The organism is Streptomyces sparsogenes subsp. cuspidosporus (genome assembly GCF_039532705.1).
GTDB classification, from domain to species: Bacteria; Actinomycetota; Actinomycetes; order Streptomycetales; family Streptomycetaceae; genus Streptomyces; species Streptomyces sparsogenes.
Genome location: NZ_BAAASD010000025.1, coordinates 1 through 114,790, shown reverse-complemented (window position 1 = coordinate 114,790; position 114,790 = coordinate 1). Strand labels below are relative to the sequence as shown.

96 protein-coding genes and 1 pseudogene (1 of these 97 cut by a window edge) are annotated in these 114,790 nt (G+C 73.3%); 50 read left to right on the top strand and 47 right to left on the bottom strand.

Translation table 11 applies throughout. The annotated features are described in order from the left end of the window. The 3 genes from ABFY07_RS26250 to ABFY07_RS26240 all read right to left on the bottom strand — a co-directional run. Window positions 1-634, bottom strand: partial view of an oxidoreductase gene (locus ABFY07_RS26250; protein WP_346176852.1) — the 5' portion only. It extends 275 nt beyond the left edge of the window; 634 of the gene's 909 nt are visible here — the first part of the coding sequence; its start codon is at window positions 632-634; its stop codon lies off the left edge, out of view. A gap of 177 nt (window positions 635-811) precedes the next feature. Next, entirely contained in the window at window positions 812-1,822 is a 1,011-nt protein-coding gene (locus ABFY07_RS26245; RefSeq protein WP_346176839.1) for an MsnO8 family LLM class oxidoreductase, read from the bottom strand. A 288-nt stretch (window positions 1,823-2,110) separates the two neighbouring features. Continuing rightward, on the bottom strand, window positions 2,111-3,592 hold the full coding sequence (locus tag ABFY07_RS26240) for an amidase (RefSeq protein WP_346176838.1): 1,482 nt from the start codon (window positions 3,590-3,592) through the stop codon (window positions 2,111-2,113). A 166-nt stretch (window positions 3,593-3,758) separates the two neighbouring features. Between ABFY07_RS26240 and ABFY07_RS26235 the strand changes: the two genes are divergently transcribed. Together ABFY07_RS26235 and ABFY07_RS26230 are read left to right on the top strand one after the other, a co-directional pair. Beyond that, on the top strand, window positions 3,759-4,367 hold the full coding sequence (locus ABFY07_RS26235; protein ID WP_346176837.1) for a TetR/AcrR family transcriptional regulator: 609 nt from the start codon (window positions 3,759-3,761) through the stop codon (window positions 4,365-4,367). A gap of 118 nt (window positions 4,368-4,485) precedes the next feature. Then, window positions 4,486-5,283, top strand: coding sequence for an SDR family NAD(P)-dependent oxidoreductase (locus ABFY07_RS26230; protein ID WP_346176836.1), 798 nt, complete (start codon window positions 4,486-4,488; stop codon window positions 5,281-5,283). A 24-nt stretch (window positions 5,284-5,307) separates the two neighbouring features. Here ABFY07_RS26230 and ABFY07_RS26225 read toward each other — a convergent pair whose 3' ends face one another. After that, window positions 5,308-6,234: a fumarylacetoacetate hydrolase family protein gene (locus ABFY07_RS26225; RefSeq protein WP_346176835.1), complete on the bottom strand. Its 927-nt coding sequence runs from the start codon at window positions 6,232-6,234 to the stop codon at window positions 5,308-5,310. Window positions 6,235-6,412: 178 nt separating this feature from the next. Between ABFY07_RS26225 and ABFY07_RS26220 the strand changes: the two genes are divergently transcribed. Beyond that, entirely contained in the window at window positions 6,413-6,859 is a 447-nt protein-coding gene (locus ABFY07_RS26220; protein ID WP_346176834.1) for a tautomerase family protein, read from the top strand. A gap of 56 nt (window positions 6,860-6,915) precedes the next feature. On the opposite strand, the gene ABFY07_RS26215 is transcribed toward ABFY07_RS26220, so the two are convergent. After that, window positions 6,916-7,521 carry a GOLPH3/VPS74 family protein gene (locus tag ABFY07_RS26215; protein ID WP_346176833.1) on the bottom strand — a complete coding sequence of 202 codons (606 nt, stop codon included), beginning with the start codon at window positions 7,519-7,521 and terminating at the stop codon, window positions 6,916-6,918. Between the two features lie 332 nt (window positions 7,522-7,853). On the opposite strand from ABFY07_RS26215, the gene ABFY07_RS26210 reads away from it, so the two are divergent. Next, on the top strand, window positions 7,854-10,256 hold the full coding sequence (locus ABFY07_RS26210) for a glycoside hydrolase family 44 protein (protein ID WP_346176832.1): 2,403 nt from the start codon (window positions 7,854-7,856) through the stop codon (window positions 10,254-10,256). Between the two features lie 224 nt (window positions 10,257-10,480). Continuing rightward, a complete protein-coding gene (locus tag ABFY07_RS26205; RefSeq protein ID WP_346176831.1) occupies window positions 10,481-11,281 on the top strand; it encodes an alpha/beta fold hydrolase in 801 nt (266 codons plus the stop codon). Here the strand turns inward: ABFY07_RS26205 and ABFY07_RS26200 are convergent. Together ABFY07_RS26200 and ABFY07_RS26195 are read right to left on the bottom strand one after the other, a co-directional pair. Beyond that, window positions 11,248-13,668 carry an Orn/Lys/Arg family decarboxylase gene (locus ABFY07_RS26200; RefSeq protein WP_346176830.1) on the bottom strand — a complete coding sequence of 807 codons (2,421 nt, stop codon included), beginning with the start codon at window positions 13,666-13,668 and terminating at the stop codon, window positions 11,248-11,250. The two genes, ABFY07_RS26205 and ABFY07_RS26200, sit on opposite strands and share 34 nt — an antisense overlap. A gap of 139 nt (window positions 13,669-13,807) precedes the next feature. Further along, window positions 13,808-15,577 (bottom strand): glycoside hydrolase family 9 protein, encoded by a 1,770-nt coding sequence (locus tag ABFY07_RS26195; RefSeq protein ID WP_346176829.1) that lies wholly within the window; start codon window positions 15,575-15,577, stop codon window positions 13,808-13,810. Between the two features lie 81 nt (window positions 15,578-15,658). Between ABFY07_RS26195 and ABFY07_RS26190 the strand changes: the two genes are divergently transcribed. The 3 genes from ABFY07_RS26190 to argG all read left to right on the top strand — a co-directional run bounded on the left by ABFY07_RS26190 (window position 15,659) and on the right by argG (window position 20,494). Beyond that, window positions 15,659-15,847: a hypothetical protein gene (locus tag ABFY07_RS26190; RefSeq protein WP_346176854.1), complete on the top strand. Its 189-nt coding sequence runs from the start codon at window positions 15,659-15,661 to the stop codon at window positions 15,845-15,847. Window positions 15,848-16,044: 197 nt separating this feature from the next. Continuing rightward, on the top strand, window positions 16,045-18,906 hold the full coding sequence (locus ABFY07_RS26185; protein ID WP_346176828.1) for an AfsR/SARP family transcriptional regulator: 2,862 nt from the start codon (window positions 16,045-16,047) through the stop codon (window positions 18,904-18,906). A gap of 139 nt (window positions 18,907-19,045) precedes the next feature. Then, window positions 19,046-20,494, top strand: a complete 1,449-nt coding sequence (gene argG, locus ABFY07_RS26180; protein ID WP_346176827.1) for an argininosuccinate synthase — start codon at window positions 19,046-19,048, stop codon at window positions 20,492-20,494. Window positions 20,495-20,608: 114 nt separating this feature from the next. On the opposite strand, the gene amaB is transcribed toward argG, so the two are convergent. The 3 genes from amaB to ABFY07_RS26165 are packed head-to-tail and all read right to left on the bottom strand — an operon-like array spanning window position 20,609 to window position 24,797. After that, window positions 20,609-22,168, bottom strand: coding sequence for an L-piperidine-6-carboxylate dehydrogenase (amaB, locus tag ABFY07_RS26175; RefSeq protein WP_346176826.1), 1,560 nt, complete (start codon window positions 22,166-22,168; stop codon window positions 20,609-20,611). A gap of 24 nt (window positions 22,169-22,192) precedes the next feature. After that, on the bottom strand, window positions 22,193-23,596 hold the full coding sequence (gene hglS, locus ABFY07_RS26170) for a 2-oxoadipate dioxygenase/decarboxylase (protein WP_346176851.1): 1,404 nt from the start codon (window positions 23,594-23,596) through the stop codon (window positions 22,193-22,195). Between the two features lie 28 nt (window positions 23,597-23,624). Then, window positions 23,625-24,797, bottom strand: coding sequence for an NAD(P)/FAD-dependent oxidoreductase (locus tag ABFY07_RS26165; RefSeq protein ID WP_346176825.1), 1,173 nt, complete (start codon window positions 24,795-24,797; stop codon window positions 23,625-23,627). A gap of 174 nt (window positions 24,798-24,971) precedes the next feature. Between ABFY07_RS26165 and ABFY07_RS26160 the strand changes: the two genes are divergently transcribed. Both ABFY07_RS26160 and ABFY07_RS26155 read left to right on the top strand, forming a co-directional pair. Then, on the top strand, window positions 24,972-25,898 hold the full coding sequence (locus ABFY07_RS26160; protein ID WP_346176824.1) for a LysR family transcriptional regulator: 927 nt from the start codon (window positions 24,972-24,974) through the stop codon (window positions 25,896-25,898). Window positions 25,899-26,163: 265 nt separating this feature from the next. Continuing rightward, window positions 26,164-27,573: an amino acid permease gene (locus ABFY07_RS26155; RefSeq protein WP_428837006.1), complete on the top strand. Its 1,410-nt coding sequence runs from the start codon at window positions 26,164-26,166 to the stop codon at window positions 27,571-27,573. A 21-nt stretch (window positions 27,574-27,594) separates the two neighbouring features. Here ABFY07_RS26155 and ABFY07_RS26150 read toward each other — a convergent pair whose 3' ends face one another. Further along, a complete protein-coding gene (locus tag ABFY07_RS26150) occupies window positions 27,595-28,527 on the bottom strand; it encodes a LysR family transcriptional regulator (RefSeq protein ID WP_346176822.1) in 933 nt (310 codons plus the stop codon). A 334-nt stretch (window positions 28,528-28,861) separates the two neighbouring features. Between ABFY07_RS26150 and ABFY07_RS26145 the strand changes: the two genes are divergently transcribed. The 3 genes from ABFY07_RS26145 to ABFY07_RS26135 all read left to right on the top strand — a co-directional run bounded on the left by ABFY07_RS26145 (window position 28,862) and on the right by ABFY07_RS26135 (window position 31,644). Further along, window positions 28,862-30,007, top strand: coding sequence for a Glu/Leu/Phe/Val family dehydrogenase (locus tag ABFY07_RS26145; RefSeq protein WP_346176821.1), 1,146 nt, complete (start codon window positions 28,862-28,864; stop codon window positions 30,005-30,007). Window positions 30,008-30,092: 85 nt separating this feature from the next. Further along, a complete protein-coding gene (locus ABFY07_RS26140) occupies window positions 30,093-30,548 on the top strand; it encodes a hypothetical protein (protein WP_346176820.1) in 456 nt (151 codons plus the stop codon). Window positions 30,549-30,636: 88 nt separating this feature from the next. Continuing rightward, window positions 30,637-31,644, top strand: a complete 1,008-nt coding sequence (locus ABFY07_RS26135) for a hypothetical protein (protein WP_346176819.1) — start codon at window positions 30,637-30,639, stop codon at window positions 31,642-31,644. Window positions 31,645-31,669: 25 nt separating this feature from the next. Here the strand turns inward: ABFY07_RS26135 and ABFY07_RS26130 are convergent, their stop codons facing one another. Further along, window positions 31,670-33,541, bottom strand: a complete 1,872-nt coding sequence (locus tag ABFY07_RS26130; protein ID WP_346176850.1) for a glycoside hydrolase family 9 protein — start codon at window positions 33,539-33,541, stop codon at window positions 31,670-31,672. A 453-nt stretch (window positions 33,542-33,994) separates the two neighbouring features. On the opposite strand from ABFY07_RS26130, the gene ABFY07_RS26125 reads away from it, so the two are divergent. From ABFY07_RS26125 to ABFY07_RS26115, 3 genes are all read left to right on the top strand, one after another. Beyond that, entirely contained in the window at window positions 33,995-36,919 is a 2,925-nt protein-coding gene (locus ABFY07_RS26125) for an AfsR/SARP family transcriptional regulator (protein WP_346176818.1), read from the top strand. A 95-nt stretch (window positions 36,920-37,014) separates the two neighbouring features. After that, on the top strand, window positions 37,015-38,655 hold the full coding sequence (locus ABFY07_RS26120) for an AfsR/SARP family transcriptional regulator (protein ID WP_346176817.1): 1,641 nt from the start codon (window positions 37,015-37,017) through the stop codon (window positions 38,653-38,655). Window positions 38,656-38,757: 102 nt separating this feature from the next. Continuing rightward, window positions 38,758-39,660, top strand: coding sequence for a helix-turn-helix domain-containing protein (locus ABFY07_RS26115; RefSeq protein ID WP_346176816.1), 903 nt, complete (start codon window positions 38,758-38,760; stop codon window positions 39,658-39,660). 25 nt (window positions 39,661-39,685) lie between these two features. Here ABFY07_RS26115 and ABFY07_RS26110 read toward each other — a convergent pair whose 3' ends face one another. Genes ABFY07_RS26110 through ABFY07_RS26095 form a run of 4 tightly spaced genes read right to left on the bottom strand, consistent with a single transcriptional unit; the run spans window position 39,686 to window position 43,576 of the window. Continuing rightward, window positions 39,686-40,423, bottom strand: coding sequence for a YoaK family protein (locus tag ABFY07_RS26110; RefSeq protein WP_346176815.1), 738 nt, complete (start codon window positions 40,421-40,423; stop codon window positions 39,686-39,688). After that, window positions 40,404-40,928, bottom strand: a complete 525-nt coding sequence (locus ABFY07_RS26105) for a DoxX family protein (protein WP_346176814.1) — start codon at window positions 40,926-40,928, stop codon at window positions 40,404-40,406. The genes ABFY07_RS26110 and ABFY07_RS26105 overlap by 20 nt, the downstream gene beginning before the upstream one ends. 49 nt (window positions 40,929-40,977) lie before the next feature. Then, window positions 40,978-41,640, bottom strand: coding sequence for a hydrolase (locus ABFY07_RS26100; RefSeq protein WP_346176813.1), 663 nt, complete (start codon window positions 41,638-41,640; stop codon window positions 40,978-40,980). 55 nt (window positions 41,641-41,695) lie between these two features. After that, window positions 41,696-43,576: an amidohydrolase gene (locus tag ABFY07_RS26095; RefSeq protein ID WP_346176849.1), complete on the bottom strand. Its 1,881-nt coding sequence runs from the start codon at window positions 43,574-43,576 to the stop codon at window positions 41,696-41,698. Window positions 43,577-43,851: 275 nt separating this feature from the next. Here ABFY07_RS26095 and ABFY07_RS26090 point away from each other — a divergent pair, with 275 nt between their 5' ends. Continuing rightward, window positions 43,852-44,826 (top strand): alpha/beta hydrolase, encoded by a 975-nt coding sequence (locus tag ABFY07_RS26090; RefSeq protein ID WP_346176812.1) that lies wholly within the window; start codon window positions 43,852-43,854, stop codon window positions 44,824-44,826. Between the two features lie 12 nt (window positions 44,827-44,838). After that, a complete protein-coding gene (locus ABFY07_RS26085) occupies window positions 44,839-45,561 on the top strand; it encodes an alpha/beta fold hydrolase (RefSeq protein WP_346176811.1) in 723 nt (240 codons plus the stop codon). 227 nt (window positions 45,562-45,788) lie between these two features. Here the strand turns inward: ABFY07_RS26085 and ABFY07_RS26080 are convergent, their stop codons facing one another. After that, window positions 45,789-47,012 (bottom strand): low temperature requirement protein A, encoded by a 1,224-nt coding sequence (locus ABFY07_RS26080; protein WP_346176810.1) that lies wholly within the window; start codon window positions 47,010-47,012, stop codon window positions 45,789-45,791. A 124-nt stretch (window positions 47,013-47,136) separates the two neighbouring features. Beyond that, window positions 47,137-47,997, bottom strand: coding sequence for a LysR family transcriptional regulator (locus ABFY07_RS26075; protein ID WP_346176809.1), 861 nt, complete (start codon window positions 47,995-47,997; stop codon window positions 47,137-47,139). 241 nt (window positions 47,998-48,238) lie between these two features. Here ABFY07_RS26075 and ABFY07_RS26070 point away from each other — a divergent pair, with 241 nt between their 5' ends. Beyond that, the gene (locus ABFY07_RS26070) at window positions 48,239-48,580 is read left to right on the top strand and encodes a GNAT family N-acetyltransferase (protein ID WP_346176808.1); all 342 of its coding nucleotides are present in this window, start codon (window positions 48,239-48,241) and stop codon (window positions 48,578-48,580) included. On the opposite strand, the gene ABFY07_RS26065 is transcribed toward ABFY07_RS26070, so the two are convergent. The 3 genes from ABFY07_RS26065 to ABFY07_RS26055 form a co-directional block, all read right to left on the bottom strand. After that, the gene (locus tag ABFY07_RS26065) at window positions 48,534-51,920 is read right to left on the bottom strand and encodes a type 2 lanthipeptide synthetase LanM family protein (protein ID WP_346176807.1); all 3,387 of its coding nucleotides are present in this window, start codon (window positions 51,918-51,920) and stop codon (window positions 48,534-48,536) included. The genes ABFY07_RS26070 and ABFY07_RS26065 overlap by 47 nt on opposite strands. Before the next feature lie 142 nt (window positions 51,921-52,062). After that, entirely contained in the window at window positions 52,063-52,233 is a 171-nt protein-coding gene (locus ABFY07_RS26060; protein ID WP_014181724.1) for a mersacidin/lichenicidin family type 2 lantibiotic, read from the bottom strand. A 204-nt stretch (window positions 52,234-52,437) separates the two neighbouring features. Then, a complete protein-coding gene (locus ABFY07_RS26055; protein WP_346176806.1) occupies window positions 52,438-54,384 on the bottom strand; it encodes an AfsR/SARP family transcriptional regulator in 1,947 nt (648 codons plus the stop codon). A gap of 207 nt (window positions 54,385-54,591) precedes the next feature. Here ABFY07_RS26055 and ABFY07_RS26050 point away from each other — a divergent pair, with 207 nt between their 5' ends. Together ABFY07_RS26050 and ABFY07_RS26045 are read left to right on the top strand one after the other, a co-directional pair. Further along, the gene (locus ABFY07_RS26050; protein ID WP_346176805.1) at window positions 54,592-55,047 is read left to right on the top strand and encodes a tellurite resistance TerB family protein; all 456 of its coding nucleotides are present in this window, start codon (window positions 54,592-54,594) and stop codon (window positions 55,045-55,047) included. A 156-nt stretch (window positions 55,048-55,203) separates the two neighbouring features. Next, window positions 55,204-55,986, top strand: coding sequence for a VC0807 family protein (locus ABFY07_RS26045; protein WP_346176804.1), 783 nt, complete (start codon window positions 55,204-55,206; stop codon window positions 55,984-55,986). Window positions 55,987-56,057: 71 nt separating this feature from the next. Here the strand turns inward: ABFY07_RS26045 and ABFY07_RS26040 are convergent, their stop codons facing one another. Beyond that, window positions 56,058-57,713 (bottom strand): cellulase family glycosylhydrolase, encoded by a 1,656-nt coding sequence (locus ABFY07_RS26040; RefSeq protein ID WP_346176803.1) that lies wholly within the window; start codon window positions 57,711-57,713, stop codon window positions 56,058-56,060. A 407-nt stretch (window positions 57,714-58,120) separates the two neighbouring features. Next, entirely contained in the window at window positions 58,121-58,303 is a 183-nt protein-coding gene (locus ABFY07_RS26035) for a hypothetical protein (RefSeq protein WP_346176853.1), read from the bottom strand. Here ABFY07_RS26035 and ABFY07_RS26030 point away from each other — a divergent pair. From ABFY07_RS26030 to ABFY07_RS26000, 7 genes are all read left to right on the top strand, one after another. Beyond that, entirely contained in the window at window positions 58,281-59,264 is a 984-nt protein-coding gene (locus ABFY07_RS26030) for a 3-oxoacyl-ACP synthase III family protein (RefSeq protein WP_346176802.1), read from the top strand. The two genes, ABFY07_RS26035 and ABFY07_RS26030, sit on opposite strands and share 23 nt — an antisense overlap. A 93-nt stretch (window positions 59,265-59,357) precedes the next feature. Next, the gene (locus ABFY07_RS26025; protein WP_346176801.1) at window positions 59,358-66,623 is read left to right on the top strand and encodes an amino acid adenylation domain-containing protein; all 7,266 of its coding nucleotides are present in this window, start codon (window positions 59,358-59,360) and stop codon (window positions 66,621-66,623) included. After that, window positions 66,620-67,789 (top strand): FAD-dependent monooxygenase, encoded by a 1,170-nt coding sequence (locus tag ABFY07_RS26020; protein ID WP_346176800.1) that lies wholly within the window; start codon window positions 66,620-66,622, stop codon window positions 67,787-67,789. The genes ABFY07_RS26025 and ABFY07_RS26020 overlap by 4 nt, the downstream gene beginning before the upstream one ends. A gap of 76 nt (window positions 67,790-67,865) precedes the next feature. After that, window positions 67,866-69,011: a sensor histidine kinase gene (locus tag ABFY07_RS26015; protein WP_428837005.1), complete on the top strand. Its 1,146-nt coding sequence runs from the start codon at window positions 67,866-67,868 to the stop codon at window positions 69,009-69,011. After that, window positions 69,008-69,718 carry a response regulator gene (locus ABFY07_RS26010; protein WP_346176799.1) on the top strand — a complete coding sequence of 237 codons (711 nt, stop codon included), beginning with the start codon at window positions 69,008-69,010 and terminating at the stop codon, window positions 69,716-69,718. Before ABFY07_RS26015 ends, ABFY07_RS26010 begins: the two co-directional genes overlap by 4 nt. A 96-nt stretch (window positions 69,719-69,814) precedes the next feature. Continuing rightward, window positions 69,815-71,026: a serine hydrolase domain-containing protein gene (locus ABFY07_RS26005; protein ID WP_346176798.1), complete on the top strand. Its 1,212-nt coding sequence runs from the start codon at window positions 69,815-69,817 to the stop codon at window positions 71,024-71,026. A gap of 319 nt (window positions 71,027-71,345) precedes the next feature. After that, window positions 71,346-74,516 (top strand): amidohydrolase family protein, encoded by a 3,171-nt coding sequence (locus ABFY07_RS26000; RefSeq protein WP_346176797.1) that lies wholly within the window; start codon window positions 71,346-71,348, stop codon window positions 74,514-74,516. A 20-nt stretch (window positions 74,517-74,536) separates the two neighbouring features. On the opposite strand, the gene ABFY07_RS25995 is transcribed toward ABFY07_RS26000, so the two are convergent. The 4 genes from ABFY07_RS25995 to ABFY07_RS25980 all read right to left on the bottom strand — a co-directional run bounded on the left by ABFY07_RS25995 (window position 74,537) and on the right by ABFY07_RS25980 (window position 79,334). Next, entirely contained in the window at window positions 74,537-76,090 is a 1,554-nt protein-coding gene (locus ABFY07_RS25995; protein ID WP_346176796.1) for a GMC family oxidoreductase, read from the bottom strand. A gap of 174 nt (window positions 76,091-76,264) precedes the next feature. Continuing rightward, on the bottom strand, window positions 76,265-77,719 hold the full coding sequence (locus ABFY07_RS25990) for a glyceraldehyde-3-phosphate dehydrogenase (RefSeq protein WP_346176795.1): 1,455 nt from the start codon (window positions 77,717-77,719) through the stop codon (window positions 76,265-76,267). A gap of 61 nt (window positions 77,720-77,780) precedes the next feature. Next, window positions 77,781-78,146, bottom strand: coding sequence for an MmcQ/YjbR family DNA-binding protein (locus tag ABFY07_RS25985; RefSeq protein ID WP_346176794.1), 366 nt, complete (start codon window positions 78,144-78,146; stop codon window positions 77,781-77,783). 378 nt (window positions 78,147-78,524) lie between these two features. Then, window positions 78,525-79,334, bottom strand: a complete 810-nt coding sequence (locus ABFY07_RS25980) for an SDR family oxidoreductase (RefSeq protein WP_346176793.1) — start codon at window positions 79,332-79,334, stop codon at window positions 78,525-78,527. 209 nt (window positions 79,335-79,543) lie between these two features. Between ABFY07_RS25980 and ABFY07_RS25975 the strand changes: the two genes are divergently transcribed. Next, a complete protein-coding gene (locus ABFY07_RS25975) occupies window positions 79,544-80,401 on the top strand; it encodes a helix-turn-helix transcriptional regulator (protein ID WP_065967662.1) in 858 nt (285 codons plus the stop codon). Between the two features lie 87 nt (window positions 80,402-80,488). Here the strand turns inward: ABFY07_RS25975 and ABFY07_RS25970 are convergent, their stop codons facing one another. Next, the gene (locus ABFY07_RS25970) at window positions 80,489-80,899 is read right to left on the bottom strand and encodes a VOC family protein (RefSeq protein WP_346176792.1); all 411 of its coding nucleotides are present in this window, start codon (window positions 80,897-80,899) and stop codon (window positions 80,489-80,491) included. Between the two features lie 59 nt (window positions 80,900-80,958). Continuing rightward, complete coding sequence (locus tag ABFY07_RS25965; RefSeq protein WP_065967685.1) at window positions 80,959-81,318, bottom strand: helix-turn-helix domain-containing protein; 360 nt, start codon at window positions 81,316-81,318, stop codon at window positions 80,959-80,961. Window positions 81,319-81,501: 183 nt separating this feature from the next. On the opposite strand from ABFY07_RS25965, the gene ABFY07_RS25960 reads away from it, so the two are divergent. The 12 genes from ABFY07_RS25960 to ABFY07_RS25905 all read left to right on the top strand — a co-directional run bounded on the left by ABFY07_RS25960 (window position 81,502) and on the right by ABFY07_RS25905 (window position 89,545). Then, entirely contained in the window at window positions 81,502-82,170 is a 669-nt protein-coding gene (locus ABFY07_RS25960) for a hypothetical protein (RefSeq protein WP_245738441.1), read from the top strand. Further along, window positions 82,167-82,364 (top strand): hypothetical protein, encoded by a 198-nt coding sequence (locus ABFY07_RS25955; protein ID WP_346176791.1) that lies wholly within the window; start codon window positions 82,167-82,169, stop codon window positions 82,362-82,364. Before ABFY07_RS25960 ends, ABFY07_RS25955 begins: the two co-directional genes overlap by 4 nt. Window positions 82,365-82,530: 166 nt before the next feature. Further along, complete coding sequence (locus ABFY07_RS25950) at window positions 82,531-82,938, top strand: hypothetical protein (RefSeq protein WP_065967664.1); 408 nt, start codon at window positions 82,531-82,533, stop codon at window positions 82,936-82,938. Between the two features lie 47 nt (window positions 82,939-82,985). After that, window positions 82,986-83,561, top strand: a complete 576-nt coding sequence (locus tag ABFY07_RS25945; protein WP_065967665.1) for a phage tail tube protein — start codon at window positions 82,986-82,988, stop codon at window positions 83,559-83,561. A 68-nt stretch (window positions 83,562-83,629) separates the two neighbouring features. Beyond that, on the top strand, window positions 83,630-83,920 hold the full coding sequence (locus ABFY07_RS25940; RefSeq protein ID WP_346176790.1) for a hypothetical protein: 291 nt from the start codon (window positions 83,630-83,632) through the stop codon (window positions 83,918-83,920). A gap of 14 nt (window positions 83,921-83,934) precedes the next feature. Beyond that, a complete protein-coding gene (locus tag ABFY07_RS25935; protein WP_346176789.1) occupies window positions 83,935-84,348 on the top strand; it encodes a hypothetical protein in 414 nt (137 codons plus the stop codon). Between the two features lie 15 nt (window positions 84,349-84,363). Continuing rightward, window positions 84,364-84,927 carry a hypothetical protein gene (locus tag ABFY07_RS25930; protein ID WP_346176788.1) on the top strand — a complete coding sequence of 188 codons (564 nt, stop codon included), beginning with the start codon at window positions 84,364-84,366 and terminating at the stop codon, window positions 84,925-84,927. Between the two features lie 21 nt (window positions 84,928-84,948). Further along, window positions 84,949-86,112: a phage tail family protein gene (locus ABFY07_RS25925; RefSeq protein ID WP_346176787.1), complete on the top strand. Its 1,164-nt coding sequence runs from the start codon at window positions 84,949-84,951 to the stop codon at window positions 86,110-86,112. A 1-nt stretch (window position 86,113) separates the two neighbouring features. Then, window positions 86,114-87,022, top strand: coding sequence for a phage distal tail protein (locus ABFY07_RS25920; protein ID WP_346176786.1), 909 nt, complete (start codon window positions 86,114-86,116; stop codon window positions 87,020-87,022). Window positions 87,023-87,201: 179 nt separating this feature from the next. Further along, complete coding sequence (locus ABFY07_RS25915; RefSeq protein WP_346176785.1) at window positions 87,202-88,245, top strand: hypothetical protein; 1,044 nt, start codon at window positions 87,202-87,204, stop codon at window positions 88,243-88,245. Beyond that, the gene (locus ABFY07_RS25910; RefSeq protein ID WP_346176784.1) at window positions 88,242-89,339 is read left to right on the top strand and encodes a hypothetical protein; all 1,098 of its coding nucleotides are present in this window, start codon (window positions 88,242-88,244) and stop codon (window positions 89,337-89,339) included. The genes ABFY07_RS25915 and ABFY07_RS25910 overlap by 4 nt, the downstream gene beginning before the upstream one ends. Beyond that, entirely contained in the window at window positions 89,339-89,545 is a 207-nt protein-coding gene (locus ABFY07_RS25905) for a hypothetical protein (protein WP_346176783.1), read from the top strand. The genes ABFY07_RS25910 and ABFY07_RS25905 overlap by 1 nt, the downstream gene beginning before the upstream one ends. 25 nt (window positions 89,546-89,570) lie before the next feature. On the opposite strand, the gene ABFY07_RS25900 is transcribed toward ABFY07_RS25905, so the two are convergent. Continuing rightward, entirely contained in the window at window positions 89,571-90,977 is a 1,407-nt protein-coding gene (locus ABFY07_RS25900) for a CAP domain-containing protein (RefSeq protein ID WP_346176782.1), read from the bottom strand. A 133-nt stretch (window positions 90,978-91,110) separates the two neighbouring features. On the opposite strand from ABFY07_RS25900, the gene ABFY07_RS25895 reads away from it, so the two are divergent. Then, complete coding sequence (locus ABFY07_RS25895) at window positions 91,111-92,064, top strand: AraC family transcriptional regulator (protein WP_346176781.1); 954 nt, start codon at window positions 91,111-91,113, stop codon at window positions 92,062-92,064. A gap of 19 nt (window positions 92,065-92,083) precedes the next feature. Here ABFY07_RS25895 and ABFY07_RS25890 read toward each other — a convergent pair whose 3' ends face one another. The 4 genes from ABFY07_RS25890 to ABFY07_RS25875 form a co-directional block, all read right to left on the bottom strand. After that, complete coding sequence (locus ABFY07_RS25890; RefSeq protein WP_346176780.1) at window positions 92,084-92,923, bottom strand: NmrA family NAD(P)-binding protein; 840 nt, start codon at window positions 92,921-92,923, stop codon at window positions 92,084-92,086. A 215-nt stretch (window positions 92,924-93,138) separates the two neighbouring features. Continuing rightward, a complete protein-coding gene (locus ABFY07_RS25885) occupies window positions 93,139-94,596 on the bottom strand; it encodes an ATP-binding protein (protein ID WP_346176779.1) in 1,458 nt (485 codons plus the stop codon). Beyond that, entirely contained in the window at window positions 94,593-96,314 is a 1,722-nt protein-coding gene (locus tag ABFY07_RS25880) for an NAD(P)/FAD-dependent oxidoreductase (protein WP_346176778.1), read from the bottom strand. The genes ABFY07_RS25885 and ABFY07_RS25880 overlap by 4 nt, the downstream gene beginning before the upstream one ends. Window positions 96,315-96,472: 158 nt before the next feature. Beyond that, complete coding sequence (locus tag ABFY07_RS25875; protein ID WP_346176777.1) at window positions 96,473-97,066, bottom strand: hypothetical protein; 594 nt, start codon at window positions 97,064-97,066, stop codon at window positions 96,473-96,475. A gap of 142 nt (window positions 97,067-97,208) precedes the next feature. Between ABFY07_RS25875 and aac(3) the strand changes: the two genes are divergently transcribed. Continuing rightward, a complete protein-coding gene (gene aac(3), locus ABFY07_RS25870; protein ID WP_346176776.1) occupies window positions 97,209-98,057 on the top strand; it encodes an aminoglycoside 3-N-acetyltransferase in 849 nt (282 codons plus the stop codon). Window positions 98,058-98,154: 97 nt separating this feature from the next. Here aac(3) and ABFY07_RS25865 read toward each other — a convergent pair whose 3' ends face one another. The 5 genes from ABFY07_RS25865 to ABFY07_RS25845 all read right to left on the bottom strand — a co-directional run bounded on the left by ABFY07_RS25865 (window position 98,155) and on the right by ABFY07_RS25845 (window position 101,262). After that, window positions 98,155-98,445 carry a hypothetical protein gene (locus tag ABFY07_RS25865; RefSeq protein WP_346176775.1) on the bottom strand — a complete coding sequence of 97 codons (291 nt, stop codon included), beginning with the start codon at window positions 98,443-98,445 and terminating at the stop codon, window positions 98,155-98,157. Then, window positions 98,412-99,353 carry an AfsR/SARP family transcriptional regulator gene (locus tag ABFY07_RS25860; protein WP_346176774.1) on the bottom strand — a complete coding sequence of 314 codons (942 nt, stop codon included), beginning with the start codon at window positions 99,351-99,353 and terminating at the stop codon, window positions 98,412-98,414. The genes ABFY07_RS25865 and ABFY07_RS25860 overlap by 34 nt, the downstream gene beginning before the upstream one ends. Window positions 99,354-99,419: 66 nt before the next feature. After that, entirely contained in the window at window positions 99,420-100,181 is a 762-nt protein-coding gene (locus ABFY07_RS25855; protein WP_346176773.1) for a DUF6065 family protein, read from the bottom strand. A gap of 88 nt (window positions 100,182-100,269) precedes the next feature. Beyond that, window positions 100,270-100,428: a hypothetical protein gene (locus ABFY07_RS25850; protein ID WP_346176772.1), complete on the bottom strand. Its 159-nt coding sequence runs from the start codon at window positions 100,426-100,428 to the stop codon at window positions 100,270-100,272. A gap of 108 nt (window positions 100,429-100,536) precedes the next feature. Continuing rightward, window positions 100,537-101,262 carry a LuxR C-terminal-related transcriptional regulator gene (locus ABFY07_RS25845; RefSeq protein WP_346176771.1) on the bottom strand — a complete coding sequence of 242 codons (726 nt, stop codon included), beginning with the start codon at window positions 101,260-101,262 and terminating at the stop codon, window positions 100,537-100,539. Between the two features lie 694 nt (window positions 101,263-101,956). Between ABFY07_RS25845 and ABFY07_RS25840 the strand changes: the two genes are divergently transcribed. From ABFY07_RS25840 to ABFY07_RS25830, 3 genes and pseudogenes are all read left to right on the top strand, one after another. Continuing rightward, window positions 101,957-102,352, top strand: a complete 396-nt coding sequence (locus ABFY07_RS25840) for a hypothetical protein (protein ID WP_346176770.1) — start codon at window positions 101,957-101,959, stop codon at window positions 102,350-102,352. Between the two features lie 14 nt (window positions 102,353-102,366). Continuing rightward, window positions 102,367-102,981 (top strand): N-acetyltransferase, encoded by a 615-nt coding sequence (locus tag ABFY07_RS25835; protein ID WP_346176769.1) that lies wholly within the window; start codon window positions 102,367-102,369, stop codon window positions 102,979-102,981. Window positions 102,982-103,023: 42 nt separating this feature from the next. Continuing rightward, window positions 103,024-103,848, top strand: a pseudogene (locus ABFY07_RS25830) (aldehyde dehydrogenase family protein); the annotation flags it as partial. 44 nt (window positions 103,849-103,892) lie between these two features. On the opposite strand, the gene ABFY07_RS25825 reads toward ABFY07_RS25830, so the two are convergent. After that, window positions 103,893-104,501, bottom strand: coding sequence for a helix-turn-helix domain-containing protein (locus tag ABFY07_RS25825; RefSeq protein ID WP_346176768.1), 609 nt, complete (start codon window positions 104,499-104,501; stop codon window positions 103,893-103,895). Between the two features lie 78 nt (window positions 104,502-104,579). Here ABFY07_RS25825 and ABFY07_RS25820 point away from each other — a divergent pair, with 78 nt between their 5' ends. Continuing rightward, complete coding sequence (locus tag ABFY07_RS25820; protein WP_346176767.1) at window positions 104,580-105,407, top strand: alpha/beta fold hydrolase; 828 nt, start codon at window positions 104,580-104,582, stop codon at window positions 105,405-105,407. 29 nt (window positions 105,408-105,436) lie between these two features. On the opposite strand, the gene ABFY07_RS25815 is transcribed toward ABFY07_RS25820, so the two are convergent. After that, on the bottom strand, window positions 105,437-106,222 hold the full coding sequence (locus ABFY07_RS25815; protein ID WP_346176766.1) for an AraC family transcriptional regulator: 786 nt from the start codon (window positions 106,220-106,222) through the stop codon (window positions 105,437-105,439). A gap of 70 nt (window positions 106,223-106,292) precedes the next feature. On the opposite strand from ABFY07_RS25815, the gene ABFY07_RS25810 reads away from it, so the two are divergent. Together ABFY07_RS25810 and ABFY07_RS25805 are read left to right on the top strand one after the other, a co-directional pair. Beyond that, window positions 106,293-107,111: a phytanoyl-CoA dioxygenase family protein gene (locus ABFY07_RS25810; RefSeq protein WP_346176765.1), complete on the top strand. Its 819-nt coding sequence runs from the start codon at window positions 106,293-106,295 to the stop codon at window positions 107,109-107,111. 53 nt (window positions 107,112-107,164) lie between these two features. Then, window positions 107,165-107,425, top strand: a complete 261-nt coding sequence (locus ABFY07_RS25805) for a hypothetical protein (protein ID WP_065967705.1) — start codon at window positions 107,165-107,167, stop codon at window positions 107,423-107,425. A gap of 57 nt (window positions 107,426-107,482) precedes the next feature. Here the strand turns inward: ABFY07_RS25805 and ABFY07_RS25800 are convergent, their stop codons facing one another. The 5 genes from ABFY07_RS25800 to ABFY07_RS25780 all read right to left on the bottom strand — a co-directional run bounded on the left by ABFY07_RS25800 (window position 107,483) and on the right by ABFY07_RS25780 (window position 111,188). After that, window positions 107,483-108,952, bottom strand: coding sequence for an FG-GAP-like repeat-containing protein (locus ABFY07_RS25800; RefSeq protein WP_346176764.1), 1,470 nt, complete (start codon window positions 108,950-108,952; stop codon window positions 107,483-107,485). Between the two features lie 61 nt (window positions 108,953-109,013). After that, entirely contained in the window at window positions 109,014-109,679 is a 666-nt protein-coding gene (locus ABFY07_RS25795; protein WP_346176763.1) for a hypothetical protein, read from the bottom strand. Next, window positions 109,676-110,116, bottom strand: a complete 441-nt coding sequence (locus ABFY07_RS25790) for an SRPBCC family protein (protein WP_346176762.1) — start codon at window positions 110,114-110,116, stop codon at window positions 109,676-109,678. The genes ABFY07_RS25795 and ABFY07_RS25790 overlap by 4 nt, the downstream gene beginning before the upstream one ends. 9 nt (window positions 110,117-110,125) lie before the next feature. Continuing rightward, complete coding sequence (locus tag ABFY07_RS25785) at window positions 110,126-110,725, bottom strand: DUF2071 domain-containing protein (RefSeq protein WP_346176761.1); 600 nt, start codon at window positions 110,723-110,725, stop codon at window positions 110,126-110,128. Between the two features lie 43 nt (window positions 110,726-110,768). Continuing rightward, window positions 110,769-111,188 (bottom strand): Fur family transcriptional regulator, encoded by a 420-nt coding sequence (locus tag ABFY07_RS25780; RefSeq protein ID WP_346176760.1) that lies wholly within the window; start codon window positions 111,186-111,188, stop codon window positions 110,769-110,771. Between the two features lie 269 nt (window positions 111,189-111,457). Between ABFY07_RS25780 and katG the strand changes: the two genes are divergently transcribed. After that, a complete protein-coding gene (gene katG / locus ABFY07_RS25775; RefSeq protein WP_346176759.1) occupies window positions 111,458-113,674 on the top strand; it encodes a catalase/peroxidase HPI in 2,217 nt (738 codons plus the stop codon). Window positions 113,675-113,792: 118 nt separating this feature from the next. Here the strand turns inward: katG and ABFY07_RS25770 are convergent. Then, on the bottom strand, window positions 113,793-114,790 hold a 998-nt coding region (locus ABFY07_RS25770; RefSeq protein ID WP_346176758.1), incomplete at its 5' end, for an alpha/beta hydrolase.

Genomic DNA, 114,790 nt, shown 5'->3' with positions numbered 1-114,790 from the left:
TGCCCTGCTCGCCGCAGGACCGCAGGAGTTCCTGCTCATGGGCCGGCGCCCCGATCCCGTAGGCGTTCTGCACACAGACCACCGGCGCGATGGCCCGGCCCTCGGCCAGCTGCTCCGGCGTGACGTTGGACAGGCCCAGGTGGCGTATGAGCCCGGCGTCGCGGAGTTCGGCCAGCACGCCGAAGTGTTCGGCGATCGAGCCGGACCCGCGGCTCGGCGGCACCCGCAGATTCACCACGTCCAGGTGGTCGCGGCCCAGTTGCCGGAGGTTCTCCTCGACCTGACCGCGCAACTGCTCCGGGGTGGCCCACCACCAGTCGCCCGAGGGGTCCCTGGCCGGCCAGACCTTCGTGGCGATGACGAGGTCGTCGGGGTAGGGGGCCAGCGCGCTGTTGATCAGTTCGTTGGCGGACCGCAGGGACGAGAAGTAGAACGAGGCGGTGTCGATGTGGTTGACGCCGAGTTCGATCGCGCGCCGCAGCACGCCCATCGAACGGTCGCGGTCACGGGCGGCGCCGAGGTCGAAGGCGGCGCTGCCGGTCAGTCGCATCGCCCCGAATCCCAGGCGGTTGACGGTCAGGTCGCCGAGGGTCCAGGTGCCCGCGGCGGCGGCGGTGTGGGTCTCTTGGGCCATGGTGGGCCTTGTCTTCTCACGCATGAAAAAAGCCTCCCCGGCGCGGACGGGTCCGCGGCGAGGAGGCTGACGGCTGCCCCGTACTCTACCGCACCGGCGGCGGGCGCGGCGGGCGCCCCGGCCGGGGCGGGCGAGCGGACACCCGCGGACCACCCGCGGACACCGCCGTGGGCGCGGCTACCGGCTCGCGGTGAGCCCCGCGAGCCGGGCCAGCCTGCGGTGGGATTCGAGCAGGGCGTCGCGGTCGTAGGTGCTGGTCGTGACCAGGATCTCCTGGGCGCCCGTCTCCTTGACGGCCGTCTCCAGCGCGTCGGCCACCTGCTCCTCGGTGCCGTGGATGTGGCCGCGCAGCGCGGACTCGTAGAGGTCCCGCTCCTTCGCCGTCATCGCCCGGTGCTCGATCTCCTCCGCCGGGACGAGCGGTGGGAAGGTGCCGCGGGTGCCCGAGTACGCGACGGCCCACGCCTCGGGGACCAGTAGTCGCCGCGCCAGTTCGGGGGTCTCGGCGACGGCGACCGTGCCGGCGACGACCACGTACGGCTCCTCGGCCCACGCGGAGGCGCGGAAACCGGCGCGGTAGCGGTCGATCGCGCGCAGCAGCCGCTCGCGACCCCTGAGGTCGCCGACCACCAGCGGGAGCCCGGCCTCGGCGGCGATCGCGGCGCCCTCGCCGGTGGCCAGGACGTACGGCGGCACGCGCAGCCCCTCGGCGGGGCGGGCGTGGGCCCCGGTCGGCGAGGTGCCCTCGAACCAGCCGAGGAGTTCGGCCAGCTGCCCCGCGAAGTCGCCGGCGTCCTCCTTGTCCCGGCCCAGGGCCTTGCGCACCCCGTTGGTGAAGCCGACCGAGCGGCCCAGACCCATGTCGATCCGCCCGGGGAAGAGGGACTCGAGCACCCCGAACTGCTCGGCGACGACCAGCGGTTGGTGGTTGGGCAGCATCACCCCGCCGGTGCCGACCCGGATCACGCGCGTGGCGGCGGCGATCGCGGCGGCCAGCACGGTGGGCGCGGAGCCCGCCACTCCCGGCACCCCGTGGTGCTCGGCGACCCAGATCCGGTGGTAGCCGAGCCGCTCCACCTCCTGGGCCAGGCGCACGGTGTCGCGCAGCGCGCGCGGACCACCATGTCCCTCCCGGATCCGCGAGCGGTCGAGGACCGAGAACCGAGTCGACGCGATCACTGAACTCACACAGGGTTCAACGCCTGGCGCACCCCGGCATTCCCGTGCCGCCGGGCCCCCGCCGGGGCGAGGCAGCGCCGTCGGGCCGGGGGCGGGACGCTTTGACGGCCTCGCCCAGCGCGCAGGAGAAACCTGGCGATGTCGGCGAGGTCCGCCCCCCGGATGTCGCAGGTGGCCGCGTCCCCGTAGCGTCTGGCCTGGTGGTCGGTGCGGAACCAGACCGTCTGGACCACATGCAGCCAGCTCTCCCGCGCCTCGGGGGGGCAGGCCCTTCCACCTCCCGGGCTCGGCCGGGCCTTACGTCCGGCCGGGAGTTCCGCCCGGGGCAGTCGGTGTGACCGGCAGGACCGGGGTGACCGGGGTGAGGACGCCCAGCCGCTCCTCGACGGCGGCGGCGGCGTCCAGGCACAGGTCCTCGCGGTAGGCGCGGCCGATGAGCTGCACACCGGTGGGCAGGCCGTCGGCCAGACCGGTGGGGACGGCCACCGCCGGCACCCCGACCAGGCTGGTGGCCGAGCACAGGCGCATGGCCGAGCGCACGCGCACGTTCCCCGCCTCGTCACGGGACTCCACGCCCGGCTCGACCGGCGGCTCGGTGAACACCGGGCCGAGCACGAGCGGATACCGGTCGAGGAACTCCGCCCAGGAGCGCCGCAGATTCAGCAGGACGCCGGTCAGCTGTATGTAACCGGGCAGGTCCACCGTCCGCGTCTTGGGCAGGCGCATCTCGATGAACCGCCGCCCCTCGGTGCCGAGCAGCGTCCTGACGGCCGGCCAGGTGAGGGAGAACTCGGTCATCAGCAGGCTGTCGTAGACCTCCAGCGCCTCGCCGAGGCGGGGCACGTCGGCGACCTCCTCCACCGCGTATCCCGCGTCCGCGAGCGCGTCGGCCGCCCGTTCCATCGCGCGCCGCACGGTGGGGTGCACCCCCGATCCCCCCGGGTCGGCGACGACCGCGACCCGGACGGGCCGCGCCACGGGCGCGCCGCGCGGGGGCACCGGCACGGCGCGGGGGTCCGCGGGGTCGGCCCCCGCCAGGGCCTCGAAGGCCGGCCACAGATCGGCGACCGTACGCGCCAACGGACCGTCCACCACGCAGAGCTGAGCGCCCAGCGGCGGGTCCTCCGGGCCGATGCGGTGGTCGGCGGGAAACCTGCCGTAGGTGGGTTTGAGCGCGGCGGTGCCGCAGAAGGCGGCCGGGATGCGCACCGAGCCTCCCGCGTCGTTGCCGAGGCCGAGCCCCGCCATGCCGCACGCCACGGCCGCCCCGTCGCCTCCGCTGCTGCCCCCGGGCGTACGGCCGGGGTCCCACGGGTTGACGGTGTCGCCGAACAGCTGGCTGCGGGAGTGCATGCCGGCCAGGGTGAGGGTGGGCATGTTGCTGTGCCCCACCGGGATCGCGCCGGCCGCCCGCAGGCGGGCCACGGGGGGCGCGTCCGCGGCGGCCACGGCGTCCTTGAAACGCGTCGCGCCGTGGGTGGTGGGCACGCCGCGCACGGCGATGCTCTCCTTGACGGTGAAGCAGACCCCGGCGAGCGGCGGCAGGTCCTCGCCCCGCTCGCGGCGCCGGTCCAGCCCGGCCGCGGCATCGCGGGCCTGGTCGGCGAGCAGTTGGGTGACCGCGTTCACCACGGAGTTGACCTCGGCGATGCGCTCCAGGTGGCTCTCGACCACCTCGGCCGCCGTCACCCGGCCGTCCCGTACGGCCGCGGCCTGCTCCCGGGCCGTCCGCGCCCACCAGGGGGCTTCCTTCCGCTCCGCCCCGGGGTCCGCTGTCATCACGGGTCGCTCCTGTCGCTCGTCCGTCAGTCGTCGGCCGTACCGATGCGCTTGCATCGGATACTCCCCCTAGACTAGCGCGTACCGATGCGAGCGCATCGCAATATTGAGCGGAACCAAGCGGGATCGAGCGGGATCGAGCGGGATCGAGCGGAGGACGGAACGGATGCCACGCCAGGTGGATCATGAGAGCCGGCGCCGCCGGATCGCCGACGCGGTGTGCCGGCTGGCCGACGAGCACGGCCTGGAGGGCGTCACCCTGCGGGATGTCGCCGCGCGGGCGGAGGTCTCCATGGGGGCCGTGCAGCGCTGCTTCCGCACCAAGGAGGAGATGCTGGTCTTCGCGCTGGCCCATGTCGGGGAGGCGGTGTCCGGGCGGATCGGGAAGCGGCTCGCGGAGGACGGGACGAGCGGGGCGGACCCCCGGGCGGAGCTCGAACACGCCGCCGCCGAGATCTCGCTGGTCTCCCCCGAGCGCCGGGCCGAGGCACGCGTCTGGCTCGCCTTCGTCGCCCAGGCCGCCGTCACCCCGTCGCTGGCCGGCCTCCTCAGGGACAACTACCGGGAGCTGCACGGCCTGTTCAGCCGTCTGCTCGACGCGGCCGGCGCCGGCGAGCCGCGGCGGGCGGCCCACGCGCTGCTCGCCCTCGCGGACGGCCTCACCACCCACGTTCTCATCGGCCACCTCACCCCCGAGGCGGCCCGCGAGGTCCTCGACGACCATCTGCGCGGCACCCCTGGGCACGAGGCCGCGACATTCGGCGCTTGCAACTAAATGCGCGTGCAATTATTGTGATCGCTTGTCAAGGGCGCCGGGCCGCCCCGCGCTGTTTCCGCGGCGCCGACGCGGACACCCGGCGGTTTCCCGCACCCCACCCCTCTGGAGGAGCGCCGTGCTGATCGACCTCACCGGCAAGACCGCCCTCGTCACCGGATCCACCCAGGGCATCGGCTTCGCCATCGCCGCCGGCCTGGCCCGGGCGGGCGCCCGGGTGGCCGTCAACGGACGCAGGCAGGAGTCCGTGGCGGCCGCCATCACCAAGCTGGAGGAGGAGACCGACCGCGAGGGCGCCTTCGTCCCCGCCCCCGGCGACATCGCCACCGACGAGGGCGCCCACCAGGTCGGCACCGCCGTCCCGGACGCCGACATCCTCGTGAACAACCTGGGCGTCTTCGGCGCCGTCCCGGCCCTGGAGATCAGCGACGCCGAATGGCGACGCTACTTCGAGGTGAACGTGCTGACCGCCGTACGGATGATCCGCGCCTACCTGCCCGGGATGAAGGACCGCTCCTGGGGCCGGATCCTGAACGTCGCCAGCGACTCCGCCGTCGTCATCCCCGCGGAGATGATCCACTACGGCATGTCGAAGACGGCGCTGCTCGCGGTGACCCGCGGCTTCGCCAAGGAGGCCGCGGGCACGGGAGTGACCGTCAACTCGCTGATCGCCGGGCCGACGCACACCGGCGGCGTCGAGGACTTCGTGTACGAACTGGTGGACCCGGAGCTGCCCTGGGACGAGGCCCAGCGGGAGTTCATGGCCGCGCACCGGCCCCAGTCGCTGCTCCAGAGGCTGATCGAGCCGGAGGAGATCGCCAACATGGCGGTCTACCTCAGCTCCCCCTTCGCCTCGGCCACCACCGGCGGGGCCGTGCGCGTCGACGGCGGCTACGTCGACTCCATCCTTCCGTAGGGTCTGTCGTCAAAGAGGGCGCCCTCACTCCCCCCGGTGCGCGCGGCGCTTCAGCGGGTGGTCGATCGCCTCCACGAGCCAGTCCAGGTCGGACTGACGGCCCCGTACCGGATTGCGCAGCGTGCCGACCCCGTCGATGGTTGTCTCCACCACGTCCCCGGCGCTCAGCGTGAAGTCGAGGGCGGGCACGATGCCGGTGCCGGTGGACAGCACGGCGCCGTCCGGGAAGGGCTGGGAGCGCCACAGGTGGTCCACGAGCCCCCGCGGGGTGCGGTGGAACGCGGCGGTGGAGGTCGCGCCCCGGAACACCGGCTCGCCGTCGCGCCACACCACCATGCGGATCGCCAGCGCGTCGGGAGCCTCGACCTCCCAGGCGGGCACGATGCCCGGGGAGACCGCGACGCTTCCGGCGTAGATCTTGGCCTGGGGCAGGTAGAGCGGGTTCTCGCCCTCGATGGACCGCGAGCTGACGTCGTCGGCGACCAGGTATCCGACGGTCTCGCCGTACCGGTTGACGACCAGCGCCAGCTCGGGTTCGGGGACGTTCAGCTCGGAGTCGTCCCGTACGGCGATCGGCTCGCCGTCGGTCACCACCCGCCACGGGGGCGCCTTGTAGAACAGCTCCGGGCGCTCGGCGTCGTAGATCCGCTCGTAGACCGACCGTTCGGCGCTCTCCTCCACCCTGGCCTCGCGTGAGCGTTCGTAGGTCACCCCCGCGGCCCACAGCTCCATCAGCCCGTCCAGCGGCGGCAGCGGCAGGACGTCCCGCTCGGCGAAGCCGGCCGGGCCCCGGGCGGTGTCCTCGACCAGGGTCCGCAGCTCCTCCGCGGGCAGCCGCAGCAGCTCGGCGACGAGCGGCGCCCCGGGGAAGGTCCGGATCGCGCCGGTGTCGTCGGCGACGCCGGTCCGGACGGTCTCGCGGTCGTCGGCGAAGCGCACGATGCGCGTCATCTCTGGCCCCTCCTGTGGTGACGTTCGGTAACGACTCCCGTCCCGGGGATTCCCGTCGTGACGGTGTGATCAGTCCTACCCACCATCCGCCGCACCGGGGCACCTCGCCTCTGTACCTACTAGTATGTACGATCGGTCGTCGACACACCCGACCACACCCGAGAGGAGAACCGTCCACATGCCATTCGTTCGCATCGACGCGCTGAGGGCCGACCGAGACCGGCTCGACGCGCTCGGCCGCGCCGTGCACGACGCCATGGTCGAGACGATCGGCTTCCCGCCCGACGACCGCTTCCAGGTCCTGGTGGGCCACCAGGGCGCCGTCAGCACCCTGCGCTACGACGACTACCTCGGCGTGCACCGCGACGAAGGTGTCGTCTACATCGCGATCACCATGCGCTCCGGGCGCCCACCGGAGCGGAAGAAGGCGCTGTACCGGCGGATCGCCGAGCTGGCCCAGGAATACGCGGGGACGGAGCCGCGCAACGTGTTCATCGTCCTGACCGAGAACGAGTCGGTCGACTGGTCGTTCGGCCACGGGCTGGCGCAGTACGCCGAGCCATCCGCCCCGGCCGCTCCGGCCGCCCCGATCGAACCGGTCGGCCCGCCCGCGGAGGAGAGCTGACACCACGCCACCGGCACCGGCACCGGCCGCACGGCAGGCGCGTCCGAGCACCCCTGCTAATCGCCCCGCCAGATGTTGTCGAAGGCCGCGTCCTCGATGGTCTTCCGCTGCCGCACGGCTCCCAGCTCCATCACCGCGTCGTTCACCGCGGCGAGCACCGTCACCACCGCCTCGCCGGCCGCGTCCACCGAGTCCTCGGCCGGCTCGTCGCCGATCCCCACGGCCGCCGCGAGGGCGGCGAGGACCGGCTCGCCCGAGGCCCAGCGGTCGGCCGCCCGGCTGCGCGCGGGCGAGTCCACCAGTGCCGTACGGCCGCTCCGGAAAGGCGTCCAGCGGTGGCGTCGCCGGGCCACCTCCCCCTCGCTCTCCAGCGCCGCCAGATAGGCCGAGGACAGGCCGCGGCCCCGGCGCCACAGCCAGTCGCCGACCGCCTCGTACGGCGCCTGCCGCTCGAGCGACGACGCGGCCTGCTCCAGCAGCGGGTCGGCGAGCGCGGGCTGGAGGCCCGGCACGATGCGGTCACCCTCCAGGACCAGGGCCTCCGCCTCGATGAGGTCGATCATCTCGGCTCCGGCGAGCGCGAGCGACAGGTCACCCCGCTCCACGGGTCGGTTGGGCACCGTGTCCATGGCGATGATCAACAGGTCCCGCGGTGTGGTCATGAGTGGCTCCCCGGAGCAAGGGGTTCTCGCACCTTCTCGTGCCTTCTCGTTCCCTCTCGTACGTGTTCGCACGTGTTCGTACGACCTCGTACCCGGCCGACTGTAGCGCGGCCGGGCCGGGGGTGGTCCGACCCGCGGGCGGCGGTTTCCGCCGCCCGCGGGCCTGCGTCCGGGGCATCACCTCTTCGGCTTCGCCCCAGACGGTTGACAGCACTTGAGGGCGCACTGACCATGTGAGAGCTTGGGAGCGCTCCCATACGCTCCCCTGTGCCCACGCTCCCGTCCCCCTCACCCCCTCTGGTCGTTCAGGCCGCCTGGGAGGAGACATGCGCATGACTCCGAGAGCCGCGCTGGTGGCCGCGGTGTTACTGGTGGCCGGTACCGCCCTCGCCGATCCCGTCCGGGCGAGCGCCTTACCGGACCGGGGCGCGCGGCAGGCCGCCGCCTCCGCCGCGGAGGGCCCCGCACTGAAGGTCGACGCCACCACCGGGCGCCACGCGATCGACCCGCACGTCTACGGGATCAACTTCGCCGAGGAGTCGCTGGCCAAGGAGCTGCGACTGCCGGTCAGGCGGTGGGGCGGAAACGCCACCACCCGCTACAACTACAAGCTCGACGCCTACAACGCGGGCGCCGACTGGTACTTCGAGAACCTGTACTACGACAACGGCACCGCCTCGCTGCCGGACGGCTCGGAAGCCGACAAGTTCGTCGAGCAGGACCGCCGCACCGGCACCGACACCATCCTGACCGTGCCGATGATCGGCTCGACGACGGCGGCACGCAACGCCGCCTGCGGCTTCAGCATCTCCAAGTACGGGCCCCAGAAGGGCAGCGACGCCCAGTGGCGCCCGGACTGCGGCAACGGCGTGAAGAACGACGGCACCAACATCACCGGCAACGACCCGGCCGACACCAGCGTCGCGGCCGGGCCGGAGTTCACCAAGGGCTGGGTGCAGTACCTGAACCGCGCGTACGGCGCCGCCGACAGCGGCGGCGTGCGCTTCTACAACCTCGACAACGAGCCCGACCTGTGGTTCTCCACCCACCGGGATGTCCACCCCGCCGGGGCGGGGTATGACGAGATGCGGGACAGCACGTACGCCACCGCCGCCGCGATCAAGGACGCCGACCCCGGCGCGAAGACCCTCGGCCCGGTCGGCTGGGGCCTGAACTCCCTCATCTACTCCGGCCTCGACCAGAAGACCTGCGGCGAGAAGGGCGGCGACTGCTGGTCCAACCCGCCGGACCGGGCGGCCCACGGGGGGCAGCAGTTCGCCCCCTGGTACCTCCAGCAGATGAAGGCCTACGAGCAGAGCCACGGCCGCCGCGTCCTGGACTACTTCGACAACCACATCTACCCGCAGCAGTCCGGGGTGTCCAGCGGCAATGACGACCCCGCGACCCAGGAGCTGCGGCTGCGTTCCACGCGACAGCTGTGGGACCCCACGTATGTGGACGAGAGCTGGATCAACCAGCCCGTCCAGTTCATTCCGCGCATGCGCTCCCTCGTCGACGAGAACTACCCGGGCACCAAGGTCGCCATCACCGAGTACAACTGGGGCGCCCTGGACCACATCGACGGCGCCCTCGCGCAGGCCGATGTGCTCGGCATCTTCGGCAGGGAAGGGCTCGACCTGGCCACCTTGTGGTCGCCGCCCAAGTCGACCGATCCCGGCGCCTACGCCTTCCGCATGTTCCGCAACTACGACGGCGCCGGCGGCTCCTTCGGCGACACCGCGGTCCGGGCGGCCAGCGCCGACCAGGACAAGCTCTCGGTCTACGCGGCCGAGCGCAGCGGTGACCACGCGCTGACCGTGATGGTCATCAACAAGACCACCGGCGATCTGACCGCCCCGGTGTCCGTGACCGGCCGCACCGGGACGGCCGGCTCGGCGCAGGTCTACCGCTACGGCCAGGACGACGTCACCTCGATCAAGCACCTGGCCGACCAGCCGCTGGCCGACGGCGGCTTCACCGCCACCTTCCCCGCGTACTCCATCACCGAGTACGTGCTGCCCGCGGGCTCCTCCGAGGCGAAGCCGCCCACCGCCCCCGGCACCCCGGCCGCCTCCGCGGTCGGCTCGGACCGGGCGACCCTGACCTGGACGGCGTCCACCGCCGGTTCGTCCCCTGTGGCGAGCTACCAGGTGTACTCCGGCGACCCCGCCGGGAGCGCCCCCGTCGCCACGGTCGACGCCCCCGCGACGAGCGCCACCGTGACCGGGCTGTCCCCGGACACCGCCTACACCTTCCGCGTCGTGGCGAAGGACACCGCCGGCCGCAGTTCCCCGGCCTCGGCGCCGGTGCGGCTGACCACCGCCGCGGCCCCGGCCGTCACCTGCACGGTCGACTACCGGGTGAGCAACGACTGGGGCGGCGGGTTCACGGCCACCGCCACCATCACCAACAAGGGCCCGGCCCTCGACGGCTGGCAGCTGGGCTTCTCCTTCGCCGGCAACCAGAAGGTCACCCAGGGCTGGAACGGCACCTGGAGCCAGAGCGGCGCCCAGGTCACCGTCAAGGACGCCGGCTGGAACGCCGCCCTGGCCACCGGCGGCTCCACGACCGTCGGCTTCAACGGCAGCTACACCGGCACCAACTCGGCGCCGCGCGGCTTCACCCTGAACGGCAAGTCCTGCTCCGTCCCCGGCACCGCGGCCGCCGCGCACATCGCGGCGCCGGTCGGCCACGCGCCCGGCGCCAAGGCCGTGCGAGGTCATGTGACCCGGTGACCCGCGCCGCATGAGCCGTGCCCCGTGGGCCCGTGGACACCCGTCCGCGGGCCCACGGCGGTTCTTCCCCGGCGGGCCGACTCTCTGTCATCGCCCGCGCCCCGCCGCGCCTCCTGCCCGTATCGAACCAGTCGGGGTGCGACGTCCGCGGTGGGAGGTGGCGTACGCCGAGGCCCCCGGCTACGGTCACCACGACACGTTCATCGGTCCAAAGGACATGACCCATGCCGCACATCGAGGTCGGTGGCGCCAGACTGAGGTTCGACGACGAGGGTCGCCGGGACGGTGTGCCGCTGGTGTTCCTTCACGGCTGGACGGCCGACCGGCACCGCTGGGACCACCAGATGGCGCACTTCGCCCCGCACCGGCGCGTGATCCGCCTCGATCTGCGCGGGCACGGCGAGAGCGAGGGGGTGCCGCGCTCCATCGACGAGTTGGCCGACGACGTGCGCGTCCTGCTGGACCGCCTGGACGTGGACCGCTTCGTGCCGGTCGGCCACTCGATGGGCGGCATGATCGCCCAAAAGCTGGCGCTGGGCCATCCGAAGCGGATCGAGCGCATGGTGCTCGTGGGCTCGATCAGCCGGATGACCTACAGCCGCGGCCGTGGTCTGCTGATGGCGGTCTCGACGCTGCTGCCGTTCCGCCTCTTCGTCTCGGCCAACATCCACCGGGCCTTCGGGCCGGGCCACCCCCGCGAGGAGGTGCGGGCGTACGTCCGCGCGTCCGCGGCCACGCCGCGGGAGGTGGTCATGCGGTGCTACGACGCGATGCGGGCCTTCGACGTGCTGGACCGGGTCGGTGAGATCCGGACGCCCACCCTGCTGCTGCACGGCTACCACGACATCCAGCTGCCGGTGTCGCAGATGCTGCGGATGGCCAAGGGCTACCCGGACGCGGTGGTGCGGATCGTCGACGCGGGTCACGAACTGCCGGTGGAGGATCCCGCCGCGGTGACCGCGGCGGTCGAATGGTTCCTCACGGCGGGGGCTCAGCGGGACGGCGTCGCCGGCCCGGTGGGGTGAGCCCCGCCGGGGGCGGGGGCCGGGGCCGGGACGCCGAGGGCCCGCGGCTCGCTCCCGGCGCGGTGGTCGGCGCCCTGCTCCCGGGACAGGCACTCGATCAGATAGTCGCCGTTTTCCGGGTCGATGGTCACCCCGTGGGTCTCGCTGCGGAAGCCGGGGAAGCGCCGGTCGAAGGACTCCAGCGCGGTCAGATAGCGCAGCAGCGGCCCTTGCGCGCCACCGACGCCCTCGCCGGGCATCAGCACCGGGATACCGGGCGGGGTGACGGTGACCATGGCGGCGGCCACCCGCCCGGCCGCCTCGGCCAGCCGGACGCGCTCGGTGCCGCCGCGGATCAGCCGCTGGTAGCACAGTTGCGGCGGGGCGACCGGCTCCGGGAGCTCCTGGAAGGCGGTGTCCAGCAGCCGCACCAGACTCACCTCGCGCAGATGGTCGTGCATCTCCTGGCACAGCTCGCGCAGGGTGCGGCCGGTGTAGCGGGCGGGGTACGCGGTGACCAGTCCGGGCAGCACGCGGTCGAGCGGGGCGTCCTCGTCGTACAGGGACTTGAAGTCCATCAGGGCGTCGAGCAGCGTGCCCCACTTGCCCTTGGTGATGCCCATGGAGAACAGGACCAGTGTGGTGTAGCTGTCCGTCTTCTCGACCACCACGTTGCGGGTGGCCAGGTAGGCGGTGAGGACCCGGGCGGGGATGCCCCACTCGGCCATCCGGCCGGTAGCGTCGATCCCCGGGCAGGTGAGGGTCACCTTCAGCGGGTCGAGCATGCAGTAGCCCTCGCCGAGTCCGGGGAAGCCGTGCCAGTCGGCCCCCGGTTCCAGTTCCCAGCAGGAGGGTTCGGTGCACAGCAGCTCGAGCGGGGCCTCGTCGAAGGACAGCCGCTCGCCGGTGGCGGGGTCGGTCACCGCCTCCGGCTGCCACACCCCGAAGAACCAGGCAGGGCGGTCCCCGGCGGCCTCGATACGGCGCCCGATGCGCACCATGGCCCGGCGGAAGCGGACCGCCTCGGTCACCGCCTCGTCGATCAGCCAGCGGCCCTGGGGGCCGTCCATCATCGCGGTGGCCACGTCCAGGGAGGCGATCATCGGGTACAGCGGCGAGGTGGTGCCGTGCATCATCAGCACCTCGTTGAACCGGTCGTGTTCCACCGGGGCGCGCGGCGCGGGCCTGATGTGCACCATGGCGCTCTGCGACAGCGCGGCCAGCAGCTTGTGGGTGGACTGGGTGGCGAAGACGGTGGGCCGGTCCGGCCCGGGGAAGGTGTCGGGCCCCACCGACATGCCGTAGCGCCCGGCGTAGAGCGGGTGGAAGCGGGCGTAGGCGAACCACGCCTCGTCGAAGTGGACCCGGGGGGTGCTGGCCGCGAGGGAGCGGGCGGCCTGGACGGCGTCGTAGCACAGGCCGTCGTAGGTGGAGTTGGTGAAGACCGCGTACTGGGCCCGGGGCGAGAGGGCACCGCGCGCGAGCGGGTTTCCCCCGATGCGCGCGGTCACCGTGTCCGCCTGGATCTCGCCCGGGGGCAGCGGCCCGGCCAGCCCGTAGCCGTTGCGGGTGGGGATCAGATACACCGGCCGGGCGCCGGAGACGACCAGGCTGTGGAGCACCGACTTGTGGCAGTTGCGGTCCACGAGGGCGATCTCGTCGCGGGTGACGCAGAAGTGGCCGACCAGCCGGTCGCAGGTGGAGTCGCCGTGGAGGACGAAGTAGCTGAGGTCGGCGCCGAAGACCCGGGCGGCGTTCTTCTCCGCCTCGCCGATCGGTCCCGTGTGCTCGAACAGGGAGCCGAGCTCCTCGACCGAGATGGACAGGTCGCTGCGGAACAGCCGCTCCCCGAAGTAGTCGTGGAAGGCCCGGCCCACCGGCGACTTGAGGAAGGCGACGCCGCCGGAGTGGGCGGGGGTGTGCCAGGAGTACTCGTGGGTGTCGTCGAAGCGGCGCAGCGCCTTGAAGAAGGGCGGCAGCACGGCCTCGCGGTAGGCGCGGGCGGCGCGGGCGATCCGCCCGGCGATGAAGGCCGCGGTGTCCTCGGCCGGCCAGACGTAGCCGACCACGGTCTCGGACACCCACAGCGGCAGGTCTTCGAGGTTCTCGTCGGCCGTGATCAGGAAGACCGGCAGGTTCTGGAAGCGCCGGCCGATGTGGCGCAGCACCGCGGCGCCGCCCGGTTCGCCGTCGGCGCCGTCGCGCGGCCCGAGGTCCCAGTCGACCAGCGCGGCGGCCAGGCCGGCCTCGGTGCCGAGCACGGTCCGGGCGTCGGCGCCGTCGCCCGCCCAGCGCACGGTGAGGCCGCCGGCCTCGATCTCCCCCCGGATCCTGCGCAGTTGCTCGGCTCCGGCGCTGTCGTCCCCGGGGTGCTCCCGTACCGCGAACAAAACGGTGTCGCCCGCCATGTCCCCCTCCTCCATGTGCCGTCCCCGCCGTATCTGGCCGTTCAGTCTCCGGGGGACGGAACCGCCCGGGGCGGGACAGTCGCGGAAGGCCACCCGAAAGAGGGAATTCCCCCTGAAAGGCGGCGCGGGCGGCGGGCCGTCAGGGTGGGGCGGTGGCCTGGTCGGCCGCGAAGGAGACGACCCATGACAGCGCCGCGTTCCAGTTGACGGCGACCTCGTTGGTCGACCAGGACGCGATGTCGTCGAGGTAGCAGAGCTGCGGCGGGGGCCGCCGGGGCGGGTCGGCCGTGCGGTCGATGAGCACCCTGCCGGCCTCGGGGTCCTCCAGCCCGGCGCTGGGGCCGCCGGCGAGCGCGCCGGGGGGTGGCGGCGGAAACGCCGGGTCGGCCTGGTGGCCGTAGAGCCGGCTGTGCTGATTGTGGGAGTGGTGGGCGCCGTATCCGGTCACGTAGGACTGGTTGAGGGCGTTGCGCCCGAGGAGGTAGTCGAGTCCTTCCAGCGCCCCGTCGCGGTAGCGCCGCTCGCCGGTCAGGTCGAAGGCGGTGGCGATGACGACGAGCTTGTCGAGCACCACGGCGTTGGAGCCCTGGATGTACTCGCCTTCCGTGAGCGGCATCCCGTACGCCTGGCCGTGTGCCGTCTCCAGGTAGCGGTCCGCGGCCGCCACCACCGAGGCGCGGGCGGCTTCCCGGTCGGCGTCCGGCAGCCGGCCGGGCACGGTCGCCAGGTCGAGCCGGCCGAGGGCGGCGACCTCCCGCCAGCTGAACCCGGACGGCGGGAAGGCCGCGCGGCCCGCGTGGTGCGGCGAGGCCCGCAGCGCCGTCAGGAACGCGGGCTCGCCGGTGGTGAGGAACAGTTCGGCGGCGGCCCAGTAGAACTCGTCGCTCACGTCGCCGTCGTCGTACGCGCCGCCGCCGGTCGAGTCGGCCGCGTCGGCGAACACCTCGGGGTGGGCCCGCGCGGCGGCCCAGGCGGCGCGGGCCGCGGTCAGGCAGCGCTCGGCGAAGGCCTGGTCGAAGGGGCGGTACAGCCGGGCGCCCTGGGCGGCGGTCGCGGCCAGGTCGAGCGTGGCCGCCGTGGACGGCGGGTGGAGATGACGCGGCCGCGGGTCCTGGTCCGGGGAGAGCGGCAGCCCGGTCCACTGGTCGTCGTGCACCTTGTGGTGTGCCATGCCCGCGAGCGGTTCCCCTGCGGGCACCCGCATGCGCAGCAGGAACTCCAGCTCCCAGCGCGCCTCGTCGAGGATGTCCGGTACGCCGTCGCCGTGTTCGGGGATCCGCAGGTCGCCGTCGCGCGGCGGGCGGGCGCGTCCCTCGGCCGCGGTCCGCGTCCGCTCGAACAGGCTGAGCAGCAGACAGGTGGCGATCGCGCCGCTGACCACGTATTTGCCGTGGTCGCCCGCGTCGTACCAGCCGCCGCGCACATCGAGCCGGTGGCGGCCCGCCCCCGGCAGGCAGGGCACGCTGGTGTCGCCCTGGTTGGGGTGGACGCCGAGGTGTCCGGCCGGCCTGCCGTATCCGGGCGCCGGCGCGTCGGCGATGGGGATGCCGCTGCGCTGGAGGTAGAGGAAGTGCAGGGCGTCGGAGCGCAGCCGGTCGTAGACGGTCGGGGAGATCGCGAAGGGATGGCTGGTCTGTCCGTCGGCGGTCAGCGTGTACCCGGAGCCGACCCGGGTGACCGCGCTGAAGTCGACGGTGTGCACCCGTTGTCCGGAGGAGGCGTCGGTCCCGCGCGGCGTCGTGGTGCCGTACGCCACGGTGCTGCCGTCGCCGGCGCTCACCCGCCAGGGGACCGGTGCGGCGGCGTCGGTGACGACGGTGGCGCGCTTGGGCCCGGAGGGCGGATAGCCGACCTGGTTGACCCGCACCCTCGGGCCCGTGTCCGGCCTCGTGCCGGGATCCCGCGCCATGTCTCCAGCGTGCCAGCGTGCGAGGCGTCCGCCGGGCGTGCACCCCGGGTCGGGCGGGCACCTCCCGTCAGGGTGCGCCCCGTGTGGGGCGGTCGACGCGCGCCGGGCGGGCCGCCCCGCAACCGGTTCGCCGTCAACGGCCCCGGGAAGGCCGGCGGCGACGGCACCCACCGCGAGACCACCACCGACCGCCTGGAGTGCGCGGAGGACGGGACGATCGAGCCGGTGGTGCCGATCCTGGAGTCGGTCGGCCCCGTGCGGGGGCACTGACCGGCGCCGGCCGGTCAGCCCCTCCCCCGTCCGCCCGGGGTCGTGATGCCACGGCCGTGCGGCCGGCCGTGTGCACCCCCCTTGCCCCGAACGGACACCACCGTGCCCGGCCCGCCTTGCGGGATCCTTCGCAAAACCTTGAATCCGCAGACCACAGCGGGTAGGCAAGATCCGGGCACACAGGGGAGGGGCTGACCGTGACGGTCGATTTCGGATTGCTGGGCGCCATCGAGGCACGTATCGACGGACTGCTCGTCGAGGACTTGGGGCACTCGCGCCAGCGGTGCGTGCTGGCGGCGCTGCTGGTGGACGCCAACCGGGTGGTGCCGACGGAGCAGCTGGTCCACCGGGTGTGGGCCGACCGGCCACCGCAGCGCGCCCTGAACACGCTGTACAGCTGCATCTCCCGGCTGCGCCGGGCCCTGGCGCCCGTCGCCGAGGAGGTGCGCATCGCCCGGCAGCCCGGCGGATACCTGCTCGGCGCCGATGCCTCGACGGTGGACCTGCACCGCTTCCGCCACCTGGTGGCCCAGGCCGGCGCCGCGGAGGGCGACGAGCACACCGCCGCGCTCCTGGAGCAGGCCCTCGGGCTGTGGCGCGGGGACGCCTTCGCCTCCGTGGACACCCCCTGGTTCAACGCGCTGCGCGCCACCGTGGACCAGGAGCGGCTCACCGCCGAGCTGCGCCTCGCCGACATCCGGCTGCGCCACGGCCACCACGCCGAGCTGCTGCCCGAGCTGTCCGCCCGGGCGGAGCGGCATCCGCTGGACGAGCGGGTGGTGGGCCAGCTCGTCACCGCCCTGTACCGCAGCGGGCGGGTCGCGGACGCGCTGAACCGGTACGAGGACGTCCGGCGGCGGCTGGCCGACGAGCTGGGCACCGACCCCGGCCCCGCGCTGCGCCGGCTCCACCAGCAGGTCCTCACCGCCGACCCGGACCTCAGCGCCCCCGCGCCCACGCCCCCGCCCGCGGCCGGGTCCACCGCCCGGCCGGCGCCGGTGGCCGCGGTGGTGCCGCGCCAGTTACCCGCGGCACCGCCGTTGTTCACCGGCCGGACGCGCGAGCTGTCCCGCCTGGACGACCTGCTGGCCGGGCCGGGCGGGCCGGGCCGGGCCGTGGTGATCTCCGCGATCGGCGGCACGGGCGGGGTCGGCAAGACCTGGCTCGCCCTGCGCTGGGCCCACGCCCACCTCGACGACTTCCCCGACGGGCAGCTGTATGTGAACCTGCGGGGATTCGACCCCACCGGCGACCCGGTGCCGTCGCAGACGGCGGTGCGCGGCTTCCTCGAAGCCCTCGGCGCCGCCCCGTCGACCGTCCCCACGGACCCGGACGCGCAGGCCGCGCTCTACCGCAGCCTGACCGCCGGCAAGCGCCTGCTGGTGCTCCTGGACAACGCCCGCGACACCGCCCAGGTCGTCCCCCTGCTGCCCGGGAGCGCCGGCTGCGCCGTCATCGTCACCAGCCGCAGCCGGCTCACCGGCCTGACCGCCGCCCACGGCGCCTCGCCCCTGGCCCTCGACGTGCTCGGCGAGGCGGAGGCCCGCCACCTGCTCGCCCGCCACCTCGGTGGCGAGCGCGTGGCCGCCGAGCCCGAGGCGGTGGCCGCCCTGCTCCGGCACTGTGCCGGGCTTCCGCTGGCCATCGGGATCCTGGCCGCCCGCGCCACCATGGACCCGGACGCCCCGCTGGCCGACCTGGCCGAGGAGCTCGACGAGACCCAGATTCGGCTCGACGCCCTGGACACCGGGGACCTCACCGCCGATCTCCGCGCAGTGTTCGCCTCCTCGTACCGCGCGCTCGACGGGGACGCCGCGCGGGCCTTCCGGCTGCTGGGCCTGGCACCCGGCCCCGACATCGGCCTGCCCGCCGTCGCCTGCCTCACCGCCCTCCCCCTGCCGCGGATACGCGCGCTGCTGCGCAGGCTCCAGGCCGCGCACCTGGTCCAGGAGCACACCCCGGGGCGCTACCGGATGCACGACCTCATCCGCCTCTACGCGGCCGAACGGGCGCGGGAGGAGCCGGCCGGCGACGACGAGGACGCGCTGCCGAGGGTCGTCGACTTCTACCTCCACACGGCCCACGCCGCCGCCGCTCTGCTGGACCCGCACCGGGACCCGGTCCCCCTGGACGCCGCCCGCCCCGGGGTGGCGCCCCTGGAGCCGGCCGACCACGGGGCGGCCCTGGACTGGTTCACCGCCGAACACGCCGTGCTGCTCTCCACCCTGGACGTGGCGGTCGGGGCCGGGCTGGACGCCCGGGCCTGGCACCTGGCCTGGGCCCTCGAGACGTTCTTCGACTACCGCGGCCACTGGCAGGACTGGCTGGCCGCCCAGCACCTCGCGATCGCCGCGGCGCGCCGCCTGGGCGACCGGTTCCTGGAGGCGGGGGCACACCGCGGGCTCGGCAACGTCTCCACGCAGATGGGCCGGCTCGACGACGGGGAGGCCCACCTGCGCCGCGCGCTGGAGCTCTACGGCGCCCTGGGCGACCTGGTCAACCAGGCCCACACCCACCGCGGCCTGGGCTGGGTGTGCGACCAGCAGGGGCGCCAGGGCGAGGCGCTGGACCACAACGAGCGGGCGCTGGCCCTGTACCGGCGGAAGGGGCACCGGGCCGGGCAGGCCAAGGCGCTGAACAACGCCGGCTGGCTGCGCATCGTGCTCGGCGACCACCGGCAGGCCCTCGACCACTGCGCCCAGGCGGTGGCCCTCAACCGGGAGATCGGCGACCGGCACGCCGAGGCGGGGGCGTGGGACAGCCTCGGCTATGCCCACCACCACCTCGCCGAGTACACCGAGGCCGTCGGCTGCTATCAGCGGGCGCTCGAGCTGGTGCGCGGGTTCGGCGACCGGTACGGCGAGACGGAGATCCTGGGCCACCTCGGCGACACCCATCTCGCGGACGGCGACCCCGGGGCGGCCCGGCTGGCCTGGCGGCGGGCCGTGACGATCTCCGAGGAGATCGGCCACCCGTCCACCGGCGAGCTGCTCGGCAAACTGGGGAGCCTGGCCCCCGAACGCCCCGCCGACGCCCCGGGCCGGCCCACCGCGGGCTGACCCCGCCCGCCGCAGGGGTGCCCGCGTGGCGCACGCGGCGCACTGTTCGGCGCGCTGTTCGGCGCACCCCACGCGTACCCGGCGGGGCCCGGGTCGGGCCGGGCTTGCATGGTCATGCGTGCTCATGCATACTTCTGCTGTGTCCAAAGTACTCACCTCCCTCCCTGTCGGCGAGCGCGTCGGCATCGCTTTCTCCGGCGGCCTCGACACCTCGGTAGCCGTCGCGTGGATGCGCGACAAGGGCGCGGTGCCGTGCACCTATACCGCCGACATCGGCCAGTACGACGAGCCCGACATCGCCTCGGTCCCCGGGCGCGCCACGACGTACGGCGCGGAGGTCGCCCGGCTGGTCGACTGCCGGGCCGCCCTCGTGGAGGAGGGCCTCGCGGCCCTGGCCTGCGGGGCGTTCCACATCCGGTCCGGTGGCCGCAGCTACTTCAACACCACCCCGCTCGGGCGGGCGGTCACCGGCACCCTGCTGGTGCGCGCCATGCTCGAGGACGACGTCCAGATCTGGGGCGACGGCTCCACCTTCAAGGGCAACGACATCGAGCGGTTCTACCGCTACGGCCTGCTGGCCAACCCCTCGCTGCGGATCTACAAGCCGTGGCTGGACGCCGACTTCGTCAGCGAGCTCGGCGGCCGCAAGGAGATGTCGGAGTGGCTGGTGGCCCACGGGCTGCCCTACCGGGACAGCACGGAGAAGGCCTACTCCACCGACGCGAACATCTGGGGCGCGACCCACGAGGCCAAGGCGCTCGAGCACCTCGACGCCGGTATCGAGATCGTCGAGCCGATCATGGGCGTGCGGTTCTGGGACCCCACCGTCGAGATAGCGGCCGAGGACGTCACGATCGGCTTCGAGCGGGGACGCCCGGTGACGATCAACGGCAAGGAGTTCCCCTCCGCCGTCGATCTGGTGCTGGAGGCCAACGCCATCGGCGGCCGGCACGGCCTGGGCATGTCCGACCAGATCGAGAACCGCGTCATCGAGGCCAAGAGCCGGGGCATCTACGAGGCCCCGGGCATGGCGCTGCTGCACGCGGCGTACGAGCGCCTGGTCAACGCGATCCACAACGAGGACACCGTCGCCGCCTACCACACCGAGGGCCGGCGGCTCGGCCGGCTGATGTACGAGGGCCGCTGGCTGGACCCGCAGGCGCTGATGCTGCGCGAGTCGCTGCAGCGCTGGGTCGGCATGGCGGTCACCGGCGAGGTGACCCTGCGGCTGAGGCGCGGTGAGGACTACTCCATCCTCGACACCACCGGGCCGGCCTTCAGCTACCACCCGGACAAGCTCTCCATGGAGCGGACCGAGGACTCCGCCTTCGGCCCCGTGGACCGGATCGGCCAGCTGACCATGCGCAACCTGGACATCGCCGACTCGCGTGCCAAGCTCGAGCAGTACGCCGGGCTCGGCATGGTCGGCGACGCCCAGCCGGCGCTGATCGGCGCCGCGCAGGCGGCCTCGACCGGGCTGATCGGCGCGATGCCCAAGGGCGCGTCGGAGGCCATCGCCTCCAGCGGCGAGGCCTCGGGCGACGACCAGCTGCTCGACCGCGCCGCGATGGAGTTCGGCGCCGACTGACCCGCCACCCCGGGTCCGCGAAGGCACCACGGCGGCCCCCGCCCGGAGCGAATCCGGGCGGGGGCCGCCGCGTTTCCCGTCCTGGAATACCGGAGAGACGTCAGCGGGGAGACGTCAGAGGAAGCTGACGTTCTGGGCCAGGGACAGCCGGCTGGAGTAGTTGATCGTGTTGGTGGCGGAGCGCATGTACGCGCGCCAGGCGTCGGAGCCGGACTCGCGGCCGCCGCCGGTCTCCTTCTCGCCGCCGAACGCGCCGCCGATCTCGGCGCCGGAGGTGCCGATGTTGACGTTGGCGATACCGCAGTCGGAGCCCTCCGCGGACAGGAAGATCTCGGCCTCCCGCTGGTCACGGGTGAAGATGCTGGAGGACAGGCCCTGCGGGACGTCGTTGTGCAGCGCGATGGCCTCGTCGAGGGTGTCGTAGGTCAGCACGTACAGGATCGGCGCGAACGTCTCCTCCCGGACGACGCCGGTCTGCTCGGGGACGCGCACGATGGCCGGCTCGGCATAGGCGGCCCCCGGTGCCGCGTCGGCCAGCCGGCGGCCGCCGCCGACCAGGACCTCGCCGCCCTGGTCCCGCGCGCGGTCGAGGGCGCCGCGCATCCCGTCGAGGGCCGCCGGGGAGATGAGCGGGCCGACGAGGGTGGACTCGTCGAACGGGTCGCCGATCGGGAGCTTGCGGTAGGCGGCGGTCAGGCGGGCGACGAGGCCGTCGGCGATGTCCCGGTGGACGATGAGGCGGCGCAGGGTCGTACAGCGCTGTCCCGCCGTTCCGGCCGCGGCGAAGACGATGCCCTGGACGGCGAGGTCGAGATCGGCGGACGGGGCGACGATCGCGGCGTTGTTGCCGCCCAGCTCCAGCAGGCTGCGGCCGAACCGGGCGGCGACGCGGGGTCCGACCTCGCGCCCCATGCGGGTCGAGCCGGTGGCGCTGACCAGCGCCACCCGGGGGTCGTCGACCAGCTTCTCGCCGATGGCGCGGTCGCCGAGCAGCAGGCGGTGCACATCACGGGGCGCCCCGACCTCCTCGGCGGCCCGGGCCAGCAGGTGGTCACAGGCCAGGGAGATCAGCGGGGTGAGCTCGGACGGCTTCCACACGACGGTGTCGCCGCAGACCAGGGCGACGGCGGTGTTCCACGACCAGACGGCGGCGGGGAAGTTGAAGGCGGAGATGACGCCCACCACGCCGAGCGGGTGCCAGGTCTCGGCCAGCCGGTGGCCGGGGCGCTCGGAGGCGATGGTGCGGCCGTAGAGCTGGCGGGACAGCCCCACCGCGAAATCGCAGATGTCGATCATTTCCTGGATCTCGCCCAGCGCTTCGGAGCGGATCTTGCCCGCCTCGATGGTGACCAGGTCGGCCAGGTCGCTCTGGTACACGCGCAGCAACTCGCCGAGGCGGCGGACCAGTTCGCCGCGGCGCGGGGCGGGGGTGGCGCGCCAGGTGAGGAAGGCCTCGCGGGTCGCCGCGAGCGCCTCGTCGGCGTCGGCGGCGGTGGCCGCCGTCAGGCCGAGGAGCCGCTCCCCGGTGACGGGGGTGCGTGCGAAGAGGTCGGTGCCCTCCGGGACGGTGACGCCGATGTGCCCCAGGCTGGTGAGCGCGCGGGCGCGCAGGTCGTCGGTGGTGGGCAGGGCGGTCCCGGGCTGGGCGGTCTTTGGCTGGGCGGTGTCGCTCATGGGAGTCCTCGGGAGTGTGAAGGGTCAGCGGAGGGTGCCGTGCAGTCGGAGGTCGAGTCCGAGTTCGTCGGCGACCCGGTCGAGGGAGCTGTTCTGCTGCCGCTCGTACAGCGCGAAGGGGTCCAGGACCTCGCGCCCCATGGCGCCGGAGAGCCATGCGGCGTCGTAGGCGGTGCCCTGGTGGTCGTTGTTGCGGGTGCCCTCGCCGCTGAGGTTGGACTGGAAGATGCCGGCGGCGGAGCGGGGCAGGAAGTCCTCGTAGACGATGGGCTCGGCGCGCACCCAGCCCCGCTCCACCAGCTCGCCGAGGCCGGCGGACGGGCGGCTGCCGTCCCGCGGCCGGTCGGGGACCGTCCGGTAGGTGAAGTAGGCCAGCCCCGCGGCGGCGAGTTCCCGCTCGCCGCCCGGCATGTGCCGCTCCCACACAGCCCGCGCGACCTCGCCGCGGTCGGCGTCGGGACGGCGCGAGGCCTGCTGGTCGACGAGGGTCAGCAGATGGTCGTAGTGGGCGCGGCCCTCCCGGGTCAGGGCGATGCCGCGGGCCTCGACCTCGCCGAAGCGCACCCGCAGGGCGCCGCTGGCCACCCGGCCGTCGGGGGTGCGCAGGGCGCGGGGCTCGGCGAGGGCGCGGAAGGAGGTCTGGCGCAGCAGGACGTCGGGGCCCTTCCAGGCGGGCGGGCCCTGGATGGTGTCGATCATCTGGATGCCGCGCTCGGTCATGCGCCGGTAGAGCTCGTCGATGTCCAGGACGCGCGGGGTGAGGTGGTTGATGTGGGTGCTGCGGACGCCGCCGATGTCGGCGGCGACGGCGGAGATCCGCTCCAGGGTCTGGTACCAGGCCTGGTCGACCGGCTCGGGGGACAGTTCGAAGGCGTGCACCGCGAGCCGCAGGAACCGCTCGGCGTCCTCCTCGGGCAGCTCCCGTTCGGCTTCGGCGCGGTCGGCGAGGGCGAGCAGCTCCGGGGGGAACAGTTCGCGGCCGGCGAGGAAGGTCTCCAGGCGGGAGCGCAGGTCCGGGTCGAAGAACCGCGGATCGGCGGTGGTGAGCATGGAGGTGAAGACCCGGAAGGGGTTGCGGGCCAGCTCCTCGCCGTCGACGGGCCGGAAGGCGGTCGAGACGACGGGGACGGCGCTGGCGGCGGCCTCCCGCAGGTCGTAGAAGCCGACCGGGCGCATGCCCAGGGCGCCGAAGACCCGGGCGACCTGGCTCAGCTCCCCGGGGGTGCCGACCCTGATGGCTCCGTGGCGTTCGGCGGTGACGCGGCCGATGGACCCCAGGCGTTCGGCGTCGGCGCCGCGGGCGCGCAGCACGTCCTCGTTGACCTCGCGGGAGACGTCCACGAGCGTGGTGTAGGCGGGAACCTCCCGCCCGTACATCTCCGAGAGCCGCGCGGCGAACGCGGCCCGCAGCTGCCATTGCCTGATCATCGACATGGGTGGCCTTTCGGTCGGGGGTTCACACCACGTGGGCTTCGGGGCGGGTCTCGGCGCCGGTCCGGAACCGGGCCGCGCTGAGGGGGCTGATGTCGACACACGGCTCGCGCTCCAGGTGGAGGTCGCGCATGACCTCGCCGACCGCCGGTGCCTGGAGGAAGCCGTGGCCGGAGAACCCGGTGGCGTACAGGAAGTTGGTCAGCTCGTCGGAGCGGCCGATCAGGGCGTTGTGGTCGGGGGTGACCTCGTACAGGCCGGCCCATCCGCCGATGGTCTCCATGTCCGCGAGGGCGGGGGCGCGGTGCCGTGCGACGGCGCGGAACAGCTCGAGCCACTCCGGGGTCCAGGTGGTGTCGAAGCCGTCCGGCTGGTCGGGGTCGGCCAGGCCGAACAGCAGGCCGTCGTCGCTGTTGTGGAAGTAGGCGGTCGACGAGAAGTCGATGGTGAAGGGGATGCGCGGCGCGGGCGGGGCGAGCGGGGCGGTGAAGGCCAGCTGGCGGCGCACCGGCCGCACGGGGAGGCTGACGCCGGCCATGTCGCCGATCCGCCCGGACCAGGCGCCCGCCGTACAGATGACGGTGGAGCAGGCGATGCGGCCCCGGTCGGTGTGCACGGCGGTCACCCGGTCGCCGGTCGTGTCGATGCCGGTGACCGCGGTGTGGGTGGCGAAGGTGACGCCGGCCCGGGCCGCGGCGTCCGCGTAGCCCCGCACGACCAGTCCGGGGCGGGCGTGGCCGTCGGTGGGCGAGTAGGCGGCGGCCACCAGCCCGTCGGTGCCGATGTAGGGGCACAGCCGCTGGGCCTCGGCGGGGTCGATCATACGGCTGGGCACGTCCAGGCTGTTCTGCAGGGACACGCAGGTCTCGAAGTCCGCCGCCTGCCGCTCGCTGGTGAGCAGGAAGAGGTAGCCGACGGTGTCGAGCCGGATGTCGGCGCCGGGGCGGTGCGGGAAGTCCTGGTAGGCACGCAGGCTCCGGTTGCCCAGCTCGATGTTGAGCGGGTCGGAGAACTGGGCCCGTACGCCGCCGATCGGCTTGCCCGAGCTGCCGCAGCCGAGTTCGCCGCGCTCGACGACGACGATGTTCGTCACCCCGGCCTCGGCGAGGTGGTAGGCGGTACCGGCACCCATCACTCCGCCGCCGATGATCACGACATCGGCGGAGGACGGAACGGTGCGGAAGGTGGATGAGGACAACTGGCCGATCCCTTCCAGAGGCCGACGCCGGGGGCCGGAGAGGCTCCGTCCGGGGCGTGGCGTGGGCTGTCACTGCGTGGGCGTTGCTGATCAGCTATCTGGGCGTCATCGTGCAGCAACCCGACCGTTGACGTCCATGAACAATTACTGTGGGGATTCTTTTACGATCCCTATATGGATTGGACGAGTGCGCAGCTGCGCTCGCTGGTGGAGCTGACCAGGCGCGGAACCATCACGGCCGTGGCCGAGGCCCTGGGGTACACCCCGGGCGGGGTCTCCCAGCAGATCGCCGCGCTGGAGAAGGCCACGGGCATGGAGCTGCTGCGGCGGGTCGGGCGCCGGGTGGAGCTGACGGACGCCGGGACGACGCTGGCCTGCCACGCCGAGCGGATCCTGGCCACGGAGGCCGAGGCCGTCGAGGCGCTGGAGCGCAGCCGCAACGAGGTCTCCGGGACGCTGCTGATCGGCCTGTTCGCCACCGCCGCCGCCGAGATCCTGCCGCCGGCCCTGCAGCGGGCGCGCCGGGTCCACCCGGGGCTGACCGTACGCAGCCGCGACATGGACGTGGACGAGGTGTACGACGCGGTGGCCGGCGGAGCCGTGGATCTGGCGCTGGGCCTGGACTACCCGGATGTGCCGATCCCGCGCGATCCGGCGCTGCGGGTGGTGCCCCTGTCGCGGGAGCGCTTCTCGCTCGCGGTCCCCGCCGGGTCCATGGCCGGCCGGGAGAGGGTGTCCCTGGCGGACACCGGCGAGTTGGGGTGGATCCTGCCGTCGGCCGGCAGCTACTACGGCCGCGCCGTGCGCACCGCGTGCCGGCGGGCCGGCGTCGAGCCGCGGGTCCTCCACGAGGTGACGGACACCGCCGCCACGCTCGCGCTGGTCGAGGCGGGGGTGGGGGTCAGCACGGTGACGGACCTGATGCTCCGGCTGCGCACCTCGAGCCTCGATGTGGTGGCGCTGCGGGAGCCGTTGGAGCGGAACATCGTCGTGGTGTTCCGCTCCTTCGCCGAGCGCCGGCCGACGGTGGCCGCTCTGGTCGAGGTGTTGCGCACCGCGGCCGACCGACGGCGCGACGCCCCGGAGCGCCTTGGGCTGTGAGGTCCAAGCCACAGCGTCTCTTGGGCTCAGGGGTGGAAGTTGTCGCGCTGACACGTCTTTCGCGGGCTGCGGGGCGTGGGTGATGGTTTCTGGCCAGTGGTGACCCACGCCACGCCGGCGGCGCGCCCTGCCGCCGTTGCCCGTCATGGAGTGAGCGATGTCCCCCAATCACATCCCGCCACCAGGTCGTGCCGCGCTGCTCGGCAGAGGACCGCGGGGAATCTTCCGGCGAACACTTCCCTCCGAACAGCCCACCGGCGAGCGCATGGTGCGCACGCTCGGCCTGACCCAGCTGACCATGATCGGTGTCGGCGCCATCATCGGGGCCGGGATCTTCAGCCTGGCGGCGGCGGTCGCCAAGGACGTGGCCGGTCCCGCCGTGCTGATCTCGTTCCTGGTGGCGGGGGCCGCGTCGCTGTGCGCGGCCTTCGCCTACGCCGAGTTCGCCGGCATGGTCCCCAAGGCGGGCTCCAGCTACACCTACTGCGCCGCGGTCCTCGGGGAGATCGTCGGCTGGATCGTGGGCTGGGACCTGCTGCTGGAGTACACCGCGATCGTCGCCGTGGTCGCCATCGGGATGTCCGGCTACCTGGGCTTCCTGCTGGACGCCGTCGGCGTCCACCTGCCGGCGTGGGCGCTGGGCGCCCCCGGCACCGGGGCCGGCCACCGGATCGACCTGCTGGCGGTGGTGATCTGCCTGGCCGTCGCCTGGCTGCTGACCCGCGGCACCCGCACCTCGGCCCGCGTGGAGACCGTGCTGACCATCGTCAAGATCGCGATCGTGCTGCTGGTGATCGTGGTCGGCCTCACCAAGGTCCACACCGGCAATCTGCACCCCTTCGCGCCCTTCGGGCTCGGCGGGGCCTTCACCGGGGCCGCCACGGTGTTCTTCGCCGTGTTCGGCTACGACGCGCTGAGCACCGCCGCCGAGGAGTCGGTCGAGGCCCGCAGCAAGCTGCCGAAGGCGATGATGCTGTCGCTGTCCATCTCGATGGTCCTCTACGTCCTGGTCTGCGTCGTGCTCACCGGCATGCAGCGCTACAGCGACCTCGACCCGAACAGCGGCATCTCCAGCGCCTTCGCGAGCGCGGGACTGAGCGGGCTGGCCAATGTCATCGCGGTCGGCGCGGTCATCGGCATCGTGACGGTGACGTTCTCCTTCATGATGGGCGCCTCGCGGCTGTGGTACGCCCTCAGCCGTGACGGGCTGATGCCGGCCTGGTTCGGCGCCATCCACCCCAAGCGCAAGGTGCCCCACCGCGCCACCTGGACCATCGGCGTGGTCGCCGCCGTGCTGGCGGGAGTGCTGCCGATCAACGCCGTGGCGGAACTGACCAACATCGGCGTGCTGCTGGCCTTCATGGTGGTGTGCGCGTCCGTGCTGATCCTGCGCTACAAGAAGCCGCACCTGCGGCGTGGCTTCCGGTGTCCGGGCATGCCGGTCGTGCCGGTCCTCGGCATGCTCTTCTCCGGCTGGCTCATGTCGTTCCTGCAGTGGGAGACCTGGGTGCGGCTGGGCGCCTGGCTCGCCGTCGGCCTGGTGGTCTACGCCACGTACGGCTACCGCCGCACCCGCGAGGTGATGCCGGGCGGCTCGGTGGACCTCGACGCCCTGGACGAGATGACCGACGGGGAGGAGCCCGAACCCGGGGCCGAGCGCCTGCCGGTCCGCTGAGCGGCCGCCCCGGCCGGCCGCTCACCCGCCGTCCCGGGGCTCCTCCTCCGGCGCCGGGTGCACATACGGCTCACCCTCGGGCACGGCGCTCCGCAGGGCGGAGACCATGGTGTCGAGCAACGGGTTGGTGTTCTCGGTGCGGTGCAGCGCCATCACCCGGCGCACGGCCCCGCGCTGGGTGAGCCGGGTGGCCTCCACGGCCTCGCCGGGCGAGTGGCCGAGGGCCGGGACGACGGCCACGCCGAGGCCCGCGGACACCAGTTCGCGCACCACGTCGTAGTTGTTGCTGCGGAACGCGACCGTGGCCTCGAACCCGGCCGCGGCGCACAGCCGGACGAGGGTGAGCGCGCCGGCCGTCCCCTCCCTGCTGGTGATCCAGCGCGCCTGGGAGAGCCCGGCCAGGCGCGCGCTCAGTCCGCTGTCGCGGGCCCTGAGCAGGACGAGGTCCTCCCGGGCCAGGTGATGGCAGGTCAGGTTGTCGGGCCACTGCCGGGGGCTGAGGCCGTACTCGTACACCAGCGCCACGTCCAGATCGCCGTCGTTCAGCGCGGCGACCAGCTCATCGGGCTCCCCCTCCTCGAGCTGGATCTGGGCCCGCGGACGGGTCTTCGCCAGCGCCGACAGCGCCGGCGGCACCAGCCGGACACCGGCGGTGGGGAAGCTGCCGAGGCGCAGCCGGCCGGTGGCGCCGGTGGCGAGTTCCCGCACCTGGTGGTCCAGGTCGTCGAGGGCGGCCAGCACCGGGGCGCCCAGGTCGACCAGGCGGTGGGCCGCCGCGGTGGCGCGGATCCCATGGGCCTCCCGCTCGAACAGGGTCAGCCCGGTCTCCTTCTCCAGGGCGGAGATCTGCTGGGAGATGGCGGACGCCGTGTAGCCGAGTTCGCGGGCCGCGATGACGAACGAGCCGCTGCGCACGGCGGCCCTCAGAGTGAGCAGGTGCTGGGGCTTGAGCAAGACGGCCTCCTCGGGCGACAGGCGGGCAGGCGGGCAGGCGGGCAGGCGGGCAGGCGGGCAGGCGGGCAGGCGGCGCCAAGACTAAGCCAATCTTGCGCTGCACGCTCATTTGTTTCGTTCTGCTGGGTCTTGTGGGGGTGGCGACGGCGCGCCGAAGGTGGTGGCAGAGGTCGAACGCGACCGGTGAACGGGAAGGAGCCAGCGCAGTGACCGCGACAGCGCAGGTCCCCCGGCAGTCCCGACGCGGCGACGGTGGCCGAGGCCCTCCGCCGCACCAGGCGACCTCCGCACCAGGCAAACACCGCAGGCCACCACAACAGACAAGGACCACACCGTGACTGACGCGCTCCTCCTCGTCGACGACTGGGGACCCGAGAAGATCGTCGTCGTCTCCCACCGACGCACCCGCATGAAGGGCGTCCTGGTCGTCGACAACACCGCCCGGGGCATCGGCAAGGGTGGGACCCGGATGAGCCCGAACGTCTCCGTCGAGGAGATCGCCCGGCTGGCCCGCGTCATGACGTGGAAGTGGGCGAGCGTGGACCTCTTCTACGGCGGTGCCAAGGCCGGTGTCGTCGCCGATCCCTCCTCCCCCGACAAGGAAGCGATCCTGCGGGCCTTCGCCCGCGCGCTGTCCAACGAGGTGCCCCGCGAATACGTCATGGGCCTGGACATGGGGCTGACCGAGGACGACGCGGCCATCGTCCAGGACGAACTCGGCGACCGCGGCGCGGCCGTCGGCACCCCGGAACACCTCGGCGGGGTCGCCTACGACAAGCTGGGCGTCACCGGCTACGGCGTCGCGGAGGCCGCCGACGCCGCCGCGGACTTCCTGGGCCGGCCGCTCGCCGGGGCCCGGATCGCCATCCAGGGCTTCGGCGCCGTGGGCAATGCCGCGGCCAGGCGGTTCGCCGAGCTGGGCGCCACCGTCGTCGCCGTGTCCACGGCCAAGGGCGCCCTCCACGACCCCGCCGGCCTGGACGTGCCCACGCTGCTCGCCGCCCGCGAGGAACACGGCGACGACTTCGTGAGCCGGTACCCGCAGGGCATCGCGATCCCCTCCGGCCGGGAGCTGACCGTCGACTGCGACATCCTGGTCCCCGCCGCCCTTCAGGACGTCATCGACGAGGCCAACGCCCCCGACATCAAGGCCCGGCTCGTGGTGGAAGGCGCGAACCTGCCCACCTCGCCGCGGGCCCAGGAGATCCTCGCCCGGCGCGGCGTCACCGTCCTTCCCGACTTCGTCGCCAACGCGGGCGGCGTCGTGGCCGCCGCGTTCGCCATGGACTCCCGCTACTCGGGTTTCCGGCCCGGGACCCCCGCCATCTTCGAGACCATCTCCGACCGGCTGCGCGCCAACGCCGTCACCGTCCTCGAAGAGGCGCGGCGCCGCGACACGACCCCGCACACCGCGGGCCGCACCCTCGCCGAGGAGCGTGTCCGCACCGCGATGCGCAGCAAGGGGCGCATTCCGCGGTGACCGCCCGTCAGGGGTGGTCGGCGGCGGGGGTCGGAGCGGGGACGCCGAAGGGTTTGCGGGCAGAGCGAGCGGCAACCCGAAGGACATGGCCGAGAAAAGGAACGCACAGACCACTGCACGGAGCGCCGGCGCGAAGGCGAAGAACACGGCGAAGGACACGGCGAAGGACACGGCCACCAAGGCCAAGGGGAAGACCGCGGAGCGCGCCAAGGACACCGCCAGCGAGGCGGGGAAGGCGACGGGGACCGCGGCGAAGACGGCGGCGGGAGGCGCGGGTCGGACCGCGCACGCCGCTGCCGACAAGGCGCAGGCCGTCGCCGGGAAGGCCGTCGCCACCGGCCGTACCGTGGCCGCCGAGGCCCCCAAGAAGGCGGCCGCGGCGGTCGGCACGGCCGTCATGGTGATCAAGGCGCGGAAGATCCTGGCCGCCACCGGCGCGGGTGCCGCGGCCGCGGGCGCCACCGCGGTCGTCCTGCGGCAGCGCGCCGCTCGCCGGCGCAGCCCGCTGGCGCGGCTGACCGGCGGCCGACTCGGCGCCTGAGGTCCGCCGTGAGCGCGCGGTCCCCGACCTCGGCCACCGGGCCTGGGCGGGCGACCGGCCGTCGTACCCGTGAGGTAGAACATGGCGCATGGCGCACACACGGCTCGGGGCCGAACTCCTCGCCCAGGACGAACTGCCCGGAATCGGGGTGAGCATCGGCCACTACGACGGCCGGCTGGTGCGCGACCGCGCGAACTGGCTGGTGGCCGGGGCCGGGGACGACCTGCTGGTCGGCCGGGTCGACCAGGACCCGGCCCGGGTCTTCTCCGCCCGGCTCCGCCGGCCGCACCCCCGGCCGGGGAGCAGCCATGGTTTCGCCTCCCCGCTGCCGGACGGCGGGCTCGCCGTGAGCGGCCGGGACGCCATCACGGTGTACGAGGCGGACGGTCGGGTGCGCTGGACGTATGAACACGACCCGTGGCCCGACCAGGACATCGGCTCGGGGGCCTGCACGGCCGACGCGTCCGGGCGGCGACTGCTCGCCACGATGCTCGGCCCGGTCCTGATCGGCGGCTCCTACCCGGGCGACCGCTGCGTCGCCCTCCGCCTGGCGGACGGCCGCCCGCTCGACCAGATCACCCTGCCGTCCGCCTCCGCGGGCTATCTGTTCCAGCAGTCCCTCACCGACCCGGGGCAGCTGTTCCTCGACGCCGCGATGGGCGACACCTTCTGCTCGCTCGGCGTCTCGTGGCAGGACGGCGGTCTGCGGGCGGAACCGCTGGGCAGGGCGGAGGAGCCGTTCGCGGGGCTGAGCCTGGGCGGGGCGTATCTGAAACTGGACGTGGGCGGGGAGTGGCTGAGCCGGTACGAGGCCGGGCGGCCTGATGTCATCGCCGAAGCGGAGACCGTCCTTCCGGACGGTCTCCGCTTCGTCGGACATCGACCCGGTTTCCTGGACGGGGACCGGATCCTGGTGGCCGTGGCCGAGGAGCAGTGGTCCGAGGAGGCCCGGCACCTCGTCCTCGACGGCCACACGCTGCGGCCGGTCGCCGAGGTCCGCTACCCGGGCACCATCTGCCTGGACCCGCTCTCGCTGGGCGACGGCACCTGGCTGACGGTGCACGGCGACACCGTGCGGCGCTGGCGCACCGCCTGACCGGGCCCGCCCCGGCGGGGGCGGCTCAGCTCCGGGTCGCCCCCGCCCCGCCCGCCGCGGTGTGGCCGAGGTCGTCGGCGTACGAGGAGATCCAGGCCAGCGGGGCGTTCCAGTTGATGGTGATCTCGTTGGTGGAGAACGACATGATGTCGTCGGTGTAGCACATCGCCGGGGCGCAGCCCTTCAGCTTCTTCTGGGCCACCGGGTCCTGCAGCCCGGAGTTCGGGCCGCCGGCCAGCGAGCCGGGCGCCGGGTTCGGCAGCTTGGGGTCGATCTGGTGGGCCCAGAAGCGGTGGTGCTGGTGGTGCGAGTTCCGCTCGCCGTAGCCGGTGACGTAGGACTGGTTGAGGGGGTTGGCGCCCAGCAGGTAGTCCATGCCGCGCAGCACCGCGTCACGGTAGCGGGTCTTCCCGGTCAGGTCGTGGGCGGTGGCGAGGACGACCATGTTGTTCAGCACCTGGCTGTTGGAACCCCACTCGTAGGCGCCGCCCTTCGGCGCGTACGGCACGCCGTAGGCCGACTTGGCGGAGTCCGCGGCGTAGCGGTCGGCGGCCCGGATCACCGTCCTGCGCACGGCGTCGCGCTGCTTGTCGGTGAGCTTGTTGGGCACGGTGGCCAGGTCGAGCGCCCCGAGGCCCGCGACCTGGGACCAGGACAGGGCGCCGCCGCGCGGGAAGAGCGCGTCGACGTCGCCGTGCAGCGGCGACTGGAGAACCGCCTGGCGGTAGGTGTTGTCCCCGGTGGTGATGAACAGCTCGGCCGCGGCCCAGTAGAACTCGTCGCTGACGTCGCTGTCGCCGTACGCGCCGCCGCCCGTGGAGTCCTGGTCACTGGCGATCACGTCCGGGTGCGCCTTGGCCGCGGCCCAGGCGGTCTCGGCCACGTGCAGGCTCCGGGCGGCGAACTTCGGGTCGTAGGGCTTGAAGAGGCGGGCGCTCTGGGCGGCGGTGGCCGCCAGGTTGAGGGTGGCGGCGGTGGACGGCGCGTGCAGCGAGCGCTGCTGCTTGTCCTGGTCCGGCCGGGTCGGGAAGCCGGTCCACTGGTCGTCGTGCACCTTGTGGAAGGCCATGCCGGCGAGCGGCTTGCCCTGGGGCACCTGCATCCGCATCAGGAAGTCCATCTCCCAGCGGGCCTCGTCGAGGATGTCCGGGACACCGTTGCCGTGCTCGGGCACCCGGAGCCGGCCGTCGCCCAGCGGCTTCGCGTCGGCGCCCTTGGTGGTGCGGGTGCGTTCGAAGGCGGACATCAGCTGGGCCACCGAAATGCCGCCGTTGACGACGTACTTGCCCTGGTCGCCGGCGTCGTACCAGCCACCGGAGACGTTCCGGCGGTAGTCGCACACCCCCGGCCGGCACGGCACGTCGGTGTCGCCCCCGTGGGCGGCCGCCTTGTCGTGGCCCGCGGGGCGCGCGTACTTGCCGCCGACGATGTCGGCGTCGATCTTGATGCCGCTGCGGTTCTGGTAGAAGTACGCCAGGGAATCGCGGCGCAGCGAGCTGTAGATGTCGTCACCGATGGTGAACGGCTCGCTCTCCTTCCCGTCGACGATGACGGTGTACCCCTTGCCCTTCTGGGTGACCTTGCTGAAGTCGAAGGTCTGGACGTTCTGCCCGGAGCTGGGGTCGATACCCGCGGGGGTGGTGGTCCCGCTGGCTTCCTTGATGCCGTGGGCGGTGCGGAGCGTCCAGGTCAGGGGCTTGGTGGCGGTGGTGACGACGGTGCCCTTCTTGGGGCCGTGGGTCAGGTAGCCGACCTGGTTCACCCGGACCGGGGAGCCCGTGTCGAGGGTGGGGCCGGCCGGCTTGGCGCCGCTCGGCGCGAGGCGTTCCACGGCCCCTGCCGCGGGCACGGTCAGGGCGCCCAGGGCCAGGCCTGCGGCGACCGCGGCGCCCACCATGCGCTGGCGGCGACGGCTGGTCCGGTCGGGGGCGGGGCGTACTCGCTTGTCCATTCCCCCGAGGCTAGGAAGACGACCCTACCTGCGGCTTCGTACGCTTAGTGGAAATCCGGATACACCAGGTGTTCGACCTCCGGCTCCTTCAATTGAGGTAGTACGGGCTCTGCGGCATGGGGGCGCCACGGGTTGGCGCGCGGTTGTCCGGCGACCTAGGGGTGCCTTGTGGGTCATGCTGGGCTCCCGACGCCTGGCACGCCCGCCCCCAGCTACCGCTGGGAGGTGCCAACGGCGGCGTTGTCGTCGTCGCACGCAGCGCCGCTGCGCTCTCCTCCTCCGCCTTGCGGCTGGACGCTCCCCCAGCTACCGCTGGGCGGTGCCCCCTGACGCCGCTCGCTGATCCAGCCTGACCCACAAGGCACCCCCTAGAGTGATCGCGAACGTGGTGACGATCTGGTGTCGGAGGGTGAGGTGGCGCAGGATCCGGTGCGGTTCGCGCTGCTGGGGCCGTTGCGGGCCTGGCGCGGGGAGACCGAGCTCGACCTGGGGCGTCCTCAGCGCAGAGCGCTGCTGGCCCTCCTGCTGGCGGGGGCCGGCCGGACGGTCTCCATGGAGGGCCTCATCGACGGCCTGTGGAGCCAGGACCCCCCGGAGAGCGCCGCCAACGTCATCCACCGGCACGTGGGCGCGGTGCGGCGCCTGCTGGAGCCGGGGCTGCCCACCCGGGCGGCGGGCCGCTGGCTGCTGCGCGGCGCCGGTGGCTACCGCCTGGAGGTCGACGCCGACTCCCTGGACCTGCTGCGCTTCCGCGGCCTGCGGGACGCGGCCCGGCAGGCCGCGGAGGAGGGGGCGGCCGGGCGGGCCGTGACGCTGATCCTCGAGGCGCTGGCGCTGTGGCAGGGGCCGGCCGCCGCCGGGATCGCCCCCGCGGTGCGGGACCGCCCCGCGTTCGCCTCGCTGGACCGGGAGCACCTGGCCGCGGTCAAGGAGTCGGCCGACCTGGCCCTGAGCGCCGGACTGGCCGAGCCGGTCCTGCCGGGGCTGCGGGCCGCCGCCGCCGGGAGCCCGCTGGACGAGCCGCTGCTGTCCCGGCTGGTGCTCGTCCTGGCGGCCACCGGGCACCGGTCCGAGGCCCTGGAGGTGTACGAAGGGGCGCGCGCCCGCCTCGCCGACGAACTGGGCATCTCCCCCGGGGCGGAGCTGCTGGCGGCCAGGACGGCGGCGGCCGGGACGGCGCCGCCGACGACGGCCCGGGCCGCGAACCAGGCCGGCGTCCCGGCGGGCGGCCCGGGCGGCGGCGGGGCGGGCCGCGCCGCCCACGACGGCCCGCCCGGCTCCGCCGGCTTCGCCGCGCCCAGCCCCGCGCAGCTCCCTCCCGACCTGCCGGTCTTCACCGGCCGCCGGGCCGAGCTGGCGGAGGTGCTCGCCCGGCTGCCGGGCGAGGCGCGCACCGCCTCCACGGTGCTGATCAGCGCCATCGGCGGGATGGCCGGGATCGGCAAGACCACGCTGGCTGTGCACTGGGCGCACCGGGTGCGCGACCGCTTCCCCGACGGGCAGCTCTACGTCAACCTGCGCGGCTTCGACCCGACCGGCCCCGCCATGAGCCCCGGGGAGGCCGTGCGGGGCTTCCTCGTCGCCCTGGGCGTACCGCCGCAGCACATCCCGAACGGCGTGGACGACCAGGCCGCGCTCTACCGCAGCCTGCTGGCGGGCCGCCGGGTCCTGGTGCTGCTGGACAACGCCCTCAGCACCGACCAGGTGCGGCCGCTGCTGCCCGGCTCGCGCGACTGCCTCACCATCGTCACCAGCCGCAACCAACTGCAGGGGCTGCTGGCCGCGTACGGTGCCCACGCGCTGAGCCTGCGGCCGCTCGACGTGGATGACGCCCGGGAGTTCCTCGCCCGCCGGCTGGGGGACGACCGGGTGGCGAGCGCCCCGGGGGCCGTGGCGGAGATCGCCGAGCGGTGCGCCGGGCTGCCGCTGGCCCTGGCCTGTGTCGCCGCCCGCGCGGCCCTTCGGCCCGACGTACCGCTGTCCGTCGTCGCCGAGGAGCTGCGGGAGTCCCGGGGCGGCCTCGACGTGTTCACGGGCGGCGAGGTGTCCACCGACGTCGCCGCCGTCTTCTCCTGGTCGTACCGCGCCGTCCCGCCCGCCGCCGCCCGGCTGTTCCGGCTGCTCGGCCTGCAGGCCGGGCCGGATGTCTCCGCCGAGGCCGCGGCCAGCCTGGCCGGCCTTCCGGCGCGGGAGGCCCGGCCGCTGCTGGCGGAGCTCGCCCGGGTGCAGCTGATCAGCGAGCACGCCCCGGGCCGGTACGTCCTGCACGACCTGCTGCGCGCCTACTCCCAGGAGCTGGCCCGGACCGACGAGCCGGAGCGGGAGCGCCGGGCGGCCGTCCACCGGCTGCTGGACCACTACGTGCACGCCGCCCACGCGGCGGACCTGCTGCTCGCCCCGCACCTGGACCCGATCCCGCCCACCCCGCCGCGGCCCGGAGCGGTCCTGGAGTCCTTCCCCGACCGGGAGCGGGCGCTCGCCTGGCTCGCCGCCGAGTACCCGGCGCTGCTGCTGGCCGTGGACGACGCGGCACGGAACGGGTTCGACAGCCACGCCTGCCGGCTGGCCTGGGCCCTGGAGGCCTTCTTCGACCGCCGGGGGCACTGGCACGACTGGGCCGCCGCGCAGCGCACCGCCCTGCGCTGCGCCCTGCGCACGGCCGAGCCCGGCATGGAGGCCCGCGCCCTGCGGGCGCTCGCCCGCGTCGAAGGGCGGCTCGGCCGTCATGACGAGGCCCGGGCGCACCTGGAGCGCGCCCTGCGCCTCTTCACCGAGCTCGGCGACGACATCGGCCGCGGCAACACCCACCGCAGCCTGGGCTGGACCGCCGATCAGCAGGGCGACCTGCGCGCGGCCCTGCGCCACAACCAGGAGGCCCTGGAGCTGCTGCGGGCGGCCGACGACCGGCCCGCCTGGGCGAGCGTCCTGGCCTCGGTCGGCTGGTACCACGCGCTGCTCGGCGAGTTCGACGTCGCCCTGAGCCACTGCCGCGCGGCGCTGCCGGTGCTGCGGGAGCACGGCGACCGCTACGGCGAGGCGGCGGCCCGGCACACCGTCGGCTACCTCCACCAGCAGGCCGGCCGGCATCCGGGCGCCGTCTCCGCCTACCGCGACGCGCTCACCGTGTACCGGGAGCTGGGCGCCCCCTACATGGAGGCCCAGACGCTGACCGATCTCGGGGACGTCCACAGCGCGCTGGGCGACGCCGAGTCCGCGGAGGACGCCTGGCGGCAGGCCCTGGCGCTGCTCACCGGGCTCGGCCACCCCGACGCCCGCAAGGTGGGCGAGCGCCTCACGGCCTCGGGCCGGGCGCCCCGGGACTGACCGGCGCGTGACCGCTGGACCGGGGTCCGTTTCGCGCCTCACCCTGTACTATTCATTGCCCTTTACAGCTACTGACGGCAGGTGAGGAGCCGGGGTTGGCGCGGGAGTCCGTACGGTTCTCGGTCCTGGGGCCCATCCGGGTCTGGCGGGCGGGGAGGGAGCTGGCCCTGGGGCGGCCCCAGCAGCGGGTGCTCCTCGGCCTGCTGCTCGCGCGGGCGGGGCGCCCGGTCGGTGTGAGCCGGATCGTCGACGTCCTGTGGGGCGAGGACCCGCCGGACAGCGCCGTCAACGCCGTGCGCCGGCACATCGGAATCCTGCGCCGCACCCTGGAGCCCGGGCTGCCGGTACGGGCGCCCGGCCACTGGCTGCTGCGCGACCCGGCGGGCTACCGGCTCGCCGTCGACGCCGACTCCCTCGACCTCATCCGCTTCCGCCGGCTGCGCGAGCGGGCCCGGGAGGCCGCCGACCGGTCTCCCGGGCAGGCCGTGGAACGGCTCACCGAGGCGCTCGCGCTCTGGAAGGGGCCGGCCGGGTCCTGCGTATCCGCCGAGATACGCGCACGCGCCTCCCTCGACGCCCTCGACCGGGAACGCCTGGCTGCCGTGACGGAGTTGGCGGACGCGGCGCTGCGTACGGGGGTGACGGCGCCGGTCCTGGACGAGCTGCGCAAGGCCGCGCCGGCCGGCCCGCTGGACGAGCCCCTGCTGGCCAGGCTGGTGCTCGCCCTCGCGGCCGCCGGCCAGCGGGCCGAGGCGCTGGAGACCTACGGCGCCGCCCGCGCCCGGCTCGCGGAGGAGCTCGGCCTGGCCCCGGGACGGGAGCTGACCGCCGCCCACGCGGCGGTGCTGCGCGAGCCCGCCGCGGCGACGCGCCCCGCCCCGGCGACGCGCCCCGGGCCGGGCACGGGCCCCGGGGCCGCACCCGCCCGGGCGGCGGAGGCCCGCCATCACCCGGCGGTCCCCCACCCGGGGGCCGGGTACATCGAGCCGCGGCCCGCCCAGTTGCCGCAGGACCTGCCGGCCTTCTCCGGCCGACGGGACGAGCTGGCGAGGCTGTCGGCCCTGCTGCCGGACGCGGGCGGGCCGCTCGACGAGGCGGTGATCACCGCGATCGGCGGCGTGGCCGGGGTCGGCAAGACCACGCTGGCGGTGCGCTGGGCGCACCAGGTGGCCGACCGCTTCCCGGACGGCCAGCTGTACGTCGACCTGCGCGGGTCCGCCCCCGCGGGCACGGCGCTCGACCCGGCCGAGGCCGTCCGCGGCTTCCTGTGCGCGCTCGGGGTGCCGCGGCAGCGGGTGCCGTGCGGCACGGCGGCACAAGCCGCCCTGTACCGGAGTCTGCTGGCCGGGCGGCGGTTCCTCGTCCTGCTGGACGACGCCCTGGACGCCCGGCAGGTGCGCCCGCTGCTGCCCGGGGCGCCCGGCTGCCTGGCGATCGTCACCAGCCGCGGCCCGCTGACCGGCCTGGTCGCCGCCCAGGGCGCGCGCCCGCTGAACCTCGGCCGGCTCGACGCCCGGGAGGGGCGCGAGCTGCTCGCCGTCCGGCTCGGGGCCGACCGGGTCGCGGCCGAGCCCGGGGCGGTGGACGAACTGGTCGAGCTGTACTCCGGACTGCCGCTCGCCCTGTCCCGCGTCGCCGCCCGCCTGGCCGCGCATCCCGGCTTCCGGCTGTCCGCCCTGGCCGCCGAGGCGCGCGACACCCGCGACCGGCCGGACGCCGTCGCCTCCCGGAGCTGAGCGCGGAGCGGCGTTCCGACGGTCACTCAAGTGACACTTTTTTGTACCACTCGCGCTTGTACGGTCGGCCGCGAAAGTCGTCGCGGGCCGATGGAGGCGTATGTGAGGGCCGGCAGCACCATGGACCGGCGGGTGGGACCCCCGAGACCCGTCGCCGGGTCCCCGGGCGCGCGATTCCGGATGGCCGCCGGTCTCGACATCGTCATCCGGGAGGCCGCGCCGCTGATGTCCCTCGGCGAGGGCGGGCCGGGGCCCGGCCCCCGCCTGGTGGCGCGGGAGGCCGGCGAGTTCCTGTTCGTGGGGGTGCGGGACGGCGGCGGGGTCTCCCCCGGGCCCGGCGGGCCGGGGACGCCGCTGCGGCCCGGGGACATCCTCTTCTACGACACCGGGCTCACCCATCGGCTGGACCTCCCCCCTGGCTCCCGGCTGAAGGTCTTCCTGCTGTCGCGGACGCTGCTCGGCGTCGGGGACAGCGGGCTGCGCCGGCTCACGGCGGTCCCCGTGCGCGCCGGATCGCGGCTCGGCTCCCTGGTGTCGCCGTTCCTGTCCGAACTGGCCGAGATGGTGGCGACCGCCGACCCCGCGGTCGGCGAGGCGATCGCGCGCAACGCGGTGGATCTGCTGGCCACGCTCGTCATGGAGCAACTGGCCCCGCCCCCCGGCGACATCGCGGACGCCCGGCGGGCCCTGCTGCTGCGGATCCAGAAGTTCATCGAACGGCACCTCGCCGACCCCGACCTCTCGCCGGAGTCCATCGCCCGCGCCCACCACATCTCGGTGCGCTATCTGCACAAGCTCTTCCGGGACGAGGACACCACGGTCGGGCGCTGGATCCGGCACCGCCGGCTGGAGGAGTGCCAGCGCGAACTGGTACGGGCCAAGGGGCGTCGGACCATCGCGGCGGTGGCCCGCCGCTGGGGGTTCACCAGCCCGACTCACTTCAGCCGGGTGTTCCGGGCCACGTACGGGATGTCCCCCAGCGAATGGCAGGGCGCGGCCGGCTGACCACCGCGCCCCTCTCGCCGGGGGCTCATGTCGTCGGCGGGGCCCAGGGGGCGTCGGCGGCCGAGAGGCGGTAGGTGGCCGCCGCGGTGACCAGGAGCAGCAGCGCGGCCAGGCCGAGGGCCGCGACCAGGTGCGCGTGCAGGACCAGCTGGGCGCCGATGAGCGCGCCGAGGAACATCACCAGCACGGACAGGACGCGCCGGCCGGGCCGTGGCGCCCGGCCCCCGGCCGGACCGGAGTCGGCGGCGAGCCCGGTCAGGGTGAGGGTGAGGACGGTGGTGGTCAGGTCGGGAACGCCGAGGCGGCGGGCCACGGCGTTCTGCAGGCCCATGGCCAGGCCCAGCAGCACGATCAGGGTGTACTCGACCGCGGTGGTGACCCGCCCGCCGGCGACCGCCGCGGTGACGGCGGCCGCGCCGAGCAGGGCGGTCTGGACGGTGGCGGAGACCGCCAGCAGCCGGCCCCGATGGGCCGCCAGCCGGACGCCGAGCCGGCCTCCGGCGAGCGCGCCGGTCAGGAACACCCCCAGGGAGACCACGGAGGCCAGGGCGGACAGCCCCTGGGCGCCCGCCAGCGCGAAGCCGAGGAAGACCACGTTGCCGGTCATGTTGGCGACGAAGACATGCCCGAGACCCAGGTAGCTCACCGCGTCGACCACGCCGGTGACCAGCGTGAGGACCAGCATCAGCGGAGGCAGCGGGCCATGCCGGTCCCCGCGGGGCGGCACCAGGGTGCGGGCCGCGTCACTCAGCAGTGCGCGCATCGGCGGGCGTCCTTTCATCGGTGGCGGGGCGGTGCAGGAGCAGTCGGGCCAGCAGGCCGCTGGCCACCCCGAGGACGGCCGCCGCCCCCGACAGCCACCCGGGCCAGTGGGTCAGGCCCACCGCGTGGTCGACGGACCACCGGCCGGAGCCGGTGAACGACAGCGCCGCGCACACGACGACCAGCACCAGGGGGTATTCGTAGCCGTCGTGCTGGACCCACAGTCCGTGGGGCCACTTGACGGTGAAGGCGACGGTCATCACCCCGATGGCGACCATGGCCGCCATCGGGGTGAGCGCCCCGAGCGCCAGGAACAGGCCCGAACCGATCTGGCCGGCGCCCGCGGCGAGCGCCGTGAGGGCCCCGCCGCGGAACCCGTCGTGCCGGAACTCCTCGATTCCCCCTGCCAGACCGTTGCCGCCGAGGCGGAAGCTGACCTTCTGCACTCCGTGGCCGGCGATGAGCAGGCCCACCACCACCCGGAGGATCAGCAGTCCGGTGTCCATCGTGTTTCGTTCCCGTTCCTGGTCTCGTTCCGCTGTCAGGGAGTGGGGATCAGCCGGCGGCGTGCGGGTTGATCATGGACTGCGCGTAGAAGACACCGAGGCCGTAGGCGCCGGCGTGCTCCTTCACGACCTCCGTGACCGGGCCGTAGGTCTCCGTTCTGGCCCAGTCGCGCTGCAGCTCCAGCAGCACCTGCACCCAGGTCACCGGCACCGCGCCGCCCTGGATCATCCGCTGGAGCGCGTGCTCGTGGGCCTGCGGGGTGACACCGCCCGAGGCGTCGGAGACGACGTACACCTCGTAGCCCTGGGCGAGCATGGACAGCACGGGCAGGACGAGACAGACCTCGGTCCACAGCCCGGCGATGACCACCTTGGTGCGGCCGGTGGCCTTCACGGCCTCGACGAGCGCCGGGTCCTCCCAGGCGTTCATCGAGGTGCGGTCGATGATCTCGGCGTCGGGGAAGACCTCCGCGAGCTGCGGCAGGATCGGGCCGGAGAACGACTCGGCGGCGACGGTGGTGAGCACCGCCGGCACGTCGAAGACCTTGGCCGCCTTGGCCAGGCCGACGGTGGCGTTGATGATCGAGTTGCGGTCGCCGCTGCCGGTGCCGAAGAACATCTGCGGCTGGTGGTCCACGAACAGCACCACGGCGTTGTCCGGGGTGAGCAGGTCGGGGCTCGGTACGGCGCTGACCTTGTTGATGTCGACCATGGTTTTCCTTCGATCCTTCGTGTTGTTGGTGTGGTGGACGGGGGTCGGGGGTGTGTCAGAGGACGAAACAGGGGTCGTACGACTCGGGGCGCGCCTCCGCCGCCAGACCGCGCCGGACCCGCCACTGCCAGTGGTCCTCCGACTCGGCGGCGGCCTCGCCCAGCAGCTCCGCCTGGCGGGCGCCGGAGCCGACCGGGCCGCCGGTGGCCTGATAGCCGCCGAAGTGCGCGACCGGGCTCCACTCGGGGCTGACGGCGGGGATCTCGTCCGCCATGCCCTCGTACTCCGCCACCGCGTGGACGATCCGGCCGCCGACGACGGTCAGCAGCGACTCGATGTGCGGGATGTCCCGCTCCGGCACGGCGAAGTAGTCGTCGGACAGCAGCGCCAGGTCGCCGAAGAAGCCCGGCCGCAGGATGCCCTTGATGTGCTCCTCGCCGGTCAGCGCGGCGCCGGCCCGGGTGTACATGGCGAGCGCGGTCTCCCGGTCGACCCGGTTGCGCGGCGGCCGCATGGTCAGCCCGCCGAGCGTCCGGCCGGAGACCAGCCAGTGCAGCGCCACCCAGGGGTTGTAGGAGGACACCCGGGTGGCGTCGGTGCCGGCGCCGACGGTCAGTCCGCGCTCCAGCATGGCCCGCACCGGCGGGGCGTCCGCCGCGGGGCCGACGCCGTACCGGCGGGTGAACACCTCGCCCTGGAACGACATCCGGTTCTGCACGGACATCGCGCCGCCGAGGGCCGCGACCCGGTCCAGGCTGTCCGGGGACACGGTCTCCGCGTGGTCGAACAGCCATCTGTTGCCGCCCGGGAAGAGCCCTTCGGCGGCGAGCTTCTCGAAGACCGCCAGATCGCGTCTGATGGTCTCGTCGTAGGTGGCGTGCAGCCGGAAGCCCCAGCCGTGCTCCATCAGCAGCCGCACCGCCTGCTCGAACGCGGGCTCGTAGTCGCCCAGGTGGGGGCGCGGCTCGGCGAAGTTCTCGAAGTCGGCGGCGGCCCAGGTGAGGTTCTCCCCGGCGCCGTTGAGCCGCAGCCACTCGTCCCCGTCCTCGGGGCGGACCATCTCGACCCAGCGGGAGAGGTCGTCGAGCTCCTGCCCGGCGGTCTGCGGGAACAGGTGGTAGGCGATGCGCAGCGACAGCCGGCCCTCGCGGGCCAGTTCGGTCACCGTGCCGTAGTTGTCGGGGAAGTTCTGGAAGCCTCCGGCGGCGTCGATCGCGGAGGTGAGACCGAACCGGTTGAGTTCGCGCAGGAAGTGCTGGGTGGAGGTCTTCCTGTGCTCGCCGTCCAGCATCGGCGCCCTGGCGAGCGTGGAGTAGAGGATCAGGGCGCTGGGCGCGGCGATCAGCATGCCGTTGGGCTCGCCGTTCCTGGCCCGTACGATCTGGCCGCCCCAGGGGTCGGGGGTGTCCTTGGTGTAGCCGACGGCCCGGAGCGCCGCCCGGTTCAGGATCGCCGACTGGTACAGGTGCAGAACGAACACCGGGGTGTCCGGTGCGGCGGCGTTGAGTTCGGCGGGGGTGGGCAGGCGCCGTTCGGCGAACTGCTCGGCCGACCACCCTCCCACCACCCGCACCCACTGCCCCTTCGGGGTGCGGGCGGCCTGCTCCCGCAGCATCGCCAGGGCCTGACGCAGCGTGGGCACACCGTCCCAGCGCAGTTCCAGGACATAGTTGAGGCCTCCTCGGATCACATGGAGGTGGGCGTCGTTCAGGCCCGGGATCACCCGTCGGCCGAGCGCGTCGACCACGGTGGTGGCCCGCCCGACGAGGGGCGCGACCTCGGCGTCGTCCCCCACGACCGTGACCAGGCCGTCGCGGATGGCGAGGGCTCCGGCGTGTGGGCGACCGCTGTCCCCGGTGTAGATCTTGGCGTTGCGGACGATCACGTCCGCGGCATCGTCGTCGGCGGCGCGGGGTTCCAACCCGCCGACCGGCATCGTAGGCACCTCGGCAGACTCCCATGACAATGTCGGATTGCGTCGAGGACACTAGGGGCCGCCGGCGTGCCCGCGTTGCCCGGCAGTGCACTGGTTCCGGTCCGGCAGTGCACTCGGGTTGTGGGGGCTTTCCCGTCATGCGCTGACGGAACACGGCCGGTACGCTGACGGACAAGGGGTGTCCATGGACCGGCCCTAAGGTGACCGCAGCCGGGAGATTTCGCGATCATTCCCGGAATTCCCTTTCACAACTCCGCGTCACTCGGGAGAGCCAGATGTCCGATGCCATCGTGCCGGTCCGGCCCGTGCTGGAGCCGGCCGCAGCCGCCTTCGCCGAAGCCACCGCCAACCCGCCCTACCTGTTCGACCTGCTGCCCGCGGAGGGCCGCAAGGCGGTCGACGAGGTGCAGTCCGGCGAGATCGACAAGCCGGAGGTGGACGAGGAGTGGATCACGGTGGCCGGCGGCCCCACGGGCAGTGTCCGGGCCCGTGTCGTCAAGCCCGCCGGCAGCACCGGAACGCTGCCGGTGATCCTCTACATCCACGGCGCGGGCTGGGTGTTCGGCAACGCCCACACCCATGACCGCCTGGTGCGCGAACTGGCCGTCGGCGCGAACGCGGCCGTGGTGTTCCCCGAGTACGACCTGTCTCCAGAGGCCCGCTACCCGGTGGCCATCGAGCAGAACTACGCGGTCGCCCAGTGGGTGGTGCGGGAGGGCGCGGCCAAGGGTCTGGACGGCAGCCGCCTGGCCGTGGCCGGGGACTCCGTCGGCGGCAACATGACCGCGGCCCTGACCCTGATGGCCAAGGAGCGCGGCGATGTGCCGCTGGTCCAGCAGGTGCTGTTCTACCCGGTCACCGACGCCAACTTCGACACCGGTTCGTACCAGCAGTTCGCCACCGGGTACTTCCTGCGCCGGGACGGCATGCAGTGGTTCTGGGACCAGTACACGACCGACGAGGCCGAGCGCGCGGAGATCACCGCCTCCCCGCTGCGCGCCACCACCGAGCAGCTGACCGGCCTGCCTCCGGCGCTGGTCATCACAGGTGAGGCGGATGTCCTGCGGGACGAGGGCGAGGCCTACGCGAACAAGCTCCGCGAGGCCGGTGTCCCGGTCACCGCCGTGCGTTTCCAGGGCATCATCCACGACTTCGTCATGCTCAACGCGCTGCGCGGCACGTACGCCGCCCAGGCCGCCATCAAGCTGGCGTCCGACACGCTGGCCACCGCCCTCCACACCGGCCGATAGGGGGATCCGAGCATGACCGAGCGCACTGCTCCGACGGTTGTCCTGGTCCACGGCGCGTTCGCCGACGCGGCCAGCTGGTCCGGTGTCATCCGCGAGCTCCAGAGCGAGGGCGTGTCCGTGGTGGCGCCGCCCAACCCGCTGCGGGGGCTGGCGTCCGACGCCGCCTACATCTCCTCCGTCGCCGCCCGGATCGACGGCCCCGTGATCCTCGTCGGCCACTCCTACGGCGGTGCGATCATCACCGTCGCGGGCGCCACCGAGAACGTGGCCGGGCTGGTGTTCGTCGCGGCGTACGTCCTGGAGGAGGGGGAGAGCCTCGGCGAGCTGCAGGGCCGCTTCCCCGCGCCGCCGCTGGCGGACAACCTGCGCCCCGCGACCTACCCCGTCGACGGCGCCGAGCCCGCGGTGGAGCTCACCATCGCCACCGAGGCCTTCCCGTCGGTGTTCGCCGCCGATGTGCCCGAGGAGGTCACCAAGGTGCTGGCGGTGGCCCAGCGGCCGCTCGCCGCCGCGGCGTTCGACGAGCCGGCCCAGGTCGCCTCCTGGAAGACCAAGCCCTCCTGGGCGGTGGTGGCCGACGCGGACCACGCCATCAACCCCGAGGTGCAGCGCTTCGCCGCGAAGCGGGCCGGGGCGTCGGTCGTCGAGGTCCAGGGGGCCTCGCACGCCGTCGCGGTGTCGCAGCCGAAGGCCGTCGCCGACGTGATCCTCCAGGCCGTCCGCGCGGCCGGCTGACGCCGCGCCCGCCCCGGGGCCGTGGCGGCGGCCGGGCTGATCGCCACGGCCCTCGACCCGCCGCCGGCCGATCCGGCCAGTCCGGCCGGCCTGGCCCGCGGCGCCCCGGACCGGGTACGCGCCGGGTCGGCGCGGGCGGCCGCCGGCTGGGGCCGACGCCATCGTGCCGCCGAGCCGGCGGCGGGTGGCCGGAGCCGGCTGAGGCGCGGTGACGGCGGCCCCTGCCGTCAGTCCGCCCCGGTCCGGCCGCCCTGGACCGTGACGACCACGGCCAGGGCCGCCAGGACCGCCCCCGTGGCCAGGGCGGGCGCCGGGGAGAACACCGTCAGGAGGATCAGGGCGGCGGCGAGCAGGAAGGGCGCCGACTCGGCGGGGCGCCGGTGGTGGGGGCGCAGGTGCAGCGCCCACACGGCGACCAGGAAGACCGCCGCCGGTACGGCCACCAGGGCGCCCGCGGCCGCCGCCGGCACCTCGGCGCGGTGGCTGACCCGGTCCGCGTTCACCGCCAGGCCGGCGCCGACGGCGGCCGCCGAAGCGAAGATCAGATAGTGGCCGTAGGCCCACAGGAACCGCCGGCCGGCGGCCCGGTGGGTGGTGGCCAGCAGAGTGTGCGCGGGCCGGGCGAAGTACAGCCACCACATGGCGAAGACCATGAGCAGCCCGCCCGCCGCCACCGCGCCCAGCTGCCCGGTGCCCCGGTGCTCGTCGAAGGCGGTGCGCACCGCGCCCGTGGCCGAGGCGACGGACTCGCCGAGCACGATCAGCGTGAACAGCTCGTAGCGCTCGGCGATGTGGCGCGGGTGCCAGGGGGTCATCCCGGCGGACTGCGCCCACACCGGGACGGCGATCTCGGCCACCACCAGCACGGCGATGCCCGGCAGGCGCATCCCGTCCGGCAGGAACAGCAGGGCCACCCAGCCGATCTGGCAGGCCACCACCCCGAGGGCGAAGCGCAGCGTGGTCCGGCGCCGGTCGGGGTCGGCCCGTGCGGCGCGCAGCCACAGCGCGGCCAGCGCGGTGCGCATCACCACGTACCCCCACGTGATGACGGTGAGGTCGGTCCCGTCGAAGGCCCGCCGCACCCCGGCGGCGAGGATCAGCGACCCGGTGATCTGGACGAACACCGCGAGCCGGTACGGGGTGTCGTCCGGGTCGTAGGCGGAGGCGAACCAGGTGAAGTTCATCCACGCCCACCACACGCTGAAGAACACGATCGCGTAGGCCAGGGCCCCGGCCATGTAGTGCCCGCTGGTGACCGCCTCGTGCAGGCTCTGGGACGCCTGGCTCACGGCGACCACGAAGCACAGGTCGAAGAGGAGTTCCAGGGAGGTAGCGGCGCGGTGTTTCTCGCGCGGATCGCGGGCCCGCATCACTCGCCGGGCGGCGCCGCCGTTCAGGAAGACCATGGGTCCGTCCACGGCCACATCCGCTGTCTCCTCATGCTTGTCCATCCCCTCGGCTCCCGCTCGTGCGCCCGCTGTCGAAGGGGCCGCGCGCCGATCGTAGGGCCGCGTGGCGCCGCGGCGTGTCCGGCAGCGCACGGGGCGTTGCCCAGGAGTGAACGGCCGGGCCGCCTCAGGTCAGGTGCCGCAGCAGCGCGGCGACCGCCGGAGGTGTGTCCCCCCGGGGCCGCACCACCATCACGTTCCAGCGCGGCGGATGGCGGAGGAACCTGCGCAGGGCCAGGTCGGGGAAGCGGGCGGCGATCGACTCGGGCATGACGCACACCCCGAGGTCATGGCGGACGAGCTCGGACGCCGCGACGATGTCGTTGACCTCGAAGGTGGTGCCGCGCTCGACCAGGGCGGCCCGGAAGGCCCGGTCCACCGCGGAGCGGATCGCCCAGCCGGGCGAGAAGTCGACGAACGGCATCCGGGCGACCTCGGCGAAGGTGACCTGGTCGTCCCGGGGGAAGGCGCGCGCGGGCGAGGCGGCCAGCACCATCTCCTCGCGCGCCAGCAGCCGGGTCACCAGACCGCGCTGCTGCTGTCGGTCGAGAGCCACCACGGCGAGGTCCACCGCCCCCTCGCGCAGCGCCTGCCGGATGTCGGCCACCGGCGCCTGCCGGAGCCGGATCGCCACATGCGGGTGTTCCGCCCGCAGGCCGGCCAGGGCGCGGTGCAGACCGGCCCAGACCCCCTGCATGGTGCCCACCGTGACCTGGCCCCGCAGCTCGCCCCGCGCCACGTCGACCGCCGCCCGTGCCTGCTCGACCGCCCGCAGCGCGGCCCGGGCGGCGGGCACGAACGCCTCACCGGCCGCGGTCAGGGACACCCGGTGCGTGGTGCGGTCGAACAGCCGGGTCCCCATCTCCTTCTCCAGCGCCCGCACCGTGCCGGACACCGCCGACTGCACCACGTGCAGGCGCCGGGCGGCCGCCGTGAACCCGCCTTCCTCGGCGACCGCGACGACGACCTCCATCTGCCGCAGATCCATTCCCACTCCCGACGGACGAGCCGCTTGGGGCCATCTGTGCGCGAGATGAGCGCACGCCTCGATCATCGCACCCGCCGCCCACCGTCCACGGCCCGCCACTGCCCGCCGCCGGTCGCGGGGGCGTCCCGGTGCGCTCTCGGGCAAGGCGCCGTGCGCTCAGCGGCACACCGCGCCCGCGGGGCGGCCTAGGCTGGGAGCCTCGTACGCCCGCCGCCACACACCGAACGGAACACGGAACACGATGACACAGCCGGCCGCCCTTCCCGTCGTCACCCGAGCCGATGACAGGCACCGATACGAGATCACGGTCGACGGCCGGCTCGCCGGTTTCACGGCGTACCGTGACCTGGGCGAGCAGCGCGTCTTCTACCACACCGAGATCGACGACGCCTTCGCCGGTCAGGGCCTGGCCTTCACCCTCGTCCAGCAGGCGCTGACCGATGTGCGCGACACCGGCCACCGCATCGTCCCCGTCTGCCCCTACGTGGCGAAGTTCCTGCGGAAGCAGGAGGAGTTCTCCGACATCACCGACCCGGTCACCGTGGAGATCCGGCACTGGCTCCGCGCCCAGCTGGGCGGCTGACCGGCGGCTCCGGCGTCGGCGGGTGCAGCAGCAGCACGGACGGCACCCGGTCCGGAGCGGCGAACCGCAGCAGTTGGTGCCCCACGCCCGAGATCCCCGTCATCAGGCCGGGGGTCTCGCTCCGGGTCGGCGAGCCGCACACCCAGCCGTCCTTGGCGGCGGCGTCGAGCTTCTCCCCCAGCGCGCGCATCAGCCCGCCGGGCTCGGCCCGTCCGCTCCGCTCGGCGAGCAGGACGAGTTCGAGGTTGCCGAGGTCGCCGTGGCACATGCTGTCGCTGCCGCGGCCGGTGAGCCGGTGCGCGCCGGGCCCGTCCGGCCGCAGCGCCGCCAGGGCCTCGGCGGCCAGCTCCTCCTCCCGGCCGGCGGTCCCCGGCCTGCCGATCAGGTCGAGGCGGGACATGCCGATGCCCGCGGCGCCGTGGCACCACAGCGACCGGTAGGGCGACGGCGCCTCGGTGCGGAAGTCGGGCCAGTTTCCCGCGCCGGGGTCGAACGCCTCCGCCTCGTACGCCAGCCCGCCGGCCACCGCCTCGGCGCAGCCCTCGTCGGGCGCGAGGGGGTGCAGCCGGGCCAGGGCGGTGACGATGCCCGCCGTGCCGTGGGCGAAACCGGTGAGCGGGCGGCCGCTGTCGATCTGGTGGTGTTGCCAGGCCAGGCTCCGCCCGCTGCCGCCGGGGACCGCGCCGGCCACCAGGTGCCGGGCGGCGCGGCGGGCGAGGGCCGCCGCTCGGCCGTCGGTGTCAAGACCGGCGTCCACCAGGGCGAGCAGGGCCAGGGCGCAGCCCGCCGAGCCGGCCACGACGTCGAACGCCTTGGCGCCGTCCAGGGCCCGCTCCACGGCGGACAGCGCCGGGTCCCGCACGGCGGCGAGCTGGGGTGTGCCGCCGAGCAGCCGATCGAGGTGCGCCAGGAAGTACACCGGCCCCATCCAGCCGCCGAACGCCCCGATGTCCGCCTCCTGGCCGGTTTCGCGGGCCGGGGCGGCGGCGCGCGCGTGGACCCGGCGGACCACCTCGTCCGCGATGTCCAGCGCCAGCGCGGTGAATCGCGCCTCCCCGCCGATTAGGCCCAGCCTGGCGAGGAAGAGGCCGATGCCGGAGAGCCCCGAGTAGAGGTCCTCGCCGAGCGGGGCGAGGTCCCAGACGCCGTACGCCACCGGCTGCGGCGCGATCCAGCCGATCCGCCCCTCCCGTACGGTGGCGAGCTCCCGGACCCGGTCGCCGATGGACGTGGCGGCGGCCACCAGTTCGTCGGCGTCGGCGGTCCGGGTACGTGGGGTGCCGCGGCCGGCGGCCCGGGAGGGCCGCTCCTCCAGCAGACTGACGTCGACACCGCCGACGAACGACCCGGCGACGATCCGCTCCTGGAACGCCCGGTCCTCGGGCCCCATGGCGTCGATGCGCCGGCGCACCGCGGCGAGCGCGGGCTCGTCGAAGAAATCGGGCACCGACCGTCCGTCGTCGAGCAGCAGCGTCCGGGCCCCGGGCAGCGCCTCGAACAGCGGGATGTCCCCGCGCAGCACCGCGTCCATCTCGGCGCGTACGACGGCCTCGCCCGCGGGTCCCGCGTACCGTCCGCCGCACAGCCGGGCGGTGCTGCGCTCCCGTTCCAGGGCGTCCCGCAGGAAGTCGGGGTGGGTGCTCTCGGCGAGCACCTTGGCGTAGACGAAGCTGGCCCTGGGCAGGAAGCGCACCGGGGTGTCGGCGAAGCCGGCCACCAGTCCGCCGGGGGCGAGGAGTTCCGCGCGCCGGCCGCTGATCCAGTCGTAGCCGAAGCGGAATCCCGCCAGCACATCGGCGGTGTGGTCGGCGGGGGCGGCGGGGGTGCCGTCGGGCAGCCGCGGCCGGTTCTCGCCGCCGGGGGTGGACACGTGCTCCCACACGATGTGCACCTCGTCGGTGCCCGGGTTCTTCTCGACCGGCACCGGCACGACCGACGGCTGGTCCTTGGCTCCGTTCAGTCCGCTGTAGTCCGCGGCGGGGGCGCCCGCGGCGGCCCGGTCCAGCACCACCTTGGTGGGCAGCAGCGCGGTGGCCCGCACGGACTCGCGCAGGGCGACGAGGGCCGGCTCCTCCGACTCCGGCTCCGGCACCGGCGCCGACTTGCGCTCCGCGGCGCCCGTGCCGCCGCCTCCGGGTGTCCCCGCGGCCTTCGCCTTCGGGGCGCCCGGGTGCAGCAGTGCCTCGAGGTCGACGAGCACCGGGTGCTCGCCGGCGGCGACGATGTTCTCGTGGTGGAAGTCGGTGCCGCGCAGCGCGTGCACCAGGGCCAGCAGCGCGCCGGTGCGCCAGTAGAAGCCGCCCAGGTCCTCGGCCGACGCGCAGGGCCGGGCCGTCACGCACTCCGCCCAGCCGTGGTCCGCGCGGGTCAGGGTGCGCGGGGTGCGCAGGGCGTACGGGCTGTCCTCGGTGAAGCGGCGCAGGAGCCTGGCGAACTGCTCGTCCACGGCGAGCGACCGCGGCTTGTAGAACACCGGGGGCGCGTCATGGAAGTCCACCCGGCACACCGAGGCGCCGCCTCGGTGGACGTCGCCCTGGCCGAAGTTCACCGCCGCCACCCCGCGCGGGCGCGCGCCGGACAGCACGGTCCCGCACAGCGCGCCGAGGTCGTCGCGCAGATGCCGGGCGAAGCGCGTACGGTTCGCCACCCAGCTGTCGAGCAGTTCGGCCACGCTCCGGGCCAGCACCGGGTACTCCGTCCAGACGCGCTGCTGTTCGCCGGGGTCGGCGAGCGAGTCGACGAAGAGGCGGTAGCGCTCCTCGCCGGTCCTCCCGGACGCGAGCCGGCCCTCGACGCGCGCCACGTTGATCTCCAGGACCATGGTGGGCTTCAGCAGCGTCGCCAGCCGGGACACCGGCACGCTCGCCGGCAGGGCGTCGCACAGCCCGTCCAGTTCCGCGGGGAAGGGGCCGAGGCCGCGCAGGGCCGTGCGCATCCGGTCCCGCGCCTGCCGCAGCAGGGGTTCGGCGACGCGCAGCAGGCCGGGCAGCGGCTCCTCGCCGGGCGGGGCTGGGGTCGTGGGCGCGGAGCGCACCCGGTCCGCCCACGCCGGGCGGCCGGGCAGCCGGGCGGCGAGCGCCGCGGGGTCCTCGCCGAGCAGCCGGTACAGCGTCGGCGCCGTCACCCCGACCGGGCGCAGTCCGTCGGCGAAGCGCTCCTCGGGGCCCCGGAAGGGGGCCAGCGCCCGCCAGCCGGCCAGCCGGGCCGCCGCCAGGTCCGGGTCCGCGGGGTCCGGCGGCGCGGAGTCGGGGGTGAGGCGTTCCCGCAGGTAGCAACCGGCGGCCCAGAAGTCGGGGGCCAGGGAGTCGGCGTGCCTGCCGGGCGGCCGGCTGGGCGGCATGGGAGGTCCTTTCCTGGCGGGATGCGCGTCCGCCCCGGGTGCGTCCCGGGGCAGACCGGCGCCGGCCCGTGCGGGACGGGCCGGCGCCGGCCTCGGTGGCCGCGGGGGTCGCTCTACGGGCGGTCCCCGCGGAGGGCCTCGGTCAGCCGCAGCACTGGAAGAACGGCTGCGTGGACAGGGTCACGGCGGCCACGGAGGTGCCCTCGTCGGCGAGGTCCGCGGTGAGGTCCACGACGCCCGCCGGGTGGCCCGGGTCCACCGCGAGGCCCTCGCGGTACGTGGCGTCCTTCCAGGCGGTCACGGTGCTGTTCATAAAAGTCTCCCCTTTATGAAATCGGTGTACAGGGCGTGCGGCACCCGGCCCACAGCCGCGTTCCGCGGAAACATCGGGACATTAACGCGCGCCCCTACGGAATCCCTACCTCCGCTTCCCTGGGGAATCCGCGGCACCGGGAAAATCCGCGTTGTCCGCTTCTCCCACGCGGCCCCGAGAAGAGTGGTACGGCGTTTCCCTCACCTATTCGGGAGCACAGGCGACCGCCAGCAGCCCTTCCGGAAGGCCCCGGTGCCGCTTCGGACTCCGCCGGACGAGATACGGCGCCTCCCGTGACGCGCGGGCGAAGACGGTGAGGTACTCGGAGTCCGGAAGCATGGCGTGCAGATGTGCCCGCAGCAACCCGTGCATGGCGTAAACCCACTCCCCCGGCCGCCCGCCCGGCACCGGACGCAGCAGATTGCGGTCCGTCAGCTCGTCGAGGAGCGCGGCCGCGGCCGCGCGGGAACACCCGAGGAGTACCCCGGCCGTGGCCGGGGTCAGCCGCTCCACCTCGAAGGCCGCCAGCGTCGACAGGGCGCGCCGGTGCTCCTCGGTGAGCCGCCCGCAGGCCTCGTCGAAGGCGTCGGCCAGGCCGCGCCCCGGCGGGCCCAGCCGACGCGCCGGATTCCGGACGGCGGCGAGGGAGGAGGCGACCCGCTCCAGGGACCAGTGGGGGCGGGCGGCGAGCAGATGGCCGACCGCCCGGAGCGCGGCCGGCAGCCCCCCGCACACCGCGAGCACCTCGTCGAGGTGGCGGCCCTGGCCCGCGAACCGCTCCGCGCGCAGCCCGGAGAGCAGCAGCGCCCGCGACTCGTCCGCGCCCAGCACCTCGAGCGGCACCCGGGCGGCGCCGTCCACGGCGAGCGCGGACACCTGTGTCGTGACGCACACCGCGCTGCCGCCCCCGGTGGGGAGGATCACCCGCAGGTCGTCGGCCTCGGTGACGTTGTCGATGAGCACCAGGACCCTGCGGGAGGCGACGAGGCTGCGGTACACGTCCTGGCGCAGCGCCCAGGAGGTGGGCTGCTGGTCCTCCGGGACGCCCAGGCCGTGCAGCAGCCGGCCCAGGACGCTCCGCAGGCCCTCCTCGGTGCGCGGGACGGCGGACGCGTCGACGTACAGCTGCCCGTCGGGGAAGCGGTCGCGCGTCAGGTGCGCGGCGTGCACCGCGAGCGCGCTCTTCCCCACCCCGGTCATGCCGCTGACGATGACGGCGCGCGCGGCGGTGCCCACCGGCGCGGCGGAGCCGCTCATGAGTGCGTCGACGACCAGCCGCCGCTCCCGGCTGCGCCCGACGAAGTCGGGTATGTCCGGGGGGAGTTGGTTCGCGTAGCGGCCCGCGGGGCCCTTGCGGTCCGGCCCGGCCGCGACGGCCGCGGACGGGGCCCGCCACGGCCGCCGGCCGGCCGCGGGCGCGGCACGGTCGGCGGAGAGCAGCGTCTGGTAGAGGTGCTGGACGTCCGCGGCCGGGTCGGTGCCCAGCTCGGCGGCCAGTCGCCGCCGCAGTCCGAGGTAGACGTTCAGCGCGTCGCCGCGCCGCCCGCTGCGGTCGAGGGCGAGCATCAGATGGTGGTGGAGGCGTTCGTGGGTGGGGTGCGCGGCGACGAGACCGGCCAGTTCGGGCACCAGCTCGGCGGCGTCCCGCGTCTCCAGGTCGGCCTCGATCCGGTGGGCCAGGGCGAGCAGCCGCAGCTCTTCCAGCCGCCCGGCCTCCCGCTCGAACGGCTCGCCCTCCAGGTGCTGGAAGGCCGACTGGCCGCGCCATCTGCCGAGCCCGGTCCGCAGCAGGGCCGCGGCCTCGCCGTGCCGCCCGGAGGCCCGCAGCGCGACGGCCCGGCCCACCTCCTCCTCGAAGACCGCGGCGTCCAACGTCCCCGGGGGCGGGGTCAGCGAATAGCCGGTCGGGAAGGTCTCGATGGCCCCCGCGCCGAGTATGTGCCTGAGCGAGGAGACGCGGCTGTGGATTTGCGCCAGTACGGTCCGCGGCGGCCTGCTCGGCCACAGCGTGTCCACGATCTGCGGAATCGATACGACGGCGCCGGCGCGGGCGAGCAGCAGCGCCAGCAGAAGCTGTTGTTTCGGGCCGCCTAAGGCGACGGGCCGGCCGAGGGACAGAACCTGGAGGGGACCCAACACACTGAAACGCAAAATTCTTGCTCCTTACCGGATGAGCCCGATGACTGCCATCTTGCTGGGATTCCCCGGGGAAGAAAAGCGATGACTTGAATAATGCGCGCGGCACGACAGACCTGCGGCGATGGAGGGATTCTGACCCATTCCAGGCCCGAACGCCGGATTTCCGGTACCCTGCTAGCTTTCAGGTCACTGTCGAAACACCACACGTACGGAGTTCTCATGGCCCTGTGGGATCGCATCAAGGATTCCGCCCAGACGATGCAGACCCAGCTCGTCGCGAAGAAGAACGACCTCAAGAGCGGGGCGTTCCGCGACGCGAGCATGGCGATGTGTGCCCTGGTCGCGGCGGCCGACGGCAGCGTCGACCCGTCCGAGCGGCAGCGCGTCGCCCAACTCATCGCCACCAACGAGGTGCTGCAGAACTTCCCCGCGGACGACCTGCAGCGCCGCTTCAACGACAACCTCGACAAGATCACCGCCGACTTCGACTTCGGCAAGGTCAGCCTGTTGCAGGAGGTCGCCAAGGCGAAGAAGAAGCCCGCCGAGGCGCGGGCCGTCATCCAGATCGGCATCGTCATCGGCGGCGCCGACGGCCACTTCGACAAGACCGAGCAACTCCTGGTCCGCGAGGCCTGCTTCGCCCTGGAGCTGCCGCCCGCCGAGTTCGATCTGTGACCGTCCGACGGGGCGCGCGACCACCCCGCGCGCACCGTCGGTCACCGGCCCGGATTTGGGGGACACTTGACGCGGCCGCGGTGTCCCCCGCCATGCCTCTGCTCTATGTTCTCCTTGCCTGCATTCACCACGCACCACACCACGGGGGACAGAACTGTGACCACTCAGGACGCGGCCGTGCCGGATGCCCGGAGCGCGCCGGGCCCGGCGGCCGGACCCGCCACCCCGGCCGGACCCGCCGAACCCGACGCACCGACCCTCGAGCGGCCGGCGCCGCCCGCCCGGTCCAGGGGCGCCGCTCTCGCCGGCTGGGCCCTCACCCTCGGCCTCAACGTCGCCGCGCCGATCATCACGTACCACGCGCTCAAGGACCACGGCTGGAGCGAGTTCGCCGCCCTCCTGGCCAGTGGCGTCTGGCCGGTGCTCGACAGCGCCGTCCACGTCGTGTGGCGGCGCCGCCTGGACGAATTCGCCGTCGTCACCCTCGTGTTCCTGGTGATCACCGCCGTGGTGTCGCTCGTGGGCGCCCACTCGACCCGCGCGCTGCTGGTCAAGGACTCGTGCGTCACGGGGTTGTTCGGGCTGCTGTGCCTGGCGACGCTGCTGACACCGCGCCCCCTCATGTTCTACTTCGGGCGCAAGTTCGCCACCGACGGCACCGCCGAGAGCACCGCCTGGTGGAACGGCCTGTGGCAGTACGAGGGATTCCGCAAGACCATGATCACCATGACGGCGGTCTGGGGGGTGGCCTACTGCCTGGAGGCGGGGACCCGGGTCGCGTTGGCCTACACGCTGAGCACCGACACCATGGTGACCCTGAGCCCGGTCCTGATCTACGCCGTGCTCGGCGCCCTCGCCCTGTGGACGGCCCGGTACGGCAAGCGGTCGCAGCGCAAGGGCGAGGAGCTCGCCGCCGCCGGGGCGGCCGCCCGGGCCTGAGGGGCTCCGGGCGGCCTTTCGGGTGCCCCTTCCGGACACCCCTTTCAGGCAACCCTTTCGGGCCGGCGGCGCTACTTCGACGAGAGGGCCTGACCGGTGGCGCAGGCGCTCCCGTTCAGGGTGAAGGCGGTGGGCGCGGAGTTGGTGCCGCCCTTGGTGGCGGTGAAGCCGAGGGTGACCGAGCCGCCGGTGGGGATGGTGGCGGTGTAAGAGGCGGGGGTGACCGTCACCGCGGCTCCGGTCTGTTTCGGCGTGCCGCCCCACATGTTGGTGACGCTCTGGCCGTTGGCGAAGTCGAAGCCCAAGGTCCAGCCGGAGATGGGGGCGGTGCCGGTGTTGCGGATGGCGATCTCGCCCTGGAAGCCACCGCTCCACTCCCCCACCACCCGGTAGCCGGCCGAGCATGCGGCGCCGGAGCCGCCGCCCTTCTCGGTGGTGACGCCGACCGTGGCGGAGCGGGCCGAGCGGTTGCCGGCCGCGTCCCGGGCGTAGACGGCGAAGGTGTACGAGGTGTTGGCGGTCAGGCCGGTGACGGTGGCCCGGGGGCCGGTCGAGGTGGCGACCCGGGTCTCGGTGGAGCCGCTGACGTGGACCACGTCGTAGCCGGTGACCCCGACGTTGTCGGTGGCGGCGGGCCAGGTGAGGGTGGCCGAGGTGGCCGTCACGGCCGAGGCGGTCGGGGTGCCTGGGGCGGTCGGGGCCTGGGTGTCGCCCCCGGGGCCCCCGCCGTAGACGGTGGCCTCGCGCGAGGTCGAGGCGATGCCGTCGGGGCCGTTGAAGACGCGCTTGCCCCAGTCGGTGAGCCTGGCCGGGTCGAAGTCGACGGTCATGTCCAGGATCGGATCGGTGTTGCCGCTCCAGGACCAGGCCAGGTAGCCGAGGCGCAGCCGCTCGGCGGAGGCCATCATGGTGTTCTCGTCCGGGTCGCCCCACTGGTCGGCGGGGCCGCCGAACTCGCCGATGAGGATGGGCAGCTTGGCGTCGACGAAGGCGTGCAGATAGTCGGTGATCTCCTGCGCGGTGTCGTAGACGCTGTACATGTGGATTGAGAAGATCAGGTTGCCGGTGGTGTCGGCCTTGTGGACGGTCTGCGCGTTGGCGCGCATGACGCCCTGCCAGTCCTGGCCCCAGTTGGGGGCGTCCACCATGATCGTGTGCTGGAACCCGGCGCCGCGCAGCTTCTGGACGGCGGCGACGGTGGGGGCGGTCCAGCCCTCGGGGTCGGTGTTGCCCCAGGGCTCGTTTCCGATGTTGATGATGACGTAGCTCTCCTGGCCGGCGAGCACGCTCTTGAGGCCGATCCAGTAGTCGGCCGCCTGGTCGAGCGAGGCGGCCGCCGACTCCTCGCCGTAGCCGGTGGTGTCGTGCACCTCCAGGACGCAGATCAGCCGGTTGGCCTTGCACTGGGTGATGATCGAGGCCACGTCCTCGGGGCTGTTCTTCGTCCAGCGGTGGCCGTTGGAGAGCACGACGCGGACGGTGTTGGCGCCCAGGGCCTTGATGTCGGCCAGCGACCGGTTCTCCCCCGGGTACCAGGTGTGGGCGTGGTTGACGCCACGCATGACGAAATCGTTGCCGTTGCCCTCGAGCAGCCGGCCGTTGCCGATGTGGAGGCCGGCCGCCAGCGGGGCGCGGGGCTCGGCGTTGGCTGCCGGGCCGATGCCCGTGATCCCGAGGAGGCCGGCCAGTAAGGCCAGCAGGGCGGTCAGGGATCTCATCCGTCTCATGGCGACTCCAGGGAAGGGACGTCGGGTGACCGGTGCGAGGGAGGAACTGAGGAGAGCTGAGGAGAACGGGGCCGGGGACTGGGAGCGCTCCCATCCATTGCATCGCGCCTGGATCACGTCAAGGTCTCCGGCAGAGCCTGGCGCGCGGGACCGGCCAGCAGATGTTCTGGCCGCTGTTCACCAGCCGGTTGTCGCGGAACACGGTGTTCTCACCGCAGGGGCTCTCCCTGGCGGCCGAGTCTCCGCGCTCCTCAATCAGGCGCTCCCGCATGACACCGCGGCCCGGCCGCAATATATGGGAGAATGCATGGTTTAAAGCGGCGGAGGCGGAAAACGGAGTACCGGCCACCGTTCACCGGAAGAGCCGACGTGGCGCACGTCACAGTGGCCGCTTTCTCTGGTGCAGGCTAAGCTTCCTTTCCTGAGGCGTCCCTTTCCGCGTAACTGCCGTAACTGCGCCGACTGTCGACGAGAAGAAATTCAAGGAACAGCGCGATTCCCTGTTTTCCTTCCCTGATCCGGGTCACCGATACGCGCTGCCCGGTCATCGACGAACGGGATTTCCTTATGCCGACGGGGATCATCAGCATCGGATCTCACTTACCCGAGCGCATCATCGGGAACGACCGGATAGCAGAATGGGCCGGCGTCTCGGAGGAATGGATCCACGAACGCACGGGAATTCGCGAGAGACGTTACGCGAGAGCCGGGACGGCGACCTCGGACCTCGCGGCACACGCGGCCCGGCAGCTCTTTTCCCGGTACGACGGATCCGCGGAGCTGACCGACGCCCTGATCGTGGCCACCTGCACCCCCGACGTCCCCCAGCCGGCCACGGCGGCCATCGTGCAGCACAAGCTCGGACTGCGCGCCGTACCGGCGTTCGACATCAACGCGGTGTGCAGTGGTTTCCTGTACGGCCTGGCGGTCGCCGACGGTCTGCGGGCGGCGCTGCCGGACACCGAGCACGTCCTGGTGGTGGGCGCCGACATGTTCTCCACCATCATGGACCGCACCGACCGGACCACCGTGAGCCTGTTCGGGGACGGGGCGGGGGCCGTGCTGCTCGGCCCGGTACCGGAGGGGTACGGGCTGCTGGCCGCGCGGACGGTCAGCGACGGCGCGCTGCACCACCTCGTCGGGGTGCCGGCCGGGGGCACGGCGGTGCCGCTCGACCGGGCCGCGCGGGAATCCGGACAGCATTTCCTGAAGATGGACGGACGCGCGATCCGGCAGTATGTGCACACGACTTTGCCCAAGGTCGTGCACCAGGTCCTCGACGATGCCGGACTGAGCCTCGCGGACGTCGACCGATTCATCTTCCACCAGGCGAACACCCGTCTGCTGGAGTCTTTTGCGGACATCGCGGGAATCGACCGGAAACGCATGCCGCTCACCGCTCCCCGGCTGGGAAACACCGCGGGTGCCTCCATCCCGGTCACGCTGTGCGCGGCCGACCGGGACCGGCCGCTGGAGCGCGGAGAACACCTCCTGCTGGCGGCCATCGGCGGCGGCATGACCGCCGCCGCCGCACTCGTGCGCTGGTACTAGGGCCCGTCGTCCGAGGAGCGCCCGTGCCGCGGCCCCTCATTCTTTCGCGCCCCCGAAGCCGCATTCCATCGTCTCTCCCTTAAGAGCGTGACAATGACTTCGCCCGAACCTTTCCCTTTGACGCGCTATCAACTCGACATCTGGGTCTCCGCCGCACAGTCCGAGGAATCGCCGCAGTACAACGTCTCCTTTCACGAGAAGCTCACCGGCGACGTGGACCGCGACCTCCTGCGCCGCTGCGTCGAGCACGCCCTGCGGTGCCATGACGCCCTGCGCCTGCGATTCGACGAGCGGGACGGGACACCCCTCCAGTGGGTGGAGCCGCGGGCGCCCGTCGTGGAGATCGCCGACCTGTCGCGGGAGAGCGATCCGGCGGCGGCCTGCCGCCGCTGGGTGCGCGCCTTCCAGCAGCGCCCGATGCCGCTGCGCGACCGGCCCATGGTCCGGGCGGCGGTCCTGGTGGAGGGCCCCAGCGTCACCCACCTCCAGTTGGTCGCCCACCACCTGGTGCTGGACGGCTGGTCGCTGAACAGGGTGAGCGCCCGCATCCTCGACGACTATGCGTCGATGGCGGCGGGCGGACACGCCGCGAGCGACAGCGCGCCCTCGTACCGCTCGTTCTCCGCGCGGGACCTCGCCTACCAGGGGTCCGAGGAGAACGCGGCCGACCTGGAGGCCCACCGCTCCGCCCTCGCCGACGCGGTCCCCGCGCTCTTCCCCAGGAAGCCGGCGGGCGCCCCCCGCGAGGGCGCGCGCTTCTCCTTCACCCTGGACCGCTCCTGGGCGGCACGCGTCCGCGACGCCGGACTGCCGCTGTTCCCCTACATCGCCACCGTGCTGGGCGGTTATCTGTCCCGGGTGCACCGCACCGAGGAGGTGATCCTGGGCGTTCCGGTCCTGAACCGGCCCAAGGAGTTCGCGGACACCGTCGGGCATTTCGCGAACACGCTGCCCCTGCGGCTGCCCGCCCACGACGGCAGGCCGCTGCGCGAGATCGTGGAGCGTACCCGGGCCGCCACCCGTGCGCTGCGCCGGCACGAGCGGGCCGCGCTGGGGGACGTGGTGCGCGGATTACGCGATGTCAACGGCGGAAGCCGCCAGTTGTTCGACGTCACCCTGTCCTATCTGCGGGCCGGCCGCCCGGACCCCGGCCCCGGCGTCCGCCTCGAGACGACGATGGAGTCGCCCTGTCACGAGCAGGACGCCCTCTCGGTGGTGGTGCTCGACTTCGACGGCGCGGACGAGCTCCGCTTCGACCTCGGCTACGCCACCGACGTCTTCGACGACGACTTCCCGGTCGAAGCGATGGCGCGGCACTTCCAATACCTGCTCGAAGAGGCGGTGGACCGGGCGGACGGCCCGGTGTCCGCGGTGCCCGTGCTCCCGGCCGCCGAGCGGGAGGAGCTGATCCGGCAGGGCCGCGGAGACCGCGTCGACTATCCCCGGGACGCCACCCTCTCCGGGCTCTTCGAGCGGCAGGCCGTCCGCCACCCGGCGCGGATCGCCGTGGTGGGTCCGGGGCCCGACGACGCCCTGACCTACGCCGGACTCGACGCCCGGGCCAATCAGGTCGCCCGGGCCCTGCGCGCGGACGGTGTCGGCCCCGGCGACCGGGTGGCCGTCCTGCTGGAGCGTGGCCCCGACCTGCTCGTCGCGCTGATGGGCGTGCTCAAGGCGGGCGGCGCCTATGTCCCGGTGGACCCGGGCTATCCGCCCGAGCGCATCCGCTTCCTGCTCGACGACAGCCGCCCGGCCGCCGTGCTGACGCAGGACGGATCCACGCCACGGCTCCCCACCGCGCCGGGCGTGCCGGTGCACCGGGTCCCGGACCTGCTGCATGGCGACGACTCCCCGCCGAAGCCGCTGGCCGACGGCTCCGACCTGGCGTATGTGATCTACACCTCGGGCTCCACCGGCAAGCCCAAGGGCGTGCGGGTCCGCCACCACTCGGTGGTCAACCGGCTGGCCTGGATGCAGCGCGCGTACCCCCTCGGCGAGGACGACGTGCTGCTGCAGAAGACGCCCGTGTCGTTCGACGTGTCCGTGTGGGAGCTGTTCTGGTGGGCCGTCGAGGGGGCGAGCGTGGCTCTGCTGCCGCCGGGCGGCGAGAAGGACCCGCGCGTCATCGGCCGGACCATCCACGACCGGCGCGTCACCGTCGCCCACTTCGTGCCGTCCATGCTCGGCGCGTTCCTCGACGCCGCGGAGCAGACCCCGGACCTGCGCGATGCGACCCGGACGCTGCGGCGGGTGTTCTGCAGCGGGGAGGCGCTGTCGGCGGCGCGCGTGGACCGGTTCAACCGGCTCTTCCACGGTCCGGAGCGCGGTGCCACGCCGGCCCTGGTGAACCTGTACGGCCCGACCGAGGCGACCGTCGACGTGACCTTCCACGACTGCCCCCGGGACCCCGGCCGCCCCGTGGGCCGCGTGCCCATCGGACGGCCGATCGACAACACCTGGCTGTACGTGGTGGGGCGGGACGGGCAGCCGCAGCCCCGGGGTGTGCCGGGCGAGCTGTGGATCGGCGGCGCCGGGGTGGCCGCGGGATATCTGGACCGGCCGGCCCTGACGGCCGAGCGGTTCCTCACCGACCCGTTCACCGGCGAGGGCAGCCTGTACCGCAGCGGTGACCTCGTGCGGTGGCTCGCCGACGGCAGTCTGGAATACCTGGGCCGCCTCGACGACCAGGTGAAGATCCGCGGCAACCGCGTGGAGCCGGGCGAGGTCGGCAGGGCCCTGAGCGCCCTGCCCGGCGTCCGCGACGCGCTGGTCGTGGACCGCACCGATGACGAGCGGGGTGTCCATCTGGTCGGCTACTACGTCCCCGAGGACGGGATCTCCGCCGCGGACGTGCGCCGCCGGCTGGCCGACACCCTGCCGGAGTTCATGGTCCCGGCACTGCTGGTGCCGCTCGACCGCATTCCGCTGACGCCCAACGGCAAGGCGGACCGCCGGGCGCTGCCTGAGCCGGTGGCCCGCGGCGGCGCACCGGCCGCGCGCCCGCTCACCGCCGCCGAGGAGATCGTGTCGGAGGTGTGGGCCGAGGTGCTGCGGTGCGGCCCGGTGGGTCCCGAGGACGACTACTACGCGCTGGGCGGCGACTCGCTGCAGATGCTGCGGGTCCGCGCCCTGGCCGAGCGGCGCGGCCTGCGCTTCTCCCTGGCCGACCTGGTGCGCCACTCCACCGTCGCCGACCTGGCCGCGCGGGCCGTGCTCGACCCGTCCCCCGCCGGCCCCGGCCCCTCCGCCGTCCTCGACCCCGCGTCGTACGACAGCGAACCGCGCCCCTTCGAGACCGTCTCCGGGATCGACCGGGCGCGGCTGGGCGCGGTCCTGGACGCCTACCCCCTCACCCGGATGCAGCTCGGCCTGATCTACCACAGCCGTCAGCGGCGCCACTCGTCCCTCTACAAGGACGTGTTCCGCTACACGCTGCGGTGTGAGTGGGACGAGGAGCGCTTCCGTGCGGCCTTCGGCCGGCTCGTGCGGCGCCATCCGGCGCTGCGCACCAGCTTCGGCCTGGCCGGGTTCACCGAACCGCTCCAGCTCGTCCACCCGCCCACCGAGGACGGCCTCGACATCGTTGATCTGCGGTCCCGCGAAGGGGAGTTCCGCGAAGGAGAGTTCCGCGGTGAGCGGGACGCGGAGGCGGAGGTCGTGCGGTATGTCGACGAACGCCGCCGCCACGAGTACGCCTTCGACACCGCGCCCCTGTACGCGCTGCGGGTCCACGTACGCGACGCGGCGATCGACCTGGTCCTGAGCTTCCACCACGCCCTGTTCGACGGGGCGAGCGTCGCCAACCTCATGGGCGAGCTGCTGCGCGACTACGGGCACGCGCTCGGCCTCCACCCGGCCCCGGTGCCCGAGGTCCGCCTGCCCTCGCCCGCCGCGCACGTACTGGCCGAGCGCCGTGCGCTGGCCTCGGAGGACGACCGCCGGTACTGGCGGGCGGAACTCGCGGGCAGCGAACCCGTGTCGATCGGCACCTTCCGCCCGCACCGGCCCCCGTCGGCCGCGGGCGGGCGCGCCTCGCACCGCTTCGACCTGCCGGCCCGGCTCGGCGAGGAGGTACGGGCGTTCGCCCGCGAGCGGGCGCTGCCGGTGAAGTCGGTGCTGTTCGCCGCCCACTGTCTGACCCTGCGGCTGCTGTCCGGGCGCGAGGACGTGCTGACCGGGCTCATCGCGCACGGCCGGCCCGAACACCCCCATGCCGAGCGCATGGTGGGCCTGTTCCTCAACACCCTGCCCATGCGGGTGGACACGGCCCAGGACAGCTGGCTGGAGACGGCGCGCGAGGCGTTCCGCCGCGAGCGGGGCGCCTACCCCCACCGCCACTACCCGCTCAGCGCCGTCCAGGAGGAGCACGGCGCCGGGCCGCTCTTCGACACGGTCTTCAACTATGTGCGGTTCCAGCAGCTCACCGACGCGCTGCGGGAGCCGGGGCTGGAGCTGACGGACTTCCGCACCGTCGAGGAGACCAACTTCACGCTCCTCGTCAACGCGGTGGCGGACCCCGTCGACCAGTCCCTCTGGCTGCGCGTCGACAACGACGGGCAGACGGTGACCCACGATCAGGTCCGCCTCTTCGCCGACTACTACACGCGCATCCTCGACCGCATGGTCCACCACCCCCTGGAGCAGCCCGGCTGGGGCTTCCTCACGGCCGCGCCGCGGCCGCTGCCCGCACCCGCGGAAGCGGCGCGGAGCGCGGTGGACCGCTTCGCCGACCAGGCGGCCCGCACCCCGCAGGCCGTGGCCCTGGCGACGGGGGACGAGCGATGGACCTACGCGCGGCTCGCCGACGCGACCGCGGCCGTGGCCCACGGCCTGCGCGCCCGGGGCGTCACGCCCGGCGCCGTCGTCGGTGTCGCCGCGGACCGGTCGCCCGAGGTGATCGCGGTCATCCTCGGGATCATGCGGGCCGGGGCGGCGGTCATGCCGCTGGACACCGGATACCCGGCCAGACGGCTGCGCTCCATGATCGAGGAGGCGGAGCCCGTCCTCGTGGTCGCCGCCGCCCGGCACGAGGCCCTCCTCGGCCGGGCCGCGTCCCTCGTCCCGCTCGAGCGGATCGCCGAGCCGCCCACCGGGGACCCGCTCACCACTCCCCTGCCGGCGCTCGACCCGGACAGCACCGCCTGCGTCCTGTTCACCTCGGGGTCCACGGGTCGGCCCAAGGGGGTCGACATCCCCCACCGCGCCCTGGCCCACCTCGTCTCCTGGCAGAACCGCGCCGAGAGCGCCTCGAAGGGCGTCACCCTGCAGTACGCGCCGCTGAGCTTCGACGTCTCCCTTCAGGAGATCTTCTCCACCCTGTGCGCGGGCGGCACCCTCCGCCTGGTGCCGGAGGAGACCCGCAGGGACATGCCGGCCCTGGTGCGGCTGCTGCACCGGGAAGGGGTCGAGCGGATCTTCCTGCCGTACATCGCCCTCCAGCAGCTGGCGCTGGCCGCCGAGGCGCTGGGCGTCACGCCGGCCGCGCTGCGCGTCATCGTCTCCAGCGGCGAACAGCTCCGGATCACCGACGAGATCCGCCGACTGTGCGCGGCCCTGCCCGGGGTGGTGCTGGAGAACCAGTACGGGCCCACCGAGACCCATGTGGTGACCCGCCACACCCTGACCGGGCCGCCGGCCGACTTCCCGGACCTCCCCCCGGTGGGCACCGCCGTCGACGGCGCCCGGGTCGTCGTGGTGGACGCGCGGCTGCGGCCCGTGCCGCCGGGGGTGACGGGCGAGTTGTACCTGGGGGGCGCCTCGGTGGCCCGGGGGTACCGGGGCCGCGACGACCTGACCAAGGAGCGCTTCGTCACGCTCCCCGGCACCCCCGGCCGCTTCTACCGCTCCGGCGACCTCGGATTCGCGCTGCCGGGCGGTGGGATCGTCTGTACCGGCCGGGCGGACACCCAGGTCAAGGTCCGCGGGTTCCGCGTCGAGACGGCCGAGGTGGAGCTGGCGATCCGCGACCTCCTCCCCCGCCACCCCGGCATCGCCGAAGCCGCCGTCGTCGCCCACGCCCGCCCCGGCACGGACACCGTCCTGGTGGCGTTCCTCACCGGCGACCCGGCGGGCGTGGACACCGGCGCGCTCCGCGGCGAGCTGCGCGAATCGCTGCCCGACTACATGGTGCCGTCCTACGTCCAGTGGCTCCCGGCCATGCCGTCCACGCCCAGCGGCAAGCGGGACGACGCCGCCCTGCGGGCCGTGCCCCTCAAGGCGCCGGAAGGCCACGACACCACCGCGCCGCGCGGCCCGCTGGAGCGGGCCCTGGCCGAGATCCTCGCGGACCTGCTGCACCTGCCCGAGGTCGGCGTCCACGACAGCATGTTCGAGCTGGGCGGTACGTCGCTGACCGCGATGCGGCTGATCGCCACGCTGGAGCAGCGCTTCGGCACCGTCATCCCGCTGTCGGAGTTCATCGCCGCGCCGACCGTGGCCGCCATGGCCGCCCGGCTGCGGTCCGCCGACGCGGCACCGGCCCCGTTCGACCCGGTGGTGCCGCTCAACCCGTCGGGCGACCGGACCCCGCTCTTCCTGGTCCACCCCATGGGCGGCAACGTGCTGTGCTTCCTGCCCTTCGCCCGGCACCTCGACCCCGAGCAGCCGCTGTACGCGCTCCAGGCGGCCGGCGCCGACCCCGGCACCGAACCGCTGCACACCATCGAGGACATGGCCCGCGACTACATCGCCGCGGTCAAACGGGTCCAGCCCGAGGGGCCGTACCGGATCAGCGGCTACTCCTTCGGCGGGTTCGTCGCCTTCGAAATGGCCCGCCGGCTCCGCGCCGCGGGCGAGCGTGCCGAGGTGCTGATCCTGGACACCGTCACCCTCAACCCCCGGCTGCGCGAGCTGTACACCGACGAGGCGCTGCTCGGCTGGTTCTTCTGGGAGCTGCTGTGGCCCGTACGCGGCGGCGCCTCGCCCCTGGGGGACATGCCGGAGGACGCCACCACGCTGGACGAGAAGTTCGCGTACATCGCGCGGTGCGCCGCCGACCTCGGTGTGCTGCCCGCCGACAGCTCGGGGACCGTCGTCCGGCGCCTCTTCGGCCTCTACCGGGCGAACTGGACGGCCACGCTGAACTACCGGCCGGACACCGCCGATCTGGACCTCGTCCTGCTGCGGGCCGAGGAGCCGCTGCCCGCGATCCTCGAGGCCATGCACGGCGCCGCGGGCAGCCTGCACGCCGAGCCCACGAACGGCTGGCGGCGGATGACCACCGGCCGCATCCAGGTGATCGCCATTCCCGGCGACCACCTCTCCATGATGGAGGAGCCCGGCGTCGCCCACGTGGCCAAGACCGTCGCCGCCATCCTGCACCCCTCACCCCATTACCGAAGGGACACCGAAACCTCATGACATCCCACCGGCCCAAGGCAGTGGTCATCGGGGCGGGGATCGGCGGTCTCACGCTGGCCGCCGCCCTGCGCCAGGTCGACATCGACGTCGAGGTGTACGAGCGCGCCACCGAGCTGAAGGCCGCCGGTTCGGGCCTCGGCGTGCTGAGCAACGGCGGCGCCGCGCTGGAGGCCCTCGGCATCGACCTCGGGCTCGAGAAACGCGGGCAGGTGCTCCGGCGTTTCGGCGTCAACGACGCGGAGGGCAACCACATCGCCTGGTTCCCCATCCCCGAGCTCAGCGAGGAGCTGGGGCTGCCGCCCACCGTGGTGATCAGCCGCAGCGCCCTGCAGCAGGGCCTCCTGGAAGCGGTGGGGGACACCCCCATCACCCTCGGCGCCGCCGCCGTGGGCTACGAGACCCGCCCGGACGGGGCGACCGTGCGCTTCGCCGACGGCAGCCTGGCCCACGGCGACATCGTCATCGGGGCCGACGGGATCAACTCCGCCATCCGCCGCCAGATCACCGGCCCGGAACCGGTGCGGGAGGCCGGATACGTGTGCTGGCTCGCCATCGTCCCATTCGGCCACCCGCGCTTCCCGGCCGGGTCGGTCCTCCACTACTGGGGAAGCGGGCAGCGGTTCGGCCTGCTGGACATCGGCCACGGACAGACCTACTGGTTCGGCACCAAGAACATGCCCGTCGAGCGCGCCGCCGACTGGCGGGGCACCAAGGACGAGATCGTCCAGGCCTACGCCGGCTGGGCGGACGAGGTCCAGGCGGCCGTCCGGGCCACGCCGGAGGAGGACATCATCGCCATCCCGGCCCGCGACCGCCCCTTCCTGGAGCACTGGGGCGACGGCCGGGTCACTCTCCTCGGGGACGCCGCCCACCCGATGCTCACCAGCCTCGCCCAGGGCGCCGCGATGGCCATCGAGGACGCGGTCGTCCTGGCCGGGACCCTGGCCGGGGCCGACGACCTCACCGCCGCCCTGCGCCGCTACGAGGACCGGCGCCGCGAGCGCACCCGGGCCATGGTCCACGCGTCCCACGCGCTGAGCGAACAGGAACAGCTGGAGGACCCGGCCCAGCGGCACGAGCGCGACGAGCGGCTGCGCCGGACCACGTACGCCGAATTCGCGGAGCAGCAGCGGGACGTGCTCACGTTCCCGGGGATCCACGTCTAGAGCCGGTGTGTTCAGCCGGGGTCGCGGCGCCGGGCGCCGTGGCCCCGGTGTCCCCGCGTAAGCTCGCCCCGTGGATGTGCGCGGGTGGTGGCGGCGGTGCCGGGCGCTGGGGGCGGCCAATCCCCTGGCCGTCGACATCGGCCTCGCGCTGCTGGTCCAGGCGGCGATGACGATGCCGTTCGTGGTGGAGCGCCCACCCGGCGCCGAGCCGGCGACCTGGCCCGCCTACGGGCTGACCACGCTCACCGTGATCCCCCTGGTCTGGCGGCGCCGCGCTCCCCTCGCCGTCCTGCTCGCGATCCTCGCGACCAGCGGGCTGTACCGGCTGGCGCTGGACGGCCCCGGGCAGCCGCTGCCGTACACCGGACTCGTCACCGTCTACACGATCGCCGTCCTCTCCCCGCCGTGGAAGCGGCTGGCCACCGGGGGGCTGCTGCTGGTCGCCGTGCCGGTGTCGGTGTGGCTCAACACCCGGTCGGCACGCGAACTGACCTTCTCCCTCTTCGTGTTCGCGGCCGCCTACGTCCTCGGGCGGCTGACCGACGCCCGGCAGCGGGCGAACCGGGTCGAGGCCGAGCGGGCCGCCGCGCGGGAACGGGCCCGGATCGCGCGGGAGATGCACGACATCCTCTCCCATGCGGTGAGCCTGATGATCGTGCAGGCGGAGGCCGGCCCGGTGGCGGTGCGCACGGCGCCCGATCGGGCCGAGGCCGCCTTCGACGCGATCTCCGAGACCGGCCGGGACGCCATGGCGCAGCTGCGCCGGATGCTGGGGCTGCTGCGCGAGGGCGACGGGCCGGGCGGCGCCCCGCGCGAGCCGCAACCGGGCCTGGCGGGGCTGCCCGAGCTGCTGGACCGGGTGCGGGCCAGTGGCCTGGAGGTCGGGTACGCGGCGACGGGGGCGGTGCGGCCGCTGCCGGAGGCGGTCGGGGCGGCCGTCTTCCGGATCGTGCAGGAGGCGCTGACGAACACGGTCCGGCACGCGGCCGCGCGTACCGTCTCGGTCCACCTCGCCTATGGCGAGGGCGAGATGGAGATCCGGGTCACCGACGACGGGCGCGGGCCGCGGGCCGGTTCCGGCGGTGGCCACGGCCTGGTGGGGTTGCGCGAGCGGGCGGCGGCCCACGGCGGTACGGCGGTGGCCGGGGCGGGCCCGGACGGCCGGGGTTTCCGGGTGCTGGTCCGTGTCCCCGTACCATCCACGGCGGAGGTGGCGCGTTGACGATCCGTGTGGTGGTGGCCGACGACCAGGAGCTGGTGCGCAGCGGCTTCTCGATGATCCTGGACGTCCAGCCGGACATCGAGGTGGTCGCGGAGGCGGGCGACGGGGCCGAGGCGGTCGCGGCGGTGCGGCGGCACGCGCCGGACGTGGCGCTGCTCGATGTCCGGATGCCGCGCGTGGACGGCATCGAGGCCTGCCGCGAGATCAGCGCGGGCGGCGCCTGCCGGACGGTGATGCTGACGACCTTCGACTCGGACGAGTACGTGTACGACGCGCTGCACGCGGGCGCGAGCGGCTTCCTGCTGAAGGACGTGCGCCGGGACGACCTGGTGCACGCGGTCCGGGTGGTGGCGCGGGGCGACTCGCTGCTCGCGCCGTCCGTGGCCCGGCGCCTGGTGGAGCAGTACACCCGCCCGGCCGCCCGGCCGCGGCGGCCCGACCCCCGTCTGGACGTGCTGACCGGGCGGGAGCGGGAGACGCTGCTGCTGCTGGCGCGGGGCCTGTCGAACGCGGAGATCGCCGCGGAGCTGGTGGTCAGCGACCACACGGTCAAGACACACGTCGGCAATGTGCTCGCCAAGCTGGGGCTGCGGGACCGGATCCAGGCGGTGATCTGCGCGTACGAGACGGGCCTGATCGCGGCCGGGGATCCCCCGCCCGGGGGAGCGGCGTGGCCCGGCCCCTCCCCCGCGCCGGTGAGGAACTGACCCGCCGAAGACCGCCTGCGCGGGCGATCCGCGCGAAGCCGCTGGTCAGCAGGATGGGAGCCGTTGGAGGCAACGCTTCACACCAAGGAGTCGACCATGAGGAGTACCACCCGCACCCTGCTGGCCGCGGGCCTCGTGCTGGGCATCGCGGCGGGCCCGGCGGCCCCGCCGGCCCTCGCCGCGGCCCTGTCCCCCGCGGCCTCGGCGCGGTCCGCGCACGCCGCGCCGGACACCTCTCCGGACACCGCTCTGGACCCCGCGACCCGGGCCGCGCTGGAGGCCGCCATCGCGGACCTGCCGACGGATGACGCGACGGCCGCGCTGGTGCGGGTCGGGGGCACCGACGGCACCTGGCGGGGCTGCTCGGGCGTGCACGACCTCACGACCAACCGGCCGGCCGATCCGGCCGCCCGGTTCCGCGCCGGTTCGGTGACCAAGGTCTTCACGGCGGCGGTCGCCCTCCAGCTGGCCGCCGAGGGCACCCTCGACCTGGACCGGACCGCGCACTCATACCTGCCGGAGCTGATCCCGGCGGCGTACCGGAAGGTCACCGTCCGTCAGCTGCTCAACCACACCCATGGCATCCCGGCCCCCGACTTCCCGGGGGACACGGTCGAGGAGGCGTACGCCAACCGCTTCCGGACCTATGAGCCCGAGGACATGGTCCGCTCGGCCACCGCGAAGAAGCCCGAGTTCGCCCCGGGCAAGAAGCAGCACTACCTGAACATCGGCTACACGATCGCCGGTCTGCTGATCGAGCGGGTCACGGGCGACTCGTACGAACACCAGGTGTCGAGCCGGGTCCTGGACCCGCTCGGGCTGCGCGACACCTATTTCCCGGGCACCAGCCCGCGCATCAGGGGCCCGCACAACCACGGCTACCAGGTGATGAAGCTGGACGACGGCACCACCGGCCTGCGCGATGTGTCGGTGTGGCGGGCGACGGACGCCTGGGCGGCCGGGGACATCATCTCCACCACGGCCGACCTGGAACGGTTCACCCAGGCCCTGTTCGCGGGCGAGGTGGTGCGCGGCCCGCTCCTGAAGGAGATGTTCACCCTGCCTCAGGTGGCGGACTTCACAAGCGGCAAGCGCGCCGCCTACTCCGTCGGTCTGTCGATGAAGAAGCTGGGCGGCCGCGAGGTGTGGGGGAAGACGGGCGGCCGCTGGGGCTACAACGCGGCCATCGCCTCCACCCGCGACGGCTCGCGCACCCTGGTCTACAGCGTCAACTCCACGGACGCGAAGGGCCAGGACACCAACAAGGTCGCGCTGAACATCATGGTGGCGGCCTTCGGCCAGCCGTAAACCCGCGCTAATCCAGCATCCGCAGGTCCGCCTTGACGATCGTCGTGGTGACCAGCAGGTCGGTGATCGCCGCGGTCAAGGCCGAGCGTAGGCGGGCCGGTTCGGGAGGGGTCCCGACGTCCACGCCCCCCGCTCGGCCGTCGGCGCCCGGATGGCACCCGACGGAAGCGTGGAGATCCGCTTCCCGGACGGCGCGCCGGAGCGGGTGAGGATTTAGGCCGGATTTAGGCCCCCGTAACACTGTACGTTCGCAGCCCTTTTCGCGTGCTCGACCGAGCCTCGGGCTGTGCGACCGATCGTGGACAGAGGGGGACCGGCGTTGGAATTCTCACGAAGGACACTCATCCGGCAGAGCGGCAGAGCGGCGGCCGGGGCCGGGTCCCTGTGGCTGGCCGGGCCCTTGGCCGGCCTGGCCCCCGAGGCTGCCGCGGCGGGGCACCCGGCGGCGGCGAGGGACGGCATCCGGCAGATCACCGTCCGCGAGGCCACCAACGCCTCCGCCGCGCTCTCCCCGGACGGCCGGACCGTCGTGCTCGACCTGTTCAACCTGCTGTGGGCCCTCCCGGCACGGGGCGGCGAGGCCCGCCGGCTGACCGACATCGACACGGAGGCGTCCGAGCCCGACTTCTCGCCCGACGGCCGTCATCTGGTCTTCCAGTCCTACGCCGACGGCAACTTCCACCTCTGGCTGGCACGCGCCGACGGCACGGGAGCCCGGCGGCTCACCAAGGGCCCCACCGACCACCACGAGCCCCGTTTCTCCCCGGACGGCAAGCGGATCGCCTACGCGGCGGAAACGGACGGGCGCTACGCCATCCACGTCCTTGACCTCGATACCGGGGAGAGCAGGCTCTGGACCTCCGCCCCGGAGGCGACCACCCAGGAAGCCCAGCCCTTCTGGCATCCCGACGGCCACGCCATCGTCTTCACCAGCGGCAGGGGCGACGCCCCGCAGAGCGTCGTGCGGGCCGACGCCGACGGCACGCGCACCACGCTCGTCACCGTCACCAAGGGGCGGGTCGCGGGGCCGTCCCTGTCCCCCGACGGCGGGAAGCTGGCGTATGTCCACCTCACCTCGTCGGCCGCCTCCCTGGTCGTCGACGGCAAGGTGGTTTCCGGTGACGGCGAGGAGGTCTTCCCGTTCGCCGCGCGCTGGCCCTCCGGCGACGAGGTGTTCTACACGGCCGACGGCAAGGTCCGCCGGCGGTCGATCGCCGGCGGAGCGGTCCGCGACATCCCCTTCACCGCCCGCCTCACCGTGCCGTGCGTCCCCGAGCGGCCCGCCGCGCGGGACTTCGACTCCACCGCGCCGCGCGCGGTCAAGGGCATCCTCAGCCCGAGCCTGTCACCCGACGGGAACCGCGTCGCCTTCGCCGCGCTCGGCGACATCTGGGTCGGCCGCATCGGCTCCGCGCCCAAGGCCGTGGTGTCCGACGGCAACATCAACAGCGACCCCGCCTGGCACCCCGACGGCTCCACCCTGGTGTATGTCAGCGACCGGGGCGGGCACGCCGCCGACCTGTGGCTCCACGACCTCGACAGCGGCGAGAACCGGCAGCTGACCGACGTCCGCGGACTGGTGTCCGGGCCGGTCTTCTCGCCCGACGGCAAGACCGTCGCGTTCTCCTTCTGGTCCAGCATCGTGCAGACCGTCGATGTCGCCTCCGGGGCCATCCGCTCGGTCGCGCCCGCCGGGGCCAACAGAGCCACCTTCTCCGCCGACGGCACCAAGCTCTCCTGTGTGGCGCTGGTGCCCGCCACGCCCCGCTACCGCGAGGGCTTCAACCGCGTCCTGACCATCGATCTCGCCAGTGGCGAGGCCCACTACGACGAGCCGGTGCCGGGGAAGTCCCTCGCGAACCGCATCGACGCCGGGCCCGTCCACTCGCCCGACGGCAAGCACACCGCGTACATCGTCGGCGGCACCCTGCACCTCAGCGCCCTGGACGCCGCCGGGCGGCCGGCCGGGCCCGCCCGCGAGTTGAACGGCGAGACCGCCGACTGTCCCAGCTGGAGCGCCGATTCACGTTCCCTGCTCTACCTCTCCAGCGGCAGACTGCGCCTCGCCGACGCGCACACCGGCCGCGCCACCACCGTCCCCACCGGGCTGACCTGGCGTCAGTCCAAGCCGTCCGGCCGCACCGTCCTGCAGGTGGGAGCGGTGTGGGACGGCACGGGCGAGACCCTGCGACGCGACGTGGACATCGTCATCAAGGACAACCGTGTCGAGCGGATCGTCGAGCGCGGCGCCGAGGCCGGGGACCGCACCGTCGACGCCCGTGAGCTGACCGCGCTGCCCGGCCTGATCGCCCTCCATGAACACGGGCCCTGGCAGCGGGCCGAGACCGTGAGACTGTGGCTGTCGTTCGGCATCACCACGCTGCGCTCGCCCGGCGGCGCGCACTACGCGTCCATCGAGGCCAAGGAGGCCATCGACTCCGGGCGCCGCGCCGGACCGCGCCTGTTCACGGCCGGTGACGCGCTCGAGGGCTCCCGCGCCTACTACGGCGTCGGCCGCCCGATGACGAACGAGGAGGAGGTGGAGCGTGAGGTGGCCAAGACCAAGGCGCTCGGCCACGACCTGCTCAAGACCTATGTGCGGATGCCGTACGCCCTGCACCGTGTCGCGGTACGGGCGGCCCACCGCCTCGGCCTGCCCGCCACCTCCCACTACCTGTTCGGCCCGCTCGGCTTCGGCACCGAGGGAGTCGAGCACATCGGCGGCACCAGCCGCTACGGCCGCCGCCAGAAGGAGACCCACCTCGGCCACACCTACGAGGACGTGACGGAGACGCTCATCGGCTCCGGCATGGTCTTCACCCCGACCCTGGGGCTCTCCGGAGCGGGGCTGTCCGCCACCCGCGCCGCGCTGTACCGGTATGCCCAGTGGGCGGTCGGCGACCGGCGGCTCACCTCGCTGATGAGCGAGGCGGAGTACGAGGACTTCCGCAAGAACGTGGCCGACGCACAGCAGCACGAGCCGATCGACGAGCTGGCCTTCGTCGCCCGCCACGGGGCGACGCTGCGCAAGCTGCTGGACGGCGGCGCGCACGTCGGGGTCGGCACCGACAGCCCGCTGGTGCCCCCGGCCATCTACTACCACCTGAACCTGCAGACCATGGTCCGCCACGGCGCCAGCCCGTACCAGGCGCTGCGCTCCGCCACCGTGACGGGCGCCCGGGCGCTGGGCATGAGCGCCCACCTGGGCACGGTCGAGCCGGGGAAGCTCGCCGACCTGGTGCTGGTGGCGGGCGACCCGCTGAGCGACATCACGGCGGCCGCGGCGGTGCGGCAGGTGGTGCTCGGTGGCGAGGTGCACACGGTCGACGACCTGGTGGCCGAGCGGCCGCGGGCGGGGCGCACCGTCCCCGCCGCGGGCCGCGGCTCCACGACGAGGGCCGTCTCAAGGGCTGAGGACGTGCCGCAGGGCCCGGCCCGGGAGCGGTACTGGTGGCACCGGGAGGAACACGTGCGCCACGCCTGCTGCTGACGCGCCGTGGGGTGCGCCTCTCATCCACCGGCCCGGATGAGATCGGCCGCCTTCTCCGCCGCCATGATGACGGGCGCGTTGGTGTTCCCCCGGGGCACCGTGGGGAACACCGAGGCGTCGACGACCCGCAGCCCCGCCGTGTCCAGCACCCGCAGCTCGGGGTCGACCACCGAGCCGATGGCGCAGGTGGAGGTCGGGTGGTACAGCGTCTGTCCGGACCGCTGGGCGAAGGCGAGGAGTTCCGCGTCGGAGTGCGCGTCCGGGACGTCGAACGGCCCGGTGATCACCTCGGCCAGGGCGTCCTGCGCCACGACGTCCAGGGCGATCCGCAGCGCGCGGACGACGCGGTCCCGGTCCTCGGCCGTCGTCAGGTAGTTGTGCAGGATCCTGGGGGCGGCGTCCGGGCGCGGGGAGGCGAGCGTCACCTCGCCCCGGCTGGTGGGGGTGAGCACACACGGACCGAGCGCGAAGCCGTGCTCGGTGACGGGGCCGAGCCCGTCCTGGTGGAACAGCACCGGGGCCATGTGGAGCTGCACATCGGGGGCGTCCAGTCCGTCCCGGCTGTGGAAGAAGCCGCCGGCCTCGCCGATGTTGCACGTCAGCGGGCCGCGGCCCTCGTTCTGCAGCAGGGCGACATTCTCCGGGGTCTCCGCGGTCAGCAGGGATTCGACGTCGGTGCGGAAGTTCAGCAGCGGCATGTAGTGGTCCTGCAGCCCCTGGCCCACCGGGAGGTCGCGCACCACCTCGATCCCGAAGCCCGACAGCGCGGCGGCGGGCCCGATCCCGGACAGCATCAGCAGCTTCGGGGACTCGTACACGCCCGCGGACAGGATGACCTCACGGTCGGCGCGGACGACCTCGACCGCGCCGCCCCGCTCCACCTCGACCCCGGTCGCCCGGCCGCCGTCGAACACCACGCGGTGGGCCCGGGCCGGGCTGAGCACGGTCAGGTTCGGCCGTTCCAGGGCGGGGTGCAGATAGGCGAGGGACGCGCTGCAGCGCATGCCGTCGCGCTGGGTCAGCTGGAACCGCCCGACGCCGAGCTGCGACTCGCCGTTGAAGTCGTCGTTGTGCCGGTGTCCGGCCTGCACGCCGGCCTCGATGAAGGCCGTGACCAGCGGGTGGTTCGACCTGCTGTCACTGACCGTCAGCGGCCCGCCCACCCCGTGGAACTCGTCCTCGCCGCGCTGGTTGTCCTCCGAGCGCCGGAAGTACGGCAGCACCTCGGCGTACGACCATCCGGTGGCCCCGGCGGCGGCCCAGCCGTCGTAGTCGGCGCGGTTGCCCCGCATGTAGATCATGGCGTTGATGGAGCTGCTGCCGCCGAGCACCTTGCCCCGGGGCAGATAGGTGTGGCGTCCGCCGAGCCCCGGCTCCGGGCCGGAGGCGAGGTCCCAGTCGAGCTCGGTCTTGAACAGCCGGGCGAAGGCGGCCGGTATGTGGATCTCGGGCGCGGTGTCGGGACCGCCCGCCTCGATCAACGCCACCCGGACATCGGGGTCTTCCGACAGCCGCGCCGCCAGGACGCAGCCCGCGGATCCGGCGCCGACGATAACGTAGTCATGGGTGTGCATCCGATCTCCTTGGCGGAAGTGGGCAGCGCTGACCAGTGGCTGATCGACCATCAACGCTATACGGCCGCGGCAGGGGATGAGGAGTGGGCACTCACCACGGGGGCACGGGCTCGGACATACGCGAGACGGTGCCGCGCGCGCGGCGCGGCACCGTCGTCTTGTCCGGTGGGAACGTCAGACCTGCGGGGCCGGGTAGGTCGGGTACTCCACCCCGGAGACGTACTGGACGACCCGGATGACCTGGCAGGAGTAGCCGAACTCGTTGTCGTACCACAGGTAGAGGATCGCGTTGTCGCCCTCGACCTTGGTGGCGCCGGCGTCGACGATCGAGGCGTGGCGCGAGCCGATGAAGTCGCTGGAGACCGCGTCGGGGGCGCTGATGAAGTCGATCTGGCGCTTGAGCGGCGAGGTCAGCGACACATTGCGGAGGTAGTCGAGGACCTCCTCGCGGGTGGTCTCGCGGGCGAGGTGCAGGTTGAGGATCGCGATCGAGACGTCCGGCACCGGGACGCGGATCGAGCTGCCGGTGATCTTCGCCTTCAGGTCGGGCAGCGCCTTGGCCACCGCGGAGGCCGCGCCGGTCTCGGTGATGACCATGTTGAGCGGCGCGGAGCGGCCACGGCGCTCGGACTTGTGGTAGTTGTCCAGCAGGTTCTGGTCGTTGGTGAAGGAGTGGACGGTCTCCACGTGGCCGCGCAGGACCCCGTACTCGTCCGCCATCGCCTTCAGCGGCGGGACGATCGCGTTGGTGGTGCAGGAGGCGCACGACAGGATCTGCTCGTCCGGCTTGATCATGTCGTGGTTGACGCCGTGGACGACGTTGGGCACGTCGCCCTTGCCCGGCGCGGTCAGGACGACCTTGTCGATGCCGGGCCGCAGGTGCTGCGACAGGCCCTCGCGGTCGCGCCACTTGCCGGTGTTGTCGATGAGGATGGCGTTCTTGATGCCGTACGCCGTGTAGTCGATCTCGGTCGGGTCGCCGGCGTAGATCACCTTGATCTCGTTGCCGTTGGCGATGATCGCGCTGTTGGCCTCGTCGACGGTGATGGTGCCCTGGAACTGGCCGTGGATGGAGTCGCGGCGCAGCAGCGAGGCGCGCTTGACGAGGTCCTCGGCGGCCCGGCCGCCGCCCCCGCGGACGACGATGGCGCGCAGCCGCAGGCCGTTGCCGGAGCCGGCCTTCTCGATGAGGAGGCGGGCGACGAGGCGGCCGATGCGGCCGAACCCGTAGAGGACGACATCGCGCGGCTCACGGCGCTCGATCTTGTTGGCGCCCGTGGCGCCGGCGACGGCCTCGGCGGTGAACTCGGCGACCGACAGTCCGCGGTCGTCCGCCTTGTAGGTGGCGGCGAGCATGCCGATGTCGATCTGGGAGGGGCCGAGATCGAGCGTGGTGAGGGCCTGGAGGAACGGCAGCGTCTCGGTGACGGAGAGCTCCGCGGCGGCGATCTGCCGGGCGAACCGGTGGGTCTTGAGGATGCTGACCACTGACTTGTTCACCAGGGAGCGGCTGTGCAGCAGGACGGTGACGTCCCGCTCACGGTACAGCTTCCCGATGATGGGGATCATGGACTCCGCGATCTCCTCGCGGTTCTTCCAGTTGGTGAACGAGTCCTCGTTGACAGTCACAGATTTATCTTTCGAGCTAGGCGGCGCTCATATGGTAACCGCCCCGGATTGGATCTTCCCCTCAGGGGCGGTCGAGGCGGAGGCGCTGGGCCCGCGGCAGACGCGCGACCACCAGGTCGTAGGAGTCCTCGACGAGTTCCCGGACCATCCGGTCGGGCAGCCCGCCGTCCACCGTCACCGTGTTCCAGTGGCGCTTGTTCATGTGCCATCCGGGGACGATCAGCCCCGGGTGCTCGCCCCGGAGGCGGATCGCCTCCTCCGGGTCGCACTTCAGGTTCACCGTGAGGGGGCGCGCGTCCAGGGTGGTCAGCGCGAACATCCTGCCGCCCACCTTGAAGACCGAGACCTCCGGTGCCCCGGGGAAGGGGAACTCCTCGACAGCCGCGTTGAAGGAGAGGCAGAAGGAACGCAACTGCTCGGGGGTCACAGAGATTCTCCTCGTCCTCGGCGGGCGGGCCGTGCCGCACTATGCTGCCCCGATGAGATTACGTGGACGAACGGGTCTCGGACGGATCTGCGCCGCTGTCGGCGGGACCCTGGCCGCGGTGGCGGCGACCTTGTCGGCGGCTCAGCCCGCCGCCGCGGCCCGGTCGGCTCCACGAGCAGGACGTGTCCGCCGCTGGCCGACAGCGGCGCGACGGTGGGCACCACGACCGCCCGCGCCGCCTACACCACCCCCGTCTTCCGACCCAGAACCTCTCCTACAGCCGCGCCTCCGGCCGTCTGTGGGGCCACAACGAGTGGACCGGCCACCGCGTCGTGTTCAGCATCGACCCCCCGTGACGTCCCGGGTTCGCGCCGAGTGTCAGACGATGCCCCCGTTGGCGCGGACGACCTGGCCGTTGACCCAGTGGCCGGCCGGCGAGGCGAGGAAGGCCACGACCCGCGCGATGTCGTCGGGGGTGCCGAGCCGCTCCAGCGGGGGCTGGGCGGCCATCCGGGCGATGGTCTCCTCGTCCTTGCCGTCGAGGAACAGATCGGTGGCGGTGGGGCCGGGGGCCACGGCGTTGACGGTGACGTCCCGGCCGCGCAGCTCGCGCGCGAGGATCAGGGTGAGCGCCTCGACCGCGCCCTTGCTGGCGCTGTAGATGCCGTAGCCGGGGAGGGCCAGGCCCACGATGGACGTGGAGAACGTGATGATCGCGCCGCCGGCGCGGACCCGGCGGGCGGACTGCTGGGCGATGACAAAGGTGCCGCGGATGTTGGTGCGGTGCACCGCGTCGAGCCGCGCCAGGTCCAGCTCGGCGACCGGGGCCAGATACATCCGCCCGGCCGCGTGGACGACCACGTCGACGCCGCCGTACGCGGCCTCAGCGGCGTCGAAGAGCGCGGCCACCTGCTGCTCGTCGGCGACATCGGCCTGGACGGCGATCGCCCTGCCGCCTGCGGCGGTGACCTCCTGGACGGCGGCCTCGGCCAGCGCGCGGTTGCCCGCGTAGCCGACCACGACGGCGTATCCGTCGGCCGCCAGCCGGCTCACCGTCTCGCGGCCGATCCCCCGGGAGCCGCCGGTGACGACGGCGACCCGGGACCGGTCGGCGCGGTGGCCGACGGCGTGACCGGCCGCCGTTTCCTGAGTGGCGGTTTCCCGGGCGGCGGTTTCCTGAGAAGGCATGGGGACTACTCCTGCGAGGGATGCTGGGCGGGGGATGCCGGGACCGGTGGGTCCCGGCGGCGGGGCGCCTGTACCGGCGTTGCCGTCGGCGACCGCGCCCTGATCGCTTCTCCAGCCTGCGCCAGGGTCTCCCCGCCGGCCAGGGTGGTCTCCACCCTGGGGCCCGCGACCCCTGGCTCGGCCCGCCCGCGGGGGCCATGATGAGGGGCGTGAACCACTCCGAACTCGCCGCGTTCCTCAAATCCCGGCGCGACCGGATCCGCCCGGGCGACGTCGGCCTGCCCACCGGTCCCCGGCGCCGGGTGCCCGGCCTGCGGCGCGAGGAGGTCGCCCAGCTGGCCGGTCTGTCCGCGGACTACTACACCGAGCTGGAGCGCGGCCGGGGCGCCCAGCCCTCGGCGCAGGTCCTGGCCGCCCTCGCCCGGGCGCTGCGGCTGGACGGCGACGAGCGCGACCACCTCTTCCACCTCGCCGACCGGCCGGTCCCGCCGGCGGCACACGGCCCGAACGCGCACGTCCAGCCCGGCCTGCTCGGTCTGCTCGACCGGCTCACCACCACCCCCGCCCAGGTCATCACCGATCTGCACGAGATCCTCGTGCAGAACCCCCTGGCCGCCGCGCTCGTCGGCCGCCCCCCGGCGGTACGCGGGCCCGAGGCGAGCCTGGTCCACCGCTGGTTCACCGACCCGGGCGCCCGCGCGATCTACCCGGCCGAGGACCACCCCCACCACTCCCGGGTCTTCGTCGCCGACCTCCAGGCGGTCGCCGCCCGGCGCGGCAAGGACAGCGAGGTGACCCGGATGGTGGCCACGCTACGGCGGCGCAGCCGGGAGTTCGCCACCCTCTGGGACACCCATGACGTCGCCCTCCGCCGGACCGATCACAAGCGCATCGTCCACCCCGCGCTCGGTGTCATCGAGCTGGACTGCCACAGCCTGTTCAGCGAGGACGGACGCCAGCGCCTGCTGTGGTTCAGCGCCCCGCCCGGCACCGAAGGCGCCGCCCAGCTGGAGCTGCTCTCCGTCATCGGCACACAGGACATGACCACCCGGGCCTCGAACGGCTGAGGCCCGTACGGAGAGGCCCATACGGCACGGAGGGCCCCGGCAGCGACCGCCGGGGCCCTCCGGACGTGGGGGGGGACGTGGGGGCCGTCAGGCCGTGGGCTGGGTGAAGCGGATGCGGTTGCCGAAGGGGTCGCGGAGGCCGCAGTCGATGCCGTACGGGCGCTCGGTGGGCTCCTCGGTGAACTCGACGCCCTGGGCCAGCAGCGTCTCGTACGTCTTGCGGCAGTCCTCCGTGGTGAAGATCAGCCAGCCACCCGTCGCGCCCTTGGTCACCAGCTCGCGGACCTGCCGCGCCGTCTCCTCGGACATCGCCGGAGGGCCCGGCTTCTCCAGCAGGATCTCGCGCTCCGGGTGGCCGGGGACGGTGACCGTCAGCCAGCGCATGAAGCCCATGTCGACGTCCGCCTTGACCTCCAGGCCGAGCTTGCCGACGTAGAAGTCGAGGGCTTCGTCCTGGTCCAGGACGTAGATCGAAGAGTGTGTGATCGCGTTGAACATGTGCATCACGCTACCGAGCGAGCGGGACGAAAACTTATCCAAAACTGCTCAGCCGGCGGTCAGTCGCTCGGCCGTGTCCAGGCCATCGTGAAGCACGTCGGCACGCCGAGGGCGACCGCTTCCCTGCGATACGCCCTCGGCGACCGCCCGACGATGTCACGGAAGGTACGGCTGAAGGTCCCCGGACTGCCGAAGCCCACCTCGAAGCAGATGTCCGTCACACTGCGGTCGGTCTCCCGCAGCAGGAACATGGCGCGCTCAACCCGGCGGCGCTGCAGATAGCGGTGCGGTGTCTCGCCGAACGTGGCCCGGAAGGTGCGCGTGAAGTGCGCCGGCGACACATGGGCGATCCGGGCCAGGGCCGGGACGTCCAGCGGCTGCGCGTAGGCGCGGTCCATGGCGTCCCGGGCGCGCAGCATGTGGCGGTTGCTCTGTTCGGTGGCGCTGTTCACCGCGCCATCACACCACGCGGGCGCGGCACCGGGCCATCACCTCGCCGGCCAGGCCCCGATACCCCGACAGGTGCCACATACCGGTGGGAACCGTTCCGCGCCGCCCGCGGCTCCTAGGGAGTGAAGAGGCCGACGACATGGGGGGTTCTGTTGAGCAATGACGCACTTCCGCGCCCTGACCGCATCAGAGCGAGCCACTGGATCACCGTCTTGGCGCGGCAGTTCCCCGAGCTGCGGGCGGAGCTGGCGCCCTCCCCGCACCGCGCCGGGCTCGGGCGGGGGCGCGGGGGCGCCGACCGGCACGGGCCCTCGGCGCCCCTGCGGATGCGGATCTGCGACACCGTGCGGGACATCACCGACGGTGTCGTGGAGCTCGAGGAGGCCGTCCACGACCGGCTGGGGCTGCCGCCCGCCGGCAAGGGGTCGGTCGAGGTCAGGCTGGGCCGGCTGGCGGGGCTGCTGGACCGGGTCGAGGCCGACCCGGTGCTGATGCGGCACCTGCTGGACGAGGTCGGCGCACTGGCGCGACGCTGCTCCGGCGCGCTCGGCGACGCCGAGCCCATGGTGCGGCTGCGCGGACGATGTCCGCTGTGCGCCTCGGTCTCGCTGCGGGCGTTTCCGCTGCGGGGGACGGTGCTGTGCATCAACCCGGGTTGCCGGTGTCCGCGGCCGGACTGCGGCTGCCATGAGGACCGGGCACACCGGCACTCCTGGCCACAGGGCGAGTGGGGAGAGCTGTTCGGGCGGGGCGGGGCGGCCCTGGAAGAGATCACCGCCGCCCTGGACGGCAGGTCCGCCGTCGGGGCGGTGGGCCGATGAACACCGCCCGGGCGTCCGAGGGCACGCTGGTGACCGCCGACCTGGCCGCCCTGGAGGTGGGCGTCACTCCGGCCACCATCCGCAAGTGGGTGCAGTTGGAGCGGCTGCGGCCCGCGGGGCGCCGGGGCAAAGCGTTCCTCTACCGGCTGGAAGATGTGTTCGCGGCCGAACGTGCCGCCCGGCGACGCATGTGACCTGCGAGCCCCTTGGTCATCTCGCGACATGTGACGACAACTGGTTGCGCATGGGCAGGAGTTGCTTCACACTAGGCGACAGCGGCGGAGCTGTGCCCGGGACTCGGGCCACGGTCCCGCCGCTTTTCGCTGTGCGCAGCCCCTGACGACCGCGAGGAGTGCGCGCATGACCGAGCCCTTGGTGATCTTTCCTGACGTCGAACGCCTCGTCGTCGAGCACCTGAAGAACCGCCCCGAGCTGGCCGGGGTCCTCGTGGACAACCGGACCCCGCCCGGCTTCGACGGGACCCAGAAGGCGGTGCTGGTCTCCCGCGCGGGCGGGGTCTGGGTGGAGGACATCCATCTGGACCAGCCGCTGGTCGACCTCGAGGTGTACGGCCCCGACAAACCCACCGCCCACACCGTGGCCACAGCCGCCCGCACGGCGCTGTTCACCGTGCGCGGCACCACGTTCGGCACCGCCGGTGTCACCGACATCGTCGAGGTGGACGGCCCCCGCTGGCTGCCCGACCACCTCCACGCGGCGGCCAGCCGCTATCTGTCCACGGTCCGGCTGTCCATCCGCCCGGCGTAGCCGGCCGCCTCGCCTCACCACGTCACAAACGTCACAAGGAGCCACGCATGCCCGGAATGAACCCCAACGAGATCCGTGTCGCGGGGACCGGCCGCATCCTGACCGCCCCGCTCGGCACCACCGTCCCGGCCGATGTGTCCACGGCGTGGGCGGCGGGCTGGAAGGACCTCGGGTACACCACCACCGACGGCATCAAGTTCAACAAGAAGGACAAGATCGACCCGGTGGACACCTGGCAGTCGGTCAGCCCGGCCCGGTTCGTCTACTCCGACCGCGACCTCACCGTGAAGTTCCAGCTGCTCCAGCTCAACGAGGACACCCTGCCGTTCTTCTTCGGCGGCGACGCGGTGGCGGAGACCGCGGCCGGCTCCAAGGTGTACCGCTACGAGCTCGACGCCGAGCCGAAGAAGGACGAGCGGATGCTGGGCGTCGAGTTCGCGGACGGCGATGTCATCAAGTACCGGTTCATCCTCCGCAGGGGCCAGGTCACCGAGACCGAGGAACTCCAGCTCACCCGCACGGCCGCGGTCCGCCTGGGCGTCACCTTCACCGCGCTGGCCGTGGACAACGACACCCCGCTGGCCACCTGGCTGATGAACGACCCGGCCTTCGCCGGGTCCTGACCACCCCCGCCACTTGCCTGCGCGCGCCACCTGCCGCACCACCTCCCACCGCGAAGGAGTCGTCGCCGATGCCCGCGTTCAACGTCAACGCCGCACGCGCCCAGCGTCTGGAGGCGCTGGGCCTGACCTGGGACTTCGAGGTCGACGGGGAGACGTTCTCACTCCCCACCGAGATCCCCCGCCGCTCCGCCCACGCCCTCGCCGAGCTCAAGGACAACGACCTGGACGGGCTGCTCGCGCTGCTCATGGGCGAGAAGAGCTACCAGCGGCTGTGCGAACACGAGGTGAGCGTGCAGGACATCGCCGCGATCCTCGAGGCGTACGGCAAGGACACCGGGCTCGGCGTGGGGGAAGGCTGAGCCTCGGCGCGCTCGTGGAGGAGCACGCCGAGGCGCTGGAGGCCGATCTGCTGCGGTACTACGGCGTCGACCTGCTCGACTGGCACCGCGGGGCGCTGTCCTCGCGGCGGCTGGCGGTGCTGGTGCGCCATCTGCCGCCGGACTCGGCGTTCGTACGGGCGCGGGAGGGGGAGGCCGCGGAGTGGGGGCTGACGGACCATCTACTGGCTGCGGTGGTGGATCACCTCGCGATCGCCAACTGGATGTTCGCGTCGGTCAACCGCGACGAGTACGCGGACCCGCCGGAGACGCCGGTGCCGGTGCCGCGGCCGGCGGCGGGGACCGCCACGGCGCCCGAGACCCGGGACACGGGCCCGCCCGACGGCCCGGGCCCGGCCGCCACTGACCATGCGCCGAGCGCGGCGGAGCTGGCGCGGTTCTTCGGGTGATCTACAGGAGGGGCAATGGGGGACATCGTGCGGGACCTGCTCGGGACCGTGCAGGATCTCCGCAAGACCCTGGACAAGCGACTTCAGGAGTGGAAGGTCGAGCATGCCTGGGTGAAAAAGGCGATCGCCGGCCTGAACACCGAGGCCAACCTGCTCAAAGGCGAGGCCAACGTCGCCAGCTACTCGTTCAAGCTCGCGGGGAAGGACTTCAACCTCCAGGAGTTCCTCACGGAGAGAAGGGCCGAGCGGGAGGCACAGCAGACCATCAACGGCATCCAGTCGTCCATCGCCGAACTGAAGCAGCGTCTCGACCGCCTGCACGGCTTCGTGAGAGAGGGTGTCGTGCGGCCTTTGAACGAGCTGCACAGACAGGTCCGGGAGCTGCCCAGCCGTATCAACCGGGCCGCCAACCAGGCCGCCCGGGCGAACCACCGGCTGGACGCCCTGTCTACGCAGATCAGACGCACCGCCCCGCAGCAGCAGGCGCACATCGGCAACACCCGGTCCTTCAGCGAAACCGCCGAGCGCATCAACCACCTCGAAGCCCGTATCGACAGCTTGGCCCGGGCGCTGGGCTGAGGGACGGAGGGAGGCACCGCCATGTCACTGCTCGCGGCACTCAACAGGTCGTCGTCCGCACTGCTGAGGCTGAAGAACGGCACCGGCCAGACGGACACCAGCGTCTCCAAGTTCGCCCGGACCGCGACCCAGGCCGGGTCCGCCGTCGGCCGCATCAAGGGCGACGTCGACAAGTCGGCCAACTCCATGCGCACGCTCCAGCGGGAGGCCACCGCCGCCGAGCGCAGCGTGGCCAGGAGCGGACGTTCCATGGCCACCGCGGGCCGCAGTGCGGCGACGGGTGGGGGGCTGATGGGGCGGATGAAGACGGGGTTGCAGGGGGTGACCACGGCCCAGAAGGGCCTGAACACCGCGATGAAGTCGAACGTCTTCGGGGCGGTCATGGCGCTGCTGATGCCGCTGATCATGAAGCTCGTCGACATGGCCATGCAGTCCAAGACGGTGCAGCGGATCGTCCAGGCGGCCTTCAGGATCGTCGGCCAGGTCATCGGCACCACGATGCGGGTGGCGAAACAGGTGGTGCAGACGACGTGGAACGGCATCAAGACCGCGTTCACGGTCGTGCTGAAGGTCATCTGGACCGTGGTGAAGACCTACTTCACCATCTACAAGACCATCATCACCACGGTCATCCACGCCATCATGGCCGCCGTCCGCCCGATGCTGTCCTTCTTCTCGGAGAAGATCCCCGCCGCGTTCCGGGCCACCAGGAACGGCATCCAGCGCGCGTTCAGCGGGCTGGCCGGGATCGTCCGGGGCGCGTTCAGTGCCGTGCTGGGCGCGGTGCGGGAGCCGCTGAACGGGGTGATCGGGCTGGTCAACCGGGCGATCGGGGCGCTGAACCGGGTGAAGGTGTCGATCCCCTCGTGGGTGCCGGGCGGGATCGGTGGCAAGTCGTTCGGGGTGAACCTGCCCCCCATCCCGACACTGGCCCAGGGCGGCGTCGTGCTGCCCCGCCCCGGAGGCACCCTCGCGCTGCTCGCCGAGGCGGGGCAGGCCGAGGCCGTGCTGCCGCTGAACCGGCTGAGCACGCTGCTGGCCCGCAGCGGGCCCGCGCCCGGGCTCGCCATGGCGGGCGGCGGGCCGCGGGGCGGGTTCGTCATCGAGCACTACCACGAGGCGCCGGGCGCCAGCGCCCGGCAGACAGCCGAGGATCTGATGTTCCTGATGAAGGCGAGGGGGTGACATGGCGGGCGAGAACACCGCCGCCGAGCCGGGGCCGCGGATCACCGCCGATGGGCAGGTGCAGTGGGCCGGGCTGCTGATGGGCCCCGGGACCGACTACTGGATCGCCGCCGAGGGGCTCACCGGCTGGGAGGAACTGCCCGGCCTGGACAGCTCCGACGCCGACCGCCCGGTGGGGCACGGCGGCTGGCCGGGCTCGCAGTGGGCGCAGGCCCGTACGGTCACCGCGCAGGTGTGGTTCGCGCCGGACCCGGACGCCGGGCCCGAGGCCGTACGGGAGGCCCTGCGCGCCCTGCGCGCGGCCACCGCCGTGCGCGACGAGGAGGAGTGGCTCGCGGTGCGGCTGCACGGCGAGACGCTGGCGGTGCGGGCCCGGGTCACCCAGCGTGTGGTGCCCACCGACCGGCAGTTCGCGGCGAGCCGACTGGCGAAGATGACGCTCCAGTGGAAGGCCTCCGATCCGCGCCGCTACGCGGTGGTGGGGCGGCTGGACACCGTGGGGCTCCCCCAGCGGGAGCCGGGCCTGACCTGGCCGCTCGTCTGGCCGCTGGCCTGGGGCACGCCCGGCGCCACGGGCGACCTCACCGTGGAGAACGACGGCAGCGCGCCCGCCCATCCGGTGATCACCTTCACCGGGCCCTGCACCCGGCCGCGCCTGGCCAACCGGGCCGGCGGCGACTGGCTGGAGTACGCGATCACGCTGGCCGAGGACGACGAACTCGTCGTGGACACCGCCGAGGGGACCGTGATGTTGGGCGGCACCGCGTCGCGCCGCCACACCGCCGTCCCGGGCAGTGCTCCGGAGGAGTCGTTCACCCTGCCGCCCGGCACCTCGCAGCTGTCGTTCCGGGCCGCGTCGGGAGGGGCGGGGGCCACCGCCACGATCGCCTGGCGGAGCGCGGAGTGGTGAGCGCGGAGTGGTGAGCGCGCCGCGCACCGCACAGCCCGCACAGCCCGCACAACACCAGCCCGCGCAGCCCGAGCAGCCCGCACAGCCCGCGTAGCCCGCACAGCCCCAACAACACAGCCCGCCCCGCGCAGACCGCACGCGGCGGACAGAAGTCCTCTGATCACCGTGGGAGCCGTTTCATGACCGTTCGTTCCGCCTGGCATCCGCCCACCGGCCAGACCCGCGAGGACACCCGGCTCGCCGTCGGCCTCGGCATGGCCTCCGCCGGGCCGCTGCTGACCCGCGCCGGGTGTGTGTTCGGCGGGCTGCAGCTCACCGGCACCGCCGCCACCGGCATGCAGGCCAGACTCTCGCCCGGGCAGGTGTGGATCGCGGGCACCTCCACCGGCTCGCAGGGCGGCTACCCGGTCACCGTGGATTCCGACACCCTGCTGACCGTCGCCGACGGACACGCCAGTCTGCCGCGCGTGGACGCGCTGGTCGTGCGGGTCTACGACAACGACTACGACGGCTCCGGCAAGTACGAGGCGGCCCTGGAGCTGCTCCAGGGAACCCCGGCCGGCTCCCCCACCGCCCCGGCCGTGCCCAAGAACGCCGAACTCCTCTACGAGATCGCCGTTCCCGCCGGGGCCTCCGCCGCCAAGGGCATCACCTGGGCCTCCGCCATCACCGACCGCCGCCGCTACACCGCCGCGCTGGGCGGCATCGTGCCCGCGGCGGGCGGGGCGCCGCACAACGGGGCGTACGTCGGGCAGTACCGCGACGCGGGCGGCCGGCTGGAGCGCTGGGACGGCGCCCAGTGGACGAAGTTCATCCCCAACTCGGTCCTGGTGCACACCCTGGACTGGGGCGGCACCACCACCACCTCGTACGTGGAGGTGCTCCCCATCGACACCCTCACCTCCCTCGCCGCCACCTTCACCGCGCCGCCCTCGCGGTGGGTGTCCCTCACCTTCGGCGCCTACACGGCAGCCGACGGCGACGCCACCGCGTACATCTCCTTCCGGCTCAGGCTGCAGAGCGGCACGGAGGTGCTCGCCCCCTCCGACGACCGCGCGGCCATCCTCGCCGGCGCGGGCAGGGCGTCCATCTCCACCTGCTTCCCGGTGGGGAACCTCACCCCCGGGGCCGTGTACACCGTGACCGCCGCCTACCGGTCCTCCGTCGCCGGGACGCGCGTGCACTTCGACAACCGTTTCATCCGCGTCGACCCGGTGGCGTGAGAGCCGTGGACGCCCGCTACCGCGCCGTGTTCACCGATCTGCGCACCGACCAGGCCATCGACGTGCTGCCGCTGCAAGGCGTGGAGTACGACGACTACCTCGGCAAGCCCGGGTCGCTCAGCGCGACCCTGCCGGTGCCCGACACCCGGATGGCCGGGCGCGTCCGGGAGCTGGTGGAGGGGCGCACCGCGGTCTATCTGGAGCGTGGGGACGAGGTGTGCTGGGGCGGCATCGTGTGGACCCTGACCCCGGCCACGGACGACCGGGGCGCCACGACGGTCGGGCTGCAGGCGGCCACCTTCGACTCGTACGCGGGCCGCCGCTACATCCGGGCGAACCTGAGCTTCTCCGCGGTCGACCACCTGGAGATCGTCCGGGGGCTGTGGGAGTACATGCAGGGGGGCGAGGGCGGCCGGATCGGGGTGGAGTACGGGACGACAGCGCCGACCGTGTCCCGTACGGTGTCCTACCGCGACGGTGACGAGACCCTGGTGGAGGAGGCGATCGGGCAGCTCGCGGCGATGGAGCCCGGCTTCGAGCACCGGATCGCGGTGTACCGGGACCCGGTGTCGGGGCGTCGGGTGAAGCTGCTCCAGCTCGGCTCGCCGAAGATCCGGGTGGGCAGCCAGCCGGTGATGCTGGATCTGCCGGGCGATGTGCTGTCGTACTCCTTCCCCCGCGACGCCACGCGCGGCGGGACGACCGCGCGGGCCAGGGGCGGTACCGCGGAGGGCGGGGCGAGCACTCCGGTGCTGTCCGCGGAACAGGTGGCCCAGGACCTGATCGCGGCCGGGTTCCCGCGCCTCGACACCTCGTCCGACCACAGCAACGTCACCGACAAGGCGACGCTGGACGCGTTCGCCCGGTCCGAACTGGCCGCCCTGCGCGGCCCGGTGGTCATCCCCTCGGTCCGGATCCGTCTCGGGTCCGGCACCACGCCCGCGCTGCTCGGCACGACCGTGCGGCTGCGGATCAAGGACGTGTGGTTCTCCGAGGGCCTGGACGCCCGCTATCGCGTGGTCGGCATCAAGGTCACCGCCCCTGAGCGGGGCCGCCCGGAGACCGCCGACCTGTATCTGGAGGAGGCGGACTGATGGCGAACCTGCCCGAGGACATCGTGGACCGGATCAGGGCCCTGGAACGGCAGGTCCACCGGCTCACCACCTACGTCAACAGCAAGCCCGGCGGGATGCCGGGGACGCTGGAGGCCGCGGAGCCGCCGGGGCCGCCGGCTCCGCCCGCCGGAGAGGGCCCCGTGGACGGGCCGCCGAGCGACGGTACGGCCGACGGCGGGGGGTGACCGGTGGACGGGTCCCCGCGGACCGTCAGACGCTGCCGAAGAGCTGGGTCCAGTACGTGCCGGCCCGGCTCCCCGTCGCGTAGCCGATCCCGAGGTGGCTGAACTCCGGCTTCAGGATGTTCGCGCGGTGTCCGGGGCTGTTCATCCAGCCGCGGACCACCTCCTCGGGGGTGCGCTGACCGCACGCGATGTTCTCGCCGATGCCGCGGTGGCGGGATCCGGCGGCCCTGGCCCGGTCCCACGGTTCTCCGCCCTCGGGCGTGGTGTGGGCGTAGAAGTCGCGGGCCACCATGTCCTCGCTGTGCCGCTGCGCGGCCACGGTCAGCTGGGGATCCCGGGCCAGCGGCGGCAGTCCGGCCGCGGCCCGCTCCGCGTTGGTGAGCGCCAGGACGGCGGCGGCGGTGCGGGCCAGGCCCGCCGCCGTGAACGGCTGGGCCCACAGCACGGTCCAGAAGGTCTCCCCCGAGCGGCCGCCCACGGCCCGGCCCGTCCCGACATGCGCGACCGAGGGATCCCGGAACGGCGCGCCGCGCTCGCCGTCGGCGAGGCAGTAGTCCACGAACTCGGCCGTCGTACGGGGCCCGGAGACGAGGTGCTCGGCGATGGTCAGCGGGGCGTAGCCGGCGGCGGCGATCCGGTGGAAGACCGAGGTGCCGTCGGGGCTCTCGAGGCCGAGGCGGCCCCGCGCGGCCATGGCGTCGGCGTGGGCCCGGGCGGCCGTGCTCAGCCGCGGGTCGAGGGCGACGGCGGGGATCCCGGCGCGGGACCGCGCGCCGTTGACCAGGCCGAGGAAGCCATCGGGGTCGTAAGGGGCGGCGGCCGGGGGCGCGGAGGGCTGCGGGGGTGGCGGGGGCGCGTAGGGCTGCGGGGGCGCGGAGGGCTGCGGGGGTGGCGGGGGCGCGTAGGGCTGCGGGGGCGCGGAGGGCTGCGGGGGTGGCGGGGGCTGCCCGCCGTCGTCCGCGACGTCGACCCCGAAGTCCCGGGCCAGCCCGGCCAGTCCCTCCGCGTAGCCCTGCCCCAGGGCCCGCACCTTCCACCCGTCGCCGCGCCGGTAGAGCTCGGCGAGCAGCAGCACCGTCTCCCGGCTCGGGCGCGGCGGTGTGAAGCGGAGGGGCGGCGCCCCGCCCTCCCCCGTCACGGTCATGGTGGGGACGGGCAGCCGGCCGAGCGGCACACCGGGGTCGGCGGGGCTGATGACCACCGTGACGCGGCTCGCGCCGGGCCGCAGCCGCGCGGGCCGCACCGTGACGGTGTCGCCGTCCAGACGGGCGCCGGGCGCGGACGGCTGGTTGAAGAAGACGAAGTCGGCGTCCCCCGCGACCTTTCCGTCCTCGCCGGTGATCAGCACGGACAGGTCGAAGGGACCCGGCACCCGGATCGCCAGCGCACCGCCGGGTACCGGCGCGTTTCCGCCGGGAACCAGTTCGCCCATGTCCCACCCAACGCCGCGGCTCCGCCAGGGGTTCCGGGGCGGCGGCCCGGCCCCTCCCGGCGGACCGTGATGACCGGCCGTCGCGAGACGGTTCACGGCCCCGGAGGCGATCGGGATGTGAGATCGTCTCGCCATGGATCTTCTCGACGACCATCTCGGTGGCGTACGGGCGCGGGGCGCGGCGTTCTGCCGGTCGGTGGTCGAACCGCCGTGGGGCGTGCGGTTCACCGGGCCGGTGCCGCTCGCCCTCGCCACCGTGCTCACCGGCGACGCCTGGATCACCGTGGCGGGCTCGGCCCCGACCTTGCTGCGCGAGGGGGACATCGCGCTGATCCGCGCCGCACGGCCGTTCACCGTCTCCGACGACCCGGACACCCCGCCCCGGATCGTCATCGAGGACGAGACCACGTGCTACACGGTCGGCGACGGCCCCCCGCTGGGCAGCGACGACCTGGTCCTCGGGCCGCGCACGTGCGGGCTGGAGCCCGACGCGACCGACACGTTCATCGTCGCCGGCTACCCGATCCGCGGCGATGTGGGTGACCGGCTGCTGCGCTGCCTCCCGGACCTGGCGATCGTCCCGGACGGCCCGGACCTGGCGCCGCTGTCCGGTCTGCTGGCCACCGAGATCGTCCAGGAGGAGCCGGGCCAGCAGGTCGTCCTCGACCGGTTGCTGGACATGCTGCTGGTCAAGGCGTTGCGCCGGTGGTTCGCGCGGCCGGACGCCGAGCCGCCGGCCGGCTACCGCGCCCTGGCCGACGCGCGCGTGGGACGCGCGCTGCGGGCCCTGCACGAGGCCCCCGGGCGGCCGTGGACGGTCGCGGCCCTGGCGGCGGAGGCCGGGCTGTCCCGGGCCGCGTTCGCCCGCACGTTCACCGAGCTGGTGGGGGTGCCGCCGATGACCTATGTGACCGAGTGGCGCATGGCGCTGGCCGCCGACCTGCTGCGGGAGCGGGGGGCGAGCGTGGCGTCGGTGGCCCGCCGGATCGGCTACGCGGACGGTTTCGCGTTCAGCAACGCCTTCAAGCGGGTCCGGGGCCGGCCGCCGAGCGCCGTCCTCGCCGAGGCCCGTGGGGGCCGGCCCTGAACCGTGGCCGGACGCGGGGTCAGTCCGAGCCGGCTGTCCACGCGCCCGAGGCGGCGGCCTCCTTGACGAAGTCGGCGAAGGAGCGCGGCGGGCGGCCCAGCGCGCGCCGCACGCCGTCGCCGACCGTCTCGCCCGCTCCCCGGGCGATCGCCTCCATCAGGTCCGCCACGGCCCGGACGGTGTCGTCCGGGTATCCCTGCCCGGACAGGGCGGTGACATAGGTGTCCCGGTCGACCGGGGTGTAGCGGACCTCGTGCCCCGACGCCTCGGAGATGAGGTCGGCGACGCTGCGGAAGGAGAGCGCCTCCGGCCCGGTCACCTCGTACACCTGGCCCGCGTGGGCGTCACCGGTGAGCGCGGCGACGGCCACGTCGGCGATGTCGGCGACGTCGACGAACGCCTCGCGCCCCTCCCCGGCGGGCAGGGCCAGCTCTCCGGACATGACCGGTTCGAGGAGGAAGTCCTCGCTGAAGTTCTGCGCGAACCACCCCGCGCGCAGGATCGTCCAGCGCGGGACCGCCTCGCGCACCAGGGTTTCGAGCGGCTCCTGGTCCGGGTGGGCGCCGCCGCCCTCCCCGCGGGCCGACAGCAGGACGATGCGCTCGACGCCCTCCCGCGCGGCCCGCCGGATGAAGGCGGTGACGTCGGCGAGGTCCACGAACTCGACCATCGGGACCAGGTACACGGCCCGGACGCCCTCCAGGGCGGGGCCCCAGGTCGCCGGGTCGCCGTAGTCGAACAGGGTCCCGGTGGAGCGGGAGGCGGCGCGGACGGGGAGGCCGAGGTCGCGCAGGCGGGCGACCACGCGGCGGCCGGTCTTGCCACGGCCGCCCAGGACGAGAATCGGTGCTTGGCTCATGCCCCCATCACACCGCTCCCGCCGAGACGTTCACATGGCCATGGCGCTCGTACGCATGCGAGATCGTCTCGTCGTGCCGGGTCGTCTCGTCATGCCGGGTCGTCTCGTCATGCCGGGTCGTCTCGTCATGCCGGGTCGTCTCGTCATGCCGGGTCGTCTCGTCATGCCGGGTCGTCTCGTCATGCCGGGTCGTCTCGTCATGCCGGGTCGTCTCGTCACACGTCGAGGGACGAGGGCTGGTCTTCCGCGGCCGGTGCGGTCAGCGGGAGGCGCACCTGGAAGCGGGTGTCCCCCGGCGCCGACTCGACGCGCAGGTCGCCGTGGTGCTTGTTGACGACGATGCGCCAGGAGATGTCCAGGCCGAGCCCGGTGCCCTCGCCCACCGGCTTGGTGGTGAAGAACGGGTCGAAGACGCGGTCGCGGATGTCCGCGGGAATGCCGGGTCCCGTGTCGCCGAACTCGACGAGCAGCCGGTCACCGTCGCGGGCGGTGCGCACGGTCAGGGTGGACTGGCCGTCCACGCTGTTCATGGCGGAGACCGCGTTGTCGATCAGGTTGGTCCACACCTGGTTGAGTTCCCCCGGGTAGGCGGGGATCCTCGGCAGCGTGCGGTCGTAGTCCTTGACCACGGTGACGCGCGGGCCGATCTTGGCGGAGAGCATCAGCAGGGTGCTGTCGAGCAGTTCGTGCACATCGGCGTTCTGGTGGGGCGCGCGGTCGAGTTGCGAGTACTGCCGGGCGGCGTGGACGAGGCCCGAGACACGGGTGGTGGAGTCCTCGATCTCGTTCATGAGGAGCTCGGTCTCGACGGTGTAGTTCAGCCACCGTACGGCCCCTTCGAGGGTCTCCTCGCCCACCGCGGCCGCGACCTGGTCCAGCCAGTCGGTGTCGAGGCCGGCCTGGACGAACGTCGGCGCGAGCCGCCATCCGTCCGCGATGCCGTGGTCGTCCAGCCAGTCGGAGATCGTGTCCTCGCGGTCCGAGGCCTCCAGCGGGCTCAGGGCGGGGGCCTTGGCGACGCGCTCGGCCGTGCGCTCCTGGATCTCGACGAGGGTCGCCAGGGTGTCCCGCCGGTACGGGCCGGCCGCGATGGCGCCGAGCTTGTGGCGCATTCCCGCGACCCGCTCCCGGAGCGCCGAGGTGGCCCGCACCGCGGCAGCGGCCGGGTTGTTCAGCTCGTGGGTGAGGCCCGCCGACAGCGAGCCCAGCGCCAGCAGCCGCTCACGCTGCCCGATGGCCTGCTGGGTGTCCTTGTTGCCGAAGAAGAACCCCTCCAGCAGGTGGACCGGCATGGGGAACCACTCGTGCATGATGCGGGAGAACGTCTCGGCGGGCAGCACGAAGAACCGCGAGGGCTCGACCACGCGCAGGGAGCTGTTGTACACCTGCCGGACCCGGTCGCCCAGATAGGCGTGGAAGGCCCCCGCGTAGACCCCCCGGGCGGAGCTCCGGTTCACCTCCACATCCTGGGAGCCGACCCGGCGGGAGAGCACGAGCGTCCCCTCGAGCAGCACGTAGAAGCAGGTGGCCGGGTCGCCCTCGGCGTACACGGGCCCGGGCTCGAACCGCTCCACCCGGCCTTCGCGGCACAGCCGCTCGAGCTGCTCGGGGGCCAGCTTCTCGAACAGGAAGAGGGAGCCGATCTCCTCCCGGCTGCACGGCAGCCCGCTCACGACTGCTCCAGATACCGGTGCACCAGCATGACCGCCATGGCTCCCTCTCCGACGGCGGAGGCGACACGCTTGGCGGACTCGGCCCGCGCGTCACCCGCCACGAACACCCCGGGGACGTTCGTCTCCAGGTGGTACGGCTGCCGGTCCAGCGTCCAGTCGGCCGGGAGCTGCCCGCCGGCGGTCAGATCGGGGCCGGTCAGGATGAATCCGCGGGAGTCCCTGAGCACCGTGCCCTCCAGCCAGTCGGTCAGCGGGGCCGCGCCGATGAACACGAACATCCACTGGGCGTCGACGAGTTCGACGTGTCCGGTCTTGGTGTCGCGCAGGGCCAGCCGCTCCAGCTGGTGCGTGCCGTGGGCGGCCTCCACCACGGTGTTGGTGCGCACCGAGATCGTGGGCGCGGCCGTGACCTGCTGGATGAGGTAGTGCGACATGGAGGCCGACAGGGAGTCCCCGCGCACCACGAGGGTGACCGACTTGGCGCCCCGGGACAGGTACATGGCGGCCTGCCCGGCGGAGTTGGCGCCACCGACGATGTAGACGTCGTGGTTCTGGCAGGAGGCCGCTTCGGTCAGCGCGGAGCCGTAGAACACTCCGCACCCGGTCAGCTCGGTCGCGCCGGGCGCCTCGAGCTGCCGGTACGCCACGCCGGTGGCGAGGATCACGCAGTGCGCGGCGATCGCGGACCCGTCCGAGAACCGCACCACGCGCGCCGCGCCGTTGACCTCCAGCCCGGTGACCTCCCGCGCGGTGAGGATCTCGGCGCCGAACTTCGCCGCCTGGCGGCGGGCGCGGTCCGTGAGCTGCGCCCCGGACACGCCGTCCGGGAAGCCCAGGTAGTTCTCGATGCGTGAGCTCTGGCCCGCCTGGCCACCGGTCGCCGAGCGCTCCACCAGGACCGTCCGGAGGCCCTCGGAGGCCCCGTACACGGCCGCGCCGAGCCCGGCGGGGCCGCCGCCGATCACGACGAGGTCGTAGAAGTCGGCCGTCGGGGTGGTCGCCAGACCCACCTGGGCGGCCAGCTCCCGGTCCTCCGGTTCGACCAGCGCCGTGCCGTCCGGGGTGACCACGAGCGGGAGCCGCAGGCCGTCCTGGCCCGCCGCGGAGAGCAGCCGCCGGCCTTCCGGTTCATCGGAGGAGTACCAGCGGTACGGCACCTGGTTGCGGGCCAGGAACTCCCGTACGTCCGAGGAGCGGGCCGACCAGCGGTGTCCGACGACCTTGGTGATGAGCACCGGCCGGTGTTCGCTGGCCCGCCAGGTCTCCAGCAGGTCGTCGAGGACCGGGTAGAGCTTCTCCTCCGGCGGGTCCCAGGGCTTGAGCAGATAGTGGTCGAGGTCGACCACATTGATGGCGTCGATGGCCGCGTCGGTGTCCGCGTACGCGGTCAGCAGCACCCGGCGGGCCCCGGGGTAGATGTCGAGCGCCTGCTCCAGGAACTCGATGCCGTTCATCCGCGGCATGCGGTAGTCGGCGAGGATCACCGCCACCGCCTCGCCGCGCAGCTTCAGCTCGCGCAGCGCCTCGAGCGCGGACTCCCCGGACTCCGAGCGCACCACGCGGTGGGCCTGGCCGTAGCGTCGCCGCAGGTCACGGGCCACGGCACGGGACACTCCCGGGTCGTCGTCCACGGTCAGAATGACGGTCCGCGCGGTGTCCGCGGTGGCCGCGGTGGCCGCGGTGTCTGGGGTGGCCGCGGTGTCTGGGGCCTGTGCCATGCGTCTCCCACCCCGGCCGCTCGGCGCCACCTCTGGCGCCGCCGGTCCGGTCCGTGTACGTCCTGTACGTCCTGCGCCGGTGATCCCATCGTATGGCCGCTCATCCCGCTTGGCCACGAAAAACCTGGTGGCGGAGGATCGTCCGCCGGGGTGCCGCGCTACGGCGTGCTCGGGGCGAAGCCGTGCGGGGGGAACCGCCGCATCAGTCCCTCGGCCTCCGCCTCCAGTTGGCGCTGCTTGCGGAAACCGGCCCGGATCATGGCCGCCAGGGCCACGTCGAGGAGGGTGAAGAACGCGGCGGGGACCAGCAGCACCGCCTTGTCGCCGGTGAGGGCCTGGACGACCATCCCGCCGGCGACCAGCGCCACCACCACCATGACCGGCACCAGCTTGGCCGGCTTGCGCTCGCCCTTGATCATCGCTGCGTGGTTGCGGGCGGCGCGGGCGCTGAGCCCGTGGAACGCCGGGTGCGCCTGGGCCACCTCCCAGGGCGTGCCGGGCGGCAGCGCCTCGTACCGCGCCGCCGGGTCGGGGTCGGGGACGAAGACCCGCTCACGGACGGACTTGTGGCCCCGGGTGCGGGCGTAGCGGTAGCCGTAGGCGGTGGCCAGCCGGGCGGCCTGGTCGGGCAGGAGCTGGGTGTTGGCGATCGCGACCTCGGACCGGCCGTCGAACAGCGGCGCGTAGTCGGCCCGGCGCCGCTCTCCGAGGCGGGACAGGCGTTCGGAGAAGGTGCCGCGGTCGCTGCTCATGGTGCTCCGGCTCTCAGGGGTTGGCTCGGGTGGGCAGATTAGCCCACCGCCGCTGAGCCCCTCGCCGTCGCCCTCACCCCCCGGACCGCTGGGGACAATCCGGTTGCCCGGGGACCGGGGTGCGGGGATAGGTTCGGCGATCGTGGACGAGATGGACTTGTTGAAGCGCTCCGGCGGTCCCGTGACCCGCGGCCGGCTCGGCCGTGACCTGGCCGCGCTCGGCCTCGGCGAGGGCGACGTGGTCATGTTCCACACCCGCATGTCCGCCCTCGGCTATGTGGCCGGCGGGGCGCAGACCGTCATCGACGCGCTCGGCGACGTGGTGGGCGCGCGTGGCACCCTCATGGTGACCTGCGGCTGGAACGACGCGCCGCCCTACGACTTCGTCACCTGGCCGCAGGCCTGGCAGGACGCCGTGCGCGCGGAACACCCCGCCTACCACCCCGACCTCAGCGAGGCCGATCACAACAACGGCCGCCTCCCCGAGGCGCTGCGCCGCCGGCCCGGGGCCGTCCGCAGCCGCCACCCGGACGTCAGCTTCGCGGCCCTGGGAGCGGCGGCCGCGGACCTGATGGCCGACCACCCGTGGGACGACCCCCATGGCCCCGACAGCCCCCTGGCGCGGCTGGTGGCCCACGGCGGCCGGGTCCTCATGCTCGGCGCCCCCTTGGACACCATGACGCTGCTGCACCACTGCGAGGCGCTCGCCCAGGCCCCCGGCAAGCGGTTCGTGGACTACGAACAGCCCCTCCTGGTGGAGGGCCGCCGGGTGTGGCGTCGCTTCCACGACATCGACTCCGAGGAGGGGGCCTTCGACTACTCGGCCGTGGTGCCCGAGGGGCGGGACGCGTTCGAGGTCATCGTCCGGGACATGCTCGCCGCGGGGATCGGCCGGCGCGGCAGGGTCGGAGCCGCCGAGAGCCACCTGTTCGACGCGCCGCGAGTCGTCGAGTACGCCACCGCCTGGCTCGAGGAGAAGCTGAGCCGGTAGCGGCGCGGCGGCAGCGGGACGCCCCGCGGCGGCGCCGCACGCCCTGCCGGTGTCGGGGGCGGGCGGCTTCCCGTGGCACGGCCCCGCCCGCCCGGCCTCACCGGGGCACCGGGGGCGGGCGGCGGGGCGCGGGCAGGGCCGGGTGGCCGGGTTCCGCGAGGGCCGGCCCCACGGCGGGGAACGGGCGCCCCGCCCGGTGCGCGGTGTGCGGGAGGTGGGCGAGCAGCCGCTGGAAGGCGGCCCGCCGGTCCTCCTCGGTGTCGTAAGCCAGGGTCAGCTCGAGGGCGTGGGCGCGCAGCAGGTCGTGGCGGCGGTACCGGCCCGGGGCGTCCTCGGTGAGCAGGTGGGCCCGGCTCAGCTCGGCGAGCAGCGGGCGGGCCCGCCGCACCGGCTCGCCCAGCAGGCCGGCGGCGACGCACGGGGTGACCTCCGGGCCCGGGTGGAGCCCCAGCGGCCGGTACAGCCGGGCGGCCCGCGCACCTCCGCGACCGGACCGTCGCCGATCGGGACATGGGCGACCGGGACATCGGCGACCGGGGCGCGCCCGGGCGCGTCGGCCGCCGCGCCCTCGGTGGTGTCGCGCAGCAGCCGCAGGTGGGTCTCGCGGAGCGACCGGCCCGGCTCGATGCCCACCTCGGACGCGAGCCGGGCCCGGGTGTCCGCGTACACCTGGAGCGCTTCCGGGGTACGGCCGCACCGGTGCAGCGCCAGCATCAGCTGCACGTGGAGCCGCTCCCGGAACGGGTGACGGCCGACCGCCTGCCGTAGCTCGCCGACGGTGTGGACGTGCCGGCCGGCCGCGAGCCGGGCGTCGAAGAAGTCCTCCAGGGCGCTGAGCCGGCGCTTGTTGAGCGCGGGGCCCTCCAGGGCGCGGAGCGGCTCGGTCACCCCGCCCAGCGCCGGGCCGCGCCAGGTGTCCAGCACGGCACGCAGCCGTTCGGCGGCCGACTCGGCGCGTCCGGCCTCGAGTTCGTCCCGGGCCAGGGTCACGGCCTCGTCGAAGGCGTGCAGGTCGAGTTCGCCGGGCCGGACCACGATGAGGTAGCCGGGCGCCTGCCGGAGGATGGTGTCGCGGCCGACCAGCTTGCGCAGCTCCGAGACGTGGACCTGGATCTGTCCGCGCACGCTGGCCGGCGGGTCGTTTCCCCACACCAGGTTGGACAGCTGCCGCTCGGACACCACCCGGTTGGCGTTCAGCAGAAGGGCCGCCAGCACCGCCCGCCGTTTGGGGCCGGCCACCGGCACCGGCCCCTGGGGGCCGGTGGCCGTCACGGGGCCGAGGAGCTGGTAGCGCATCTGGCGTTCTCGTCTTCGATGCTCCGGTGGAGTGGTCCGCCGTCGGAGCGGGCGGGGGGGGCAAGGCTAACGGGTGGAGTCGGCCGGGGCGTCCGGCGTACCGGCGCCGCGCCGCCGGCGTGCCACCTCGCGCCGGTAGCCGCCCGGCCGGTCGTCGCGCCGCACCGCGAGGGCGTCGGCGATCATCTGCCGGGTCTCGTCCAGGGTGCCGGAGTCCGCCGGGACGAACTCCAGTTGACGCAGCGTCCGGCTCTGATAGGCCTCGGAGGGCACCGGCTGCACGGCGAACAGCGGGTATCTGCGGGAGAGTCGGACGACCTCGTCGGTGCGGCGGAACCGCAGGTTGCCCACGAGCGGTCCGTGCCACCAGCCGCTCTCGATCAGCCCGTCCTGTACCTCGTACGTCAGGCTGCCCGGCAGGTTGGGCACGCCCCGCACCAGCAGGCTCCACTCGGGCGGGGTCCGTGCGATCAGCCCCGTCCACACCTGGAGCAGCCCGGGTTCGGGGGCGACGGAGAAGACGGGGAGGCCGAGCACGGGGTCGTCGTCGGGCGCCTCGCCGTCCCTGACGCGCAGCATGGTCTGGGCCGCCACCTCGGTCAGCGGCAGCCAGTCGGGGCAGCCTTCGGCGAGCCAGCGGAAGGAGGTCCCGTCCCACTTCACGAAGCAGTCCAGCGGCGGGTAGAGGTACCAGCCGTACCCGGAGGCGGCGCGGAACGGTTCGCAGTGGGAGACGGCGCGGAACGCGGCGGTGCCGAGCGCCGCGGGGTCGGCCACCGTCGGCGGAACGACTCCGTCGAAGCAGGAGCGGAACGAGAAGAGCGTCATGAGCCGGGTGTTGCCTTCTTCCTCGGGCGCGGGGGACACGGACGGCCTTGGACGCCGCGCGGCGTCCAAGCCCGTCCGGGGAGCGTGGTCAGCGCTGGGCGCCACGCACCGCGTCGACGAGCTCCGAGGAGCTGCGGGCGGCCGGCCAGCCGAGGCTCATCCGGACCGGAACCACGAGGGCGTCCCGCAGAACAGTCGTCTCCAGGGCGGAAACAGGGGCCTTTTCGGTCTTCTTCGCGTTCCCCATGACAAATCCTCCTAGGCTGGTGTACCAGGGCTTGCCCGACCATGTTGGCGCACGTCACTTCGGGTCCGCTTCGAAAACACTTTCTTTTTCCTCCGGGCCCCGGGGCGCTCAGGCGCTGTGGGCGGCCGACGGCGTGCCCGCCACCCGCTGGCGGGGGATGACCAGGCCGAACTCATAGCTCAGGGCGACGGCTTGGGCCCGGCTGCTGATTTCCAGCTTGCCCATGGCCCGGTTGAGATGGGTCTTCACGGTCGCCTCGCTGATGTGGAGGATCTTCGCGACGGTCGCGTTCCCATGGCCCTTCGCGACGAGCTTCAGCACCTCGGCCTCGCGCATGGTGAGCGTGGCCAGGCGCGATCCGTCGTAGTCGAGCGGCGTGGTGCGATGGGTGCAGATGTCGATCAGCCGTGACATCACACCGGGTGAGAAGACCATATTGCCGCGCGCGGCGGAGATGACGGCCGCGGCCATCTGGTCCGGCGGGATGTTCTTCAGGAGAACGCCGCCCGCGCCTGTTTGCAGGGCCGCGTATATTTCGTTGTCGTCGACCGCCGAAACCATGAGGAGCGCGCCCCGCACTTCCTCCACGCCGGCCTCCAGGATGCGCTGAATGGTCTCCGCCCCACCGAGATCCGGAAGATCGGCGTCGACGATGACGATATCCGGCCCGGCGCTCCCGGCCAGCGCGCAAGCCGTTTCTCCGTCCGCCGCCTGGGCCACCACCCGCAGCCCCGGTACCGCGTTCAACAGCGCGGAAAGTCCCAGCCTTGTCCAGGGATGTGCGTCCGCGATCAGTAATGTGGTCTCCACATCACCGTTTCCCCCGCTGATCAAATGTGCCTCCTCTGGGCCGCACCAGAAAGCGGAGATTACTGGAGGTAATCTCCGGGGAAAGATCCTTGCATGCGCCGGTGTCACACGCAAGGAAAACACGGCGGGACAGATCGCCGATTACGCGTAAGGCCATCGGTTGCCCGTAATTCGGCGGAAGTCAGGCTTTCCCGGTGAACAGGTGACGAACGGCGTGATCGGAGCACTTGTCCCGTTCGCGCGCCGGCGGCCGGGCCGAAGCTGCGCCTGTGGCCTGCGGCCGTACCGCGCGGGTGACGGCGGTTGCGGGAAGCCTCCCGGGCCCGCCGGCCCGCCAGGGGGCCGCCTTCCACTCCGCGCGGTAGCAGGAAGAGGAAGTCCGGCTACCGCTCTTGCTCAGGACAGCGGCCCACAACCCCCTTTCCACCTGCGGAAAAGCTCGGAATGATCCCTTCCACCGGCCGAGCGGCGCGCCACCCCACGGCTCACCATTCTGGAGTACGGACCCAGCGGAATACGGTCGGGGGTGGATGACCGGCATCCGCAGAGAGTGCAGTAACGGCTACACCGGCCGCTGTATGTTCGCGATTGGCCTCGTTGATACGTTCATCCGCACGCCAGCGGAAAGGCCGAGTTACTTATCGGGTACGGGTTCCTTGCTGGGTGGCACGCACAGTGGAGGTTCCGTTACGTGGGCTTGTCTCGTGTCCTCAGCAGAATGCTGTCCACTGCCCGAGGGTTCACGTCCGCATCAGAAGAGTCTGCCGAATTTCTCAACTTCACCGATCCGAAAGAGGCTGCCGAGGACATCGGCAGACGGGTTGCCGCCGCCGGTTTCAATCGGGGAAACCGCGCCGTGCTCATACTTTCGGACCAGCGTGAGTTCATCACCGCCTTCACCGGAATGGTGCGGGCCGGAGCGATCCCGGCCCCGGCCTTCCCACCCGCCCCGCCGGCCCGGGCCGAGGCCCACCGGGACCGTCATGAAGATCCGCCGAAGGGCGGGAGCGCGCAGGAAGCCCCGATCGGGATCGCCGCCGACTGGCTGACCGGCGTGTGGAAACAGTGCGCGGCCAGGCTTCCGGCGGTACCGCACAGCCCAGATGGGAATTGAGGAAAGTGAACGAAGTGAAGACGTCCACCGACGTGGACGTGGTTGTCGACATTCTTACCGCGGCGTTCCTGGAGGACGACCCGGTCGTCGACTGGCTGATACCGCCGGGGACGCCGGAGCGGGAGCGCTACCTCCGCGGCTTCCTGCGTGCCTGGGTGACCTTCATGCTGGACCACGAGGGGACCGCGATCGTCACCGCGGACCACACCGGCGTCATCGTGTGGGAGCCTTCACCCTCGGAGCGGAAGACCCCCGTCCCCCCGGAGGACGAGGAGGCGTTCCTCGCCGACATCGCCGCGTCCACCGGCCCCGCCGAGAAGCGCTGTCTGCACCTCATCGAGCTGCTCGACACCCACTACCCCCGGGACCTCCCGCCGCACGGACACATCGCGCTCGCCGCCGTCCGCCCGGAGGCGCAGGGGGAGGGAGCGCGGGCCGCCCTCACCGACGAGCTGGTGCGGCTGTCCCTCACGCTGGACATCGGCGGCTACTGCGAGGCCTCCTCCGAGCGGAGCGCCATGCTCTGGGAGCGGCTCGGCATGGAACGCATCGGTGACCCGATCCCCCTGCCCGAGTCCGAGGTCGGCCTGATTCCCATGTTCATTCCGCCGCCCGGGGCCCAGGGCTGAGCGGGCCGGTGCCGGGCGGGGCCGAGTCGGAGGGGCCTGTTGATGCGTGAGAACCCGTTGCACAGCTATCAGCTCTACATCGCGGGCAAGGACGTCGAGGGCGACGGCTGGGTGTACACGGTCAGCGCACAGTCGCTGCTGGAGGACGTGTTCACCAGCGTCAGCCTGAAGAGGGATCTGGAGCGGAATCCCGAGTCGGAGGCCGCGCGCCACCCGTATGTGGTGGGCCGCTGCGCCATCGCGTCCGATGCCGCGATCGACCTGGCCACCGAGGCCGCGGCCTCGGCCGCGCCGGGCTGGGCCGCGACCCCGCTGGAGCGGCGGATGCGGCTGGGCACGCTGTTCCGCGAGGAACTCGGCCGCCGCCGGGACGAGTTCCTGGCCATGCTGGTCGCCGAGGGCCACCCGGTGAGCCTGGCCCGCTGGGAACTGAGCTGTCTGTTCCAGGTCTACAGCGAGGAGAGCCTGGGCTGGTACCGGCAGCGGATGCACACCGAGTTCGAACACGCCGGGCGGCGGCTGATCGTGCGCCGCCGGCCCGACGGCGTGGTCGCCTTCAACCCGCCGCAGAACGCCCCCGCGCCCAGCGCCGCCCTCGCCGTGCTCGCCCTGATGGCGGGCAACGCAGTCGTGGTACGCGCTCCCCGCTCCATCGCGCTGTCCACCATGTGGCTGCTGCGCGAGGTCGTCGCGCCGCTGCTCGACGACGTCGGGGCGCCTCCCGGGGTGCTCAACGCCGTCTGCTCCAACCCGAGGCAGACGCTCGACCGGTGGCTCGAGAGCCCGCTCATCGACGACATCTTCTACATCGGCGGCAGCGAGGAGGGCCTGCGCTTCCAGGAGCGGTGCGTGGCCCACGGCAAGAAGCCCATCCTGGAGCGCCGCAGCTCCCCCCACGGGTCGAGAAGGGCTCAGGAACCGTCGCGCAGCCGGTCCCGCTGGATGCGGTGGGCGAGGGCGCGGCGCGCGGAGGCCGACGCGGTGGGGGTGGCGGTGGCCTTCGCGGGCAGGTCGAGACCGCGGCTGATCGTGTCGTAGGCGGCCCGGTAGCCGGCGGGCAGCCGCGCTCGGTGCAGCCGCAGGTCCTCTTCGACCAGGCGCCGCAGCTCGTCGACGGTCTGAGGGGTGAAGCGCTTCCTCCCCCGGGCGAGGGCGTTGACGCAGCGGGTGCAGTGGGCGGTGTCGCGGAGGGTCTCCGAGATCTCCTCGGCGAGACCCCACAGGCGCCCTTCGAGCCAGGGGGTGTCGTGCTGGTCGAGGGAGAGCGTCGTCGGGGGCGGCGGGTCGCCCTTCCCGTACTTGGCCACCTGCTTGGAGACGGCCGGCTGGCTCATCCCGGTGAGCCGGGCGATCTTCTCCTGGGTCCAGCCGGCGCGGACGAGGGCCTGGATCATCTCGGCGCGCAGCTTGCGCATCTCCTCGCCCGCGCGAATGACCTCGTTCATGGCGGCGAACATCCGCCCGGCCTGTTCCTCGGTCGGCGCGTCCGGGGGCCGCCGCCCGCTCTCCTCATCTGTCACCACCCGGTTATACACCCGGGTCCCCCTCTTTTATAACCTGGTTGTACAACCTGGTTATGAGTGACAGGATCCAGGCCCATGCCCACCTTCTGCGCACCTGACGGAACCCGGCTCGCCTACCGCGTGACCGGGGCCGGCGCCCCGGTCGTCTGCGTCCCCGGCGGCCCCATGGACTCCCGCTACCTCGGCGACCTCGGCGGCCTGTCCGCGCACCGCCGGCTGATCGTCCTCGACCTCCGCGGCACCGGACGCTCCGCGGTCCCCGAAGACCCCTCCTCGTATCGCTGCGACCGCCTCGTGGAGGATGTCGAGGCCCTGCGCGTCCACCTGGGGCTCCCCCGGATCGACCTGCTCGGCCACTCCGCCGGCGCGAACCTCGCGACGCTGTACGCGGCCCGGTACCCGGCGAACGTCGGCAGGCTCGCCCTGGTCGCCCCCGGCACCCGGGCCGTCGGCGTCGCGATCACCGCGGAGACGCGGCGCGAGGTCGCGCGGCTCAGGAAGGACGAGCCGTGGTTCCCCGCGGTGTTCGCCGCCCTGGAGGCGATCACCGCCGGCACGGGCGGCGACTGGGAGGCCATCGCCCCCTTGTACTACGGCCGGTGGGACGCCGCGGCGCGAGACCATCACGCGGCGGGCCGGCCCGACAACGAGGAGGCCGTCGCCCTCTTCGCCGCCGAGGGTGCCTTCGACCCGCAGGCCACGCGTCGGGCGCTCGCCGCGTACGAGGGCCCGGTCCTGCTGCTCGCCGGGGAGTACGACGTGAACAGCCCGCCCCGGTCGGTGGCGGAGTTCGCGGGGCTGTTCCCCGACGCGTCGCTCGTCGTGCAGCCGGGATCGGGCCACTACCCCTGGCTCGACGACGCGGCCGGATTCGCGGCCACCACCTCCGCGTTCCTCGGCTGAGGCGCTCGGCGCCCCGCCCGCGGGGGGCCTCAGCCCCTCGCGGCCGCCCGCACCGCGCGCGGTGAGGCACCCAACTCCCTGCGGCACGCCTTGTTGAACGCCTGGAGGTCCGGGATGCCGACCGTCGCCGCGACCGCCGGGATCGCCAGGGTCGAGGCCTCCAGCAGGTGCCGGGCCCGCTCCATGCGGCGCCGCCTGATGTAGCCGACGACCGTGTGCCCGGTGGCCTCGCGGAACAGCCGGGTCAGATGGGTGTGGGAGACGCCGGCGGCACGGGCGATCGGGGGCACGGTCAGGGGCCCGGCCAAGTGCTCCTCGATATGGGCCAGGGCCGTCCGCAGGGCGGGGTGGGCGGAGCCCGAGCGGCCTTCGGCACCGCCGGCGAGGCCGGTGGCGCGCCACAGCACCGTCCACAGCTCCGCCGACGCCCGCGCCGGGGACTGGGCGGTCGCCGCGACCGTCTGCCGCAGCAGCCCGCTGAGCACCGCCGCGTCCGCGCCGGCGTCCTGCACCACCGGCACCGTCCGCCGCTCCCCGCCGCCGGGCAGCCGGAAGTGCGCGTACAGGTGCTCACAGCGCCGCGCGCCGTAGTGGAAGTGCACCTCCGCGTCCGGCGGTACGAGACTCACGTATCCGGGGCGGATGGAATGCGCGGATCCGCCCAGCTCCAACCTGCCCGAGTAGCTGTACAGATGGAGCTGCCAGAGCCGCGGGAGCCGGAACACCTCGTGCGGCCCGGTCGACCCGTGCACCCCCACGCCGGCGTTCACCACGCGCGGCGGCAGGTCGAGGGCCAGTTCCACGGACCGGGTCATGGTGGGAAATTACCAGTAGTCGCTGATTGCGGCCCACGACTGGCCGAGGAAGGCTTCCTATGGTTGCCGCATGTCAACCACACGACACCTTCTGACCTCCGCCCAGGTGGCCCGGTTCGTGGCACACGGCTTCCTGAGGCTCGACGCGATCGTGCCCCAGGAGATGAACGACGAGGCGCTCGGCGTCTTCGCGGACGGGCTGGACGACGTGCCGTACGGCAGCCCCGTGCCGGCGGCGTACCCCGAGGGCTCCTTCTCCCGCCGCCTCGTCGAACTCCCCGCCGTCGCGGGGGCGCTGGAGAGCCTGGTGGGCCCGGACCCCACGGTCGACCACCATTTCGTACACACCCGGGAGCCGCGTGAGGGCAGCGCCCAGCCGCTGCACGCCGACGCCCTCATCGACCCGCGGCCCGACGCGTTCGACGTACAGCTCATGTACTACCCGCAGGACGTCACCGCCGAGATGGGCGGCACGCTCATCGTCCCCGGCAGCCATCTGCGCCGCACCAACGAATCCGACACCGGGCGCTACCAGAACCTGCGCGGCCAGACCCGGCTGACCTGCCCGGCGGGCACGGTCGTCCTGCTGCACCACGGCATCTGGCACGGCGGGCGCCGCAACGACAGCGACCGGATCCGCTTCATGTACAAGATCCGTTTCAATCCGACCGTGCCCCAGGTCCGCCTGTGGGACACCGCGGACCTCGACAGCCCGGCCGTGGGCGAGGAGCTGCGGCGGAGCTTCCCGTGGTACGAGGGGGCCACCGGGCGGCTGGAGATCCACAACCGCATCAGGCTCTGGCGGGTCCTGACCGCCGACCCCGACTTCGACCTCGACTACTGGGCCACCCGGATCACCAACCGGCCCGCGCAGAGGAGCCACGCGTGACCACTCGGAACATTCAGAACGGCCAGGACAGTCGGCACAGTGGGGACAGCCAGGTGAGGCAGCAGGTCCTCGTGCTGTACCTGAACACCTCCGCCCTCGACTCCGAGGTCGTCGGCTGGGCCCGCTACGACGGCACCGGCCGCACCCGCCCCACCACCGGCGACAGCGACGAGCCCCCGTACGGCACGGGGGTCGCCGCGCTGGAGGACGGCTGGCGGCTGTTCCAGGCCGCCCAGCTCATCCCCCCGTACCCGGGGGCGGAGCACGAGACCTCGTTCCTCAAGCACGAGTTCTTCTTCGAGAAGCTCGTCTGAGGGGTCCCCGGCGCGGACCCACGCCGGGGCGGGCGGGCCCGCGCCGCGCGCGAGAGGTCAGCCGGCGAGGGCCGCGCCGAAGGACGCCTTGACCGCCTCGTAGCCGAACGAGTCGGGGCCGAACAGGATCGAGCCGTCGCCGGTGGGCCCGTCGCCGCCGCCGTACAGCACGCTGACCGCGCCGGTGCCGCGCCACTTGCCCCGGGCGCCCACGGCGAGATCGGCCGTCCCGTCGCCGTTGTAGTCGCCGGGGGCCAGCGCCGAGCCGAACAGGTCGCCCGTCTCGGCGACGCCGACGACGCCCTTGGTGTCGAGCGACAGGGTCCGCGCCTTCGCACTGTTCAGCCAGTTCGCGCCGCCGGGCACGACGGTCAGCGCCCCGGCGTTGGAGAAGCCGTCGCCGTCGTTCGCGCCGGGGTCGCCGATGAGCAGGTCGGCGTGGCCGTCGCCGTTGACGTCCGCGAGCCGCGCCGCGGTGCCCTGGTGCGGACCGCCGTCCCAGACCACGGCGCCCGCCGCGTCGAGGCCGCTCGCGCTGCCGGGGAAGGTGCGCAGCAGATAGTCGTCGGGTCCGTCGGAGAATCCGGTGTCGATGACGACGTCGTCCTTGCCGTCGGCGTTGATGTCACCCACCACGGCCTTGTAGTCGGCGAAGGGCAGGCCGATGTTCCGGCCGAGCGGCGTGCTCTTCAGGCCTGCCGCGGAGCCCGGCAGCACGCCGAGGGTGCCTTCGTCGGCCGGGTCGTCGACGTAGGCCACGGTGACGAGGTCGTCGTAGCCGTCGCCGTTGACGTCGCCGCTGGAGATGCCCCGCGTGCCGGCGCCGCCGCCGGGCGGGGAGAGCCGGGTGATCTTCGGGGTGGGCGTGGACCGCAGGTTCTTCGCCCCGAGGACCAGGTCGACCTTCGTGCCGTCGACGACGGCGAGGTCCTGCAGCCCGTCGTGGTTGTAGTCGCCCAGCGCCAGACGGCCGCCGAAGCCCTGCCGGGCCGTGACGGTCGGCGCGTGGAAGGCGATGGCCTTGTTCGACAGGCCGGTGGGGGAACCGAAGACGACGGTCACCGAACCGGCGCCCTTGACGTCGCCGATCGCCTCGCCGCTCGCCCCGACGACCAGATCCGCGTGGCCGTCGCCGTCCATGTCGCCCAGCGCGAGCGCGGACCCGAAGCGGTCACCGGCCTCCGGCGTGCCCGGGACGCCGGTGTGCGACTGGGTGAGCCCCTGGTGCCGGCTGACCTTGATGCCGCTCGTGGTGCCGAAGGTCAGCGCCACGTAACCGGCCTTGGCGTGCCCCTTGACGGCGGCGTCGGGCGCCCCGACGGCGAGGTCGTCATAGCCGTCGCCGTCCACGTCGCCCGCCTTGCCCGCCGGGCCCGCCACGGCGGCCGCCGGGATCACGGCGGCGCCGTCGCCGCCCGCCGCGCCGGGGTCCGCGGCGACGTCCGAGCCCCCCGTCAGGGCCACCCCCGTGACCACCGCCGTGACCAGGCCCGTCACGGCCCCGATGGACAGCAAGCGTGTGCGCATACCCGTTCCCTCTTCCGGTGGTTCGCCGTCTCGCGGCCCCCGACCCGCCGGCTCGCGGCCGTCAGGGGTGCGAGGGGTGAGACCAACGAAGGGGCGGAATGGTTGGGTCGGTTGGCGCGTGGGCGGCGATGGCGACGGTCGTGGTGACCCGCACGGCGGCGGGGTGACGGGGGACGGAACCGAAGCCGAACCGCACGGGCGGCCGGACCGGGGCGAGCGGGCCGAGGTCGCGGTCCTCGAAGACGGCCGCGGCCGTGGTGATCGGCCGCAGGTCCCGGGCCCCGTACCACTCACGGCACCCCGACCGGCTCTCGCCCCGGGTCCGCGCCCCCGACAGCAGGCGCGCGGCCGGGTCGATCAGGGCGCTCCAGGCCGGGCGTACGGCGAGCGGGCCGGGTACGGCGCGCAGCGCCCGGCCGAGCGGGCCGCGCGGGCCCGTGGTGAACCGCAGGTCGAGCCCCGGTGCCGTGACGGACCAGTGCTGCCGGAGCACGTCCACCCGCACGGGTCCGGTCCGCACCTCTTCGAAGGTGTAGAGGGAGGTGACGAGGTCCCGGATCGCCCCGGTGGGCACCAGCAGCAGGCGCTCCCCGTCCACCCGCTCGATCATCACGTCGCTGAAGGGCCCGAAGGGCGATCGCGCCCAGTGCCCCAGCACCAGGCGGACGCCGGACGAGGTGCCGAGCCCGGCGATACAGCCCTCGAACCGAAGCCGCGCGCCCGTCACGGCGGCTCTCCCAGGAGGCCCGTGACCACCCGGCCGAACACCGCCCGGCCCGCCGCGCGCGTCAGCGGGTCGAATCCGCGGGGCAGCCACCGCGGCCGGATCTCCTCGAGCCACAGGACGGAGGATCCGCCGGGGCTCGGGCTGACCTCGAGCGCGGCCCAGCCCCTCACCTGGGTGCCCCGCTTCTCCAGCCGGCACCGTCCCGGGCGGTCCCCTTCGGGCGGCTGCCAGGCCACCACCTCCATGGGGTCGTCGAAGCCGAGGCGGCCGAGCCGGGTGTGGGCCACCACGACCGTGCCCACCCCGGTCGGCGGCGCGGTCCGCACCGTGACCGTCGTGAAGGGCACCAGCGCCCCGTGGCGCTCCCAGGCGGTGAGGCGTCGCCATGCCTCCTCGGCGGGCAACGGCGACGGACGCTCGATCCGGACCAGGGCCACGCCTCGATGCTACGCAGCCCTGGCGCCCGGACGGGAGCGGCCGCGGGCGGCGCGCCCGGAATTCCCGCGGTGGAGGCGCGGCACGCCGAACCCCACCTGGCGCACCCCCGGGAAGTAGTGGACGAGCGGCGGCCCGGCGGGGCGGGGCAGCCCCACGGCCTCCAGGAGGGTTTCGTGCAGTTCCTCGAGGGTGGCCGAGGCCAGCGGCCAGGGCTCGTGGCGCACGGGGACCTCCCACAGGATCCCGAAGCGGCGGGTGTAGGCGCGCCACCGCGCGGTCAGCCAGTGGTCGAGCGCCGTCGGGGCGAGCGGGTCGCCGGGGCGGGCGGCGAGGCGGTACGACGGCCGGGCGCCGCGCCGGGAGCCGGCATAGCCCACGACTCCGCCGTGGCAGGTGACCGACAGGTCGGCCCAGTGGAACGGGGCGCCCACCGCGGCCCGTGCCGCCGGCGTGGCCGCGCTGCCCGCCTCGATGTCCAGGAACCACAGCCCGTCCCGGCCGCCGGGCCCGCGGACGTAGGTGCGCAGATTGGTCTCGGGGAACGTCAGGGGGCGGGACAGACGCGTCCGGGACAGGAGGGCGCCGGGCCTGCCGGGCGGGGGCACCACGAAGGCGCATGTCGCCCGTCACCAACGTCCCGGGACAGCACGTCTAGGCCGCCCGGGCGCAGGAGGGGCACAGCCCGTGGTAGGTGACCTCGACCTCGGACACCGTGAAGCCGAACCGCTCCTCCGCCGGGAGGTCGGCCAGCGGATTGCCGGTGGGGTGGACGTCGCGGATGGTGCCGCAGCCGGAGCACACCAGGTGCTGGTGCGGGTGGTGCGCGTTGGGGTCGTAGCGCTTGGCGCGGCCGTCGGTGGAGACCTCTGTGACCTCGCCGAGGGAGACCAGCTCGCCCAGGGTGTTGTAGACGGTCGCGCGGGAGATCTCGGGCAGCCGCCGCGCCGCGCGGGCGTGCACCTCGTCGGCCGTCAGATGCACGTGGTCGCCGTCAAGGACCTCCGCGACGACACGCCGCTGGGAGGTCATCCGCCAGCCGCGCCCTCGCAGTCGCCCCAGCAGGTCACTCATATCGGTTCACCTATTCAGGCTCGGGTGGATACCCGGAGTTTATCAACGGTCGTCCGGGTTCCGACTGGGTATGGGTTTGGCGTGCTTCTTGACTTGGACTCTGTCCATCGTAGGATCGGTTCCGACGATAGCCAAGAGACCGGACGACTCCCCCACGACAGGAGTCTTCCCGCGACGAGGCCGAGGTCACCCCCGGGGGCCTGTGCCCTGCCCGTTCCACCACCCGCGGTTCCCGAGCACCGCGATCCGCCCGGCCCGGAAGGATTCCCATGTCTGAGAACCATGAAGCAATCGTCACCGACGCGAAAGCGGAGGGCGGAGGCGGCTGCCCGGTCGCGCACGGGCGCGCGCTGCACCCGACTCAGGGCGGCGGAAACAGCCAGTGGTGGCCGGAGCGGCTCAACCTGAAGATCCTCGCCAAGAACCCGGCCGTGGCCAACCCGCTCGACGAGGACTTCGACTACGCCGAGGCGTTCAAGAGCCTCGACCTCGCGGCCGTGAAGCGGGACATCGCCGAGGTCCTGACCGACTCGAAGGACTGGTGGCCCGCCGATTTCGGCCACTACGGCCCGCTCATGATCCGGATGGCCTGGCACAGCGCGGGCACCTACCGGATCAGCGACGGCCGCGGCGGCGCCGGCGCCGGCCAGCAGCGTTTCGCCCCGCTCAACAGCTGGCCGGACAACGGCAACCTCGACAAGGCCCGCCGTCTGCTGTGGCCGGTCAAGAAGAAGTACGGCCAGAGCCTCTCGTGGGCCGACCTCCTGATCCTCACCGGCAACGTCGCCCTGGAGTCCATGGGCTTCGAGACCTTCGGCTTCGGCGGCGGCCGCGAGGACGTGTGGGAGTCCGAGGAGGACGTCTACTGGGGCCCCGAGACCACCTGGCTCGGCGACGAGCGCTACACCGGCGACCGCGAGCTGGAGAACCCCCTCGGCGCGGTTCAGATGGGCCTCATCTACGTCAATCCGGAGGGCCCGAACGGCAACCCGGACCCGATCGCCGCGGCCCGCGACATCCGTGAGACGTTCCGCCGGATGGCGATGAACGACGAGGAGACGGTCGCCCTGATCGCGGGTGGCCACACCTTCGGCAAGACCCACGGCGCGGGCCCGGCCGACCACGTCGGCCCGGACCCGGAGGCCGCTCCCATCGAGGCGCAGGGCCTCGGCTGGGCGAGCACGTACGGCACCGGCAAGGGCGGCGACGCGATCACCAGTGGCCTGGAGGTCACCTGGACCAGCACGCCGACCCAGTGGAGCAACGGCTTCTTCAAGAACCTGTTCGAGTACGAGTACGAGCTGACGAAGAGCCCGGCCGGCGCCCACCAGTGGGTGGCGAAGAACGCCGAGGCGATCATCCCCGACGCGCACGACCCGTCGAAGAAGAAGCTCCCGACGATGCTCACCACCGACCTGGCGCTGCGCTTCGACCCGGTCTACGAGCAGATCTCGCGTCGCTTCTACGAGAACCCCGAGGAATTCGCGGACGCCTTCGCCCGCGCCTGGTACAAGCTGACCCACCGCGACCTGGGCCCGAAGTCCCTGTACCTCGGCCCGGAGGTACCGGAGGAGACCCTGCTGTGGCAGGACCCGCTGCCCGAGGCCGAGGGCGAGGTCATCGACGCCGAGGACATCGCGTCCCTCAAGGCCAAGCTCCTCGACTCGGGGCTGACCGTCTCGCAGCTGGTGTCCACCGCGTGGGCGTCGGCCTCGACCTTCCGCGGCAGCGACAAGCGCGGCGGCGCCAACGGCGCCCGCATCCGCCTGGAGCCGCAGCGCGGCTGGGAGGTCAACGACCCCGACCAGCTGGCGCTGGTGCTGCGCACCCTGGAAGGGATCCAGCAGGAGTTCAACTCCGGTGCCAAGAAGGTCTCCCTGGCCGACCTGATCGTGCTCGGTGGCGCCGCCGCCGTGGAGAAGGCCGCCAAGGACGCCGGTTACGACATCGAGGTGCCCTTCACGCCGGGCCGCGTGGACGCGACGGAGGAGCACACCGACGCGGAGTCCTTCGCCGCGCTGGAGCCCACCGCCGACGGCTTCCGCAACTACCTCGGCAAGGGCAACCGCCTGCCGGCCGAGTACCTGCTGCTCGACCGGGCGAACCTGCTGGGCCTCAGCGCCCCCGAGATGACCGTCCTGGTCGGTGGCCTGCGGGTGCTGGGCGCGAACCACAAGCAGACGTCGCTGGGCGTCCTCACCGACACCCCTGGCCGGCTGACCAACGACTTCTTCGTCAACCTGCTCGACCTGGGCACGACGTGGAAGGCGGTCTCGGAGGACCAGAGCACCTTCGAGGGCCGCGACGACGCCACCGGCGAGGTCAAGTGGACCGGCAGCCGCGCCGACCTGGTCTTCGGGTCGAACTCCGAGCTGCGCGCGCTCGCGGAGGTCTACGCGAGCGACGACGCGAACGAGAAGTTCGTGAAGGACTTCGTCGCGGCGTGGGACAAGGTGATGAACCTCGACCGGTTCGACCTCGTCTGATCTCACCTGATCCCACCTGAAGGCGACGTCCGGGTCGGCCCCCACGGGCCGGCCCGGACGTTTTCGCGGTCCGCGCCCTCCCCTTCAGCACCGGCCCGGGAGGCAGGCGGGGGCCGCCCTACTTCAACTGGACCTCGTCGTAGCGCCCCACCACGACTCTGGCCTGGTTCTCCAGGCTCTCCGAACCGGCCAGCCAGTAGTTCCCGTGCCCGTGGGTGTCCGTGGACATCTGCTTGGCGCCGAAGACGGGGTCGTGGGGGGTGATGAACTGCGTCAGGCCCTCGTGGTGGCCATGGGTGGGCGCCCCCAGCCTTGGCACGGGGTCGTCCTTCGCCTTCTGGTTCCACACGTGTCCGGAGGGCACGTCCAGGTCCTCGGCCCGCCCCACCTGGACACCGGGGCTGCCGCTGAACATCACGTCGGACGCCTCCAGCGTGCCCTGGCGGGCGGCCGAGCCCACCACCACGGAACCGTAGCTGTGGGCCTGCACCGACAGGTGGTCCTCGGCCGCCGGGTCGTGGGAGGTGTGCAGCCCTGACAGGAAGTCGTTGAAGTCCCCGGCCGCCCGGTCGGCGTACCTGTTCAGCGCGCCTTCCGGGAAGAGGTTCTGCGGAGCGTCGTAGCCGTTCCAGGTGATGGTGGACACCTTGGGCTCGCCCGGCATCGCGCTGGCGGCCTGCCAGAGGTTGGTGCCCGCGACCATGGGCGTGTAGATGCCGCTCAGCCTGCTCTTCGTGCCGCCGACCATCACGGCGGTGTGATCGGCCGTGTCCGGGTTGCCGTTCGCGATGATGACGCGCCCGTTGTTCTCGGCGTCGAAACCCAGCAGATACGCCGGTGGAAGCCCGTCGCCCCTCGGCCGGCCGACGGAAAGCCGCGAATCGGGGAAGGCGTCCGTCTTTCCCGTCGAGTCGAAACGCTGCTGAATGCGCCTCATGCCGTCGAGCGAGCCGATCAGGTGCTTGCGCTTGCCGTCCCACTCGCGCCACTCCGGATTGAGCACCATGACCCGTCCGGCCGCCATGTACTTGGGCTTCGGCTCCGGTGGCAGGTTGTCCAGCTCGGTCTGGTACTTCGCCCGCTGCTCGTTGAACCAGACACGGTTCGCCTCGTCGC

What these genes read in the sequence shown, in the direction of transcription:
- ABFY07_RS26100 (WP_346176813.1), bottom strand. Translation starts at nt 41,640, where the DNA reads ATGGTCGACATCAACAAGGTCAGCGCCGTACCGAGCCCCGACCTGCTC.
- ABFY07_RS25880 (WP_346176778.1), bottom strand. Translation starts at nt 96,314, where the DNA reads ATGGCACAGGCCCCAGACACCGCGGCCACCCCAGACACCGCGGCCACC.
- ABFY07_RS26070 (WP_346176808.1), top strand. Translation starts at nt 48,239, where the DNA reads ATGACACAGCCGGCCGCCCTTCCCGTCGTCACCCGAGCCGATGACAGG.
- ABFY07_RS26215 (WP_346176833.1), bottom strand. Translation starts at nt 7,521, where the DNA reads ATGACCACACCGCGGGACCTGTTGATCATCGCCATGGACACGGTGCCC.
- ABFY07_RS25800 (WP_346176764.1), bottom strand. Translation starts at nt 108,952, where the DNA reads ATGCGCACACGCTTGCTGTCCATCGGGGCCGTGACGGGCCTGGTCACG.
- ABFY07_RS25930 (WP_346176788.1), top strand. Translation starts at nt 84,364, where the DNA reads ATGGGGGACATCGTGCGGGACCTGCTCGGGACCGTGCAGGATCTCCGC.
- ABFY07_RS25820 (WP_346176767.1), top strand. Translation starts at nt 104,580, where the DNA reads ATGCCCACCTTCTGCGCACCTGACGGAACCCGGCTCGCCTACCGCGTG.
- ABFY07_RS26020 (WP_346176800.1), top strand. Translation starts at nt 66,620, where the DNA reads ATGACATCCCACCGGCCCAAGGCAGTGGTCATCGGGGCGGGGATCGGC.
- ABFY07_RS26205 (WP_346176831.1), top strand. Translation starts at nt 10,481, where the DNA reads ATGCCGCACATCGAGGTCGGTGGCGCCAGACTGAGGTTCGACGACGAG.
- ABFY07_RS26195 (WP_346176829.1), bottom strand. Translation starts at nt 15,577, where the DNA reads ATGGCGCGGGATCCCGGCACGAGGCCGGACACGGGCCCGAGGGTGCGG.
- ABFY07_RS26135 (WP_346176819.1), top strand. Translation starts at nt 30,637, where the DNA reads ATGGCGCACACACGGCTCGGGGCCGAACTCCTCGCCCAGGACGAACTG.
- ABFY07_RS26085 (WP_346176811.1), top strand. Translation starts at nt 44,839, where the DNA reads ATGACCGAGCGCACTGCTCCGACGGTTGTCCTGGTCCACGGCGCGTTC.
- ABFY07_RS26110 (WP_346176815.1), bottom strand. Translation starts at nt 40,423, where the DNA reads ATGCGCGCACTGCTGAGTGACGCGGCCCGCACCCTGGTGCCGCCCCGC.
- ABFY07_RS25905 (WP_346176783.1), top strand. Translation starts at nt 89,339, where the DNA reads ATGGCGAACCTGCCCGAGGACATCGTGGACCGGATCAGGGCCCTGGAA.
- ABFY07_RS26220 (WP_346176834.1), top strand. Translation starts at nt 6,413, where the DNA reads ATGCCATTCGTTCGCATCGACGCGCTGAGGGCCGACCGAGACCGGCTC.
- ABFY07_RS26160 (WP_346176824.1), top strand. Translation starts at nt 24,972, where the DNA reads ATGGATTGGACGAGTGCGCAGCTGCGCTCGCTGGTGGAGCTGACCAGG.
- ABFY07_RS26050 (WP_346176805.1), top strand. Translation starts at nt 54,592, where the DNA reads ATGGCCCTGTGGGATCGCATCAAGGATTCCGCCCAGACGATGCAGACC.
- ABFY07_RS25840 (WP_346176770.1), top strand. Translation starts at nt 101,957, where the DNA reads ATGCTGTCCACTGCCCGAGGGTTCACGTCCGCATCAGAAGAGTCTGCC.
- ABFY07_RS25940 (WP_346176790.1), top strand. Translation starts at nt 83,630, where the DNA reads ATGCCCGCGTTCAACGTCAACGCCGCACGCGCCCAGCGTCTGGAGGCG.
- ABFY07_RS25780 (WP_346176760.1), bottom strand. Translation starts at nt 111,188, where the DNA reads ATGAGTGACCTGCTGGGGCGACTGCGAGGGCGCGGCTGGCGGATGACC.
- katG (WP_346176759.1), top strand. Translation starts at nt 111,458, where the DNA reads ATGTCTGAGAACCATGAAGCAATCGTCACCGACGCGAAAGCGGAGGGC.
- ABFY07_RS26140 (WP_346176820.1), top strand. Translation starts at nt 30,093, where the DNA reads ATGGCCGAGAAAAGGAACGCACAGACCACTGCACGGAGCGCCGGCGCG.
- hglS (WP_346176851.1), bottom strand. Translation starts at nt 23,596, where the DNA reads ATGATCAGGCAATGGCAGCTGCGGGCCGCGTTCGCCGCGCGGCTCTCG.
- ABFY07_RS26090 (WP_346176812.1), top strand. Translation starts at nt 43,852, where the DNA reads ATGTCCGATGCCATCGTGCCGGTCCGGCCCGTGCTGGAGCCGGCCGCA.
- ABFY07_RS26075 (WP_346176809.1), bottom strand. Translation starts at nt 47,997, where the DNA reads ATGGATCTGCGGCAGATGGAGGTCGTCGTCGCGGTCGCCGAGGAAGGC.
- ABFY07_RS25855 (WP_346176773.1), bottom strand. Translation starts at nt 100,181, where the DNA reads ATGACGCTCTTCTCGTTCCGCTCCTGCTTCGACGGAGTCGTTCCGCCG.
- ABFY07_RS25965 (WP_065967685.1), bottom strand. Translation starts at nt 81,318, where the DNA reads ATGCTGCGCGCCCGGGACGCCATGGACCGCGCCTACGCGCAGCCGCTG.
- ABFY07_RS26080 (WP_346176810.1), bottom strand. Translation starts at nt 47,012, where the DNA reads ATGGACAAGCATGAGGAGACAGCGGATGTGGCCGTGGACGGACCCATG.
- ABFY07_RS26210 (WP_346176832.1), top strand. Translation starts at nt 7,854, where the DNA reads ATGACTCCGAGAGCCGCGCTGGTGGCCGCGGTGTTACTGGTGGCCGGT.
- ABFY07_RS25810 (WP_346176765.1), top strand. Translation starts at nt 106,293, where the DNA reads ATGTCAACCACACGACACCTTCTGACCTCCGCCCAGGTGGCCCGGTTC.
- ABFY07_RS26225 (WP_346176835.1), bottom strand. Translation starts at nt 6,234, where the DNA reads ATGACGCGCATCGTGCGCTTCGCCGACGACCGCGAGACCGTCCGGACC.
- ABFY07_RS25900 (WP_346176782.1), bottom strand. Translation starts at nt 90,977, where the DNA reads ATGGGCGAACTGGTTCCCGGCGGAAACGCGCCGGTACCCGGCGGTGCG.
- ABFY07_RS25915 (WP_346176785.1), top strand. Translation starts at nt 87,202, where the DNA reads ATGACCGTTCGTTCCGCCTGGCATCCGCCCACCGGCCAGACCCGCGAG.
- ABFY07_RS25955 (WP_346176791.1), top strand. Translation starts at nt 82,167, where the DNA reads ATGAACACCGCCCGGGCGTCCGAGGGCACGCTGGTGACCGCCGACCTG.
- ABFY07_RS26040 (WP_346176803.1), bottom strand. Translation starts at nt 57,713, where the DNA reads ATGAGACGGATGAGATCCCTGACCGCCCTGCTGGCCTTACTGGCCGGC.
- ABFY07_RS26105 (WP_346176814.1), bottom strand. Translation starts at nt 40,928, where the DNA reads ATGGACACCGGACTGCTGATCCTCCGGGTGGTGGTGGGCCTGCTCATC.
- ABFY07_RS26005 (WP_346176798.1), top strand. Translation starts at nt 69,815, where the DNA reads ATGAGGAGTACCACCCGCACCCTGCTGGCCGCGGGCCTCGTGCTGGGC.
- ABFY07_RS26155 (WP_428837006.1), top strand. Translation starts at nt 26,164, where the DNA reads ATGGTGCGCACGCTCGGCCTGACCCAGCTGACCATGATCGGTGTCGGC.
- ABFY07_RS26235 (WP_346176837.1), top strand. Translation starts at nt 3,759, where the DNA reads ATGCCACGCCAGGTGGATCATGAGAGCCGGCGCCGCCGGATCGCCGAC.
- amaB (WP_346176826.1), bottom strand. Translation starts at nt 22,168, where the DNA reads ATGAGCGACACCGCCCAGCCAAAGACCGCCCAGCCCGGGACCGCCCTG.
- ABFY07_RS25850 (WP_346176772.1), bottom strand. Translation starts at nt 100,428, where the DNA reads ATGGGGAACGCGAAGAAGACCGAAAAGGCCCCTGTTTCCGCCCTGGAG.
- ABFY07_RS26095 (WP_346176849.1), bottom strand. Translation starts at nt 43,576, where the DNA reads ATGCCGGTCGGCGGGTTGGAACCCCGCGCCGCCGACGACGATGCCGCG.
- ABFY07_RS26240 (WP_346176838.1), bottom strand. Translation starts at nt 3,592, where the DNA reads ATGACAGCGGACCCCGGGGCGGAGCGGAAGGAAGCCCCCTGGTGGGCG.
- ABFY07_RS26025 (WP_346176801.1), top strand. Translation starts at nt 59,358, where the DNA reads ATGACTTCGCCCGAACCTTTCCCTTTGACGCGCTATCAACTCGACATC.
- ABFY07_RS25950 (WP_065967664.1), top strand. Translation starts at nt 82,531, where the DNA reads ATGACCGAGCCCTTGGTGATCTTTCCTGACGTCGAACGCCTCGTCGTC.
- ABFY07_RS25980 (WP_346176793.1), bottom strand. Translation starts at nt 79,334, where the DNA reads ATGCCTTCTCAGGAAACCGCCGCCCGGGAAACCGCCACTCAGGAAACG.
- ABFY07_RS26030 (WP_346176802.1), top strand. Translation starts at nt 58,281, where the DNA reads ATGCCGACGGGGATCATCAGCATCGGATCTCACTTACCCGAGCGCATC.
- ABFY07_RS25920 (WP_346176786.1), top strand. Translation starts at nt 86,114, where the DNA reads ATGGCGGGCGAGAACACCGCCGCCGAGCCGGGGCCGCGGATCACCGCC.
- ABFY07_RS26130 (WP_346176850.1), bottom strand. Translation starts at nt 33,541, where the DNA reads ATGGTGGGCGCCGCGGTCGCCGCAGGCCTGGCCCTGGGCGCCCTGACC.
- ABFY07_RS25875 (WP_346176777.1), bottom strand. Translation starts at nt 97,066, where the DNA reads ATGAGCAGCGACCGCGGCACCTTCTCCGAACGCCTGTCCCGCCTCGGA.
- ABFY07_RS26035 (WP_346176853.1), bottom strand. Translation starts at nt 58,303, where the DNA reads ATGCTGATGATCCCCGTCGGCATAAGGAAATCCCGTTCGTCGATGACC.
- ABFY07_RS26060 (WP_014181724.1), bottom strand. Translation starts at nt 52,233, where the DNA reads ATGAACAGCACCGTGACCGCCTGGAAGGACGCCACGTACCGCGAGGGC.
- ABFY07_RS25815 (WP_346176766.1), bottom strand. Translation starts at nt 106,222, where the DNA reads ATGACCCGGTCCGTGGAACTGGCCCTCGACCTGCCGCCGCGCGTGGTG.
- ABFY07_RS25925 (WP_346176787.1), top strand. Translation starts at nt 84,949, where the DNA reads ATGTCACTGCTCGCGGCACTCAACAGGTCGTCGTCCGCACTGCTGAGG.
- ABFY07_RS25995 (WP_346176796.1), bottom strand. Translation starts at nt 76,090, where the DNA reads ATGCACACCCATGACTACGTTATCGTCGGCGCCGGATCCGCGGGCTGC.
- ABFY07_RS25970 (WP_346176792.1), bottom strand. Translation starts at nt 80,899, where the DNA reads ATGTTCAACGCGATCACACACTCTTCGATCTACGTCCTGGACCAGGAC.
- ABFY07_RS25890 (WP_346176780.1), bottom strand. Translation starts at nt 92,923, where the DNA reads ATGAGCCAAGCACCGATTCTCGTCCTGGGCGGCCGTGGCAAGACCGGC.
- ABFY07_RS25945 (WP_065967665.1), top strand. Translation starts at nt 82,986, where the DNA reads ATGCCCGGAATGAACCCCAACGAGATCCGTGTCGCGGGGACCGGCCGC.
- ABFY07_RS26200 (WP_346176830.1), bottom strand. Translation starts at nt 13,668, where the DNA reads ATGGCGGGCGACACCGTTTTGTTCGCGGTACGGGAGCACCCCGGGGAC.
- ABFY07_RS25895 (WP_346176781.1), top strand. Translation starts at nt 91,111, where the DNA reads ATGGATCTTCTCGACGACCATCTCGGTGGCGTACGGGCGCGGGGCGCG.
- ABFY07_RS26065 (WP_346176807.1), bottom strand. Translation starts at nt 51,920, where the DNA reads ATGCCGCCCAGCCGGCCGCCCGGCAGGCACGCCGACTCCCTGGCCCCC.
- ABFY07_RS25860 (WP_346176774.1), bottom strand. Translation starts at nt 99,353, where the DNA reads ATGCGCTACCAGCTCCTCGGCCCCGTGACGGCCACCGGCCCCCAGGGG.